Genomic DNA, 110,604 nt, shown 5'->3' on the forward strand with positions numbered 1-110,604 from the left:
GGATGCCGAGCTGGTCCTGGCAATAGAGCACCTGCACCGCGAAAGCCTCGTTCAGCTCCCACAGGCCGATATCGTCCATCTTCAGGTTGAAGCGCTCGAGCAGCTTCGGGATCGCGAAGACCGGGCCGATGCCCATCTCGTCCGGCTTGGTGCCGGCGACGGCCATGCCGACATAGCGGCCGAGCGGCTGCAGTCCGCGCTTCTCGGCGAGCTTCTCTTCCATCAGCACCGAGGCCGACGAACCGTCCGACAGCTGCGACGCGTTGCCGGCGGTGATGGTGCCGTTCGGCAGCACCGGATTGAGCGCCTGCAGGCCCTCGATCGTGGTGTCGGCGCGGTTGCCCTCGTCCTTGGCGAGGGTGATTTCCTTCTGGGAGACTTCCTTGGTCTCCTTGTTGACGACGTTCATCGTCGCGGTGACCGGCACGATCTCGTCGTCGAACTTGCCCGCGGCCTGGGCGGCGGCGGTGCGCTGCTGCGACTGGAGCGAATAGGCGTCCATCCGGTCACGGCCGATGCCGTAGCGGCTGGCGACGACTTCGGCGGTCTGCAGCATCGGCATGTAGATGTCGCCGTGCATCGCGAGCAGCTCGCGATCGGGCTCGACGCGCATCGCCGGGGTCTGCACCAACGAGATCGACTCGAGGCCGCCGCCGATGGCGATGTCCATATTGTCGACGATGATCTCCTTGGCGGCCGTCGCGATCGCCATCAGGCCCGAGGCGCACTGGCGGTCGACCGACATGCCGGCGACCGAGACGGGCAGGCCGGCGCGCAGCAGCGCGGTGCGGGCGATGTTGCCGGCGGTGCTGCCCTGCTGGAGCGCGGCGCCGAATACGACGTCCTGCACTTCCGCCGGATCGATCTTGGCGCGCTCGACGGCGGCGCGGATCGCGTGGGCGCCGAGCGTCGGCGCCGGCGTGGCGTTGAACGCGCCGCGATAGGCGCGGCCGATGCCGGTGCGGGCGGTCGAGACGATGACTGCGGAGCGAGACATGGTGGTTCCTTCTCTTGGGATCTCAGACGTAGACGAGCGCGATCCACTCGGCGACCAAAGCGGGCTTCTCCTCGCCTTCGATCTCGAGGGTGTATTCCTGGACCTGCTCCCAGACGCCGGGCTTGCGCTCGGTGAACTTGAGCAGCCTGAAGCGGCCGCGGACGCGCTTGCCCGAGCGTACCGGCTGCATGAAACGGACTTTGTTGCCGCCGTAGTTGACGCCCATCTTCACGCCTTCGATGGCAGGCGTATCGGTGCGGGCGGCGAGCATCGGCATCAGCGAGAGCGACAGGAATCCGTGCGCGATCGTGCCGCCGAACGGCGTCTGCGCGGCGCGGACCGGATCGACATGGATGAACTGGTGGTCGCCCGTCGCCTCGGCAAAGGTGTTGATCATCGTCTGGGTGACTTCCACCCAGTCCGAGACTCGCTCGGTGCCGATGCTTTCGGCCATCTCCTGCACCGTGATCGTCGCCAAGGATCCCGCTCCCGCCGCTCTTGTTGGGCCCCATCTAGTGAACCGGGAGGGGCTCCCGCAAGCCTCGCCCGACCGGAAATTTGAAAGGTGCGGCTGACGTAGCGTCGGAAGAGTGGAGCGTTGGGCCATTTCGGCCAGACCCGATGTTCGAATCGCGGATCTGGCCGATTCGCCTGGCGGGCGGGGCGGGCCGGCTCAGCGGCTGTGGAGGTGCAGGATGTTGCCGTCCGGGTCCTTGAACCAGATCACGCGGAAATCGCCCTTGCGGTGCACGCCGTCGAGGACGCTGTCGAACCCGTCGGGATATTCGTCGAGCGTCACGCCCTTGCCACGCAGTTCCGCCGCGATCGCCTCCAGCTTGTCGCCGACGCCCCACAGCACGGCGTTGGCCTGGTTGGTGCCGGCATAGTCGCTCAGATAGATGTTGAGCTGGGTATTGCCGGTGCCGAACAGGAAGCCGTTGCCGTGATCCTCGAGCAGCGGCAGGCCGAGTGTGCCCTCGTAAAAGGCGCGGGCGACCGCCAGATCCTTGCAGGGGATGATCGCCGAAGAGGCATGGTCCTTGAGCATCGCGAGTCTCCTTCTCTCGCCCCCGCATAATCGGCGGCGCCGGGCCGCGAATGCCGTGTCCGGGTAGGTCCGCGCTCCCGCTTTCGCGGGAGCGCTCAGGCCCTGGCTTCCTCCGGATAGGGCAGGATGAACTTGCCGTCGGGCGCGGCGGTGTAGCTGGTCTGGGTCGGGTAGGGGATCGAGATGCCCTCGGCGGCGAACTTGCGCAGGATGCCGAAGATGATCTTGTCGCGCACGATCTGGGCATGGGGCACGTCGTCGCCCTCGACATCGAACTCGATCATGAAGTCGATCGAGCTGGCGCCGAACCCCTCGGTGCTGGCGCGCGACAGGGTGCCGCCGGCCGCCTCGACGATTTCCTTGAGCATCGCCGGCAATGCCTCGAGCGTCTCGACGGGGGTCTCATAGGCGACGGAAACCGGCAGCTTGGTGCGCGTGTGGTGGCGAAGCGACAGGTTCTCGATCAGCTTGTCGAGCAGCTGCTTGTTCGAGAAGATCAGCTCCTCGCCGACGAACGAGCGGATGCGTGTGCTCATCAGGCCGATCGACTGGACGGTGCCGCTGTTCTTGTCGAAGCGGATCTTGTCGCCGACGCGGAAGGGTCGGTCGAACAGGATCGTCAGCGCAGCGAAGAGGTTGGCGAAGATGCCCTGCGCGGCGAGACCGATGGCGATGCCGCCGACGCCGAGGCCGGCGATCAGGCCGGTGACGTTCACCCCCAGATTGCCGAGCACCATCACCGTCGCGATCGCGAACAGCACCACGGTGATCAGGATGCGGATGATGCCGAGCGCGCTGGCCAGGCCCGAGCCGTGATAATTGTCGGCGGTCGTCTTGTGCTCGATCGCGCCGAAGATCAGCTCGCGTAGCCAGATCGCACACTGGAACACGGCCGAGATGGTGAAGAGGAACTCGACCGTGGTCTCTACCATCGGCGGCGGGCCGGCATAGCCGGTGACCAGCCGGATCGAGGTCATCAGGATGAAGAAATTGCCGGTCTTGGCGACGGCGCGGCCGATGATCGCATACCAGTTGGCGACGCCCTCGCCCTTCTTGCACAGGCGGGCGCCCCAGCCCTTGATCGCCTGGAGCAGGAAGAACACCGCGATGGCGACGCCGGTGGCGATCAGGATCTGGAGCCAGTGCGACTGCGCCCATGCCCAGCTGTCATTTGCGAAGGTTTCGGCCTGAATCTGAAGATCCTCGCTCTGGGGGAAACCATTGGCGGTGCGATTGATAGTCATGCGGCCTTTCGGGGCTGTTGGTGCGCGGCAAGGCCTTCGAGGAAGGCGATCAGGCCGCGTTCGTAACGATTGAGCCAGCGCGTGGCACGCGGCAAGTGGCATCCGGCGCGCCATTCCGCCTGCGCCTCGCGATCCTTGGCGAGATCGACCAAAGCGGGATGGACATAGGATTTGCGGGCGATGGCGGGCGTGTTGCCCAGCGCCTCGGTCACCGGCTCGAGCATTGCCTTGAGGCCGACATGCTCGCCCGCCGCGGCCAGCGCGCGGAAGGCGATGACGCTGGCGCCCCAGGTGCGGAAATGCTTGGCGGTGAAGTCCTCGCTGGTGGCCTCGCGGATATAGGCGTTGACGTCGGACGAGGTGACCGGGTGCGCCTCGCCGGCATCGTCGAGCCAGCGGAACAGATGCTGGCCGGGCAGGTCCTGGCATTTCCGGACGAAGCGGCTGAGCGAGCCGTCGGTGATCGTCATCACGCGCAGCTTGCCCGACTTGGCGCGGAACTGGAGGCGGAGCGTCTGGCCCTTCACCACTGCATGGCGCTTGCGCAAGGTGGTGGCGCCGAAGCTCTTGTTGGCCTGGACATATTGCTCGTTGCCGACGCGGATGCTGCCGAGATCGAGCAGGCGGACCACCGCGGCCACCGCCTTCTCCTTGCACAGGCCGCGCAGCTTCAGGTCGTGCTCGACCCGGGCGCGGAGCTTGGCGAGATGCTCGCCGAAGCTGGCGCAGCGATCATATTTCGCCGCCTCCTGCGCCTCGCGGAACCCGGTGTGATAGCGGTACTGCTTGCGGCCCTTCTCGTCATAGCCGGTCGCCTGGATATGGCCGCGCGGATCGGGGCAGAACCAGGCGTGGTGATAGGCGGGCGGCAGGCCGATCGCGTTCAGCCGGTCGATCGCGTCGCGGTCCTTGATGCGCTCGCCCTCGGCATCCCAATAGCCCCAGCCATGGCGCACCTTGCGCCGCGTGATGCCGGGTTGCTGGTCGTCGACATAGACGATGTCGGTACTTGGCATGGGCCTCCTCGCTATGGCCCGGTCAATGCGCAGACCATCGCTTCGTTCCGGAACCGGGCGGTGGGCGGCCGGTTCAGCGGGAGCAACCGAGGAGCTTGCCATGACCGATCTCTCTCATGTCCGCGTGCTGATGATGGCGACCAACGGCTTCGAGCAGGACGAGCTGATGCTGCCTCGCCAGGCGCTGATCGACGCCGGCGCGCAGGTGACGCTCGCGGCGCTCGATACCAGGCCGATCACCGGCGAGAAGGGGGGCGAGAAGGGCGAGAGCATCACACCGGACACCACGATCGACGAGGTCGATACCGACAATTACGACGCGCTGGTGCTGCCCGGCGGGGTGACCAATCCGGACAGACTGCGGATGAACGAGCGGGCGGTGGAGATCGTCGGCGAGTTCATGGACGACGAGAAGATCGTCGCCGCGATCTGCCATGCGCCCTGGCTGCTGGTGGAGGCCGATGTGGTCGAGGGGCGCGAGGTGACCGGCTGGCCTTCGGTGCGCACCGACCTGGAGAATGCCGGCGCCGAAGTGATCGACCGCGAAGTGGTGATCGACGAGAACCTCATCACCAGCCGCAAGCCCGACGATATCCCGGCGTTCAACCGCGCGGTGATCGAAGCGCTGGCGAAGGTGCCGGCGGAGGCTTGATCATTCCCCTTCCGCTTGCGGGAGGGGGTGTCCTTCCCCGACATTGCGTTTCGACAGCCCCTCCCCCTGCTCCTCCCGCAAGCGGAAGGGGAGTCTTAGGGTGTTGATCCACCTTTGCGCCGGGCGTTCGACCAGATGGTAGAGCGCCACCGAGGCGAGCAACACCAGGGCGAAAAAGGCGAAGGCAGTGGCCAGCCCGATTTCGCCATTGCCCTGGACGAAGACGAGCTTGAACAGCTTCCACAACAGCATGTGCGACAGATAGGTCGCGAAGCTGATCATGCCGAGATAGTGGAGCCAGCGCGCGCCGAGCGGATTGCGCGGCCCGTCGGTGAGCGCGAAGGCGAGGAGCAGCGCGGCGAAAGCGGTGGGCGCGGCGGCGGTCTCGGGCACGCCGGCCAGTGGCGCGAGGGCGAGCGCTGCGATGCCGGTCAGCGCGGCGAGGAGTGCCGGCAGCCGGGGCGCGGCCCGCCAGCGTTCCCACAGCGCCCAGACTGCGGTGCCGATGCTGAACTCCACCAGGCAGCGGACCATTCCGAAATGCGCAACGTCCTGATTGAGAAACAGCGCGCTGCGATTCTCCATCACCCGGGCGAGCAGGGCGGCGGCGGCGAGGATCGCGGCGGCGATCCCCCAGCTCGGCACGCGTCGCCAGTCGATGACGGCCACCATCGCCGGAAACAGGAGATAGGCGGCGAACTCTGCCGAGATAGACCAGGCCGGGTCGTTCCATTTGAGCGTGTGCTCGAAGCCCCAGGCCTGGATCAGGAAGATATGGGCCGGGAGGGCCGAGCCGGGGAATTGGGGATCGCCATGCCCGGCATAGGCCAGTGCCAGTGCCAATATTGCAGCGCATCCCAGCATGAAGAGATGGAGCGGCCAGATGCGGGCGACCCGCTTCTTCAGGAAATCGGGCACCGCACGCCAACCCTGTGCCTGCAGGCGATCGGACCAGGTGAGCGCGATCACGAATCCGGAGAGCAGGAAGAAGAAGTCGACCGCCAGATACCCCTTGCTGAACAGGGTGCGGAATTCGGGCGAGAGCCCTTCCAGCGAATTGCGGACATGGAAGGCGACCACATACCAGGCGGCGATGCCGCGCAGCGAGGTGAGGCTACGGAGTTCGGGCCGGGCCTTGCTCATGCCAGCGCCGGCCTCTCGCGGCGCAGCGGGCGCCAGGCGGATTCCTCGCGCTTGCGGGCCATATAGGTGTCGAGCCCGATCTGGGCGCCGATCAGCATGTAGACGAAGGGCTGGAAGGCGATGGCGATGAAGGTGGCGCCGAGCATGTAGACGATGTGCGCGGTCTGCAGCGCCGAGGCGAGCGGGGCGACCCATTCCTGGCCGGGATCGGGCTTCCGGTAGCGCTGGCGCAGCACCTCCATGCGGAAGATGCCGAGGATGTTGATGAGCAGCCACAGCGCCAGGCCGGGATAGCCCTGCTCGCCGAGCATCTCGAAATAGGCGCTGTGATAGGCGCGGGCGCTGTCGACCTCGAGGCTGCGGTCGATCTTCTGCTGGCCGGCGCCTTCGCCTTCGACCGCGACCTTCTCGTAGCGGATCTTGTTCTGGCGATAGGCCTCGAAGCCGCCGCCCATCGGATGGGCCTTGGCGTAGTCCATCGTCCATTGCCACACGGCGAGGCGGGTGGAGGCCGAGGCGTCTGCCTTGTAGGTCTTGATCGTCCCCATCCGCTCGGTGAACGAGCTGGGCAGGAAGGGCACGGCGGCGAGGCCGAGACAGCCGAGCGCGGTGAGGTAGACCAGCTTGCGCTTGGCATCGCGGATCATCAGCAGCGCGACCAGCCCGATGCAGAGCAGGCCCGTGCGCGTCGAGGTGCCGACCGGGATCAGCAGGCAGGCGAAGATCAGCGCGAGGCAGAAGCACTTCACCTTCCAGTCGGGCGGGAAGATCGTGCCGAAGCGCATGAACCAGACGATCAGCGGGATGATCGCGATCGCCACGGTGGAGATGGTCGAGCCTTCGTACAGGCCGGAATTGTTGGCGACCATCAGGTTGAGCTCGCCATAGCCGCCGCCCGAGCCGAGCGTCTTGATCCCGCCGACGATGATGATCGACGAGGCGGACAGGATCATGAAGAGCAGCAGGCTCTCGATGCGCAGCTTGGTGCGGAGCGTCAGCGGCAGGAAGGCGGCGAAGGCGAGCGCCTTCCACACCCAGTCCCACTTGTCCAAGGCCTCGACTTTGAAGTCGGCATTGAGCGTGGTGTAGAAGCAATAGCCGAGCAGGGCGACGATCATCAGCTGGCGCGGGGCGACGCGGACGTCCTTCTTGTCGTCCATCGCCAGCCAGCCGAGCACCGAAAGGCCCACCGCGATCAGCGAGATCGGCACCGAGTTGAGCAGGAGGTAGGTCAGCCGCTGCGGCGAGACGATGTCGATATAGGCATAGACCAGCACGAAGATGAACGGCTTGCGGAAGCCCATCCCGAAAAAGGCCAGCAGGAAGGCGACGAAGACGAGATCACGCACCGGGCTTGCCCCATCGGCTGGGCTTGGCCTTGGAGGGCTGGTCGTTGGGGCCGGGTTCGTGGTCGAGATCGGGGCGGCGCAGCAGCAGGAAGGCCGCGAGCAGCATCAGCCCGTGCGAGATCGCGAGCGATAGATTGTCGATCATGGGCCCGTTGCCGCTCCTGCTTGTGGGGACGGCATAGCGGGATGCGGTTGACGCGGCGTTAAGTGCTCCCGTGCCAATGGGGAGCCCATGCGGATTCTCCACATCCTCGATCACGGCCTGCCGCTGCACAGCGGCTATACCTTCCGGACGCGTGCGATCCTGAAGGCGCAGATGGCGCGCGGCTGGGAAGTCGCCGCGGTGACCAGTCCGCGCCACGGCAAGTTCGACACCGACGAGGAGACGATCGACGGCATCCGCTTCTATCGGACGCCGCGGGTCAATTCCGGGCCGCCGGTGATCGGCGAGCTGCGCGAGGTCTCGGCATTCGCGAAGCGGATCGAGGCGGTGGCGCGGCAGTGGAAGCCCGATGTGCTGCATGCCCATTCGCCGGTGCTCGGTGCGATGGCGGCGCAGCGGGTGGCGAACCGGCTCGGGCTGCCGCTGATGTACGAGATCCGTGCATTCTGGGAAGACGCCGCGGTGGGCAACGGCACAGGCACCGAGGGCAGCTGGAAATACCGGGCGACGCGCTGGCTGGAGACGCGGGCGGTGCGCAGGGCCGATGCCGTGGCGGTGATCTGCGAGGGGCTGAAGGGCGACCTGGTGGCGCGGGGCGGGATCGATGCGGGCAAGATCATGATCTCGCCCAATGGCGTCGACCTGGGCCTGTTCGGCGAGCCCTTGCCGCATGACACGGCGCTGGCGAAGGGGCTGGGCATCGAGGGCGCCGAGACGATCGGCTTCATCGGCAGCTTCTACGATTATGAGGGGCTGGACGTGCTGATCGAGGCGATGCCGGGGCTGGTCGCCCTGCGCCCCAAGATGCACCTCGTCCTGGTCGGCGGCGGCCCCTGCGACGCCACGCTGATGGCCCAGGCAGCGGCATCGCCGGTGGCAAACCGTATCCACTTCGTCGGCCGCGTGCCACACCAGCAAGTCGAGCGCTATTACAGCGTGATCGACGTCCTCGTTTATCCGCGCAAGCATATGCGCCTCACCGACCTGGTGACGCCGCTCAAGCCGCTGGAGGCCATGGCGCAGCGCCGGCTGGTCGCCGCCTCCGATGTGGGCGGGCATCGCGAGCTGATCCGCGACGGCGACACCGGAACGCTGTTCGCTCCCGACAGCCCCGCGGCCCTGGCCGAATCGGTCGCCAGGCTGTTCGCCGAGCGCGAGGGCTGGGACGCACGGCGCGAGCGCGGCCGGGCATTCGTCGAGACCGAGCGCAGCTGGGCGACAAATGTCGGCCGTTATGACTCCGTTTACCAAAGACTCGCCAAAATCGGGGCCATGGAAGACTCATGGTCGCACACGTCCGTGGTGAGCGCATGAACCTGCCGCTGGCGCCCTTGATCGCCGCGGTCGCGGGTGGCCTCGCTGCGCTTGGCGTGGCGATGATCCCCGTGCCCGCGCTCGAGGCGCTGGTGATGGATTCCGGTCTTCCTTCCGTTCTCGCAATGGCCGAGCCGCCGCTGGGCACCACAGCCCGGCTCGCCGTGGCGCTGGGTGCCGGCGCGTTCGTCGGCGCCTTCATGTGGCTCTCGGCCTTCATCCTGCTAGGCTCGCGCGGGCTGACCATCGGCGAATCGGTCGAGGCGGAGAGCGATCCCGAGCAGGTGCCGCTGCCGGTGCTGCGCCGCGCCGATGCGCATCCCGACGCGCCGCCGCGCCCGCCCTTGCTCGCCACCCGCGACCTGGGCCGGCCGTTCCTTGAGGTCCGTGCCGCCGTGCCGGTGGCCGAGCCCGAGGAGGAGCGCGTCGACTTCGACGCGATCTTCCCGCCGCGCGCGATCACGCCGCCCAAGGCGCCGGAGCCGGTGGTCGTGATGGCGCCCGAGCCCGTGGTCGAGCTGCCCGCGCCGGTGGTGGTCGCTGCGCCCGAGCCGGTGGTCGAGGCGCCCAAAGTACACGAAGTACACGCCGAAGCGGTGTTCGAGCTCGAGCCCGAGGCGCCGGAAGTTCACAAAGTTCACGACCTCCACGCGCGCGAGGCCCAGCCGCTCGTCGAGCAGGAGCTGCCGGTCGATCTCGGCCAGCCGCTCTCGGCCTTCGACCCGCAGGCGATCCCGGTGGTGCCCAAGCCCGCGCCGGTGCCGCTCGCGCCGCTGCGCCGCCAGCCGCGCCCGTCGATCTTCGACGAGAGCGAGCGCTTCGAGATATTCGAGCTGACCCCGCCGCCGCGCCGGCACGTGCCCGAGCCGCTGGCCGAGGCGCCCGCCGCCCCGCCGCGCGAGCGGATCGTGCGGCCGGAGACCGATGCCTCGATCCACGCGCTGCTCGAACGTCTCGAGCGCGGCGTGGCCGACAAGCAGATCGCAGCGACCTCGCGGGCGGCGGCCAAGGCGCAGGAGCGCGGGCTGGAGGAAGCCCTGGTCACCCTGCGCAACCTGGCGCGGCGCACGGCCTGATTCCCTTCCGGCTGCTTGTGCCTTTCCCCGGCGAAGGCCGGGGCCCAGACTAAGCGTGTGCGCGAAGACGCGCCAAGGCGCGTGACTTTCAAGACCGGGCCCCGGCCTTCGCCGGGGAAAGAAGAGGGCGAGGAATTATCGCCTTTCCTCCACGGTCAGCACCTCGAGCGATACCGCCACCCGGTCCTCCGCCCGGCGGACGTGCTCGACGGCAAGGTCGGCGACCAGGTGGCCGCGCAGGCGGATATCCGCATCGGGTAGGGCCGCGATCCAGGCGTCGAGCGCCGGGGAGGGCGGGGCGGCGAGGCTGAGCAGGTGGCGCGCGCCGTTGAAGGTGACGCTGGCCCAGCGGCGCCAGTCCGATTCGACCAGCGCCACCGGGCAGCCCGCCGCCTCCGCATGCGCCTCGAGCGCGCGGCGGAGCAGGGTCTCCGCATCGGGACCGCGGCTCATCGGCCGGACCCCGGGTGCTGGGGCTGCTGCTGCGCCAGCTTGTGCGCGGCGAGGAACGCCTCGACCCGCGCGGTGATCTTCGCGCCGGGCTCGCGGCCCATGCGCAGGTCGAACACGAAGCGCGGATCGCGGACCGCGAGCCTGCCGAATTTGGTGGGCGGCATGTCCGTCGCCCGGAGGAATTTCTCGATCTTGCGATGCACCGACATCCGTTCGTCTCCCGTCCGATTCGCTGAAGATCGTTCTCACTTTGTTCCTTATTTCCTACTTGTCTAGGAAAAATCCTATGAGTATGGAGACGTAATGGAACCGGACGCGCAACGAGCCGCGCTGGAGGCGCTGATCGCGGAAAACGGCACGAGCCTTTCCGAGCTTTCGCGGCTGCTCGGGCGCAATGCGGCCTATCTCCAGCAATATCTGGTGCGGGGTACGCCGCGGCTGCTGAGCGAGGCGGACCGGGCGCTGCTCGCGCGCTATTTCGGCGTGGCCGAGGCGCGGCTGGGCGGACCCGAGCAGGAGGGGCTGGTCGAGGTGGCGCGGCTCGACGTCGGCGCGTCGGCGGGGCCGGGCGGGCTGGTCGAGGGTGAGGCGCGGCGGCGGCGCGGGGCGCAATTCTCGCCCGAGCTGCTGCGTGCGCTGGGCGTGCGGCCCGAGGCGGCGTCGATGATCCGGGTACGCGGCGATTCGATGGTGCCGACGCTGGAGGATGGCGACGAGATCCTCGTTGACCGCGACCGGCGGCGGGTGGAGGGGCGCGGCGGGGTGTTCGTGATCCGCCTCGACGGCGAGCTGATGGTCAAGCGGCTGCGCATCGGGGTGGGCGGGATCGAAGTGATCTCGGACAATCCGGAGTGGGAGACGCGGGTGGTGCCGACCAGGGCGCTCGACGTGGTCGGGCGGGTGGCCTGGCTGGGGCGGGCGGTTTAGCCTGCGTCACTCTAGCCTGAATTTTCCCCGGCGAAGGCCGGGGCCCAGTCTTGAAAGTCACGCGCCTTGGCGCGTCTTCGCCGCGCACTGCTTAGTCTGGGGCCCGGCCTTCGCCGGGGAAAAGGAAAAGCGGCCGACCTAACGCCCCACCCGCACCCGATCGACCAGCCAGACCAGGACCAGCAGCGCCACGCCGACGCCCAGCCCGACCACGAAGCCGAACGAGGCCTCGCCCCGGGCGATGCCGACGAACACGCCGACGAGCAGGCTGAGCGCGAGCAGGAAGCCGCCGGCGAGGGGCGTCTTGGAGGGAGACTTGGCCATCGCCACCCTCTGCCACGTCCCGGGGCGGGACGCCATATGTGCCAGGGCGGGGCAGGCGATACGCCAGTTTTGGCATGGTTACCGCGAATTGACTCTCGTGTGGCGCCGAAAGCGTGGAATCGCGGGAAGCTGGCACGGATCGTGTAGCGAACGCGCGCATGAACATGATGCCGTATCTGGGCGATCGCTGCGAAATCGCCGACGCCAACGAACTGATCGCCTGCTTCGGCGAGCTCGCCGGCAGCGAGGCGGCCGCCCGCGCCGACCGCAGCCGCGACCTGGGCAACCATATCCATTTCTGCCGCTGGCGCCAGATCGAGCGGCTGATCGTGCTGATGTCGGTGGGCAGGGCCGTGGGGACCGTGCACTGACGACGTAATTCCTCCCCGCGCTCGCTCGGGGAGGGGGACCGCGCACATAGTGCGTGGTGGAGGGGCCGGCGCAACGCGCCGGTGCCCGGCGCGCCCCTCCACCACCGGCTTCGCCGGCGGTCCCCCTCCCCCAGACAAGCTCGGGGAGGAATTAGGTGGGCACGGACCCGAAACCACCCACCGGCGTTCATCCCGCGATGAACACGCCCCAATTGCTCTCCGTCGGCGTGCTCGTCGGCATGATGCTGCTCTTCATCTGGGGACGTTTCCGCTACGATATGGTCGCGGTGATCGCGCTGCTCGCGGCGCTGGCGCTGGGCATCGTGAAGCCAAAGGAAGCGTTCACCGGCTTTTCCGACGACATCGTGATCATCGTCGCCAGCGCGCTGGTGCTCTCCGGCGCGGTGCAGCGATCGGGGGTGATCGAGCGGGCGATGCTGTTGCTGCAGAAGCGGGTGACGCATGTGCGCTCGCAACTGCTGCTGCTCAGCGCCTCGGTCGGCTTCGCCTCGGCGCTGGTCAAGAACATCGGCGCGCTGGCGATGATGATCCCGGTGGCGCTGCAGATGAGCAAGCGGGCGAACGTCTCGCCGGCCGCCTATCTGATGCCGATGAGCTTCGCCTCGCTGCTCGGCGGGCTGATCACGCTGATCGGGACTTCGCCCAACATCATCGTCAGCCGGGTGCGCGAGGAGATGACCGGCCAGCCCTTCGGCATGTTCGACTATGCGCCGGTCGGGCTGGGGCTGACGCTGGTCGGGCTGGTGTTCCTGCGCTTCGGCTACCGGCTGCTGCCGCGCGACCGCCGCGCCGCGCCGACCCTGGGCGAGGCGATCGACATCCAGGATTACGTCACCGAGGCGGAGATCCCCGCCGGATCGCCGGCGGTGGACGAGACGGTCGCCGCGTTCCGCGAGCGGCATGACGGCGAGATCACCGTCACCGCGATCCTGCGCGCCGGCATCCGATCGATCCCGTTCCCCGATGCGGTACTACAGCCCGAGGACGTGCTGATCCTCGCCGGCCCGCCCGACAGCCTGGAGCGGGTGATCGCCAGCGACCGGCTGGAGCTGGAAGGCGCGCACCGCGAGACCCCCGACGGCGCCAGCGGCGAAGTGGGGGTGATCGAGGCGGTGATCGGCACCGAGAGCCCCTTGATCGGCCGTACCGCCGGGCGGCTGGGGCTGCACGAGCGCTTCGGGGTGAATTTGATCGCGGTGTCGCGCCGCGGCGACCGGCTGGCGAGGCGGCTGGGCGACGTGATGCTCGAGGCGGGCGACGTGATCGTGCTGCAGGGGCCGCTCGACCTGCTGTTCGAGCGGCTCGGCGAGCTGGGCTGCCTGCCGCTCGCCGAACGGACCCTGCGGCTGGGCAGCGCGCGCAAGGGGTTGCTGCCGCTGGCGATCCTTGGTGCGGCGATGGCGGCGACGGCGCTGGGCTATGTGCCGGTGGCGGTGGCGTTCTTCGCCGCGGCGGGGCTCACCATCCTGCTTGGCGCACTGCCGGTGCGCGAGGCCTATGACCATATCGAATGGCCGATCCTGGTGATGCTCGGCGCGCTGATCCCGGTCTCCGATTCGCTGCGGACGACGGGGGCGAGCCAGATCATCGGGGACGGGCTGGGGCAGCTTGCCGCGACCCTGCCGCCCTGGGGGGCGGTGGCGCTGATCCTGGCGGCGGCGATGGCGGTGACGCCGTTCCTCAACAATGCCGCGACCGTGCTGGTGATGGCGCCGATCGCCGCGACCTTCGCGGGCGAACTGGGCTACCGGCCCGAGGCGTTCCTGATGGCGACCGCGGTGGGCGCGGGCTGCGACTTCCTCACGCCGATCGGCCACCAGTGCAACACGCTGGTGATGGGCCCGGGCGGGTACCGGTTCGGCGATTATGCGCGGCTGGGCGCGCCGCTCTCGCTGATCGTGCTGGTGGTCGGCACGCCGCTGATCCTATGGGTGTGGCCGGTGCATTGAGTTTGGAGTCGCATATGGAACGGATGGCACGGATCGAGCGCGTCGGCGGGCCCGAGGTCATCCAGTGGGTCGATGTCGATCTGCCGCCGCCGGGGCCGGGCGAAGTGCGGATGCGCAACACCGCGGTGGGGCTCAACTTCATCGACACCTATCATCGCTCGGGCCTCTATCCGGTGCCGCTGCCGAGCGGGCTGGGCGGCGAGGCGGCGGGGCTGGTCGAGGCGGTGGGCGAGGGCGTGGACGGCTTCTCAGTTGGCGACCGCGTGGCGACCTTCGGCCCGGGGCTCGGCGCCTATGCGACCGCGCGCAACCTGCCGGCGAAGCTGCTGTTCGCGCTGCCCGACGACATCAGCGACGAGACTGCCGCGGCGGCCCTGCTCAAGGGCGGGACGGTGGAGTTCCTGGTCGAGCGCTGCGCCCGGGTCGAGCCGGGCTGGACGGTGCTGGTCCATGCCGCGGCGGGCGGCGTCGGGCAGATCGCAGTGCGCTGGCTGAAGGCGATCGGCGCGCGGGTGCTGGCGACGGTGGGCAGCGCCGACAAGGTGGCGCTGGCGGTCGAGGCCGGGGCGGACGACGTGCTGGTCTCGCGCGGCGAGGGCGTGGCCGACTGGGTGCGCGGGATCACCGGTGGCACCGGCGTGGAAGTGGTGTTCGACGGCGTCGGCAAGGCGACCTGGGAGGCGTCGCTGGCCAGCGTGCGGCGGCGCGGGCTCGTGGTGAGCTTCGGCAATGCCAGCGGGCCGGTGGACGGCGTGGCGCTGGGCGCGCTGGCGCGGGCCGGGTCGGTCTATGTCACGCGGCCGACGATGTTCGACTATTATGTCACCCCCGAGGAGCGCGCGACGGGCAGCGCGCGGCTGTTCCAGATGCTGCGCAGCGGCGCGGTGCGGGCGGATATCGGCCAGCGGTTCGCGCTGGAGGACGCCGCCGACGCGCACCGCGCACTGGAGGCAGGGAAGACGACCGGGTCTACGGTGCTGGTGGTGTAGCTCAAAATTCCTCCCCGAGCTCGCTCGGGGAGGGGGACCATTCGCAGAGCGAATGGTGGAGGGGTGCGCCGGTCACGGCGCATGCGCGCCGGCCCCTCCACCACCGCCTTCGGCGGCGGTCCCCCTCCCCCAGACAAGCTGGGGGAGGAACTATGTGTCAGGCCAGCACGCCCACCACGGCCTTCACTTCCATGAATTCCGCCAGGCCGAACTTGCCGTGCTCGCGGCCATTGCCCGACTGTTTGTAGCCGCCGAAGGGCAGGTTCGGGTCGGGCTGGCCGCCATTCACATAGACCATGCCGGCGCGCAGCCGCGGGGCGACGCGCTTCACTGCCTCGCCGCTGCCGAAGACCACGGCGGACAGGCCGTAATCGGTGTCGTTGGCGATGCGGACGGCGTCTTCCTCGTCCTCATAGGGGATGATCGTGACGACGGGGCCGAAGATCTCCTCGCGGGCGATCGTCATGTCGTTGCGCACGCCCGAGAAGAGGGTGGGGCGGACGAAATAGCCGGTCTCGACGCCGTCCGGCCGGCCGGGGCCGCCGGCCTCGAGCTTGGCGCCTTCCTCCATGCCCTTGGCGATCAGGCCCTGGACCTTCTCCCACTGGCTCCGGTTGACCAGCGGGCCGATATGGCGGCCCTCTTCGGAAGGATTGCCGGTCGCCGTCGCCTTCATCACGTCGACAGCGGCGGCGGCGACCTGGTCCTGCAACCCGGCCGGCACGAGCAGGCGGGTGGGGGCGATGCAGCTCTGACCCGAGTTGAGCAGCACGCTGAACAGCGTGGTCTGCACCGCACGGCCGAGATCGGCGCCTTCGAGCATCAGCGAAGGCGACTTGCCGCCCAGCTCCTGGTGGACGCGCTTGACCGTCTCGGCGGCGTTCTTGGCGACGAGCACGCCGGCGCGGGTGGAGCCGGTGAAGCTCACCATGTCGACGCCCTTGTGGCGCGAAAGCGCGGTGCCGACGCCGGGGCCGTCGCCATTGACCAGGTTGAACACGCCCGCGGGCACCCCGGCGGCGGCGAGCACCTCGGCGAAGATCATCGCGCAGCCGGGCGCCTCTTCGGAGGGCTTGAGCACCATGCAGCAGCCGGCGGCGAGCGCGGGCGCGACCTTGGAGACGATCTGGTTGAGCGGCCAGTTCCACGGGGTGATCATCGCGACCACGCCGATCGGCTCATGGACGACTAGGGAGTTGCCGATCTGCTCCTCGAACTGGAAGTCCTGGAGCGCCTTGGCGGCGGACATCAGATGGCCGAGGCCCGAACCGACCTGTGCGGTCTTCGCCAGGCTGATCGGCGCGCCCATCTCCAGGCTGATCGCCTCGGCCATATCGCCGGCGCGCTTCTTGTATTCGGTCAGGATCGCCTCGATCAGCGCAACGCGTTCCTCGACGCTGGTGCGCGAGAAGCTCTCGAACGCCTTGCGCGCGGCCGCCACGGCCTTGTCGACATCGGCTTCGGAGCCGAGCGTGATCTCGGTGACGGCTTCCTCGGTCGCCGGGTTGATCACTTCGTGCCGGGTGCCGCCTTGGCTCTCGACCCACTCGCCCCCGATGAACTGCTTCAGATAGCTGCGCATCCCTCTCACCTCTCCGATTCGAACCTGCGGTATGGAGGCTAGATGGCCAGTTGCCATTCGCAACGCAAGTGGGCGACTCAGCCAGGCTGGATCATGAACACCTCGCCAGCCAGATCGACGATATAGACGTTGTCCGCGCCGTCGACGCCGAACGAGGCGAGCTGGTTGATCGTGCCGGCATCGGGGGTGAAGTCGACATTGCGGCGCTCGTAACTGGCGTTGGAATAGAGCGAGCCCTGGACGAGCGAGGCATAGGGCAGCGTCCAGATATTGCCGCTGACGAAGTCGCCGAAGATGTAGCTGCCGCGCAGCGAGGTGACCGGCCCGCGATAGACATAGCCGCCGATGATCGAGGCCCCCTGTTTGGGGCCGCTGCCATGATCATATTGGGTGACCGGGGCGGTGAGGCCGGCCGGGGCGGTGCCGTTGAAGGGCTGGGTGCCTTCGAGGAAGCGCCAGCCGAAATTGAGGCCGGCCTGGCCGATCGGCGCGAGATCGACTTCCTCGATCGCGCCCTGGCCGACATCGGCAATGACCAGCGTGTTGCCGTCGAAGCTGTTGCGGAACGGATTCCGCAGGCCATAGGCGAAGATATAGGGATCGCCGCCGCCAGCCGCGAAGGGATTGGCCGGCGCGGGCGCGAAGGGCGTGGCGGCGCCCGGCGTGGTGTCGATCCTCAGGCGCAGGATCTTGCCGAGGCGCGAATTGACGTTCTGGGCATTGTTGCTCGGATCACCGCCGCCCCCGCCGTCGCCGGTCGCGTCATAGAGCAGCCCGTCGGGCCCGAAGCCGATCCAGCCGCCATTGTGATTGTCCGCGCCCGGATGCGGAGTGGAGAGGGCGAGGCGATAGCCGGCGGTGCCGAGCGTGTATTCGCGGATCTCGAGGCTGCCATCGGGCGCGACGGCATGGACGAACACCACGTTCGAGGTCGCGAAGTCCGGACGCGGCGCGATGCCGAGCAGGCCGCGCTCGCCGCTGGTCGAGAGATTGCCCGCAGTGAAGGCGAGCGCCTTGGCACCGGTCGCGGGCGTCAGGAACCAGACATTGCCGCCCTTCTCGACCACGAAGACACGGTTGTTGTCGCCGGGCACCGCCGCGACGAACAGCGGCTGGGTGAAGCCGGTGCCGACGCGCTTGACCGCGATGCCTTCCTTCGAATCCGTGACGGTGACCGCGAGGTTGAGCGTCGAATTCAGGCTGGCGTCGCTGGCGCGCAGCTGGACCTGGTAGACATTGTTTGCGTCGGCATCCCGCGGCGTCTCGAAGCTCGGCGCGGCGACGAAGCTCAGCGCCCCGGCGGCGGTGATCGTGAACAGCGCGGCATCGGCGCCGCCCGCGATCGCGAAGGTGACCGGATTGCCCTCGGCATCGGTCGCCGCCGCCTGATAGGCCAGCGCGGTATTCTCCGCGACATTGGCGGTGGCGGGCGAGGTGAAGCTGGGCGCGGTGTTGGCGGCGGTCGGCGTGGGCGTGGGTGCCGGGGTTGTAGAGCCGCCATCGCCTCCACTCGAGCAGGCGGCGAGAAGCAACAGGCCGGTGAGCGGGGGCGTGATACGCATGCGGGGTCCTCCCTGAGACCAGAGCCGCAACGCGGGGCCGGCAGGGCCGTTCCGCCGCATCAACAATCGGTGCAAATCCCCGGCTAATTCATTGCATCGCAACATGGATGTCATGATCGCAGGCCATCGGCCCTGCCCGAGGGAACAGCGGAAACGCCTGGTGATCGGGAGTCCGCCCTGTCCGTCCGCAACGTGCTGCTCGCTTTCTTGGCCCGAGCAGCCGTACCGGCGCAGGCGAGGTCGTCTGCCACTGCGCCGACAAGTTAAAAGGGGGATGCGCCCGGTCCTTCGGGGCCGGGCGTGTTTTTACTTCCGGAACGCGCTCAGCACGGTCAGCAGGCTGGCGAGATTGTCCGCCACGCCGCTCTGGATGATCGGATCGGGCGGACCCGGAGTGGCGCCGAGCGAATAGATCTGCATCACGCCCTGGTTCGCGGCGGCCTGGCCCAGCGTGTTCTGCTGCTGCTGGGCATGCACCGCATTCTCGAACAGGATGCCGGTGCTGTGCGCCATCGTCTGGTAGATGCTGCCCATCGCGAAGGCGGGCGCCTCGCCAAGCAGCTTCACATCGGTCTGGGTGACTGCGTCGGTGATGGGATCATTGACGCCGTGATATGCCATGCCGCTTCCTCCGGTTGTCCGCCCCTGAAGAAAGTTAGGGCCGGGCGCCGGCAAGGCAACCGCGGATGCCGCCGTTTCGGGTGATCCCAACGGGAGGTTCCGCGCGATCGACAGGTTCAGGCGTACCGGGCGGTACGGCGAATGTTTCCCAAAAATTTCCGCAAAAGCAGTTTGGCTCCGGAACGGTCCTATAAAGTCAAACTACAAGATTTGCGCATTTAATGGGGAAGGGGCTTACGTGAAATTACGGTATCTGTTGCTTGCCTTTGCGGCGAGCTGTGTCGCGACGCCTGCACTGGCGCAGAGTGAGACTGCGCCGGCGGCGGGCACGGACGGCGCGAAGCCCGCCAAGGCCGCGACGCAGGACGTGTTCTCGACCGGTGTCGCCAAGGGCCGCGACCGGCTCGACAGCGCCACCTCGACCAGCGCGCTGAAGGCGAGCGAGAGCGAGAAGCTCGGGCCGCGTCCGCTGGCCGACATCCTGCGCACCATGCCGGGCCTGCGCGTCGAATCCGCGATCGGCGAGGGCAATGCCAATTACACCGTGCGCGGCCTGCCGCTGGCGGCCGGCGGCTCCAAGTACATGCAGCTGCAGGAAGACGGGCTGCCGGTGCTCGAGTTCGGCGACCTGTTCAACTTCGGCGCTGACGTGTTCCTGCGCGCCGACTTCAACCTGGCCGCGGTGGAGTCGATCCGCGGCGGTTCGGCCTCGACCTTTGCCTCGGATTCGCCGGGCGGCCTGATCAACCTGATCTCGAAGACCGGCGACCAGCCGGGCGGCGCGGTGCAGGTCACCCGCGGGCTCGACTATGGCGAGAACCGGCTCGATGCGGACTATGGCGCGAAGCTGAGCGAGAACCTGCGCTTCCATGTCGGCGGCTTCTATCGCTGGGGCGAGGGCCCGCGCGACATCGGCTTCACCGGCTATCGCGGTGGGCAGATCAAGCTCAACGTCACCCGCCAGTTCAGCAACGGCTATATCCGGCTGCATGCGAAATATCTCGACGATCGCTCGCCGACCTTCGCGCCCTATTATTTCAAGCTGACCGGCACCGACGCCAATCCGGTGATCGCCAACCTGCCCAATTTCGACATCCGCAGTGACTCGGTGCTCTCGCCGTACATCAGCGACGTGACGACGCTGGACGGCAAGAACCAGCTGCGCCGCTTCCCGGTCAAGGACGGCATGCACCCCAAGTCCAAGGCGATCGGGCTCGAGGCGCAGTTCGACGTCGGCGGCTGGACGATCAGCGAAAAAGCGCGATTCTCGAAGAATTCGGGCGACTTCCTGCGCGTGTTCGCCAACTCGGCGGACACGGTGGCGAACTTCGCCGCGTCGCAGGGCGGCGCCGGCGCCACCGCGCGCTATGCCACCGGCCCCAAGGCCGGCCAGCTGGTGCCGGCGAACGCCAACGGCAACGGCCTGCTCGCGCTCTACTACATGGCCGAGACACGCGCCCGCTCGCTCGACAACTTCACCAACGACCTGCGCGCCACCCGCGTGTGGAATGTCGGCAAGGGCAAGCTGACGATGACCGCCGGCGTCTACAAGGCGATCCAGACGCTCAATTCCGAGTGGCTCCACTCGGCGATCGACGTCGATGTCGCCGGCAATGGCGAGACCGCGATGGTCAACGTCTTCAACGCGGGCGGCGTGGCGCAGACCCAGAACGGCTTCTTCGCCTATGGCCGCGGCCGCACGAGCAAGTTCCGCCGCATCTTCGACGTGAAGTACGACGTCACCGCGCCCTATGGCTCGGTCAACTATCATGTTGGCAAGGTCTCGGTCGGCGGCAGCCTGCGCTACGACATCGGCAAGGTGCGGGGCTCGCTCTACGGCGCCGATCTGGGCGGCCGCGGTACCGGGCTGATCGCGTACGACGTCAATGGCGACGGCCTGCTGACCGGGCCGGAGAACAGCGTTGCCTGGCTGCCGCTCAGCCAGCCGGCGCCCGTCGACTACAACTATGGCTATCTGAGCTATTCGACCGGCATCAACTGGCGTGTCGCGGAGCCCTTCTCGGTCTTCGCCCGCTACAGCAAGGGCGGCCGCGCCAATGCCGACAAGATCCTGTTCACCCCGGTGGTGAGCGCGACCACCGGCGACGTGGCCAACGCCAGCGACAAGTATGACGCGGTCCGCCAGCTCGAGGGCGGGTTCAAGTTCCGCAAGGCCGGCGTCACGCTCAACGCGACGGCGTTCCTGGCCAATGCCGACGACCACAACGTCCTGAACGGCTCGGCCAACCAGACCATCCGCAGCTACCGTGCGCATGGCCTGGAGCTGGAGGGCAGCTTCCGCGAGGGGCCGTTCAGCATCACCGCGGGCGCCACCTATACCAAGGCGAAGATCACCGAGGACAAGCTCGACCCGACGCTGACCGGCAAGGAACCGCGCCACCAGCCGGCCTGGACGTTCGAGGCGACGCCGCAGTTCGAGACGAAGCACTTCACGGTCGGCGCGAACGTGGTCGGCCTCACCGGCAGCTATGCGCAGGACAGCAACCTGCTGCGCATGCCGGGCTTCACCGTGGTGAACGCCTTCCTGCAGGTCCGCCCGCTGCCGCGGGTGCAGCTGATGCTCAACGCGAACAACCTGTTCGACAAGATCGGCTTCTTCGAGATCTCGCAGAGCACCGTGCCGGCCAATGGCATCGGCTCGGGCCGGGCGATCAACGGACGGACGATATCGGGTTCGCTGCGCTACGATTTCTGAGGCGCGGCGATTGGGGGGAGGGGCGCTCGGGGGGGACCCGGGCGCCCCTTTTGCATGCCGGGCGATCAGGCGGCGCCGAGCTTGCGCGCCGCCTCGAGCAGTTCGGTGGGAAACATCGCGACGATCGTCGAATTATGCTCGACGCCGATCTCCGTGAGCGTCTGCAGGCGGCGCAGCTCGAGCGCGCCCGGGCTGGCGGCGATGACGCTGGCCGCGTCGGCAAGGGTGCGCGCGGCTTCCTGCTCGCCCTCGGCCTTGATGATGCGGGCGCGCTTCTCGCGGATCGCCTCGGCCTCCTTGGCGATGGCGCGCTGCATCTGGGACGGGATGTCGAGGTCCTTAATCTCGACCGCGTCGATCGCGACGCCCCAGCGCTCGCAGGTCTGGGCGAGCAGCTCGAGCAGGCGCTGGTTGATCGCGGTGCGGTCCTTGAGCATCCGGTCGAGGTCGCTCTGGCCGATCGCGTCGCGCATCGCGGTCTCAGCGGCCTGGATCACCGCGCTGCGCCAGTCGGCGACGGTGGTGACAACGCGCTCGGCCTGGGCAGCGCGGAACCAGAGCACCGCATTGACGCGCACCGCGACGCCGTCGCGGGTGACCGTCTCCTGGGTGTCGAGCGCCCAGGTCACGGTGCGCAGGTCGACCTTCACGATGCGGTCGGCGAGCGGGATGCGCCAGAACCAGCCCGGGCCCTTGGTCTGGTGGAGCCGGCCGAGGCGGAAGACCACGCCGCGCTCATATTCCTGGTTGATGCCGAACGAATTGAGCGCGAACGCGAGCAGAATCACCCCGATTGGGGCGAGAATTGCCAGCAATGTCGGGAGCATTTCGAATGCCTTCGATGCCGCTTGCACGCGGCGAGGTGCGGCGGGCGCCGCGAGCCGGATATCTACGCTCGTTGCGGAGGCGAACCAAGCGGCGTCGTGCGGATTCGCGATTGCGGAAATTGCAATCCCCGGATGCGAAAGGGGCGCCCGGATCGCTCCAGACGCCCCCTTTCCCTTGCCCGAAGGCGGTGCGCTCAGGCGCTGTAGTACATGTCGTATTCGACCGGCGACGGAGTCATCTCCCAGCGGGCGACTTCGCCGCGCTTGATGTCGATATACGCCGCGATCTGGTCCTTCGAGAACACGTCGCCCTTCAGGAGGAAGTCCTGATCGGCTTCCAGGCTGTCCAGCGCCTCGCGGAGCGAACCGCAGACGGTCGGGACCTGCTCGAGCTCTGCCGGCGGCAGGTCGTACAGGTTCTTGTCCATCGGGTCGCCCGGGTGGATCTTGTTCTGGATGCCGTCGAGGCCGGCCATCAGCAGCGCCGCGTAGCAGAGATACGGATTGGCCAGCGCGTCCGGGAAGCGGAACTCGACGCGCTTCGCCTTGGTGCCCGCACCGTACGGGATGCGGCACGAAGCCGAGCGGTTGCGCGAAGAATAGGCGAGCAGCACCGGCGCTTCATAGCCCGGGACCAGGCGCTTGTAGCTGTTGGTCGACGGGTTGGTGAAGGCGTTGAGTGCCTTGGCGTGCTTGATCACGCCGCCGATGAAGTAGAGGCACGCGTCCGACAGACCGGCATAGCCATTGCCCGCGAAGGTGTTGGCGCCCTTTTCCCAGATCGAGATGTGGGTGTGCATGCCCGAGCCGTTATCTTCCTTGATCGGCTTCGGCATGAAGGTCGCGGTCTTGCCATAGGCGTTGGCGACCTGGTGCACGACATACTTGTAGATCTGCATGCGGTCGGCGGTCTGGACCAGCGTGCCATAGGTCAGGCCGAGCTCGTGCTGCGCGGCGGCGACTTCGTGGTGGTGCTTGTCGCAGGGCAGGCCCATCTCGATCATCGTGGCGACCATCTCGCCGCGGATGTCGACGGCCGAGTCGACCGGGGCGACGGGGAAATAGCCGCCCTTGGCGCGCGGGCGGTGGCCGAGATTGCCGGCCTCATATTCCTTGCCCGAATTGCCCGGCAGCTCGATGTCGTCGATCGCGTAGTACGAGGTCGAGTAGCTGTTCTCGAAGCGGACGTCGTCGAACATGAAGAACTCGGCCTCGGGGCCGACATAGACGGTGTCGCCGATGCCGAGCGACTGGAGATAGGCCTCCGAGCGCTTGGCGGTCGAGCGCGGGTCGCGGGCATAGAGTTCGCCCGTCGAGGGCTCGACGATGTCGCAGACCAGGATCAGCATCGGGGTGGCCGAGAACGGATCGATCCACACCGCGTCCAGATCCGGCTTCAGGATCATGTCGGACTCGTTGATCGCCTTCCAGCCCTCGATCGACGAACCGTCGAACATCAGGCCGTCGGTCAGCTCGTCCTCGCCGATCACGCCGGCGACCATGGTGAGGTGCTGCCACTTGCCCTTGGGATCGGTGAAACGCAGATCGATCCACTCGATCTCGTTTTCCTTGACCATCTTCAGAACGTCGCTGGCCGAATTCGCCATTGTTAAGCCCTTTCGCTCTCTTTCATTGACCCGACGAATCGGGAAATAATGTTGCCCTTCGCGGCGCTACATCGTCGTGATGTTGCGTCGCGTCAAATGGCGTTCTCGTTGCGCTCGCCGGTGCGGATGCGGAGCGCGGTCTCGACGGGGATCACGAAGATCTTGCCGTCGCCGATGCGGCCGGTCTGCGCCGCGGCGGCGACCGCTTCGACCACGCGGTCGGCAAGCGAATCCTCCACCACCACCTCGAGCTTCACCTTGGGGAGGAAGTCCACGACATATTCGGCTCCGCGATAGAGCTCGGTATGGCCCTTCTGGCGGCCGAAACCCTTGGCTTCGGTGACGGTGATGCCGGAGACGCCCACTTCGTGCAGCGCTTCCTTCACTTCGTCGAGCTTGAACGGCTTGATGATCGCTTCGATCTTTTTCACGGTTTCCCCCGAGGCACATGAGGCTTGCCTATCCGCGCGTCTGGCAAACTTCGTGCCAGTGCGGGGACTCGGCTTCCGCTCTCGGTTGCACGCCGGGCGGCGGTTTAACAAGTGCCTATCAAATGGGCAGCGGGCTGCGCGGTGCCGGATTTGGGGGCAGCGGCCCGTTGCGGTTGCGAAACGGGATGACCAGTCGGTCTGTTTGGGAACCGGATCGCGAGCTGCCGCGTTGTACGCCGTTCGAGCGTACCGGGGTGTGACCCAATGCAAGCAATGCCGATGGACCTGCCCGCCGAGCTGCATCGGCGGGGGAATGACGTGCCGAATGGCGATGTGATCGTCGCCACCGGGCCGCTCGTCATCATGGCGCAGGGGCTGCTCGCGCTCGATCCGGAGGCGCGCAAGACCTGCTGGATCCACAGCGAGGCGGGTGATCTGGACGCGGCCGGAGCGGAAGCGCAGCTCGAATGCTGGTCGCATCTGCCGGACAAAGATCTCTCGCACTGAAGGCGCGCCGCGCCTGCCGGTAAAGAGGGTTTCGCAACTATTCAGCGACGAAGTCCGACTGGCCTGCGACGAACAAAGACGATATCCAGCCCGTGGCTGCAGGGGAGGCGGCCGTTTCCTTTAAACAGGGCAGGAAAAACGATCATGAACCTCCGCGCGATGTTCGGCGCCGTCCTGGCGGCCGGGCTTCTATTCTCGGCGGCGCCGGCACAGGCGCAGTTCGGCAGCATCGGCAAGCTGGTGAAGAAGGCGGGCATCGGCATGCCCAGCCTGCAGAAGGAGCCGATCACCACCAGCCTGCCCGACGCCAAATGGGGTGAGGAAGGCAAGGACGGCTTTGTGCCGCGCGAGCCGAAGCGCGGGCTGATGCAGTTGCAGCGCACGCCTAATGGCGGGTTCGTGCTCCAGCCGGGCTATTACAGCTTCCACGACCAGAGCTATTGCCTGAAGGCCGGCACCCACGGTCCGGGTGGTGGCGACGGCTATCTCTACGCGCCGCCCAAGGGGCCGGCCGAGGACGTGGTGATGTCGGTCGTCCGCAATTCGGTGAACCATCCCGAAATCCACCAGCACGACATCCAGACGCTGCTCTGGGCGATCATCGCCCGGGCCAAGTTCGAGGACCTGTCGAACGAGCACAAGGCGGTCGCCGCCCGCCTGCTCACCCCGCGCCAGCTGGCTTCGCTCAACCGCAACGCGCTCGACCTGCTGAGCCAGGGCCCGATCGCCGACAACCTGCCGAGCGGCGTGCGCCAGGCACTGCGGGCCGAGGCCGACCTGCGGCGGATGCTGGCCTCGCCGGGCAGCAGCTATGCCGATCTCGAGCGCGTCGCCGTGCTCGCCGGCATGGCGGGCGTCGGCCCGGGCAGCAGCGACGTGCCGGAGGGCCGCTGGAGCCTGCACCCGGACGGCTATTATGTCCGCTATCTGCCCCAGGGCTATACCAACACCGTGGTCGAGATCTGGGTGCCGCAGGGCAGCCCGGCGGTGGGCAGGGAGTATGACCCGGCGACGCACATCGCGGTGCCCGGCAACACCAACCGCCAGCGGCTCATCCAGTCGGGCCGGCCGTACCAGTCGTAAAAGATGCAAGGGGAGGGGCGGTGCGGGCCGCCCCTCCCTTCCGCCTCAATAGGGCGGGTTGTCGAGGCCCTTGGGGCTCTTGGTGAAGATCTCGCAGCCGTCTTCGGTGATGCCGATCGAATGCTCGAACTGGGCCGAGAGCGAACGGTCGCGGGTCACCGCCGTCCAGCCGTCGTCGAGCAGCTTCACATCGGCGCGGCCGATGTTGATCATCGGCTCGACGGTGAAGAACATGCCCGGGCGCAGCTCGGGGCCGGTGCCCGGGCGGCCGACATGGACGACCTCGGGTGCGTCGTGGAAGATCTGGCCGAGGCCGTGCCCGCAGAAATCGCGGACCACGCCGTAGCGATGCTTCTCGGCATGGCGCTGGATCGCATTGGCGACGTCGCCGAGATGGTTGCCTGGCCTGGCCTGCTCGAGACCGAGCATCAGGCATTCATAGGTCACATCGACCAGGCGGCGCGCCTTGATCCCGACATCGCCGACCAGGAACATGCGGCTGGTGTCGCCGTGCCAGCCGTCGAGCATCGGCGTCACGTCGATATTGACGATGTCGCCGTCCTTCAGCGTCTTGTCGCTGGGGATGCCGTGGCAGACGACATGGTTGATCGAGATGCAGCAGCTGTGCGTGTAGCCGCGATAGCCGAGCGTGGCGGGCACGCCGCCGGCGGCGATGGTCATCTCGCGGACGATGTCGTCCAGCTCGGCGGTGGTGACGCCCGGCACGACATGGGGGACGAGCGCGTCGAGAATCTCGGCGCCGAGGCGGCCGGCGCGGCGCATGCCCTCGAAGCCTGCCGGGCCATGGAGCTTGATCGCGCCATCGCGGGCCTGCGGCATGTCGGCGGTTACGGTCACATATTCGGTCATCGGCGCGATATAGGCCGGTCGGCCGGCTTTTTCGAGAGGCAGAAACACCGGTTCGGACCCTAGTCGCGGGCCCGGCTTGTGGCTATGCCGGGGGCATGGGCGAACGCATCTGGACGGCTGGGCTGGTGGTGATCGGCGACGAGATTCTCTCGGGCCGCACCCAGGACAAGAACATCGCCCAGATCGCGACCTGGCTGAACGTGCAGGGCATCCGCCTGGCCGAGGTGCGGGTGGTCCCCGATGTCGAGGCGCGGATCGTCGAGGCGGTCAATGCGCTGCGCAGCGGCTATGATTACTGCTTCACCACCGGCGGGATCGGGCCGACGCATGACGACATCACCGTCGATGCGATCGCGGTGGCCCTGGGCGTCGGCGTGGTGATCCACCCCGAGGCGCGGGCGGTGCTGGAGCGCTATTACGAGACGCGCGGGGGCATCACCGATGCCCGGCTGCGCATGGCGCGGGTACCCGAGGGGGCCGAGCTGATCCCCAACCGCATGTCCGGCGCGCCGGGGATCCGGGTGGGCAATTTGTTCATCCTCGCCGGCGTGCCGCACATCACCGCGGGCATGCTCGATGCGCTGACCGGCACGCTGGAGGGCGGCCGCCCGGTGCTGTCGCGCACGATCGGCGCCTGGGCGGCGGAGAGCGAGATCGCCGACATGCTGGGCGCCACCGAGCGCGCCTTCGAAGGCGTCGCGATCGGCTCCTATCCCTTTTTCCGCGATGGCAAGACCGGCGCGAACTTCGTGATCCGGGCGACCGAGCAGGGGCTGCTCGACGCCTGCGGCGACGCGCTGATCGCGGGGCTGGCTGCCAAGGGGCTGGAGGCGTTCGAAGGCGGGATCTGAGCGGCCCGCCGGCGGACAGTTTGCACGCGGATGTTCGCTGGGATCGGGCCGAGGGTTGACTCGCGCGTGGTGTTATATAACAAGATATATAACGCTGTATGGAGTTTCGGAATGGACGTGATTCGCGAGCAGGGGATCGGCTTTCTCGGCAGCCGGCTGAAGCGCCTCGGCGAGCGGATGCAGGCGGGTGCGGCGCGCGTCACCGCCGATGCCGAGCTGCCGGTGCAGCCCGCGCACATGGCCTTCCTCGCCGCGCTCGACGGCGAGGCGCGGACGATCGGCCAGCTCGTCCAGGCGATCGGGATCAGCCAGCCCGGCGTCACCCGCGCGATCGGCCAGCTCGTCGAGCTTGGCATGGTCCTGTCGGAGCAGGGCGAGGACCAGCGCCAGCGGACCATCTCGCTGACCCCGGCCGGCGAAGCGGTGCTGGCGCGGGCGCGCGTGCATGTCTGGCCGAAGGTCGAGGATGCGGTCCGCATGCTGCTCGGGGAGGACGCGGACGCTTTCATGACACAGATCGCGCGGCTGGAGACCGCGCTGGCGGCGACTCCGATCGATGTGCTGGCTGCTCGCTCAACCAGCGAAGTGCTTGCGATCCGGGAGTTTAGCGACGCGCTGGCGCATCATTTCCGCGACATCAACGCCGAGTGGATCGATGCGATGTTCCGCATGGAAGAGACCGACCGCGAGGTGCTGGACGATCCGCGCGGACGGATCCTCGATGGCGGCGGCGCCATATTGTTCGTCGAGGCGCGCGGGCTAGGCATCGTCGGCGCGGGCGCGCTGCAGCGCTCGAAGGATGGCGGGCTGGAGTTGACCAAGATGGGCGTGCGCGCCAGCGCCCGCGGGCTGAAGGCAGGCGAGTTCCTGCTGGCCGCGCTGATCGCGCGGGCGCGGGCGATGGGCGGCGATCCGCTCTATCTGCTCACCAACGCCAAATGCGCGGCGGCCATCCACCTCTACGAGAAGCTCGGCTTCCGGCACGATGCCGGGATCATGGCCCGCTACGGCGCCCGCTACGAGCGCTGCGACGTGGCGATGCGTTACCCTGAGAGGGGTTAGGGCGTATCTACATTCAGGATTGAAAGGCTGGCATCGCCCTTATTCTACCGTCACCACGGCCCCTTCGGCGTAGCTCAGGACAGGCTTGTGCCGGGGGCCACCGGGCGGCGAGGGCAGGATTTTGGGGCTCCAGTTCAGCACGTGCGGCACTGTGGACCCCGGCACAAGGCCGGGGTGACGAGGTTTTTGCTTTGGGCATGGCCCCGAATTCGAATGTCGATTCGGCCTAGTTCAGGTCCTGGCGCAGGAAGCGGAGCTGCGTTGCCGCGCCTGCCGCGACGATCCAGGCGGTCAGCGCCCAGAAGGAGGTCGTCCAGGACATCGACAGGATCTCGTTCGGCCCGAACGGGATCACCACGCCGCCCTTCGCCCAGGCGCCGAGATTGGCCATGTGGTAGAAGGGCAGCACCTTGACCAGCCAGGTCGTCAGCGCCGGCGCATAGCCGTGGAAGAAGATCGCGATCAGCGGCAGCATCCCCTCGATCACGACGATCGCGATCGACAGGATCATCGTCGCGAGGATCGACTGGGTCAGGATCGCGAACAGCCCGGCAAAGGCGATGGTGTAGATAATCGGCAGCAGGGCGTGCACGCCGGCCTTCCAATGCGCCTCGGCGACGGCGGCGAGCGTCACGCCGGCGGGCAACTGGCCGTCCTGGAGCGAGCCCAGCCAGCCGCCGAGCAGCATGATCAGGTCGGCGGCGACCAGGGCGATGACCAGGAAGCCGAGCGCCACGGCCCATTTTGCGGCGATCAGCTGCCAGCGGGTGCGCGCCGGGATGATCAGCTTCCAGGTGTTCCAGCCATATTCGCCGGCGAACACCACCGCGGCGAAGCCGGCGATGAGGAAGCGGCCGGGGCCCGAGGTCGGGATCTTCCAGAGCATCGCGCTGTCCTGGATCCACTCGGCGGCGGACTGGGGCGGCCCGGAATCGTGCGCGGAGAATGCGCCGTAGAGCAGCACGCCGATCATGATCAGGGCGATGGCGATCGGATAGATCCAGACCATCAGCCAGGTGGCGCGGTGACGGCGGAGCTTCAGCGCCTCGGCGCGGACGGCGTCAAGCATCGGTGTCCCTCGTCATGGTCAGGAAGATTTCCTCGAGGCTCTGATCGTCGGGGCCGACGCGGAAGACGTCGGCGCCGGCCTCGACCAGCTGGCGGACGATGGCGGGTGCGTCGGCGCGGGGCGCCTGCACCCTGAGCCCGTCCGGCGCGCGCTCAACCGGCCATTTGCCCTGGAGCGCCGTCTCGGCGGTATCGAGCGGCTCGGCCTCGACGCGCAGCGCCTGGCCGTGATCGAGCAGGTCGCGGATCGAGGACTCGCGAAGGAGCTTGCCCTTGTGGACGATCGCCACCCGGTCGCAGATCTGCTGGACTTCGTGGAGGAGGTGGCTGGAGAGGAACACTGCCTTGCCGTCGGCCGCCAGGCCGCGGAGCAGGTTGCGCATGTCCTGGATGCCGGCGGCGTCGAGGCCGTTGGCCGGCTCGTCGAGGATGACGAGGTCGGGATCGTCGAGCAGCGCGGCGGCGACGCCGAGCCGCTGCTTCATGCCGGTCGAATAGCCCTTCACCTTGCGCTTTGCGTCGTTCGCCAGATCGACACGCTCGAGCACCGCCTCGATCCGCGCGCCGTCATGGCCCTGGGTGCGGGCGAGCACCCGCAGATTGTCGCGGCCGGAGAGGAAGGGATAGAAGGTGCCGCCATCGACCAGCGAGCCGACGCGGCGCAGCGCCTGCTTGTCGGAGACCGGCCGGCCGAACAACAGGGCCTCGCCATCGGTCGGGCGGATCAGGCCAAGCGCCATGCGGATCGTGGTGCTCTTGCCCGCGCCATTGGGGCCGAGAAAGCCATAGACTTCGCCGTGGCGGACGCTGAGCGACACGTCATCGACGGCGCGCTTGCCCCTGGCGCCGCGGCCATAGGTCTTGCCGAGCGCGCGCAACTCTAGCGCGGGCGTGCCGCTGGGTTCGCTTGTGGACACCGTGATCCTTTCCCCCGGGCGCCAGGCGGGCGCCGCTGGCGGGGAATGTGCATCAGCCAGGGTGTGTTGGCAAGATAATACGCGAGTGCCCGATTCCTTGGTTTCTCCTCATCTCCTGCACGGGCCCGGCATGGGACGGTGGTAGATATCGTGGGATTGGAGGAAGGCGAATGACTGGATCGAGCCAAGGGAATGGCGGTTGGGGCTATCGTGCCGGGGTTGCCGTCGCGGTGGTGACGTCGTTCCTGACCGTGTGGACCACGATCGTGCGCGACGACGGGAACGGGATGAGCTTCTTCCTGCTGATCCTGGCGGCGATGACCGGCGCGTTCGCCGCCTGGTTCCGGCCGGCGGGGATGGCGCGGACGATGCTGGGCGTGGCGGTCATGCAGGCATTGCTGGCCCTTGCGATTGCGACCGCGCCGGTGGTTGCGCGCGTGCCGGGCGAGTCGTCCAAGGCGCTGCTGTTCGGCGGCGTCTTCGCGGCTTTGTGGCTGGTGTCGGCGGCGTGCTTTCGCGCCGCTGCCGTCACGGCGCGGACCGGCTCTGCAGATAGGCGATGATGTCGGCGCGATCGAGCGGATCGGCGATGCCGGCGAACTGCATGTTGGTGCCGGGGACCAGGGCTTTGGGGTTGGCGATCCAGGCGTCGAGCGTGGGGGCGTCCCATTTGCCGCCGGCGTTCCGCAGCGCCGCGGTGTAGCTGAACCGCGCGCTGTTCTGCCCCATGGGCTGGCCATAGACGCCGTAGAGATTGGGGCCGCCGAGATCGGGCGCGCCGAGGCCGATCCGGTGGCAGGCGGTGCACTGGGCGAACTTGCGCTCGCCGATTTTCGCATCGGCTACCTTGAGCAGGGCCGTCAGTGTGGGCCTGGGGCCGGCCTTGCGCAGGCGTTCGTCGTGCTGGTCGCCGGAGCAGCTGGTGAGCGCGAAGATCATCAGCGCGAACGGGAAGCCATGCGTGGACATGGCGGCGGACTAGTCGGCCCTCGGCGTGATCGCCATGGGGCGAATTGTCCCTGACGTACCGCACGCGCCGTCGCCTGAGATCCCGGCTTTCGCCGGGATGACGGGTTGGCGCGGATGACTGTTGGGGCGGGTGACGGGCGGGACCGGGTGCCGGATTGGGCGTTACTTCGTCAGGCCCTTGAGCAGCGCCTTGTAGTAAGTGATCGACGGGGCGATCTCGCTCAGCGGGGTGCGCTCGTTGAGGCCGTGGGCGAAGCTGTCCGAGCCCTTCATGAAGATCGGGCTGACGCCGTAGCTGGGCACGCCCTTGGCGCGGAACCACATGGAATCGCTGGCGCCGGCCGACATCGCCGGGACGATCGGCACGGCGGGGAAGCGGGCATGGATGCCGTCCGACACCAGCTTCATCAGATCCGGGCGCAGCGGCGAGGCGGGGCTGGCGATGCTGCCGCTTTCGAGCGTGCGGATCTTGAGCTCGGGATCGCCGACCACCTTGGTCAGCGTCGCCTCGACCGCGGCTACCGAGGTGCCCGGGAAGATGCGGCAATTGATGTTGGCGGTGGCGCGCTGGGGCAGGGCGTTGGTGGCGTGGCCGGCATTGGCCATGGTCGCGACGCAGGTGGTGCCGGTCTGGCCGATCAGCCCGGGCTCGGAGCGCAGCGTGGCGAGCGCCTTGGGGTCCTGCTGGTTGGCGAGGAAGGCGCGCATCGCCGCGGCCATCTCCGCGTCGGCGGTCTTGGCGCCCTCGACGAAGCCGGCGCGGGTGATCTCGTTGATCTCGCCGGGGAACTGGTACGCCTCGATCTTCGCCAGGGCATGGGCGAGCGAATAGATCGCGTTGCTCTTGCCCGGCGCGCTCGAATGGCCGCCCGGATTGGTGAAGGTCAGCTCGTAATCGGCATAGGTCTTCTCGGCGCCCTGCAGGCCGAAGATCTCGGGCTTGCCATTCTCGTCGAGCGCGCCGCCGCCGCCGTCGATGTTCAGCAGCAGCTCGCCGTCATGATAGAGCTCGGCCAGCGCTGCGGTGGTCTTCATGCTGGTCTCCTCGTCGCCCGAGGCGAGGAGTATGATGTCGCGCTTCGGCTTGTAGCCTTCGCGCTTGAGCTGGATCAGCGTGGCGACCATCGTCGAGAGGTCGTACTTCATGTCGGTCGCGCCGCGGCCGAAGATATAGCCGTTCTCGACCACCGGCGTGAACGGATCGCGGGTCCAGTCCTCCGGCTTGGCCTCGACCACGTCCATATGGCCGGAGATGTAGACCGGCTTGGCCGCTTGGTCGGTGCCCCGGTAGCGCGCGGCCATCCAGGCGGTGTCGCCGAGCTTCTCGATGCGGATATCGGCGGGATCGAAGCCGCCGGCGACGAGCTGTTCCTTCAGGTATGCGGCATAGTCGGGGGTCTGGTTGCCCGGGCCGGCGACGGTGCGGAAGGCGAGGCCGCGCTTGAGCAGCTCGAGCGCCTGGGCCTCCGCCTGGGGGTTCTGCTGTGCGTGCGCGCTGCCGGTGAACGCCATCGCGGCCAGTGCCGCACCTGCCAGAACCCGCTTCATTCCCGTCTCCTTGCTGTGCGGGCAGGCTAGCGGGCGGCGGCGGGAGGTCAATCGCCTTCCGGTCATCCGCGTGGGGAGGCTATACCGCCACAGTCTGCGCCACCCGGCCTTCCTCGCCGAAGATGCGCAGGTAGCGGGCGATCTCGGCAGGGGTGCCCGTCGCCTTGGCGGGATTGTCCGAGAGCTTGACCGCCGGGCGGCCATTGGCGCTGGTCACCTTGGCGACGAGCGAGATCGGCTCGAGGCCGTGACCGCCGGCGGGGTCGCAGCCGCGGAAGTCGTTGGTGAGGTTGGTGCCCCAGCCGAAGCTCATCCGGACGCGGCCGTGGAAGTGGCGATAGGTCGCCTCGATGCTGTCGACGTCCATGCCGTCGGAGAAGATCAGCAGCTTGCTGCGCGGATCGCGGCCGCGCGACTGCCACCAGGCGATGATCTGCTCGCCGCCCTCGATCGGCGGCATCGAATCGGGGCGCAAGCCGGTCCAGTCGGCGACCCAGTCGGGTGCGCCCTGCAGGAACGCAGTGGTGCCGAAGGCGTCGGGCAGGGCGATCCGCAGATTGCCGTCATAGTGCGCCTGCCACTCCTCCAGCACGCGATAGGGGGCGGTGGCGACCTCAGCGTTGGTGTCCGACAGCGCGGCGAGGACCATGGGCAGCTCGTGCGCATTGGTGCCGATCGCCTCGAGGTCATTGTCCATCGCGAGCAGCACGTTCGAGCTGCCGATGAAGCGGCTGCCCAGCCCTTCCTTGAGCGCCTCGACGCACCAGCGCTGCCAGAGGAAACCGTGGCGGCGGCGCGTGCCGAAGTCCGAGATCACCAGGTCGGGGAGCTGGCGGAGGCGCTCGACCTTGTCCCACATCTTGGCCTTGGCGCGGGCATAGAGGACGTCGAGCTCGAACCGGCCCTTGCCCTTCAGCGCCGCGCGCGAGCGCAGCTCGTTGACGATGGCGAGGGCGGGAATCTCCCACATCATCGTGTGGGTCCAGGGGCCGGCGAAGTGCAGCTCGAACTGGCCGTCGACCTTGTGCAGGTCGTATTCGGGCAGCTGGAACTCGGCGAGCCAGGCGATGAAGTCGGGCGCGAACATGCGCTGCTTGCCGTAGAAGCTGTTGCCGGCGAGCCAGATCAGCTCCTTCTTCGAGAAGCGCAAGGTGCGGGCATGGTCGAGCTGGGCGCGCAGTTCGGCCTCGTCGATCACCTCGGCGAGGCGGACCGACTTGGTGCGATTGATCAGCGAGAAGGTCGCCTGCACCTCCGGGTGGAGATGGCGGATCATCTGCAGCATCAGCAGCTTGTAGAAATCGGTGTCGAGCAGGCTGCGGACGATCGGATCGAGGCGCCAGCCATGATTATAGACGCGGGTGGCGATGTCGGTGACGGGCAAGGCTTCCTCCGGGTGTGGCCGGTGACGATAGACGGGGTGGGGCGGCTCAGCGAGGGGGCTGGTAGCGATAGAGTTCGGCGGGGCGGAACGAGGCGCCGGTTTCGCGTTCGCCGGTCGGCGCCAGCCAGCCGCGATCGAGCATGCGGCGGCGGAAGGCAGGCTTGTTGAGGCGGGTGTCGAGGATCGCCTCGTACACGTCCTGCAGCGCGCGCAGGGTGAAACGCTCGGGGAGCAGGGCGAAGGCGATGCCCGAATAATCGAGCTTGCCGCGCAGCCGCAGCATCGCGACGCCGAGCATGTCGCCATGATCGAAGGCGAGGGCGAGCGGTTCGCCCTCGGCAAGCCGGGCCTCGACCGGGCCGCCGGTCTCGCCCTGCCAGGGCACGGTGAGGCGGGCGAGCGCCAGCTCCGGGGCTGCCTTCAATGCGGCGGCGAAGGCGCAGGCGGGGATCAGCGCGAAATAGGCGACGCTGATGATCCGCATGCGCGGATCGCGGTCGACTGCGCCGAAAGTGTAGAGCTGCTCGACATAGGCATCGGCCATGTGCGCCTTTTCGGCGAGCAGGCGGTGGGCGGCATCGTCGAGGCTTTCGCCGATGCCGACGAATCCGCCGGGCAATGCCCAGGCGCCCTGGAAGGGATGCTGGTCGCGGCGGGTTAGCAGCACCGCGGGGGCGCCGTCGACCACGCTCATCAGGATCAGGTCGACCGCTACCGAGGGGCGCTCGAATGCTGCAGGATCATAGCTTTCCAGGAAGGCGGCTTCGTCCATGCGCATCACCCTTATATGCGTTATGCACTTTACTTATTCGCGTTTTGCGCATAAGTAAAGTGGCGAGAATGGGAGACAGGCAATGTCGAGCTTCGTGATCGTGGTGGACATGCAGCGGGATTTCGTGGCGGCCGATGGCGCGTTGCCGGTGGCGGATGCCGAACGGATCGTCGCGCCGATGCGGGGCTGGCTGGCCGGACTGCGGCCCGATGCGGTGGCCGGGGTGCTGTTCACCTTCGATACGCATGTGCCTTTGGTCTATGCGGTGTCCGAGGAGGCGAAGCAGTTCCCGCCGCATTGCGAGAAGGGCGGGCCGGGCTGGGAGCTGGTGGTGGATCCGGGCGCGGTCGATCCGGCGATCGCGACCTGGCGGCTGGAAAAGGGCGTGTTCGACATGTGGGCCGAGCCGGGGCTGAGGATCGAATCGATCCGCGGGGAGGGCTCGGTCGAGCGCGAGGCATTCTTCTCGGGGCTGTTTCGTGGCGAGATCGACGAAGTGATCGTGGTCGGCGTCGCCGCCGATTATTGCGTTCGCTGGGCGGTCGAGGGGCTGATCGAGCGCGGCTTCCGGGTGACGGTGCCCGCCGGCCTGACCCGCGGCATCGCCCGGCCGATCGACCAGGTCGCGGCCGAGGAATGGGCAGGCGCCGATGTCGCGATCGCGGAGATGGCGTGATGCGTGTCCGTATCGGCCAAATCCACAAGGTCTATGTTGACGACAAGGCGGTCATCGTGGCACTTGGCGCTCGCATCGCTGCAAAACGGTTTGCAAAACAAGCAGGCAGTGACGCAGGAAACTGCTGAAAAGTCAGTTACTTGCGGGTATGGTGAAATGGTATCACAGGAGCTTCCCAAGCTTCTAGCGCGGGTTCGATTCCCGCTACCCGCTCCAACTTCCAGCTTCAGTCGATCACCCGGCCTTCGCCGATGAAGCGGCCTTCCCACAGATAGAAGCTGCCCGCCTCGCGGAGTGCGCGGACCGCGGCGTCGCCCGAGAGGAAGACGAAGCCCAACTCGCGGGTTTCCCCGGGGTGGAGGGGCGCGTCGCGGAGCAGGGGCAGTGCATCCCAGCCGACCAGTGGCTTGGTCGTCTCGGTCATGACCGGGCACGTCCAGCCTGGCTGCGCGGCGCTTTCGAGCCCACCCTCGGCGGTTTCGTACATCCGCACTTCGGCCGTCAGCTGGGGTGGCGCGATGCGCTGGAATTCGGCTCGGGACATAGGGGCTCCAATCTTCGACCGCGCCGGTTGGCGTACGAAGACGATTGGCGCAAGCCGGTCTTCCCATAAGCGAATAACTCGGACTATTGTGCCCGCCATGCTTCGCTGGCTCTCCACGCTCGCCCTGTTCCTCGCCACCCCCGCGCTGGCGCAGACGCCGCATCTGGAGGGCGGGCGGCTGATCGTCGACGGCAAGCCGTTCCTGATCCGCGGGGGCGAGCTGGGGAACAGCTCGGCGACCGACCGGGCGTGGCTCAGGCCGCACTGGCAGCGGCTCAAGGCGCTCGACCTCAACACGGTGCTGGCGCCGGTGACCTGGGAGGCGATCGAGCCGGAGGAAGGGAAGTTCGACTTTTCCAGCCTCGACTGGCTGGTCGAGGATGCGCGGGCCAACGACATGCGGCTGGTGCTGCTGTGGTTCGGGGTGTGGAAGAACAGCATGTCGACCTATGCGCCGGCCTGGGTGAAGCGCGACGGCAAGCGCTTCCTGCGCTCGACCGGCAAGGACGGGCAGCCGCAGGACATCCTCTCGGTATTCGGCAAGGCGACGCTCGACGCCGACGCGCGGGCGTTCGCGGCGGTGATGCAGCATCTCAAGGCGATCGATGGCGAGCGCCACACCGTGCTGATGGTGCAGGTCGAGAACGAGATGGGCTTCCTGCCGACGGCGCGCGAGCATGGAGCCCTGGCGGACGCCGCCTTTGCCCAATGGAAGGGCAGCGAGGAAGCGTTCACCGCGCATCACTATGCTCGCTTCGCCAATGCGGTCGCCGAGGCGGGGAAGCGCGAATATCGCCTGCCGATGTACGTCAACGGCGCGCAGGGGCGGCCAGGCAAGCTGCCGGGCGAATATCCCAGCGGTGGGCCGCTCGCGCATCTGATGCGGGAATGGAAGCAGGCGGGGCCGGCGATCGACATGCTCTCGCCCGATATCTACTTCCCGAACTTCGCCGGCATCACCGACGGCTATGTCGTGCCGGGCAATGTGCTGTTCGTGCCCGAGGCGAACGAGGCGGGCGACCCGCGTGCGCCGGCCAATGCGATGCGGGCGATCGGCAAGCATGGCGCGATCGGGTTCAGCCCCTTCGCGATCGAGCAGATCGCCGACAAGGACCGGCTGGGCGACTTCTATGCGATGCTCGAGCAACTGACCCCGGCACTGTTCGCGGCAAAGGCGCGGGACGGTTTCTCGCCGGTGGTGAGCTTCGAGGGGGTGGTCGACAGCAGCCCGCAGGTGGCGACGCTGGGCGGGTACAAGCTTACCGTGGGCTTTGTCGATCCCTGGACGCCCAAGGACAAGCAGGAACCGGCCGAGCATGGCGGAATCCTGATCTGGCTGGGCGGCGAGGATTATCTCATGGCGGGCAGCGGGATCACGGTGACCTTCGAGCCGCGCGTGGGCCTCGATTTCGTCGAGGAAGGTAGTTTCGTCGACGGCAAATGGGTCGCCGGGCGCAAGCTCAATGGCGACCAGACGCACCAGGGCCGGCACGTCCGCCTGCCGCCGGGCCAGTTCGGCATCCAGAGGGTGCGGCTCTACCGCTATTGAGTGGGCGCTCTTGCCCTTCTTTTCGTCATCCCCGCGAAGGCGGGGATCCAGGGCGGCAGAGCGATAACCTGCTTGGCTCTGGATCCCCGCCTTCGCGGGGATGACGGTTAAAAGAGAAAGGCGCCTCGCGATCGCGTTGAGCCATTTCGTATCCCGAGCGTTACGACCGGGATGGAAAGACTCTGGTTCATAACCAACCCCGGATCGGGATCGACCACCAAGGCCAAGTGCGATGCGCTGGAGGCCGTGTTCGAGGAACGCGGGCTGACCCTGGTCGGCCGCACCGAATTCCCGGCGGAGGAGATTCCCAAGGGGGCGTCGCTTACCCGGAAGAAGGTGGACACGGTCGTGCTGTTCGCGGGCGACGGGACGATCAACACGGCGCTCTGCGCGCTGGCCAGCTGGAAGGGCAGCTTCCTGATCCTGCCGGGCGGGACGATGAACCTGCTCGCCAGGTCGCTGCACCCCACGCTCGATCCCAAGGCGATCATCGAGGCGGCGCATGACGAGACCACGCGGGTGGCGCTGCCGTTCATCGAGGCGGGCGAGCATCGTGGTTTTGTCGGACTGATCCTGGGGCCGGCGACGGCGTGGTTCCGGGCGCGCGAGGCGGTACGCAAGGGTGCGATCAAGAAGCTGTTCCAGGCCGCGCATGTCGCGTGGAACCGGACCTTTGGAGGCAGCGGCATCCGGATCAACGGCGTGCCGGCGCTCAAGGACAGATATCAGGCAGTGTTCGTGCGGCCCGAGGGCAAGGAACTGCACGTAGCGGCGGTCGACGCGCGGGACTGGGGCTCGATCGTGCAGCTGGGCTGGGAATGGCTGACCGGCGACTGGGTCGCGGCGCATGCGGTGAGCGAGAGCCTGACCGACAGCCTGAGCCCGAAAGGGAACAAGCCGGTGCTCGCCTTGTTCGACGGGGAGCCGGTGTCGTTGCCGCCCGGCACGGCGATCCGGGCCGGCATGAGCCGCAAGGCCTTCATCGCGACACGCGAGGAGCTGGGATGACGCGTCTCTTCCACGTCAGCGACGTCCATTTCGGGGGCGAGGACCGCGCCGCGGTCGACTGGTTCGGCGCGCGGGTGAAGGAGGAGCAGCCCGATGCGGTGATCATGACCGGCGACCTGACGATGCAGGCGCGGGCGCGCGAGTTCTCGGCGGCGGCGAAATGGCTGAAGGACCTCGGCCGGCCGGTGACGGTGGAGGTGGGCAATCACGACCTGCCGTACTTCAACCTCTGGGCTCGGTTCGTGACGCCGTACAAACGCTATCAGGCACTCGAGCAGATGATCGAGAAGCCGCTCGACGTGAAGGGCGTGGCGGTGGTGCCGCTCAAGACCACGGCGCGCTTCCAGTGGCGGCTCAACTGGTCGAAGGGGCATGTGAGTACGCGCGCCCTGCAGGAGGCGCTGGCGCTGGTCGAGGCGGTACCGACGGGCGGCCTGGTGTTCGTCGCCTGCCACCACCCGCTGGTGGAAGGCGGCACGCTGGCGACCTCGCACACAAGGCACGGCGCCGAGGCGCTGGATGCGCTGGCGCAGGCAGGCGCGCATGCGGTGCTGACCGGCCATGTCCATGATCCGTTCGACATCGAGCGCGAGGTGAGCGGGCGGACCGTGCGGCTGATCGGCGCGGGCACGCTGTCCGAACGGGTGCGGGCCAAGCCGCCTTCGTTCAACGAGATCATTGTGGAGGGGGCGAGCTTCTCCACCCGGGCGCGGTTCATGGGGGAGGGGAGTGTGGCTCTGTAATTGAACGTCACCCCCGCGGAAGCGGGGGCCCATCTCCCGGGCTATCCGCGATCACAACGGCGGTGCTTGCCGATTCTGCACGAGATGGGCCCCCGCTTTCGCGGGGGTGACGGCTGGTTTCGTGGCGTCGCTATCGCTTCGAGATATCCTGGCCGAACACCAGCAGATTGCCGTCAGGGGCCACCACCATCAGCTCGCGCTGGCCGTAGATCTGGTCGATCGGGCCATAGATGTCGCCGTCGTTGAGCAGCGGTGCCTTGGGGGCCAGCTCCGCGGCGACCGCATCGACATCCTCGACATCGACATAATAGCAGAAGCGGCGATTGCCCGGCGGGGCGCCGTCGTCGCCGGCGTTCTGGAGGATGCGGAAGGCCGCCTGCTCGCGCCGGACATAGGCATAGTTGGTGGTGCGGAAATAGAGTTCGAAGCCGAGCACCTCGGTGAAGAACCATAGGGCCTTGTCGAAGTCCGGCACGTGCATGAACGGCGTGATGCGGTAGAGATTGGCCATCGTTCACCCTCCCGAAGGCGCGCCCCATTGCCGGGGCGGAACGATAGCGCAATCCGGATACGTCGTTAAGCGCGGAACAACTGTAATGGCCCGCGCCCGCCCGTGCTCCAGGTCGACCAGTTGGGGAAGACATAGGGCATGTCGGCATCGCTGACGCCGTGCCAGCGGGCGATGGCGCCGATATATTCCTCCTGCGCGACGGCGGGGACGAAGCGGCCCTCGCTGCTCACGTCGGTCGCGCCGCCGAGCACCGGGTCCGGATAGGCGCCGAAGATGCCGCCGGGCGTGACGTTGCCGCCGACCACGAGGTGATTGCCGCCCCAGGCATGGTCGGTGCCGTTCTGGGCATTGCCGCGATAGGTGCGGCCGAAGTCGCTCATCGTGAAGGCAGTGACGTTCTCCGCCATGCCGATCGACTGCATCGCGCGGTGGAAGCCGGCCAGCGCCATGGCAAGGTCGCCGAGCAGATTGGCGTGAGTGCCGCTATCGTTGGTGCCGCCGTTCACCTGGCCCGAATGATTGTCATAGCCGCCCTGGCTGACGAAGAAGCTCTGGCGGTTATGGCCGAGCGAACCGCGCGCATCGATCATCCGGGCGACGCGCATCAGCTGGCGGGCGACATCGCTGGTCAGCGCGGCGCCGGTGGTCGGGTTGACGAAATAGCCGTCGAGCGCGCTGGTCGCCGAGATGATGCCGTTGGCGGTGGTCGCCTGGGCATAGCTGGCGTTGATGTCGCGGGCGCTGGCTTCGGCCACGGCGCCCAGGCCGGTGGCCGAGGAGAAGGCATCGAGCGCGCTGTTCTTGGCGGTGTTCGCCGCGCTGGTGCCGGTCGAATAGCCCGAGCGGCCCAGCGTGCCGGTGGAGGGCAGGACCAGCGCCGAGCTGGTCTTGCCGATCACCGCCAGGTTCGAGCCGGCGATCGAGATCATCGACGGGATGCTGCTGACGCCCATCCGGTCGGTGAGGCGGCCCATGAAGCCGTCGGTGGCGAAGTCGCGGGCGCGCAGGCCCTGCCAGTGCGCCTGCTCGTCCGAATGGCTGAGCAGGTTCATCGGGCGCAGATCGGCGCGCGACTGATAGGTCGCCTTGGTCAGCGGCGCGTAGAGCGTGCCGGCATTGAGCACCAGGCCGAGGCTGCCCTCGTCCCAGATCGGGCGGAGCGCGGCCATTGCCGGATGCAGCGCATAGGCGGTGCCGGTGAGCGCGGTGAGCCGGCTGGCGGCGATGCCGACGCTGCCGCGCGCGGCGAGATAGGCGGCGTGCCGGGCATCGGTGGGGATGACCATGTTCCAGCTGTCATTGCCGCCGAACAGGAACACGCCGACCATGGCGCGGTAGCTGCCGTTCGGGGCGGCCATCGCGGTGGTGCGGCCGAGCTGGCCGATCGCGGCAAGCGCGCCGGCGCCGGCAGTGACCTTCAGGAGATCGCGTCGGGAAAAAGTCATGTCCGGGCTCCTCAGCGATCGACCAGGAACATCGGGCTCGAGGCCGCGACGTAGAGCATCATCTGGGCGCGGCGGCGCGCCTGGATGGTGGCATCGCCATTGGTGATGGGCGTGGCGGCGGCCTTGAGCTTGTCCTTCTGCGCCTGGCTCAGCGTGTTGGCGAAGAGGGTCAGGTCGATGCGCGCCACCATCGCGTCGAGATCGGTGCCCATCGCTTCCCAGGGCGCCCAGAGCGGCTGGGTGAGCGAGGACATGGGCAGGCCCGAATCCAGCGCATATTCGCTGCGCGTGGCATCGCCCGAGACGGTCCAGTCATAGACGAAATTGTGCCAGCGCAGCACGTTGGAGGTGTTGAGCAGCTTCGAGGCCGGGCTCTTCAGCGTGGTCGAGCCGGGCAGCGGGAAATCGTCCGGATAGAAGTTGAACACCGAAGGCGCGCGGAACACCGGCTGGCCCAGGGCGCTGTCGCGCGTGACGAAGACATAGCCGTCGGTCGCGAAGCCGATCGCGCGGGCGAGGCCGGTCATCAGCAGCACCGGCTCCTTGAGCTTGCCGCTGGTCGCGGTCGGCGCGCTCCGCGCCTCGCTGTCGAGCAGGATCGCGCGGACCACCGCCTTCATGTCGCCGCGCGTGCCGGCGCCATTGTCGGCGAACACCGCCGCCACGCGGGCGACATAGGCCGGGCTGGGGTTGGCGGTGACGAGATGGACGATCATGTGGCGCGCGACGAAGGGCGCGGTGGAGGGGTTGTTGAACGCGGCATCGACCACAGCGGCGACGCTGGCATCCTGGCTGGCGCCCGCCGACACGCTGGTGCCGAGGAAATTCTTCTGGGTGCTGTCGTAGCGGTTCGCGACCTGGATCATCGGCCTGGAATAGTCGCGGGCATTGCCATCGGTGATCGCGGCGCCCCCGACCCGCGCATAGGTCCAGCCGGTCAGCGCCTTGGCGACGCCCTTGATGTCGTCGGTCGTATAGTTGGGGATGGCCGCGCCGGCGCCGTCGCGCTTCAGGCTGCCGTCCATGTTGAGCGCGTCCGGGCCCATCGAGAAGAGCTGGAGCAGCTCGCGGGCGTAATTCTCCGACGGGCCCGACTTGTTGCTGTCGGCCATGTCGAGATAGTCGCCCATATAGCCGAGCATCGTGACCTGCTGGAGGATGTCGCGATAGTTGCCGAAGGCGTTGGCGAGGAAGATCTGGTTGAACGCGGCGATGCCGGCGGTCGAGTTCACCTCGGCCTCGGAGGCGACGACCATCTGGCCGAGCGCGAAGGCGGTGCGCTGGCGCAGCTGGTCCGATCCGGCGACGGCATTGGCGTAAAAGCGCATCGCCACCGGCGTGCGGCTGAAATGGGCGCGGCTGCAGACCGTGTCGCCATTGGCGCAGAAGTCGCGGCGGACCTCGGCGGCGAGATCGGCATAGGTGCTCGATGATGCCGCGAGCTGCTCGTCGACCCAGGCGATGGCGCCGAGCGACTTGATGCGGGCGACGAGATCGGGCGTGGGGCCGAAGCTCGCCTGCTTGGCGAGGCGCGCCGCGTCGCCATCGGTGAACACCACCGGGGTGGGCGTGGGGCTGGGCGCGGTGACCACGCCGCCGGCGCTGCCGCCCGACGACGATCCGCCCCCGCCGCCGCCATCACAGCCCGCGAGCGCGAGCAGACCGAATGCCGCGCTGAGCACGGCCAGTTTGCGTTGTACGAACACCCGAAGTCCCCCGAGGCCGCGGAAAAGCCGCGACCTGCACGTCTTTGAATAATTTAGCGGGAAAATCGGGACAACCTGCAGAAATACCTAAGGAAATCTTCATCGCGATTGCGCGGTGCGCAAACCCCGCAGGGCAGGCCGATAGTTGCGGAATCGCAACGGCTCGCGTGACGACGAGGCGAGGCTGGTGCGGGACGGATCGCGAAGGCGATTGACTCGCGTGCAATCTTGTCTCATACTTCTGTTATGACAGAAATTACGGACAATGCTGTTCAGTTGCCGATCGCGGTGCAGCAGTTCGTGCTGCACTGGGGCGAGATGGGCGGGCAATGGGGCGTCAACCGCTCGGTCGCGCAGATCCATGCGCTGCTCTACCTCTCCGACCGGCCGCTGAATGCCGAGGAGATCAGCGACACGCTGCGCATCGCGCGGAGCAATACGTCGAACAGCCTGAAGGAACTGTTGGGCTGGAAACTGATCCGCCGGGTGCCGGTGATGGGCGACCGGCGGGATCATTACGAAGCCGAGGTCGACCTGATGCAGATGCTCACGCGCATCGCCCAGGGCCGCAAGGAGCGCGAGATCGATCCGGCGGTAGCGGCGCTGCGCATCTGCACCGAGGAGGCGAAGCGCGACGCGGCGATCTCCGGCACGGCGCGCGAGCGGATCGTGGCGATGCAGGACTTCGTCGTGACGATCGACGATTGGTACCAGCAGATGATGAGCGTGCCGCCGGGGCGGCTGATGATGCTGATCCGGCTGGGCAAGAAGGTCCTGGCCTTCCTGCCCAAGGGCAAGAGCGCGTAGCGGAAGGGAGCGGTCCCATGGGTGCGGCAATCGGATATGCGCCGGGTTCGCTGGCCCGCTATGCCGATTGGCACCGGGCGACGGCGCCGCGCCTCGACGACGAGGCCAGCCCGTTCGCACGGCTGCTCGGCGAGCGCTGGCTGTTCCTGCCGCCCGCGACGCGCCGCCGCTTCCTGCGCAAGATCGCGCCCGGTGCCTGCGTCTCCTATCTGGGCGAAGTCGCCGAGTGCCGGATGAGCCTTGCGGGGCGCGTGCTGGCGCAGGTGGCGCGGCTGATCGGCGGGCCGCTGCCGCTGGGCACGGACATTGGCGTTTCGGCCAGCGTCAGCGTGACGGCGGATGCCGAGGGGCAGGGGCAATACTGGACGCGCCAATATGGCCGTGCACAGGGTTTTCCACAGGTTATCCACAGCGCCAAGCGCTTCGCCGGGCCGACGGGAATCGAGGAATATCTGGGGCTTGGCGTGGGGATAGCGCTGCGGCTGGAGGAAGCGGGTGGAGCGCTGCTGTTCGTCGGCGATCATTATTTCCTGAAGCTCGGCAGGCTGCGGATGAAGCTGCCGGACTGGGCGATGCCAGGCAGGCTGACGGTGGGGCATATGGATATCGGCGGCGGGCGCTTCGTGTTCAGCCTCGACCTGGTCCATCCGCTGCTCGGCGGGCTGGTCCACCAGCTTTGCGTGTTTGCGGATCCGGCGGAATGAGAGGACTCCCGTACAAATGGGCGCTGGGCATCGCTACGGCCGTAGCGACGCTGATCGCCGCGGCGATGATCTCGCACGCAATGGGGCATGACGATCCCGTCTATATGGTGCGCGCCGCAATCGCGCCCGGCGCACTGATCGCCTTCGCCCAGCTGGCACTCGCCGGGCCGCCGCTGGCGCGGCTGGTGACGGGAAAGGGCCCGCTCGACTGGCCGCAGGCGGCGCTGCTCGGGATGCTCATCGCCGCGCTGCCGGCGGTTATCGCGCTCGGCGTGCTCGGGCCGTTGCGGTCCGTGTTCGGCGAGGCGCTGGAGCTGCGGGCCTGGGGTGTGGCGGTGGCGGCGCTGGCGCTGTCCGGGATCGTCGGCGGGCTGGTCTTCCGGGCGCTCCACGACGCGGGTGCGAGGTGAGCGACACGCGCCCGATCATCCTGTTCGACGGCGTCTGCTTGCTGTGCACCGCCAATGCGCAATTCGTGCTGCGGCATGACCGGCGCGGGCATTTCCGGCTCGCCTCGGTGCAGAGCGAGGCGGGTCGGGCGCTGTGCGAGCGCTTCAGGGTGGACTGGGACGATCCCGATACGATGCTGGTGATCGAAGGCGATCGGGCGCGGCGCGACAGCGATGCAGTGCTGGCGATTGCCGAGGGGCTGGGCTGGCCGTGGCGGGCGCTGCGCGCGTTGCGGGTGATCCCGCGGGGCTGGCGCGATGCGCTCTACCGCCGCGTGGCGCGCAATCGCTACCGGCTGTTCGGCAAGCGCGAGACCTGTTGGGTGCCGAGCCCGGAGCAAAGGGCGCGCATCCTGTGAGCCGTATCCTGGTCATCGGGGGCTATGGCGGGTTCGGCGCGCGGCTGAGCCGGCGACTGCTTGGTGCCGGCCATACGGTGCTGGTGGCGGGGCGGAGCCTCGACAAGGCGGCGGCGTTCTGTGCGGGGCTGGAGGGTGCAGAGCCGGTAGTCGCCGACCGGACCAACGGCATCGGTATGGTGCTGGCGCGCGAGCGGCCGGATCTGGTGATCGATGCCGCCGGGCCTTTCCAGAACTGCGGTTACACGGTGCCCGAGGCCTGCATCGCGATGCGCATACCCTATCTCGATCTGGCAGACGCGCGGGAGTTCGTGGCCGGCATTGGCGGGCTGAGCAAGGGTGCGGCGGTGGCGGTGCCCATCGTCAGCGGCGCCTCGAGCCTGCCGGCGCTGTCGGGCGCGGCGGCGCGGCAGCTCGCGCAGGGGCTGGCGCGGGTGGAGCGCGTCGAGATCGCGCTCAGCGCCTCGAACCGGGCAGTGGCCGGGCTCGCGGTGGCGGAGGCGATCCTCTCCTATGTCGGCAGGCCGGTGCGGCTGTGGCGCGGGCAGCGCTGGGCGCAGGCGACGGGATGGCAGGAACTGCGACGCGAGACCTTCGCCATCCCCGGCAGCGCGCCGCTGCGCCGCTGGGTCGCGCTGGCCGATGTGCCCGACCTCGCCCTGATGCCCGAAACGCTGCCCGGCAAGCCGGCGGTGACCTTCCGGGCGGGAACCGAGCAGGGGCTGCACATGCTCGGGCTATGGGCGATGAGCTGGCCGGTGCGCTGGGGATGGATCGGCGGGCTGCGCGGCGCCGCGCCCTGGCTGCACCGGCTCCAGCGCGTCACCGGCTGGGCGCGCAGCGACCGTTCGGCGATGACGGTGACGCTCACCGGCTCGGGCGTCGAACGGCGCTGGACGCTGATCGCCGAGAATGGCGACGGACCTGAGATCCCGACGCTCGCCGCCCATCTGCTGGCCGGGGAAGTGCTCGCCGGCCACGTGGCGCCGGGCGCGCGGGACGCGAGCGGGCTGCTGACGCTCGAACAGTTCGCTCCGCTGTTCGCCGAGCTGGCGATCCGGACGGAGGTGACCGAACGCGCGGTCGATCCGCTCTACGCCCGGGCGATGGGATCGCGCTTCGCCCGGCTACCCGAGGCGGTGCGCGGCATGCATGACTTCATCGGCGATGCCGGGGCATCGGGGGAAGGGGAGGTACGCCGCGGCAAGGGGCTGGCCTGGCTGGTGGGACGCGTGATGGGCTTCCCGCTCGCGGGCAGCTGGCCGCTGCGCGTTACCTTCTCGGCGCGGGACGGCAAGGAGCGCTGGACGCGGGATTTCGGCGGGCACACCTTCTCGAGTGAACTCAGTCAGGCGGGGCAGGGCGTGGCCGAGCGGTTCGGGCCGCTGCGCTTCGCCTTCGACCTGCCTTCGGACGGAGGGGGGCTGAAGATGGTGCTGCGCGGCTGGACGGCGTTCGGCGTGCCGATGCCGCGCTGGCTGGGCCCGCGGATCGATGCGCGCGAATGGCAGGAGGACGCGCGCTTCCGTTTCGAGGTGGCCGTGGCAATGCCGCTGCTCGGGCCGGTGGTGCGCTATACCGGCTGGCTGGTGCGGGCATGAGGGAGCCGGTGCCCTTCGGCAAGGTGATGGGGGCGTTGCTCGTCGCCGCGATCGCGGCATCGATTCTGGGCGGCACGATCCTCGGGCTTCTCTTTGCGCGCGAGGCAGTTGCGGCGCTGGCGGCGGCGCCGGTCGTCCTGCTCTATGCCCTAGTGTTCGGCTTCCCGCTCGCCTTTGGCCATGCGCTGCTGTTGGGCTTGCCGGCTTATCTGTGGCTCGAACGCCGCTACCAGTTGCACTGGTGGAATGCGATGGGAGCGGGCGCCGTGATCGGAGCGCTGCCGGCGCTCTTCTGGATCGGGCCCGCATCGGCATGGGACGCTATGATTCCCCTGCTGATCCTGGGAGCGAGCGGTGCGGGCGGCGGGCTGGTGTTCCGGTTGGCGCTTCGCGACCTGATGCGGAGGCCCTAGCGCAGCCACTTCGCCATTTGCGGATAAACCGGCAGGCCGAGCGCCTCGGCCTGGTGCGGCTCGGCGGCCATGCCGTAATATTGGAGCATGGGCGGGCCGGGGCCCTTGCCGCTGTCGAACGCGATGGCCAGCGCCTCGCCGCCGCCGAGATAGCCGTCGGCATGGAACAGCGCGCGCGTATCGATGCCGATCGCGCGGGCCGCGGCATAGGACCAGGCGATCGCCGCCATCTCCTCGCCGGGATCGCTCTCCACGTCGCAGAGCGTCGGGCGCAAGGCCGGATCGGTGCAGGCGATATGGCCCGCCTCGTGGAGCAGGTCGCCAGGATGGAAGGCGCGCTCGGGATCGAGCACCAGCCCGCCGTCACGCACTTCGATGCCGGGCAGGAAGCTGTCGCCCTCGATCCTGCCCCGGCTTACCGGGATGCCGATCTCGTCGAGAAAGGCGAGGATGCGGATCGTGTCGGGGTGGTCGAGCGCCATGGCGCGACGCTAGCCGTGCGATCCCCAAACGAAAAGAGGCGGCCCGTTGCCGGACCGCCCCTTTTGATAGCGTTGGACGCCACGCCGTCAGACATCGCCGGCTTCGCCGCCGCTGCTGGCCGCCGTGGCGAGTCTTCGGATTGCTTGGGCAATCCGAAGCCGCCCGCGCCTTAGCGCTTCGAGAACTGGAAGCTGCGGCGAGCCTTGGCGCGGCCGTACTTCTTACGCTCGACCGTACGGCTGTCGCGGGTCAGGAAGCCTGCGCGCTTGACCGGGGTGCGGAGCGCCGGCTCGTACTTGGTGAGCGCCTGGCTGATGCCATGCTTCACCGCGCCGGCCTGGCCCGAAAGGCCACCGCCCTTGACGGTGCAGATCACGTCATACTGACCTTCGCGCTCGGTGATGCCGAACACCTGGTTGATGACGAGGCGCAGCGTCGGACGCGCGAAATAGACTTCCTGGTCACGACCGTTGATCGTGATCTTGCCGGTGCCGGGCTTCAGCCAGACGCGGGCGACGGCGTCCTTGCGGCGGCCGGTCGCATAGGCGCGGCCGAACTTGTCGAGTTCCTGCGCGCGCAGCGGGGCGGTGCTGACCGGCTCATCGAGCTGGCCGGCGAGATACGCCTCGGCGCGGTCGTCGGACGAAGCCTGGGCCTGGGCGGCCACGGCCTGCTCACCGGCGGCGATGGCGCCGAGATCGGAAAGGGACTGGCGGTTGTCGGACATTATGCGCCCACCTTGTTCTTGCGGCTCATGCCGGCGATGTCGAGGACCTCGGGGTTCTGAGCTTCATGGGGATGCTCAGCACCGTTGTAGATGCGCAGGTTGCGCATCTGCTGGCGACCGAGCGGACCGCGCGGGATCATGCGCTCGACGGCCTTCTCCAGGACGCGCTCCGGGAAGCGGCCTTCGAGGACCTTGGCGGCGGTGATGCCCTTGATGCCGCCCGCATAGCCGGTGTGCTTGTAGTACACCTTCTGGGCCAGCTTCTTGCCGGTGAAACGGATCTTGTCCGCGTTGATCACGATGACATTGTCACCGCAGTCGACGTGCGGGGTGAAGCTCGTCTTGTGCTTGCCACGCAGCACATTGGCGATCACGACCGCGGCGCGGCCGACGATCAGACCGTCGGCATCGACGATATGCCACTTCTTCTCCACCTCGGCCGGCTTGGCCGACTTGGTGGTCTTCATCAGCGCCTTCATGGGCGAGACCTTTCGAGTATGAAACGCAACGCGCCGCCGTTTCCGGCAGCGCGGTTGATGGCCCTCTGACGATTCGGATTGGAAAAGTCAAGAAAAGCGCGGGTTTGCTGACGGGTATCTGGGTACCTAGTGGTGATTCCCTCTCAGCGGAGCCAGGTGAGGGCCAGCGTTTCGACCGGAACTTCCTTGCCGTCGATCTTCGCGGTGCGGTGGTTCTCGAAGCGGAGCGGCATGCCGCTGGCCAGGTCGATCAGCGTGGTCGAGGCCTCGCTGAGCAGCATTTCGGGCATCATCTGCTCGAGCTGCTGCTTGCGCGCGGCCTTGTCCGCAGGCGCGAACCGGTCGACGGCGCGGGCGAGCAGTTGCTTGAACGAGTCCGGATCATATTCGGTGCGCGAGGTGAGCGTGGCGGTGCGGCCAGGCTCGACGGCGCTGAGCGTCACGGTGACGTCCATCGCCACGCTACCGCCGAGCAGCGGCACCGGCTGTTCGATCGGCGAGCGGATCGCCTCGCCCGGCTCCATCGACAGGCCGCCCCCGCCGAAGAGCGGTTCGACGTTGCGCAGCAGCATCGAGGGCGCGGTCTCGGCGGTCAGGCCGGCGAACATCGCCCGGACCTGCGGCAGGACCTTGTCGCGATCCGTGGCGGGGATCATGGCGGTGGCAGCCTCCACCGCGGCCATCACGCGGGCCTGCGCCGCTGGCCAGTCATGGACGCGCAGCACATTGCCCTCGGCATCGAGCTCGAAGGCGATCGGCTCGCCGGTGAACGGAGCGATCATCGGCGCGACTGCCGGCGCGCGCATCTCGGGCGGCAGCGAGGTAGCATCCATCCGCCAATAGGCGAGGAACCCGTCGCCCGCCTTGGCGAAGCGGAGCTCCTCCACCCAGTTCGCCACGGCGGCGGGCCGGCCCGGGCGCGCGGCACGATCGCGGACGACGCGGTAGCGCAGCGGCGTCTCGAGCGGTGGGTTGAAGACGATGTCGATCGTCGCCGGCTCCGCCTTGCTGCTGGCCTGCGCCGCAGCGGGCATGGCCGGCGTGAGGCAGGCGAGCAGCGCGGCGGCTGCTCCGACGAGAATCGAGCGCATGGATTTCCCCTTTGTCGCGGACACGGCCATGGGCCCGGCGGCAAGTCAATTCCCGCCGGCGAGAGGCTCGACCGTGAGAAGCGTGGTACTGACCTTTTCCAGCCCGCCCGCGTGGATGCGCAGGATCTTGCTGTTGCGGGTGATCAGCCCGGTACGGGAATCCATCTCGGTGACGCGCTCGAGTGTCACGCCTTCGCCGGTGGCATTGACGGTGCTGCGCATATACCCGCGCCCGGAAGCGTCGTGACCGTCCGCATGCCGTCGAGCGGCGCAGTGCCGCCATGGGTCGAGCGGCCGGGCAGGCGGACCGCGGCGTTGCCGGGCGTCATCGCCTCGTCGGGGATCACCGCCAGCACCAGCGACGAGAGCATCGCGCGCTGGCGCTCGGCCGGCATCGCACGCAGCGGCGCGGCAATGCGTGCCGCGAGCTTCTCGCGCTCCAGTGGGGCGAGGGTACGGCGCGCGGCGGCACTCTCGGCGACGCGCTGGCAGAACCGGTCCCACAGCGCAGGCATCTCGTCGATCGCGGTGACTGCGCCGGCACGATCGAGATGGAAGAGGATCGTCCGGCCGGCAAACGCGCCGAAGCCGGCTTCGTAGAGTGCACCGCTGGTATCGGCAGTGTCGCCGGCTGCGGTGCGGAGCGTCACTTCGGCGCGATAGCCTTCGCCCTCGCGCAGGAAGCGGAGCGCGCGCTCCATGCGATAGACGCGGGCATCGTCGCGGCGCTCGGTGACCACGCGCATCGGCGCGTCGAGCGGTGGGGAGAAGCCGGCCACGCTTGCCTGGAGGACAATCGCGGCGAGCAGCATCAGCGCGTCTCGGCTTCCACCCAGGCGCCGACATCGGCACCGGCAGTGACGGTCCAGCTCTCGATCACCGGCAGGTCATAGGGATGGAGCGCGGCGATCCGCTCGCGCAGCCGGGTGGCGAGCATCGGCCGGGTCTTGAACAGCACCGGCACTTCCTCGGCGCGCTCCAGCTCGCCGTGCCAGAGATAGAGCGAGGTGCAGGGCGTGAGGATATTGGCGCAGGCGGCGAGCTTCTCGGCCAGCACCGTCTCGGCGACGCGCTCGGCATCCGCCCTTGTCGCGAAGGTCACGTAGAAGAGCGCCAACTCGCTCAAGCCCGGTTGCTGCCTGCGACATGCGCCCCCCGGACGGTGGCGATCACCACCAGCGCGCCGGTGAGCTGGTGGAGGGCGGCGAGCCAGATCGGCATGCCGGCCATCACCGTGGCGATGCCGAGCAGGATCTGGGTGCCGAAGGCGCTGTGGATCGCGATCGAGGCGCGGCGGTCTGTGGCGCGGACCTTGCGCGAAAGCACGACCAGCGCCGCCACCGTCACCCAGGCCCACCAGCGATGGATGAAATGGACCACTGCCGGATCGGAGAAGAGGATATGGCCGAGACTCTGCCCCGCCTGGCTGACGCCCGGGAAGAACTGGCCGTTCATCAGCGGCCATTGGTCGGTCACCAGTCCGGCGCGCAGCCCCGCGACCAGCGCACCGTAGAAGAGCTGGACGGCGAGGATGACGAGCACTGCAGTGGCGAGGCCGGTGAGGCGGGCCGGCCGCGCGCGGGAATTACGCCTGAGCGCCAGCAGGTCGAGCGCAGTCCAGACGATGCCGCCCAGCGTGAACAACGCGGTCATCAAATGCGCGGCGAGCCAGAAATGATCGACCGCGGTGCTGGTCTTGTTGAGGCCCGACTTGACCATCCACCAGCCGAGCGCACCCTGCAGCCCGCCGAGCGCGAGCAGCGCGACCAGCCGCCAGCCATAGCCTTTGGGGATCGCCCGGCGGATGGCGAACCAGATCAGCGGCAGGGCGAACGCAAGGCCGATCACCCGGCCGAGCAGCCGGTGGAGATATTCCCAGAAGAAGATGTTCTTGAACTCGGCGAGCGTCATGCCGCGGTTCAGCTGCTCATATTGGCCGATCTGCTGGTAGCGGACGAACTCGGCCTGCCATGCCGCTTCGGTGAGCGGCGGGATGGTGCCGGTGAACGGCTTCCACTCGGTGATCGAGAGGCCGGATTCGGTGAGGCGGGTGATGCCGCCGATCACCACCATCAGCACGATCAGCGCCGCGACGGCGAACAGCCAATGGGCAAGGGCGCGGGGGCGAGCGGAGGCGGGAAGCGAAGTCATCTGCAGCACGGGCGGAGGTGTAGTTCCGAAGAGAGGCGATGGCGAGTCCTGCCCCGGTCCTACGCGCATGGCTTTGACCGGCGGCAAATCCCGCGTGCTGCGACAGATCGGAAACATATGTGCTATTGATAAGATAATTTAGGGCGGTGTACCTTCTGCGGACGCTGCACCGGCAAGGGCCGGGCAGGACCCGGCGTAACTGGCCGGAGCAAAGAGAGGGGTACGCCATGAAGCCTGCACATATCGGCCGTTTCCTGAGCCGCGCCTGCGGCGCCGCGATCGCGCTCGCCGCCACGGCGCTGCCGGTCCACACCGGTGCGCAGACCGCTGCGCCGAACCTGGTCAAGCCGCAGCCGACCCGGCCGAACGTGGTCGTCATCCTGCTCGACGATGTCGGCTTCTCAGACGTGGGCGCGTTCGGCAGCGAGGTGCCGACCCCCAATATCGACGCGCTGGCCAAGGGCGGGCTCTCCTTCACCCAGTTCTACAATAGTGCCCGATGCAGCCCGTCGCGCGCCTCGCTGCTCACCGGCACCTATCCGCACCAGGCGGGGCTCGGCCATCTCGAGGGCGTCGACGTGCCGGAATCGCAGGGACTGAAGAGCAAGCTGCTAGACCGGGTGGTCACGTTGGCGGAAGTGGCGAAGTCGGCCGGCTACTACACCGCGATGGCCGGCAAGTGGCATGTCGGGATCGGGCATGGGGTCGGGCCCTGGCAGCGCGGCTTCGATCATTCGCTGACCACGCCTTACGGCGAGCTCTATTATCCGAACCAGCCGCAGCCGATCGCGCAGAACGTGTTCATCGACGGCGAGAAGGTGCCGGCCAATTCGCCGCGGGTGGGCACGGGCGACTGGTATTCGTCGGACATGTTCGTCGACTGGCAGACCAGATTCTTCAAGCAGGCCGAGAGCGAGCACAAGCCCTTCTTCCTCTACATGCCCTTCACCGCGGCGCACTTCCCGCTGATGGCGCCGGCGGAGGACGTCGCGAAGTTCAAGGGCAAATATATGCGCGGCTGGGACGTGATCCGGCGCGAGCGGTTCGAGAAGCAGAAGAAGCTGGGGATCATCGCCGCCGATGCCGAGCTGCCGCCGGCACTCGCCAACAGCTATGACTGGGACAAGCTGACCGCCGAGGACAAGGACCGGTTCGACACGCTGATGGCGGTCTATGCCGCGGTGATCAGCCGGGTCGACCGGGCGATCGGCACGCTGGTAGAGCGGCTCCGGGCGTCGGGCGAACTCGACAACACGCTGATCCTGTTCATGTGCGACAATGGCGGGAACGGTGAGAGCGGCCCCGATGGCCGGCTGAACGGCAAGGGCGCGCCGGGCAGCGCCCAGTCGGTGGTGTGGACGGGCATGAACTGGGCGACGATGCAGAACACGCCCTTCCAGTATTTCAAGCACTTCACCGAGGAGGGCGGCATCGCGACGCCGCTGATCGCCTATTGGCCCAAGGGCATCGCGGCGGAACAGCGTGGCGCGAAGGTGGCTGCGCCCGGCCATCTGATCGACGTGATGCCGACCCTGGTCGAGCTGAGCGGCGCGACCTATCCCAAAACGTTCAACGGGCATGACATCGTGCCGATGCAGGGCCGCTCGATGGTCCCGGCCTTCACCGGCAAGCCGCTGACCCGCGACAAGCCGATCTTCTGGGAGCATGAGGGCAATCGCGCGGTGCGCGACGGCCAGTGGAAGCTGGTCGCCCGCTTCCAGCAGCCCTGGCAGCTGTTCGACATGGCGGAGGACCGCGCCGAGATGCACGACCTCGCCGCCGCCCAGCCCGAGCGGGCGAAGAAGATGGCGCAGCAATGGGATGCCTGGGCCGCGCGCAGCTATGTCGATCCGTGGCGCGAGGAATATGACCGCAACGGCAATGGCCAGCCCCGGCAGAACTGGGGCGGCTGGGAGAAGATCGCGCGACCCTATGCGTTGAAGCCATGACGCTATTCCAATTTTAGCGATTCGCGCGCGCCGGGCTTGCGCGCATAGTCCGGCGAAACGGGTCGGCAAGGGGGATCGCACATGGGCAAGCGTCTGACGCGGCGGCAGGCAATCGGCGGGGCAGTGGTGGCGGGCAGCCTGGCGAGCTGGCCCGGCCTCGCCACCTTGGCGGGGGCATCGACGACGCTGTTCCGCGAAGTGCTGCTGGTCGACGGGACGGGCAGGGCGCCGCGGCTCGCCAATGTGCTGGTGGCGGATGACCGGATCGTCGGGATCGAGCCGCCTTCCGCCACGGGCGACGCGGCGCGTGTCGTCGCCGGCGAGGGACGGGTGCTGGCGCCCGGCTTCATCGACATGCACAGCCATGGCGACCCGCTCGTGGACAGTTACGAGGCGTTCCTCGCCATGGGCGTCACCACGATCACGCTGGGGCAGGACGGTAGCGGGCCGCGGCTGGGCAAGGGGCTCGATCCACGTCCGTGGATGCAGGCGATCGACCGGGCGAAGATCGACGTCAACGTCGCGCTGCTCGCCAGCCATGGTACGCTGCGCCGCGCGGCTGGCGTGTCGGACTCGGTTCGCCGTGTCGATGCCGCCGGACTCGCGCGGATGGCGGCGCAGCTCGAGGCGGAGCTGAAGGCCGGCGCGTTCGGCCTGTCCTATGGCCTCGAATATGTGCCGGGCATCTATTCGGAGACCGCCGAGCTGACCAATCTCGGCAAGGTCGTCGCGCGCCATGGCGGCGTGGTGATGAGCCATATGCGCTCGGAGAATGACGAGGAGATCAAGGCCTCGATCGACGAGCTGATCGCCTCCTCGCTGCCGGCGCGGCCGCATATCTCGCACCTGAAGGTGGTGTTCGGGAAGGGCGAGGCGCGGGCGCGCCAGCTGCTCGCCTTCCTCGCCGAGAAGCGCCGCCAGGGGATCGACCTGACCGCCGACCAATATCCCTATGAGGCGGGCTATACCGGCATCGCGATCCTCTTCCCCAAATGGGCGCTGCCGCCGACCGATTATACCAGGGTGGTGGCCGAGCGCCGGCAGGAGCTGCGCGACTATCTCGTCCAGCGCATGACGCGGCGCGGTGGACCGGAAGCGCTGCTGATCGGCACCGCCCCCTATGCCGGCAAGACGCTGGCCCAGGCGGCGCAGGAGGCCGGGCTCCATTATGCGGACTTCCTGATCAAGATCGGCCCGCAGAGCGGATCGGGCGCGCATTTCACCCAGGACAAGGCACTGCAGGACGTGCTGCTCGTCGATCCCTTCGTTGCCTTCTCGACCGATGGCGGGCCGGGCATGCGCCACCCGCGCGCGACCGGCACCTATGCCAAGCTGATCGAGGAATATGTGGTGCAGGGCAGGAAGCTCAGCATCGAGGAGATGGTGCGCAAGGGCACCGGCTTCCCCGCGCATATCCTGCGGCTGGGCGATCGCGGGGTGATCCGCCCGGGGATGAAGGCCGATCTGATCCTGTTCGATCCGAAGCGGGTGAAGGCGCGCTCGACCTATGTCGATCCCTTCGCCAAGGCCGAGGGGTTCGATTTGGTGATGCTTGGCGGCATGGTTGCCTATGAGGGCGGCGTGCGGGTGGCGAAGGCGGGGAAGCTGTTGCGGGCGCGGTAGAAGGACGACCGTCAGCCGTCATCCCCGCGAAAGCGGGGACCCATCTCGTGCGCTATCCCGAAATACCGCCGGAATGCTCTGCTGAATGTCCGGGAGATGGGTCCCCGCTTTCGCGGGGATGACGCGAAGGAGATTATTTCTTCGCAGCCACCGCCTTGCACAGCCCGTCCGTCGCCAGCGCGATCCGCGATTCCGGCATGTCGCGGTTGGCCGGCGCATTCTCCACGCCGCGCGTCTCGGTGTTGAAGGTTAGCAGGCTGCCGATGTGCTGGTCTGGGCACAGGCTCAGATAGGAGCGGAAGCCGTTCTGGTCGCCGTTGTGGCCGATAATGCGGATGCCCTCGGTCTTGTCTAGGAAGAAGGACAGGCCGCTCCAGGTGGTGCTGGCCATCCGGCCCTGAGTGAAGTCCTCGCCCGCGCTGATCTGGGGTTGCCACATCTCTTCGAGCGAGCTGCGCTTGAGGACCAGATCGTTCTTCGGGTCGCCGAGCAGGAAGGCGACGTATTTCGCCATGTCCGGCAGCGGCGCGTTGAGGCCGCCGTTCGATACGGTCACTCCGGTATCGGCATCGAACGGCGCCGCCACCCGCTTGCCGTCGCGGATGTAGTAGCTGTGCGAGCGGTGCGGCAGGAGATAGGGCGGGGTGCGGTCGAAATAGCTCGCGGTCATGCCGAGCGGGCGCAGGATGTTCTTGTCGACATAGACTTCGAAATCCTCGCGCGACAGCCGCTCGATCACCTGGCCGAGATAGACGATGCCCGGGTTCGAATAGCTGAACCGGCTGCCGGGTTTGAACTTCACTTCGGTGTACGGAATCATCGCCTTGAGCTGCTCCCAGCCCGGCGGCTCAAAGGGCTGCCACTCCTTGTCGCGCCACGGCCAGGTGCCGTTCCGGAAGCCCGCGCTGTGGCTCATCAGCTGGCGGATGGTGATCGCGCTCGGATCGCCGAACGGATCGTGCACCCCGGCCAGCTCGGGCACATAGCGGATGATCGGGTCGTCGAGCTTGAGCAGCCCGCGGTCGCGCAGCTGCATGATGGCGATGCCGGTCATCGACTTGGTGATCGACGCCCAGTGATAGATGGTCTGCGCATCCACCGGCACATGCGCATCGGCATCCTGCTCGCCGAGATGGTCCGCGACGACCGTGCGGCCGTCGCGGACCACATAGAAGCTGCTGCCGGCGATCCCGGCCTTCGCCACTTCGGCCCGGTGCAGCGCGCGGAAATCGGCGACCGCCTTGTCGAACCCGCGGTCCTGCGCCGCCGCCGGCGTGGCGGCCAGTGCCAGCAGGAGCAGCGCGGCGCGCCTCATGCCGGCCTCAGCGTGGTGCGGCTGGCGGCTCGGGCATCGACCGCGGTGCGACTGAACGGCATGGGCTGCATCCGGCCGTTGGCCCAATTGGCATATTGGTCGCGATAATGGGGCGAGCGCGGATCGATCGACTGGCCGGGCAGCATCAGCATCAGCGAATTGTCCCAGGCGCCGACATCGATCACCTGGAGATAGGAGGCGCCGCCACCGACCTGCCAGCTCGACGAACCCAGCCAGCGCGCCATCACCGTATAGCCGTCGCCGCCCGAGCCTTCGCCCTCGATCGCCGGGAAGGCCCGGGCGATGGCGGGGATCGCCGAGAGCGGATGGCGCAGCCGAACCTGGTGGAGCGTGCCATAGCGCCATGCGGCGGGATCGGGGCCGAGCTTCTCACGGGCCGAGGCCCAGGCGGAGGCAAGCGCCGAATCGAGCATCGCGTCGCGCGCGGCGGCCGGATCGGTACCGAGCCGCGCATCGGGCCGGGCGAGCAGCTCGAGCAGCAGCGACGGCGCGATCGAGGGGATCAGGCCCTTGGCCCGCGTCGGCACGATCGCGGCGAGCATCCGCTTGCCGAGATCGCGCCAAGTCATCTCGAATAGGGCGGCGGCACCGCTGTCCCGGTCGATCCGGGCATCCCAGGCGCGCAGCATGTCGACCGCCGGCTTGGCGGCAGCAGAAGGGGCTGCGGGCAGCAGCGCGAGGAACTGGCGCGCGGGGGTCGACAGGGTGTCGTGCTGGAGCGCGACGCTGTCAGCGAGCGTGTGCTTATCCTGCGTCTTCAGCACATCGGCGATCCGCTCGTAGCGATAGGGATCGCGGAAGGAGAAGGCGGGGATGCGGTCGCGCGGCCAGTCGGCGGGCAGGTTGTTCTGGTTGGCCGAGGCGAACCAGCCTTTCGCCGGATTATACTCGCTCGGCAGCGACTCATACTTGCGCATGCCGGTCCAGTCGTAGCGGCCGTCGCCGGGCACCGGGAGCAGGCCGTCGCCCTTCTTGCGCACCGGTGCGAAGCCGATCACCTGCCAGCCGGTGTTGCCGTCGACATCGGCATAGTGGAAGTTGGTCGGCGAGGGGTGGAGCTCAAAGGCCTTGCGCAGGCCCTTCCAGTCCTTGGCGAGGTTGATCGCGATCATCGCGAAGGCGCCGTCGCCGCCCGGCTGCATCGCGATGGTGGCGAGGGCGGTAGCGCGGCGCTTCTCCGGGTTCCAGGAGATTACCGGGCCCTGCACCGAATAGCGCAAGGTCACCTTGGCGGGCGCGCCGCCCTTCACCGCGATCGCTTCCTCGATCTTGTCGAACCGCTTCCAGCCGCCGTCGTGGCGGTAGCGTTCGGGGTCGGCGGGATCGAGCTCGAGGATGAACAGATCGCCCTGGTCGATATGGAAGTTGGTGCGGCCAAAGGCGAAGCGGTCGGTATGGCCCTGCATGATCCCGGGCAGGCCGGGCGCGCCGCCGCCGATCAGGTCGAGCCCCGGCGCGGTCAAATGCGCGATGTGGCGCGGGCTGAACCCGCCGATGCCGAGATGCGGATCATTGGCGAGGATCGGCCGGCCGGTGGCAGTGCGCGACGGCGAGACCGTCCAGGCATTGCTGCCGGCATTGGCACGCTCGACCGAAGCGGCGGCGGGATCCTGGCCGGTCAGCTCGGCCCAGGGCAGGCCCTCGATATTGAGCACGCCCAGATCTGACGGACTCACCGCGGCGGCGTCGAGCCCCTCGGGCACCTGCATCTTCCAGGCCGGGCGGAGCGGGGCGATCACCGCGTCGAGATCGAGCATGCCGATCGCGGCAAGCTGGGCGCGGCGGACCTCGTCGTCGACATTGCCGCTCGCCGCCTCGCGGGCGCGGACCAGGTCGCGCAGGTCCCAGCGGATCGGGACGATCTGGAGGATGCGATATTCGAGGGGGAGCAGCGAGGGATCGGCGATCAGCTCGTCGATGCGCGCGTTGATGCCGGCGATATAGGCCTTGGCGCAGGCGAGAACGTCGGCCGGCACGCGGCGCAGCTCGGCGTCGATGTCGCCGCGATAATGGAACAGCCGGGCGTTGGCGTCATGCCTGGCGAAACGGGCGCCGAATGCCTCGGCGAGGCGGCCGAGCTCGCGGCGGTGCGACAGGTCGATCTGGAACAGCCGGTCACGTGCGACGACATAGCCCTGGCCGAAGAAGGCATCGGGGATCGAGGCGGCGCGGATGTGCGGCGTGCCCCATTCGTCGTCGACGATCTCGATCGGCGCGCTCGCGCCGCGGACGGTCTGCTGCTGGGTGGTGACCAGCCGGGGCCTGGCGGCAGCGGCAGCGCCGGTGAGCAGGGCGGCCGTCGAGCTCAGCAGGAAGGCGCGGCGGTCGAACATCAGCAAATCCCCTGGGCACGGTTTGGCGGGGAGGTTGGTCCGGCCATGCGCCGCTGTCCATCGGAACAGAAGTTCGACGGTAATAACCAGAGGTTATTGGGATCTTCTGACTCCCCTCCCTGCAAGGGAGGGGCTGGGGGTGGGTGGCGAGCGTAGCGAGCTCAGCTGGCCGGCTGGCGCATAAAGAAAAGGCCGGGCATCGAGCCCGACCTTTTCTAACCCACCCCTGACCCCTCCCTTGCAGGGAGGGGAATTTGAAGGAGAAGGTCAGGCCCGCGCGCCGTCGTTCACGGCAGTCTCGTTCCAGCGCAGCGCCTTGAGTACGGTGTCGACGATGTTCTCGGCCTGGAGGCCTGCCTCGGCATATTGCAGCTCGGGCTTGTCCTGGTCCTGGAAGATGTCCGGCAGGCGCATCGTGCGCAGCTTGAGGCCGGCGTCGATCAGGCCCTGGTCGCTCGCCATGGTCAGGACGTGCGCGCCGAGGCCGCCGATCGCGCCTTCCTCGATCGTCACCGCCACTTCATGGGTGGTGAGCAGGCGGCGGATCAGCTCCTCGTCGAGCGGCTTGGCGAAGCGCAGGTCGGCGACGGTGGTCGACAGGCCCTTGGCCTCCAGCGCATCGGCGGCCTTGAGCGCCTCGGCCAGCCGGGTACCGAGCGAGAGGATCGCGACGGTCTTGCCCTCGCGGACCACGCGGCCCTTGCCGATCTCGAGTTGCTGCGGAACTTCAGGCAGCGTGACGCCGGTGCCATTGCCGCGTGGGTAGCGCACCGCGATCGGGCCGCTGTCGTGTAGCGCAGCGGTGTGGGTCATATGGACCAGCTCGGCCTCGTCGGCTGCGGCCATCACGACGAAATTGGGGAGCGTCGCCAGATAGGTGACGTCGAAGCTGCCAGCATGCGTCGCGCCATCGGCGCCGACCAGCCCGGCACGGTCGATCGCGAAGCGGACCGGCAGGTTCTGGATCGCCACGTCATGGACGACCTGGTCGTAGGCGCGCTGCAGGAAGGTCGAGTAGATCGCGCAGAAGGGGCGCATGCCCTGCGCGGCGAGACCGGCGGCGAAGGTCACTGCGTGCTGCTCGGCGATGCCGACATCGAAGCTGCGCTCGGGGAAGGCCCGAGCGAAGCGGTCGACACCGGTGCCCGAGGGCATGGCGGCGGTGATCGCGACAATCTTCGGATCGCGCTTCGCTTCCTCGATCAGCGCGTCGCCGAAGACGTTCTGATAGGCCGGCGGGCCTGGGGGCGCCTTGGCCTGGGCGCCGGTGATCACGTCGAACTTCTGGACGCCGTGATATTTGTCCGCTGCCGCCTCGGCCGGGGCATAGCCCTTGCCCTTCTTGGTGACGACATGGACGAGGATCGGCCCTTCCGCGCTGTCGCGGACATTCTCCAGCACCGGGATCAGGTGGTCGAGATTATGCCCGTCGATCGGGCCGACATAATAGAAGCCCAGTTCCTCGAACAGCGTGCCACCGGTGACGAGGCCGCGAGCGAACTCCTCGGTCTTGCCCGCCGCGGTGGTGAGGCGGCGCGAGAATTTCTGGATCGCGCGCTTCGCGAGGCTGCGCAGGCCCATATATTCGGACGAGGACACCATCCGCGCGAGATAGGCGGAGAGACCGCCCACCGGCGGGGCGATCGACATGTCGTTGTCGTTGAGGATCACCACCAGGCGGTTGCCCGCCGCCTCGGCATTGTTCATCGCCTCATAGGCCATGCCGGCGCTCATCGCGCCGTCTCCGATCACCGCGATGCCCTTGCCGGGAGTGCCCGCCAGCTTGTTGGCGACCGCGAAGCCGAGCGCGGCGCTGATCGAGGTCGAGGAGTGCGCGGCGCCGAACGGATCATACTCGCTCTCGCTGCGCTTGGTGAAGCCGGAAAGCCCGCCGCCCTGGCGCAGCGTGCGGATGCGATCGCGGCGGCCGGTGAGGATCTTGTGCGGGTAGCATTGATGCCCGACGTCCCAGATCAGCCGGTCGTCAGGAGTGTTGAACACGTAGTGGATGGCTACGGTCAGCTCGACCACGCCCAAGCCGGAGCCGAGATGGCCGCCGGTGGTGCCTACCGCGCTGATCGTCTCGGCGCGCAGCTCGTCGGCCAGCTGGCGGAGCTGGTGCGGCTGGAGCTTGCGCAGGTCATCGGGCGTGTCGACAGTATCGAGCAGCGGCGTGCTGGGTAGATCGGCCATCCAACTGCCCTTACTCCTCCGTTTTCACGAAGTCGAATATTGCGCGCGTGGATTTTTGGTGCAGGTGCCGCGTGCGGGGAGCGCTCAGTCGCAATCCGCGCATTTGCCGCGCACTTCGATCACCGGGCGCTCGGGCGAGAAGCCCGTGCCCTTGGCGGCGGCGCGCACCGTCTTGGTGATCGAGTCGTCGTCGATATGCGTGGTCTGGCCGCAGCTGTCGCAGACCAGGAAAATGCAGTCGTGCAGGCAGTCCGGATGCGTGTTCGCCATATAGGCATTGGCGCTCTCGACCCGGCGGGCGAGGTTCGAGCCGACGAACAGGTCGAGGATGCGGTAGACGCTGTTGGCGGCGACCCGGCGGCCCTCGGCCTTGGAGACGGCCTCGGCGATGTCATAGGCGGAAGCGGGCTTGTCGAAGCCCGCCAGCGCCTCGAACACGCGCTCACGCATGGCGGTCCATTGCTCGCCGGACTTCTCAAGCGTGGTCTGGGCGACCTTGGTCAGCTCGTTGCCGTGATGCTCGTGATGATCGTGCGCGTGCATGGTTTTAATGTAGGCCCGCGGGGCCCTTGCGGCAAGCTCAGTAGGTGGCGCGGCGGTTCAGGTCGTGGCCCAGCGCGACGAGGCTGACGCCCACGAGTGTCCAGAAGATCTCGAAATCACCGTGCGGGAGCGAGAGCGCGCCGCCCATGATCCCCAGGCCGAAGGCGCCGACGATCGCCGGGGCCATATAGCCATGCGACATCACGCCCTTGACCAGCGCAAAGGCGCCGAAGCCGATCGCGAGGGTCAGGCCGACCTCGTGGATCGCCGGGTTGAGCAGGCCGCCGGCCGAGGAGATGACGGTGAGCAGAATGGTGGTCGTGACGCAGTGGACCAGGCACAGACCACTGATCCCGATCGCGATACGATCGAGACGCGCATCAAGCTTTCCCCATACATGGGCCAGCGGGAGACTCACCGACATGAACAGGGATATAGGGCAAGCGGGTTAAAGATACAACATAACATCGGAACCAGAATCGATCCGATGCGGTCAACCGAGCAACCCATGCCCCTTCGCCCAGGTGAGGAACAGCTCGGGCCAGGCGTGTGCCGGCTTGCCCTGGGTGCGGGCGCCCCAGCCGAAGCCGTGGCCGCCCTGCTCGAAGATATGCGTTTCCACCGGCACCTTTGCCGCCTTGAGCGCGGCGCGGAAGAGCAGGCTGTTCTCCACCGGGACGACGTCGTCGTCCTCGGCATGGACGAGGAAGCAGGGCGGCGTGCGCTTCGGATCGACTTGCTTGTCGGGCGAGTAGAGCGCGACCTCGGTCGCGCTCGGCGTCTTGCCGATCAGCTGGGTCCGCGAGCCGGCATGGGCGAAGGGCGGCGCCATCGTCATCACCGGATAGATCGGCGCGGCCAGCAGCGGGCGTGCGCTGACCGCGTCGATCGCGTCCTCCATCGGGCCGACCGCGGCGTCGATGCGGGTCGCGAGATCGGCGCAGAGATGCCCGCCGGCGGAGAATCCCATCGCGCCGATCCGCTCGGGATCGACCTGCCACTGCGCGGCCCGGTGGCGGATCAGCCGCATCGCGCGCTGGGCATCGGCAAAGGGGACGTTCCAGCTGTTGCGCCACGGGTCGCCGGGCAGGCGGTAGAACAGCACGAAGGCGGTGATCCCGCGCGCGGCGAGCCAGGTGCCGAGCTCATAGCCTTCCTTGTCGACCACCACCCGCGAATAGCCGCCGCCGGGGATGACGAGCATCGCGGCACCGTTCGGGTTGGCGGCGCGGAACACGTCCAGCCGCGGCGTGCGGATGCGATCCATCGCGCGGTCGGGGAAATTCGGATCGGGATTGCGGACCAGGACATGGTCCTGAAGGCCCTTGTCGAGCAGGCCGGGTGCCTCGTTTGGCCAGATCGGGAAGCTGGCATCGGGCGTGACCGGGCCGGACGGCGCGCCGGTCGCTGCCCTGGCGGCGAGCGGGAGGAGCGGGCCGGTCAGGCCGACGGCGAGCAGGTCTCGGCGATCCATGATGCCGGTCTAGCCGCAAGCAGGACGTAAGGGAAAGGGGCGCGGGTAGGCCGGGTGACGCTCTAGGGTACGCCACCCGGCCACGCCCGCATTTCCTATGTAGAGGATTTGCGGGCAGTTACCAGTGTCGTGCGCCGGTCGGCAGCGCCGGCGCGCCGAATCTCATGCGTGCTGGCCCAGATAATGGGCCTGCGCGGCTTCCGTGGCGTTGATCGCGAGGATCGAGCGCGCGTCGGCGGCGGTGCGGACGCGGCCGGTGCGGTCCGATGCCGCGTCGAGCACCCGGTCGAGCAGCGCCTGGCCCTCGTGCCACCAGCCGATGCCGCTGGCTGCGTTGAGATGCCCCTGCGGGCCGGCATCGACGAAGAAGCTGCCCCAGCGCTTGGCGAGATCGCGGGCGCGGTCGATGCTGATCCAGGGATCGTCCTGGCTCGCCACGGTGATCGAGGGGAAGGGCAGTGGCTTGGCGGGGACCGGCGCGAAGCCTGCCAACTCGGGCTTCACCTCGGCACGGTCGACATCGGCCGGCGCGACGAGCAGCGCGCCCGCCACCGGCCAGCCGAACGGCTGGGGCGAGAGCTCGGCCCACCAGGCGACGGCGAGGCAGCCGAGGCTGTGCGCGGCCAGCACCACCGGCGCCTGGGCGCTGCGGATCGCCTGGTCGAGGCGCGTCACCCAGGCGTTGCGATGGGGCGTGTCCCACATGCCGAGCTCGACCCGGCTGGTGTCGGGGCGGGATTGCTCCCAGAGCGTCTGCCAGTGCGAGGGCCCCGAGCCACCGAGCCCGGGGACGGTGAGGACGAGCGGGGAATGGTCGTCAATCGGAGCGAAGATGGTCATCGTTGCGCACTCCAAGGGAGAGCAGGCCGGAGTGCGCAATTTATTCCCACTAATTAGATAGGCAATAGGCGCTGCGCCGGGTCGAAGGCCGGTTGCGCCGAGCCGTTGATCAGGGGGTTTCGTAGAGCGTCTGCTCGGCGGCGCGGCGCTTCTGCAGACCCGGCATCACCTTGCCGTCGGCATGATCCCAGAGCGGAAATTGCGCCGCGGCGCCGGCATAGTCGCCCTGCTTGTGGAGCTTGAGCAGCGTGCTGCTCGAGAGATTCCCGACACCGAGATTATAGGCGAAGTCGACCAGCGCATCGAACTGGTTCTGGCTGGTCGGCGCGCCGCCTTCCACCAGCGAGGAGACCTGGGCGGAGAAGCTGGTGAGGCTCGATTGCAGCCGGGCGTCGCACTGGGCCTGGGTCCACACCGTGGTCTCGGTGATGTCCGATCCGGTCGACCCCCAGCCGATCGTCCAGGGCTCGCCGCCGGTGCCGGGATCGGGATAGGCCTTGAAGCTGCCGTCCGCCTGCTTCTCGGCACAACCTTCGAACTCCTCGACGAGCGACACGCAATTCTGGCTGGGCGTCATCTTCGGCTCTCCCCTTTTCCCGGCCATCCTGCCCCAGGCGCCCGGCAAAGGCGCGCGGCTTTGCATCCGAAGCGGTTGCACCTAAGGAGCCCCCATGCCCAAGCAGCGTGCCGACCAGATGCTCGTGGATCGCGGCCTTGCCGAGAGCCGCACCCGCGCCCAGGCGCTGATCATGGCGGGGCTGGTCTTCGCCGGCGACCGCAAGGTCGACAAGCCCGGCCAGCAATTCCCCGAAGAGACCCAGCTCGAAGTGAAGGGGCGCGACCATCCCTGGGTGTCGCGCGGCGGGATCAAGCTCGCCCATGCGCTCGACCATTTCGGTTGGGACGTGACCGGCGCGGTGGCGATCGACGTCGGTTCCTCGACCGGCGGCTTCACCGACGTGCTGCTGAGCAAGGGCGCCGCGCGCGTCTATGCGGTGGACAGCGGCACCAACCAGCTCGCCTGGAAGCTGCGCCAGGACCCGCGGGTGATCGTCTATGAGCAGACCAGCGCGCGCATCCTGACCGAGGCGCATATCCCGGAACAGGTCGACATCATCGTCTGCGACGCGAGCTTCATCTCCCTCGCCAAGGTGCTGGAGGTGCCGTTCCGCTTCGCCAGGCCCGGCGCGCGGCTGGCGGCGCTGATCAAGCCGCAGTTCGAAGCGGGGCGCGGGGAAGTGGGCAAGGGCGGGGTGGTCCGCGATGCTGCGGTGCACGAACGCGTCTGCCGCGAAGTGTCCGACTGGGTCGCGGCGCAGGGCTGGACGGTCCACGGCATCACCACCAGCCCGATCACCGGACCCGAGGGCAATGTCGAATTCCTGATCGGCGCGACGCGGGAAGCCTGATTTCCTTCCGTCATCCCCGCGAAAGCGGGGACCCATCTCGTGCGCCATCCCGAAATACGTCCGGTGCATTCCGCTGCGCGTCCAGGAGATGGGTCCCCGCTTTCGCGGGGATGACGATCAGAGGGAGGATTGCTGGTGCCAAAGCAGTGGGAAACATAACGGCAACGCTTGCGTTTCGGCGCGCTGCAACATAGCCCTTGCGCCCGCAGGAAATAACCGGAGGCCGCATTGAGGGAAATCGCATCGAAGGGGCAGCTGAGGCTCGCCTATCTGCGATGGGCCGTGGTCACGGTGCCGTTCATCCTGCTGCTCGGCTTCACCTCCGCGCGGCTCGCGCCTTCGGGCAGCGAAAATCCCTGGTTCGTGCGGCTGGCCAAGCCCGCGATCATGCCGCCCGAATGGGCGTTCCCCGCCGCCTGGACGACGCTCTACATCCTGATGGGGCTGGCGCTGGCGATGATCATCAACGCGCGCGGATCGACGCTGCGCGGCCCGGCGCTCGTGGTGTTCGCGGTGCAGATGGCAGTGAACCTCGCCTGGTCGCCGGTGTTCTTCGGCATGCACCAGGTAGTGGCCGCGCTGGCGATCATCGGCGCGCTGTTCGTGCTGGCGCTGATCACCTTCCTCCTCTTCGCCCGCATCCGCACCCTGGCGGCGCTGTTGCTGGTACCGTATCTGGCCTGGATCGCCTTTGCCGGCGTCCTCCTCTATCAGATCCACGAGCTCAACCCGAACGCCGGAAGCCTTGTATCCGCGCGCCCGGCTGACGAAATACAGATCAAGTGATCGCGTAAGGAACGAGACATGCAGACCGACAACCGCCTGTTCGACGATTTCGTGAAGTTCGTGAACGGCGCGGCCGGCACGCTGGCCGGCGTCGCCCGCGAGACCGAAGGCGCCGCGCGCGAGCGCGCCCGCGAGTGGATCGGGGGCATGGACTTCGTCAGCCGCGAGGAATTCGAGGCGGTGAAGGCGATGGCCGTGGCCGCGCGCGACGAGAATGACGCGCTTGCCGCGCGCCTCGCCGCGATGGAGGCACAGCTGGGCGGCGGAAAGCCCGCCGCGGCTGCTCCCAAGGCGGCCAAATCGCCTAAGAAGCCTACGGGACAAGCATAAACACCTTGTCCACAGCTTTTGCGCAGGGTTGCGAACCCTGCGCTTGTGCGGGCCCGGTGCGGTTGGCAGATTCTGGCCAAGCAATCCGGCCCCAGTGGAGAAACTGATGCTCGACGAAGCGGAATTCGACCGCGACGACGCAGCCCCTATCGACATGCTCGAAAGCTATTTCGCCGCGCATGGCTGGACCCACAGCCGCGAGGACGACGAGATCGTGGCGAAGGTCAAGGGAAGCTGGACGGAGTATGAGCTTCGCGCGATCTGGCGCGAGGACGACGGCGTGCTGCAGTTCCTCGCCTTCCCGGACATCCGCGTGCCCGACGAGCGCCGCGCGGCGGTCTACGAGACGATCGGCCTGGTCAACGAGCAGCTGTGGATCGGCCATTTCGAGCTCTGGTCGCAGAGCGGCATCCTGCTGTTCCGTCACGCCGCGATGATCGACGGCGACGAGCCGACGCTCAGCCTCAACCAGGCCGAGCTGCTGGTCGAGAGCGCGATTGACGAGTGCGAGCGCTTCTACCCCGTGTTCCAGTTCGTGCTTTGGGGCGGCAAGACGCCGGCCGACGCGCTGGCCTCCGCGCTCATCGAAACCCAGGGCGAGGCGTGAGCGCCGGACTGGCGAAATTCTCCTGCTCCCCGGCGAACGCCGGGGCCCAGGGTCACAAGCGACACGGCAGAGAAACCCTGGGCCCCGGCTTTCGCCGGGGAACGGCTTCGTCTGGCACTCATAGGAAATGACAATCTCTAGTCTCTGGCTGGTCGGTTGCGGCAACATGGCCGGCGCGATGCTGCGCCGCTGGATCGAAGCGGGGACGGTGGATCCCGCGCAGGTCTTCGTCGTCAACCGCCAGGACCGCGACCTGCCCGAGGGCGTGCGCCAGGGCCGTGAATTCCCCGAAGGACCGCTGCCCGACGCTGTGATGCTGGGCATGAAGCCGCAGCAGATCGACGAGATCGCCGCGACGCACGGCGCCCGCATCGCCGGCGTGCCCCTGCTGATCTCCATTCTCGCCGGCGTCGAGCTGGCCTCGCTCGCCGACCGGTTCCGGGCCGGTGCGATCGTCCGCGCGATGCCGAACCTGCCGGTGGCGATCGGCAAGGGCGTGGTCGGGCTGGCGGGCGACCGGAGTGACGCCGTCGACGCGCTGATGCAGCCGCTCGGGCTGGTCGAATGGGGCGACGAGGCGGCGCTGGACCGGCTCGGCGTGCTCGCCGGCTGTGGACCGGCCTTCGTCTATCGCTTCATCGACGCGCTTGCCTCCGCCGGCGTGTCGATCGGTTTCGGCGAGGAGCAGGCGCTGCGCCTTGCCGTCGCCACCGTCGAAGGGGCGGGGCTGCTCGCTGCCCAGGCCGATGCGCCGCCGTCCGTGCTCGCCGACCGGGTCGCCAGCCCGGGCGGATCGACCCGCAAGGGGCTCGACGTGCTCGACGCCGACGACGCGATCAAGGCGCTGCTTCGCGCCACGCTCGACGCATCGGCGCGCCGGAGCGCCGAAATGGCCGCCGCCGCCCGCCGCTGACCGGAACGCCCGCGCGCCTGCTCCGTTGTTGCCTCCGATAGCGAAACCTCGGAGGCGTAGCATGACGACCACCACCGCGACCCGTGACAAGAGCGGCCGCTTCACCGGATCGAAGCGCACCAGCGCGACCAGCAATCTCGGCGTGATCGCCGGCGCCGCCGCGGGCGGCATGGCGCTGGGCGTGCTCGCGCTGCTCGGGCGCAAGGCGGTGGTCCAGGCGCCGACCGCGCTCGCCGGCAATTGGGACGAGGCGCTCGCCACCGAGCATGAGGCGACCCGCAAGGTGTTCGACCAGATCGAGGCGACCGACGAGCGCTCCACCACCAAGCGCAACCTGCTGCTCGCGCATCTCAAGCACGCGCTGATGAAGCATGCGGTGGAGGAGGAGAACGTCATCTACCCGGCGTTGCGCGAGGCCGGCCAGCGCGACGCCGCCGACGAACTCACCAAGGAACATGGCTATGTGAAGCAGTTTCTCTACGAGCTGGAGAACACGCCCACGGCCTCGCCCGACTGGATCGCCAAGGTCCGCGAATTCCGCGCCGCGATCGAGGAGCATATGGAGGAAGAGGAGCTCCGCCTCTTCCCGATGCTGCGCGCCCAGCTGAGCGACGAGAAGAACAAGGCGCTGACGCTGTCGATGAACAAGGAAGGGTTCAAGGTGGCCTGAGGCAATCGAAGGCGCGGCGGGAAAAGGATAGCGCTAACAGTTGCTTGTCGACAGGCGGTGCCGTTTCGCTAGAGGAACGGCATGCGCACGCTCCGTTTCCTGCTCGCCGCCAGCCCGCTCGTTCCGGCTCTTCTCCTCTCGGTTTCGCCGGTCCAGGCCGGGCCCGTCGCCGCCCAGACGCCGGTCGCCGCCATCGAGGCGTGGCTGGCCCGGCCCGATGCGGCGCGGCGGATCGACGATCCCGCGCTGGCCCGCCCGCTCAGCCGCGCCGAGGCGGACCGTGCGCTGGCGCTGCTCGGCGCCGAGCATCTGCGCGCGACTGCCGCACGCTATGCCGATGCGGTTGCCGCAAAGCAGATCACCATCGGCGACAAGACGCTGAAATGGGAAAGCAAGGTCTTCGGCAACGCGGCGCCGGGCAAGCGCAGCCTGTGGATCTCGATGCATGGCGGCGGCAATGCCGAGCCGGCGGTGAACGACCAGCAATGGCGCAACCAGATCCGTCTCTACGAGCCGGCCGAGGGCATCTATCTCGCCCCGCGCGCGCCGACCGATACGTGGAACCTCTGGCATGAGGGGCATATCGACCCGCTGTTCCAGGCGCTGATCGATGCGCAGGTGGCGGTCAACGGCGTCGATCCGGACCGCGTCTATCTGATGGGCTATTCGGCGGGCGGCGACGGCGTGTGGCAGCTGGCGCCGCGCATGGCCGATCGCTTCGCCGCGGCGGCGATGATGGCGGGGCATCCGAACGAATCCTCGGTGCTCGGCCTGCGCAACCTGCCCTTCGCGATCTTCATGGGCGGCGCCGACGCGGCCTATGACCGCAACCGGATCGCCGCGGACAAGACCGCCGAGCTCGACCGGCTGCATGCCGCCGATCCGGACGGCTATGTCCATATGTCGCGGATCTATCCGGGCCTGCCGCACTGGATGAACCGCAAGGACGCCGAGGCGCTGCCCTGGATGGCCGGCTTCACCCGCAACCCCTGGCCGAAGCGCATCGTCTGGCTGCAGGACGACGTGACGCACGACCGCTTCTACTGGCTGCACATCCCCGACGCGGCGGCGGCCAAGGCGGGCGACCAGATCGTCGCTTCGGTGGAGGGGCAGGTGATCACCCTGACGGGCACCGTCCCGGCGGGCGCCGAGCTGCGACTGTCCGACCGGCTGCTCAACCTCGACCGGCCGGTGAAGGTGATCGTCAACGGACGGACGGTCCATTCGGGCAAGGTCGCGCGGACCGGGCTGGCGATCGAGCAGTCGCTGCGCGAGCGGGCGGATATGGCTTCGGTGGCGACGGGGGTGGTACGGGTGCGGTGAGGGGCGGGGCCCAGTTGCAGCCATCATGCATCAAAAAGAAGCCCCGGCGCCGATAGGCGCTGGGGCTTTCTGCATAGGTCAGGCGAATTCTACTGTGGAAACGGGGAGAGCGTGATCAGAATAACGTTCCGGAATGCCGGACGGCCGTTGGAGGAGCTCATGGGTACGACCTGGTGCATACCCTTCTTGCTGAGCAGGATCGCCTCGAATTCCTCAGTTAAATTGACCTTTTCCACCAGATCTCGCGGCCCGTTGGCAAGGATGTTCTCGCCACCGCTTATGTTGTGACTTAGTTCGGAAAGGATGACCGCCACATACTCTTCCTGATCGCGGTGTAGTCCGAGGGGGGAGGAATGCGCGATCATCGCGGCAACTGTGCGATAGGAAACCATGTGGACGCCGATCAATAGGCTATCCGCAAGGAAGAGGATTTGGTTTGTTAATTTTGCAACACTTAGGTTGAAGCGGATCAGTTCTCTGAGCGTACGGCTTTGCAAGACAAGGCGGTCCAGAGATACGAATTGCCGAAGCTTGTCGCCATCGTCCGCATTATACTGGCGCGTCTGGACATAGGGCATTGCAGGCAAGAGCGTGGCGGTGTGATCGCGAAGCTCAAGGGCGCTGTAGGCGCGCCACCGATTGCCCGGTTCTGTATCAATCTGGAGAGAGTCGCGGAAGGCTCGTCTAAGTTCGTGACTGTCATCCAGCTGCGAGCGATCGTAATCGTCGGGCAGTATGTGAGCATATCCCTGAAGCGCGAAATCCTTAGCGGCGTTCCAAGCTGCTCGGCAGGGGGTTAGTTCGGATAATTCAATGTTATAAGGTTCAAAATTGGATGGAGCATTGTCGGCTCCAAAAACGGTAGAGTCCGGATCTCCATCATCAGAGTTCTTTTCGCCGGGCGGATGGAAATCCACCGAAGCAACATCGTGCGAAGGCATTTTTGTCCTCCTTTGAAGCCACCCGATCTAAATAGAGTTCGGCGTGGGGAGCGGGACATTAGTTTTGCCTATATTGATGTCAATAGGAAGAATCGCTTTTATTTTCATGATTCAAGTATGATCGAGCGGCGCATTTTAAGAACCCGCGGTAAGTGTACTGGACAGGCTGAGAATGTGACGCAAGGTAGGCAATCGCATCCGGGCTTCATCTCCCCAACCGCTCCACATACCCACACAGCATATCCGCCAGCGCGTCGGACCACGCCTCGATCTCCGCCTCGGTCCGCGGGGTCTCGGAGAAGCTGCTGCCGACTTCGCTGAAGGTCATCTTGATCAGCCGGCCCGCCAGCATCCGCTTGTCGTCCGGCACGTCGGGCAGGGTCTCGCGCAGGAAGGTGCGGAAGATCTCGGCATTTTCCGCCTTGGCGGCGATCGCCTCGGGGGCGTCTCGGTAGAGCGGGGCGGCGTCGCTCAGCGCGGTGCGGATCGCCGCTTCCTCGCATTCGGAGCGGATGAAGGCGTGGACCAGCCGGCGCAACCGGGCGAGGGGCGGGGTGGCCCGGTCCTCGAGGATGCCGCGGAGCAGCGCGGAGGTGCGCTGCCATTCGTCGCTCTGCAGGCGGAACAGGATCGCCGCCTTGTTGGGGAAATACTGGTAGAGCGAGCCGACGCTCACCCCGGCGCGCTCGGCGACTCGCGCGGTGGTGAAACGCTGCGCGCCTTCCTTCGTCAAAACCTGAACAGCGGCGTCGAGCACCGCCTCGACCAGCTGGTTCGAGCGGGCCTGCTGGGGGCTCTTCCGCGAGGCGACGCGGGTGGTCCGGCGGTCGGTCATCTGGGCTCTCCGCCAATGCGAATAGTCAAAGCTGACGAACTAGTCGTATTTTCCGGTCCAGCAGGCAAGCCCCTGCTTCCACATGGAGAACCCCAGATGACGACGCTTTCCGGCGCCCCCGTGGCGCCCCTGCTCGCGCGCCTGTTCGCCGAGGTCGATGCCAACCCGCCGGCGCAGAGCCCGGCCTTTGCCGGCACCACCGCCGAGCAGCATCGCGACATGATGCGCAGCAAGACCCAATATCGCGACTTCTATGCGAAGCTCGCCGATTTCGCCCTGCCGGTGACGCCCGAGGTGGGCGGGCTGCTCTACATGCTGGCGCGGGCGACGCGTGCCACCTCGATCGTCGAGTTCGGCACGTCGTTCGGCCTGTCGACGCTCCACCTCGCGGCGGCGCTGCGCGACAATGGCGGCGGCCGGCTGATCACCAGCGAGTTCGAGCCGAAGAAGCTGGCGCGTGCCCGGGCGAACCTGATCGAAGGCGGCCTGGCCGACCTGGTCGAGTTCCGCGAAGGCGATGCGCTGGAGACGCTGGCGGTCGATCTGCCCGAGACGATCGACCTGGTGCTGCTCGACGGCGCCAAGGCGCTCTATTCGGACATTCTCGACCGGCTCGAGAGCCGGCTGCGTCCCGGCACGATCCTGATCGCCGACAATGCCGATTACTGCCCGGAATATCTGGAGCGGGTCGGTTCTGTGGCGAACGGGTACATGTCGATGCCGTTCAGCGACGAGGTGGAGCTGTCGATCCGGCTGCTGTGAAAATCCTCCCTCGCGAAGCGGGGGAGGGGGGCCGCGCCCGCAGGGCGTGGTGGAGGGGGCATATCCGCGAGCGACGTCGCAGTTGGTGAGGGGCGAACCCCCTCCACCACGCGACTGCGTCGCGCGGTCCCCCTCCCCCGGAGCTGCGCTCCGAGGGAGGAATTGGAACCCTAACGCCCCAGCATCGCCACCACCTGCTTCTCGCTCTCCGGCACCAGCCCTTCGAGCACCGCCCAGAAGCCGCCGACCGCGCCCGGCCCGGCGCTCGAATAGGCCGCCGCCATCTTGCTGCGCAGCGCGTCGAACAGCTCGCCTTCCAGCTTGGCACCGGCCGGGGTGAGGCGCAGCAGGCGCTGGCGGCGGTCCTTGTCGCCGGTGCGCGTCTCGACGAAACCGCGGTCGCCCAGCTCGGTCAGCACCCGGCCGAGCGATTGCTTGGTGATCGACAGGATCGCGAGCAGCTCGCTCACCGTCAGGTCCGGCTTGCGGGCGATGAAATAGAGCGCGCGGTGATGGGCGCGGCCCAGGCCCTGCTCGGCCAGTCCGGCATCGATCGAGCGGGTCAGATGGGCGTACCCGAAATAGAGCAGTTCGACGCCGCGCCGGATCTCGGGCTCGCGCAGGAACAGCGGGGATGCAGGAATTGGGGCAGCCATGTTGACGCTTTCTGCCACCGCGCCTAACCCGCTGCAAGCCGCTGTAGGCAGAGTCGGGAAGAGCAAGATGCACGACACCACGATCCTGGATTTCGAATTCGAAGCGCACCCCAATCCGGTCGGCGATGCCGATCGCGCCGCGGTGCTCGCGAATCCCGGGTTCGGCAAGGTGTTCACCGATCACATGGCGGTGATCAAATATTCGGCCGAGAAGGGCTGGCACGACGCGAAGATCCTGCCGCGCGGCCCGATCCAGGTCGATCCGGCGACCGCCGTGCTCCATTATGCGCAGGAGATCTTCGAAGGCCTCAAGGCCTATCGCACGCCCGATGGTAGCGTGACCCTGTTCCGCGCCGGCGAGAATGCCCGCCGCTTCCGCGAGTCCGCCGAGCGCATGGCGATGGCGCCGCTGCCGGACGAACTGTTCCTCAGCTCGATCCGCGAGCTGGTGAAGGTCGACCGGAACTGGATCCCGGAGATCGAGGGCGGCTCGCTCTATCTGCGCCCCTTCATGTTCGCCAGCGAGGTGTTCCTGGGCGTGAAGCCGTCGAGCGAATATCTCTACATGGTCATCGCTTCGCCGGCCGGCGCCTATTTCAAGGGCGGCGCGCCGTCGGTGACCTTGTGGGTGTCGGAGCATTACACCCGGGCGGCGCCGGGCGGCACCGGTGCGGCCAAGTGCGGCGGCAACTATGCCGCGAGCCTGATCGCGCAGAAGGAAGCGATCGGCGAGGGTTGCGACCAGGTGGTGTTCCTCGATGCGGTGGAGAACCGCTATGTCGAGGAGCTGGGCGGCATGAACGTGATGTTCGTGATGGACGATGGCTCGATCGTCACCCCGCCGCTGGGCGGCACGATCCTGCCCGGCATCACACGGGATTCGCTGCTCACGCTGGCGCGCGACCAGGGGATCGTGGTGCGCGAGGAGCGCTATTCGATCGACCAGTGGAAGGCCGATGCCGAGAGCGGCAAGCTGCGCGAGGCCTTCGCCTGCGGCACCGCGGCGGTGCTGACCCCGATCGGCAAGGTGCGCGGGCGCGGCTATGAGTTCGTGATCGGCAATGGCGGTCCGGGCCTCCTCACCGAGAAGCTCCGCGCCGAGCTCGGCGGCATCCAGCGCGGCACGGCGGAAGATCCGCACGGCTGGGTTGAACGCATCGGCTAAGTCCCTATAAGCGCCCGCTCTGCTGGGGCGTAGCCAAGTGGTAAGGCAACGGTTTTTGGTACCGTGTACCGAAGGTTCGAATCCTTCCGCCCCAGCCAGCCACAACCCTCTGATTCGGCTTCAAGATGCTGAAAGGAGGGGGAATATCGATTGCTGCCATCCGGTCGGACAGGACCGGATGGGAACCGGTTCGCCTGATCTGGACGGCAATTATCGCACGATTTAACGCATGATTTTCGAGCGCTGGAGAGCCGATCGGAGCGTCGGCTATCGCGGGAAAAACCGCGTTCTCACTGCTGCCGAGCGGAAAGAAATCCGCAAGTATGAACGGCGCTCGCGGGCGACGGTGCTCTCCTCCCCCTGACATTCGGCCGATACTCGGCGTACTGCATGGTCGATTCTCGGAGTCGATCGGGTTGGGCTCGGGGCGAGCCGTCTTCACCTACCGTCCAAGGCTGCTCTGCCCGAATATACTCCTACAGAATTACGGACGACTATGGTGGGGCGGGAGCCCGAACCTTATGGCGGAGAGGTGTTCTCAGCGCATCATTCTAGTGGAGGGTCTCAATGATCTGCCGTGTCATGGCGGCATAAGATTGCGGGCAGGATGAAGGTCGGATTGACTTAAATACTCCTACAAATCTATCGTTCGCGCTAAAGGGGCGGCGATGCGCGAACCGACTCGATCGACGATCACGATCCGTGACGTGGCGGCCCACGCCGGCGTGTCGCGCATGACCGTCTCGCGCGTGGTCAACGGCGCCTCCGGCGTAACGCCCGAGACGCGATGCAGGATCGAGGCGGCGATAGCGGAGACGGGGTATCGGCCCGATCCCGCGGCGCGCGCGCTGGCATCGCGACGGGGTGCCGAACGCGCCGAGCCGCGGATCGGGCTGGTCTATCCCGCGAACCGCGCCGACGCATTGGGCGCATTGCTTGCCGCGAGCCTGGACTCCGCGAACAGGCTGGGGATGCGGCTGGTGCCGGTTGCGGTCGTGCCCGGTCGGGCGACGCCGGCGCTCGCGGATGTCGAGGGGATGCTGTTCCTGGCGGGCGTCGAGGTCGCGAACCCGCAGATGTTTCCTGCCGTCGCGATCGGTCCGGAAACGCCCTGCGCTGTCACTGCCATCCATATCGACGAGGCCGGTAGTGCGCGGCTGGCAACCGAGCGGCTGGTGTCGCTTGGGCATAGGCGGATCGGGTTTCTCGGTTCGCAGGCGAATGGGGGGCTCGAGCGCGCGCGCGAAGCGGGGTTCCAGCGCGTGTTGGTGGGGCGGGGGCTTGTCGAGCGCAGCCAGGTGCCGGGCATGGCAGGTGCGCGGCTGGCGGCGCTGGCGCTGCTTGCCCGTGACGAGCCCGTGACCGCGATCGTCGCGGCGGACGAGGCGCTGGCGGTGGCGGCACTGTCGGTCGCCTGCGAGCTCGGCCTGGCGGTGCCGCAGGACCTGACCCTGTGCAGCTTCGCCGAGGCGAACAGCGTCTGGCCGGGCGAGATGCTCCGTGCCGTCCTGCCGGTGGCAGAGATCTGCCGCGCCGCCTTGCGGCTGCTGCGCGAGCAGATCGACGCCAATCGGGCGGGCCGGACGGGACCGGGTATTCGCGAGATCCTCGTGCCGCGCAGGCTGGCGCCGGAAGGAGCTTATGCGCCGCCGCGGATCAGTGGGCGCTACCCAGAATCACGACCGTCGCGCCCTGAAGCCCCTCGGCGGCGACGCGCAGGGTGATCGTGCCCGCTGCACCCGGCTTCGTGCGCACGATCGCCAGCGCCAGCCCGTTGAACGCATCGCGGTCCGCCGACTGGAACGGTTCGAAGCTGGTCGCATCGCCATTGTCGGTCGCGACGATCTCGCCCGGCCCTTCCACCGAGAAGTGCAGCCGGTTGGCGGCACGCGGAGCGGGATTGCCGTCCTTGTCGAGGATGCGGACGGTGACGAAGGCGAGGTCCTTTCCGTCAGCGTGGATCGTGCTGCGGTCGGCGCTGGCCGCCATGCCGGCAGGCGCTCCGGCGGTCTTCACCGTCGCGCTGGCCCATTCCTTGCCGTCCTTCCAGGTGACGACCTTCAGCTCGCCGGGCGCGTAGGTCACATAGTCCCAGCGGAAGCGATACTCGTAGAGGCCGCGCTTCTTCCGGCCCTGCGACTTGCCGTTGACGAACAGCTCGGCCTCGTCGCCCGAGGAGATGACATGGACCGGCGTCACCTGGCCCTCGCGGCCCGGCCAGGTCCAGTGCGGCAGGATATGCGCCATCGGCAGGTCCGGCCGCCAGCGTGCCTGGTAGAGATAGAAGCGGTCCTTGGCGAAGCCGGCCAGGTCGACGATCCCCGAATAGGAACTGCGCGCGGCATAATAAGGCGTCGGCTCGCCGAGATAGTCGAACCCGCTCCAGACGAACTCGCCCGCGGCATAGGGCGCCTGGTCATGCGCGGCGAAGGTGCGATCGGGCGAGGCGCCGAAGTCGGCGGCGAACAGCTCGTAGCTGCTCACCTGCTGCGTATCCGGATCGCCGCCGGCGCCGGGGCGCACCGGTCCGCTGATCGTGCCCGGCACGGGGAACTGATATTCGCCGCGGCTGCTCAGCGCCGAGGCGCTTTCGCTGCTGAAGATCAGCTTGTCCGGGAAGCGCGCGCGATAGGTGGGGAACTGGCTCGGCAGACTGCGCACGCCGGTGCCCTGATAGTTGAGCGCGATCACATCGACCGCACCGGGCAGCGGCATGTCGGCCTTGGCCCAGTTCATCGCGGTCATCGCCGGGCGGGTGGGGTCTTCCTCGCGGGTGATCGCCACCAGTTCGCGGGCAAGGGCCGCGCCGGGCTCGCCGTCATATTGCTCGCCCACTTCGTTGCCGATGCTCCACATCAGGATCGAGGGGCTGTTGCGGTCGCGCCGCAGCATCGCGCGCAGGTCCTGCTCGTGCCAGTCGTCGAAGATCAGGTGGAAATCGAGCGCGGTCTTCTTCTTGCGCCAGCTGTCGAACACTTCGTCGATGATGAGGAAGCCCATCCGGTCGGTGAGTTCGAGCAGTTCGGGGGCAGGCGGGTTGTGGCTCATGCGGATGGCGTTCACGCCCATGTCGCGCATGATCTCGAGCTGACGCTCGGCGGCGCGCACGTTGAAGGCGGCGCCCAGCGCGCCGAGATCGTGGTGGTTGTTCACGCCGCGCAGCGGCACCTGCTCGCCATTGACGATCACGCCCTTGTCCGGATCGTACTGAATCGATCGGATGCCGAAGCGGGTCTCGTAGCGGTCGATCGCCCTGCCGCTGCGCGTCACGCTGGTGATCGCGACATAGCGGTTGGGCGCCTGCGTCGGTGGCGGCCCCCACAGGCGCGGCTTGACGATGGTGGCGGTACCGGAAAGCGTCGCGCTGCCTTGCGCCGGGATGCTGGCCTGCTGCGCGGGGATCGTCGCGACCGGCTTGCCCAAGGGCTTGCCGTCGGCGCCCAGCACATAGATGCGCGTGACGGCCTCCGCCTGCGCCGCCTGGCCACCGTCATTGTCGAGCGTCACCTGCAGATCCACCGTCGCCGATGCAGCGGAAACCTTCGGGGTGCGCACCAGCGTGCCCCATTGGCCGACATGCACCTTGTCGGTCCTGGTCAGCCAGACGTTGCGATAGAGTCCGCCGCCCGGATACCAGCGCGCGGATTCGGGCGGGTTGTCGAGCCGGATCGCCAGCTGGTTGGGCTTGCCGGGCATCAGCCAGGGCGTCAGGTCGAGCCGCCAGCTGTTGTAGCCATAGGGCCAGCCGCCGACGAGATGGCCGTTGAGCCACACGCTCGCATAGGACATCGCCCCGTCGACATCGAGGAACACCGAGCGGCCGGCGTCGCGCGCCGGAATGTCGAGCGTGCGGCGATACCAGCCCACGCCCCAGCTCGGCAGCCGGCCCATGCCGCCATAGGGGCCGTCCTTCAGCCAGGGGCCGGTGATCGCCCAGTCATGCGGCAGGGTGACCGGCTGCCAGCCGCTGTCGTCGAACTTCGCCTGAACATAGTCGAGCGTGCCCGGCTCGCCGGCCGGGCGCTGGTGGCGCTTGGTGGGGTCGCGGACAAAGGCATTGCCGCTCGGCAGGATCCAGGCCTTCATCGTCGGTGCATTGCCCGATGCAGCGGCTTCGGCTTCCTGCGGCCGGGCATCTGCGGCCTTGCCGTCCTCGCTGGCGCCCAGTGCCGGGCGCACGTCGTAGCGCAGCCAGACCGGCGCATCGGCGGGGTCGCCCTTCTTGAACCGCCAGCCGCTGTCGAGCGAGATGCGTTCGCGCTGGGCCAGTGCGGCGGCCGGTACGGCGAGCGCCAGTGCGGCAAGGGCGGTCAGCAAGGATCTCAGCATCGTCGTCCCCAGGTCAGTCGCAGCCGTGTGTCCGCGCATCGGCGGCCCAGTCGAGGGCGTTGTCGATCATGTGCAGGTGTAGCGGCTCGGCATAGGTCTCGGCCTTGTGGCCGAGTGCGGAAAAGAACACGCGGCTTCGTCCGACACACCGTGTCCAGACAATCGGATGCCGGGCGCCCATTCGCTGTTCCGGCGCCGGCTGGTAGCTGCCCTCGTCGAGCCAGGCGAGGATGCGCGTCCTGTGGCCGCTCGGCACGCGGTCGAACGCATACCATTCCTCCTCGCGTCGCCACGCCATGGGCAGGCCCTGCATCGCCGGGTGGTTCGCCTCGGCGATACGGACCGTGCCCAGCTGGAACTGGTTCGGCTTCGACGTATGCCCGATGAACTGCGCGCCGAGCAGCGTGCGGACATACCAGCGCCAGTCATAGTCGTGATCGCCGCCCGAGCCATGCAGCATCACCAGCCCGCCGCCTTTGGCGAGCCAGGCGCGGAAGGCCTTCCGCTGCGCCTCGGTGAAGACGTTGCCGCTGATGCTGTTGAGCAGGATCACATCGAACTGCCGCAGCTGGGCCGGATTGAAGACCGCCGCATTCTCGGAAACGTAGCTGTCCCAGCCTTTCTCCGCGGCGATCCGAGCGAGCGCCGCGTTCGCCGCCGCGATCTGCGGGCTGTCGCGAAAGCCGTTGGTCTTGGAGAAGATCAGCACCCGGTGCGCGCGGGCGAAGACGGGCAGGGCGGGCGGCGCGCTGTCCATCACCGGCGTCGGCCAATAGACCGGGTTCTTCACATAGGGTGTCGCCGAAGGAGCGGGCGGGTGCGGCGTCCAGGGCTGGCCGCAGGCGCCCAGCGCCGCGCACAATGCCAGGGTCAGTCGCGCGCGCATCTAGCGCAGCCGCACCACGTCGCTGCGGATGCCGCGCGCGATGTGCTTGAAGGAAACCGTCCGCATGGCTGTTCCTCGGCTGGCAACGGAAAAAGAAGGCCGGTGTCGCCACCGGCCAGAGGGGATTGCTTCGGGCGCCGACCCGGCCACCACGGGGTGGCCGGGCCAGCCGCGGATCAGAAGCGGCCGCGCAGGCCGATCATCACCACCCGTCCCGGGTTGAACACATAATAGGCAGCGTTCGAATATTGGAAGTAGGTGCGCTGGCTCGACTTGGTCAGGTTCTGCACGTCCACGGTGATCTCGGGCAGATGCTTGGCGCCCAGGATCTCGTTGAGGTCGAACGACGAGCTGAAGTCCCACTGCTGGTAATCATCGACGAACAGCGAGGCATTGGTGATGCCGTTCTGGTTCGCGCCCGAGATGACGTTGCCCTGGTTGAAGGTCGTCGACATGCGCAGCGAGATGCCGCGATTCTCGTAATAGGCCGAGAGGTTGTAGGTCACCGGCGAAACGCCCGTGGCCACCGCCGGCGCCGCGCCCGAACCCGACTGGCTGATCAGCGTCATGTTCGCGTTGAAACCGAAGCCCTTCAGGCCGAGATAACGGTCGAGCAGGAAGTCGAGCGGCTGCACCCAGTTCAGCTCGAGGCCGTTGACCTTGAGCGTGCCGGTCGCGTTGACCTGCTGGGTGAGCACCACGCTGGCGTTGTTCGGGCCGCCGCGCGAGTCGATCGCTGCCTGCTGGGTCGGGTTCAGCGTGCTGTAGGTCACACCATATTGCGACAGCGAGGCGAAGGGCACGGTGACGTTGCCGTTCACGGTGAAGCCGGTGACCGCCTTACGGAAGGCGGCGAAGCCGATATAGCCTTCGGCGCCGGTATAATATTCGAAGCCCAGGTCGATATTGTCGGAGATGTACGGCTTGAGGTCCGAATTGCCGACCGAGCCGATGTCGGCCGACGGGCTGCCGAACGACAGGCCGGGCAGCATGTTGCCGGGGTTCGGACGGGTCATGGTGCGCGAGACCGCGGCACGGACCACGGCATGGTCACCCAGATGGAAGGCGGCCGAGGCCGAGGGCAGCCAGTTGTCGTAATCATTGTCGGTGTACACGAAGTTGACGATGTTCGGGTACAGCCCGCCATCGGCCGGTGCCACCGCCGGCGCCGCCGGCGTGTTGCGCGGATCGGGCAGGGTCACGCGCCCGCCGATCGTCTGCATCGTCCGCACCCAGCGCAGGCCGGCGTTGAAGGTGATGCGGTTGTCGCCGAGCGGCAGGTCGCCATTGACCTCGGCATAGGCGCCGATCGTACGCTCGCGGATATAGCCGCCGCTCGCGCCGGTGTTCGCGCCGCCCGATTCCGGTGCGCTGTCATGGAAGGCGTCATAGTTCGACGCGGCCTTGAACTTGTTCCAGTCGAGCGTGACGAAGCCGTCCGGTCCCGGCAGCAGATAGCTGCTCAGCGCGCTCGCCGGGATCAGCGAGCCGCGATAGACCAGCGGGGTGGTCTGCCCGGCGGTATAGCCGGTGCCATAGCCCGGATAGGTCGGGTAGCCGGCGCCCGGCGTGGCGGTGTTGAGGCCGGCGCAGGGCGGCTGGCTGTTGGGCGAAGGCAGGAAGATGCTGGGATTGTCGCCGCAGACGGCATTCTGCCACGCCTGGCTGTTGTCATAGCCGCGGATCGTGCGGGAGACGTCGTCATAGGCGGCGCCGACCTGCAGGTTCAGGCGGTTGTCGCCCCAGGTCAGGTCGCCGCGCGTACCCTTGGTATAGGTCCAGCGGCGTTCGTCCTGCAGGTTCACGCGGCCGCCGGCCCAGACGAAGTTCGCCGGGTTGTTCAGGTCGACATTGCTGGTGATCGTCGGGAAATCGCCGCCGGTGTTGTCGTAGTTGACGGTCAGCCCTGAGCCGGCAGCCGTGATCGGCAGCACGGTCGGCGATTCACGATGGAACTGGCTCTTGGTGTAGTTGCCGTTGACGGCGAGCTTGAGCTTGTCGGCGATCTGCCATTCGATGCCCGGGTTCACGCCCCAATATTGCAGGCTCTCGAAATAGGGCCGGTATTCGAGGAAGAACTGCGAATTGTAATAGGTGCCCTTGGTGACGGTGCAGCCATTGGTGCAGTCGCTGCGGTCGTATTGCGTGTTGACCGGGATGATCGCGCCGTTGCGGCCCACCCAGTCCATGTCGATGCGCTGCATGTTGTTGCGCTTCCGCGCGAACATGCCGTCGATATAGGCGTGGACGCTGTCGCCCTTATACTCGATGCTGCCGATGAAGTTCAGCCGCTCCTTGTAGCCATATTCGTCGGTCTCGCGGCCGAGGCGCGGGATGATGCCATTGTCGATCTGGGTGATGTTGGCACCCGGATTGAGCTGGAGCAGCAGTGCCTGGTCGATCACCGTGCCGGTCGCGACGCCCGGGATGCCGGCATTGGCCGGGACGGTGCCGGGGATGGTCCAGTTGCCGCCGCCGGTGTTGTTGCGGGTCGACGAAGTGTTCTGGGTGGCGCTCAGGTTCGGGTTGGTCCAGCCGACGCTCTCGAAGCCGACGGTACGAATCTCGTTGTGCTGGCCGGCGACGCCGAACAGCACGCCGAAATCGCCCATGGTCGTGCTGGCGAGCAGCGAGCCGCGATAGCCGTAGCGATCCGAATTGGTGTTCTTGATGGCCTGGCCCGAATAGGTGATGTGCGTGCCGGGGCTGTCGAAGGGACGCGCGCTGCGCATGTTGACGGTGCCGGCCGCGCCGCCCTCCAGCCGATCGGCATTGGGGCTCTTCTGCACCTCGAGCTTGGTGAACAGCTCGGTCGGGAACAGGTCGAGATCGACTTCGCGGTTGGTGCTCTGCTGGCCGTCGCCGCCGGTCGAGGCGACCGCGATCGGCGCGTTGTTGAGCAGCACGCGGGTGAAGTTGGTGCCCAGGCCGCGGATCGTCACCTGCAGGCCTTCGCCCGTGATGTCGCGGCTGATGGTCACGCCGGGGATGCGGTTGAAGCTCTCGGCGATGTTGGTGTCGGGGAACTTGCCGATGTCCTGGGCGAAGATCGAGTCGGTGAAACCGGTCGCATCGCGCTTGGCATTGGTCGAGCTCTGCAGCGACTTGCGATAGCCCGAGACGATGATCTCGTTGCCGGCGTCCTGGCCGATCTCCGGGGCCTGCGCATTGCTATCCTGCGCGGCGCCGGCCGGGGCGTCCTGGCCCCCGGGCGTGGCGGTCTGCGCATATGCCGGCCAAGCGGTCGACGACAGCAGAAGTGCAGCAAGGGCGGCCTTGCGGGCCGCCGACGAACGTCCAACGGTATCGAACATATCGATCCCCTCCCATCTCCTGAGCGGTGCCTTTGCAGCACCTTATCGCGCTAATGGTAGCGCTAACGGGATTGGTAATATGTATGAGTAATTATGTCAATATACTCTGAGTTAGTGTTTTGCGAGTCCGCCAATCCCCGCAGGGCATGCGGCGACTCCCGCACCGATGCATCGGCAGACCGGTGCGGGGTGGCAGGCAGCGCGCTCCCGGGATCTGTACGAGTAAATCTGCGGGACGTCGGCTATGCCTTCTTCGCCACCGGGAAGCTGGTGATCCTGAGTTTCGGCGCGGCATAGGGCATCAGCACCAGCTTCTCCGGCTCGCCCTTCACCATTGCCGTCGCGGGAGGCGGGGCCGCTGCATTGTCCCGCTCGTCCCAGTCGGCGGCGGTCAGGCGATAGCCTTGCGTCACCAGCACCACCGGCGGGCTGCGGCGCGAAAAGGGCACTGGCCCGATCGCGCGCTCGATCCGTTCGATCGGCGCATCCTCGACCAGGGCATAGCGCCACTCGCCCTCGGGCAGCACCGCCCAGTCGGCGGTCAGCCCGCGGTCGCGCAGCTTCTGCCACTTCTCGGGGATCGGCAGCGAGAACACTAACGGCCCCTGCTCGACGAAACTGCCATGCGGCGAGGCGACCCGCCGCGCCTCGGCGGTGAAGCGCAGCTCGATCCTGTCGCCCGCTCTCCATTCGCGATCGATCCGGGCGAACTGGCCCGCGGCGGAGCTAGCGACCGCCTTGCCATTGACGCGGATGCTCGCCGCCCTCGCCCAGCCAGGCACGCGCAGCGCCACCGGGAAGCGCGTCGGCCGCGCCGGATCGACATGGATCGTCACCTGGTCGCGGAACGGATAGTCGGTATCCTCGCGCAGCGTCACCGGCACCTCGCCGATAGCGGTCGCAACCTCGCACGGGCCATAGATCGTCTTGGCCAGCCCGCCATCGGCCGTAGCCATCCAAAGGCTCGCGACCAGCTTGGGCCAGCCCTGGTGGAAATTGGCAGTGCAGCAGCCGAAATTGGGCTCCAGCCCGAACAGGTTCGCCTCGGGGCCGTTGGTCGTCCACGGCCCCTTTTCGTGCGCGCAGCGGATCTGGTTGGGCTGCTGGTCATACTGGTGCGCCCACATGTCGTCGGTGAAGGTCGCCTGCAGCGCATTGTATGCGATCCGCTCGATCCGATCGCCCAGCACCGCATCGCCGGTGATGGCGAGGCCGAGCTCGAGCGAATACATCGCCTCGACGATCGCGCACAGCTCGACGCCCTGGCTCGGGCTGCGCCCGGCAAGATGCTCGTCGGCCGAATAGCTGCCGATCGGCAGGCCGTGATAGCGGTCGAGGATCGCCAGCTGGTTGTGGATCGCCTTGCGATCCTCGGCGCTGCCCGAAACCACCGCCCATACCGGCGAGGCCTTCAGCGCCTGCGCATTGTTGACGCCGTGCAGCGTCTGCGCATGGTCCGCGAGCCCGTTGGCGGTGCCCTCCTCGCCGGTCTTGTCGAGGCCGACCTCCGCCTTGATCGTCTTGGTGCGATAGGGATAGTTCGGACCGAACAGCCCCTGCCAGTCGGCGCCCTGCCGCTTGAGCAGCCGGGCCAGCTCGAGCAGCTTCGCATCGCCGGTGCGGTTGTAGAGCCAGATCACCGACACGACTTCGTCCTGCCAGCGCGACCGGCCCCAGTCGCGCAGCGGCCGGCCCGGCATCTCGGCCAGCTGGTGATGGAAATAGCGGGTCATCACCGGGATGACGCGCGGGTCCTGGGTCAGCTCATGATATTGGGTGAGCACTTTCAGCATCACCATGCGCGGCCACCAGTCGTCGTTGCTGCGCGGGCCGATCATGCCGCTGGGGGCCGGGTTGTCGAGCGTCCAGTCGATGAACCGCATCGCCTTGGCCTTGAGCGGCGCCGAATCGAGCATCCAGGCCAGCGGCACCAGCCCGTCGAGGAAATAGGGGCCGCGCTCCCAGCTCTCGCCCTTGCCGCCCAGCCAGCCGCTGTCGCGGCCGAGGTCGGGCCAGGTCTCGTCGATCCGCCCGCCCATGCCGTCGGCCTGGATCTGCAACTGCTTGCGCAGCCATCCGCCCGGCCGGACCGCACCGGTCGGCAATGGATAGAAGGGCTGCGGCGCGAGCGGCGCGCGATTGGGCGGCGGCGATGCGGCGACCACCGGAGCGGCGGACCGCGCCGCGGCAGGGACACCGGCTGCCGCCACCGCGACCGCAGCGGTGTTGCCCAGGAACGCCCGGCGATCGGTGTGGTGGCTGCCCAAGGCCTCGCTCTCCATTGTACGACTTATATGATTCTGTCGTAGAATGGCCGCTTGCCTGCCGCCGTTCAAGTGCTCGCGGTCAGTGCGTGCTCCGGCCCGGCTGGATTCCGCCACGCTTCCGCGGCGCTTCCGATCGCTAGGACGAGTCTCCCCTCGAACCTGGACGCATGCCGAGGTTCGGCATCAGGCGATGCATCTGGCGGTACGCCCGTTGCCGCCATTGCTGCGCCATCTCGCGCGCGCTCATATGGCCATGCATCCCGAGATCGCTGGCGAACTGGCGCGCGCGGGGCAGCAGGCCGTCGGCCCACATATATCGCTCGCCCCATGACCAGCGGGCCACATTGTGGACCGATGCGGCGGAATGCGATTCCGCCAGCTTGCGGACCCTGGGTGCCGCGGCGTTGCGCGCCTGGAGCAGGATCGCCTCCGGAATCAGGTTCGGCGAGAGAAGCTCTGCGAAGCGCAACGCCGGATAGATCAGCGACCATAGCAGCGCCCGGTCGCAAAGGGCGGTGAAGGCCGGCCAGGGAAAGTCCGCGCGGCCGCCATTGCCGCGGATCACCAGGCCGATTTCATATTGCCGCTGAAGCGTAAGGCTTTCGAAGGAGCAGCTTGCGTGCACCAGGAGATAGGCAAGCAGCAGCGGCGGCGGGAAGACGCTGCCGCCCTTTGCGACGCGCCATGTCTCGAGGCTGACGGTCGGGACAAGCGCGTCGAAATCGACCAGGCGCGTGCCGCCGGCAAGGCTGCGGGTGACGCCTTCGTGCAGGTCGATCGACCAGGGATCGTCGCGATGGACATAGGTCAGCGTGCGGGGCAGCTTCCCGGCGTCGGGCATCGCCCAGTTGCGCTGGCGGAAGCCGGACTTGCCGGGCGCATAGCCCAATCGGGCGAGTATCCCGTCCGCGACCGACTGGTCCGCTCCCGTCAACAGGTCGATGTCCGAGGAGATCCTCTGGGCGGGCTCGTCGAAATAATGATGCGCGGTGTGCATCCCCTTCATCACGATCGGGCGCGCTCCGCCGGCGGAAAGGGCGCCGACCACCTCTGCCGCATGCGCGGTGAGCTTCGCCATGCGGGCGCGGTTATGCGTCAGGTGGAGTGCCAGCATCTCGGCATTCGCCGCGGTCGTCGTCAATTTGCCCTGCTCGATCCAGGAACCGAGCAGCGGGCCGGTGCCCGAGGTGTAGCAGGCGATGCTGAGCGCGACCGGATCATCGGCCAGCGCGCCCTCGCTGCAGCCATGGGCGAGCACCTCGCGCAAAGCGGTCTCGATCGTTGCGACGGCCCGTGCCCAGTCCGATTCCGCGACCTCGAACCAGAGCCATTCGGGCCGCCCGGCGCGGACCGCCTCGGCGAAACGCTGCTCGACATCGATGACCGGCAGGGAGGGGAGGGCGTTCATGCGGGAACCTCGTGCATCGGGCGCGGCGCCTGCTCCCTCTCCTCGATCCGGGGCGGGTGCCGACGCGACAGGTGGATGATCTGCTCGCACAGGACGAATGCCTGGGGCCGGTGCGCGACGATGACGATCGTCGGACGCAGCGCCAGCCCGGCGAGTGCAGCAAGGATGTCCTGCTCGCTCTCCGCGTCGAGTGCGTTCAGGGCTTCGTCGAGCAGGAGGAGCGCGGGGCGACGCAGCAGCGCGCGCGCAAGCCCGATGCGCTGGCGTTCCCCTCCGGAGATCATCGCGCCGCGCTCGCCCAGCGGTGCGTCGATCCCGCCGATGCGCTGCAGCAGTGCGCCGGCACCGACGAAGCGCAGGGCCGTCTCCATCTCGGACGCCTCGGCGCCGCTGGACCAGGCCAGGCTCTCGCGAAGCGTCCGCCCGCCGAGCACGGGATCCTGGCCGACATAGGCGAGGGTGTTCGCGAAGCCTGTCCCGTCCGTCCCGGCGCGCTGCACCTGTCCGGTGTCCGGGCGCAATATGCCCGCCATCAGATCGAGAAGCGTCGTCTTGCCGACCCCGGACGGGCCCGCGATCCCGACGATCGCACCGGGCGCGACGCGCAGCGAGAAGCCATGCAGCACATCGCGTCCGCCGCGAGCGAAGCCAACCTTGTCGAGGACCAGCGCACCGGTTTCCGACAGTGCCGTATCGCTGGCTACGACACGCGCCGGCTGCAATATCGCCTCCAGCGCCATCAGCCGCGCATAGGCAGGCAGGCTATGCACGAGTTGCTGCACCCCGCGCTGCACTTCGCCCACTGGCCCGCTCATCCTGCTCAGCATCAGCAGCAGGGCGAGGAGGCTGGGCGCTGCGAAGTCCATCGCGATGCCGATGCCGACGAGCAGGATCGCGGCGATCGCAGTCAGGCCGACGCTCAGTTCCCGGGCCCGGGCATGCAGTGATGCGAAGGCGACCCGGTCGTCGACCGCGACATCGGAGAGCCGCTGCTGCTGCTCCAGCCAGGCCGGGCCGGTGCGCTCGGCCGCGACGGTCTTCAGGCCGGCGAGAAAGTCGATCGCGTTCTCGGTCATGCCGAAATGGCGCTGGGTGATGTCCTCGCCAAGCTGCCGTATCCGGCCGAGCATGCGCTGCGTCGGGAGATAGCTGAGCCCGGCGACCGCGAAGGCGGTGAGCGCGGCGAACGGCGCCACCGCCATCGCCATCAGCGCCATTCCCGCCGCGATCACCGCCGCGGCGGTGGCGGCCATCAGCGAATTCACGCCGATGCCGATCTGGTGGATCTCGACGCTCAGCGCCTGGACGATGCGGGCATGGGACAGTCCGGAGACCTGGGCCCAGGGCGCGCCGGTGAGCCGCTCGGCAAGGCGCAGCCGCACCGCTTCGACGAAGCCGACCTGAAGCCGGCTGGTCAGGCGCTCGCGCATCAGCACGATGATGCTGCGGAGCACGGCAAGCAGCGCGAACAGCGCCAGCATCGCCGGAAGCGGCACCTCCCGCGGCAGCATCGGCAGGAGCGCGCCGCCGCCATGGCCGGGCGCGACCGTGCCAAGGATCACCGGGACGAGCAGCAGGATTCCGACGCCCTCGGCCAGCGTCCCCGCCACCATCAGCCCGATCGCCGCCAGCAGCCGCCGTCCCCCGAACGCGGCGAACGCGCGGGCGAGCTCGACCGCCGGGGTGCGCACCGGCATCATGCCGCCCGCCGCGCATCGACGGCGCGGGCATAGAGATCGAGGAACAGGGCGGCGGTGAAGTCGGCATCCTGCGCCACCGCGCGTGCCTGCGCGGCCCCCGCCATCGCCAGGCGGTGATCCTCGTCGCCGGCGAGGCGGAGGATCGCGGCGGCAAGGCCCTCCGCGTCGCGCAGCGGCACGGCGATCGCGGCCTCGGGCGCATATTCCGCCACATGCCCCACTGCGGTGCCGACCGTCGGCACGCCCGCCACCGCGGCTTCCAGCATCGCGATCGGAGCCCCCTCGCTCAGCGAGCTGACGACCATCAGGTCGGCCTGCTCGAACCAGTGCCGCAGGCTCGCCTGGGGCTGGAAACCCGGCAAGCGTACATGATCGGCGAGGCCGAGCCGCGCTATCTCCGCCTGGATCTCCCCGCCCAAGGTGTCTTCGCCGACGATGTCGAGGGTGAAGGCCAGCCCGGCCTCGCGCAGCCGTGCCGCCGCTGCCAGTAGTGTCGGCTGGTCCTTGACGCGGTTGAGGCTCGCCACTTGCAGCAGGCGAAGCGGGCGGGCGGGATCGCGGCGGCGCGGGGGGACGGGCGGCCAGCGATCCAGCGCTACCCCCAGCGGCACGCGCAGCGCATCGATTCCCGCCGCCCAGACATGCAAGCGCATCGTCTCGCTGGGCACCGTGACGAAGCGCGCGGCACGCAGCGCCATCGCCACCATGGCGCGCGACTTCAGGGTCAGGTGGCCGCCATAGCCGATTTCCGGCAGGCGCATGATGTCGCCGCCCGGCAGGGTCAGCACCAGCGGAATCCCGGCCAGCGCCCGGCCGCCGCTGCCGACCAGCCCCGCGCTGCTCGCCCAGAAGGCATGGACGACATCGAACGGCCGCTCGGCATGCAGCGCCAGCAGCTTCGCGGTGCCGCGCAGCAATCGCGGGCGCGGGCCGATATTGTGGACATCGGCGTCAAGGAGCCGCCATCGGCCCGGGCGTGGTTCCTGGTTCAGCGCGATGACCTGCACATCGTGTCCGGCCCGGGTGAGCCGCTCGATCAGCCACAGCATGCACGGGATCACCCGGTGGCTGCCGGTGCGGTCGACGCCGCCCGGCGTGATCAGCGCGATCCGCATGGCTGCATGCTCCGCGCGAGGACGGCTTCGTAGATGCCGACAAGGCGACGGCCGATGACCGGAAAGGCGAGGTGCGCCTCGAAATGCCGGCGCACCGCGGCCCGGCCCGGGCCCGCCGGCCTCCGGGCCAGCGCGACCATCGCTTCGGCGAAGCCCGCCGCGTCGCCGGGGCGGGCGAAGCGGCATTCGGCCAGCTCGCCGGCGAGCGCGCGGAACGGGGCGATGTCGCTCGCCGCCAGCGGCAGCCCGCAGGCCAGCGCCTCGATCAGCGCATAGCCCGAACCCTCGCCATGGCTGGTGGCGAGGAAGAGGTCGCAGGCACGGCAGAGCTGCTCGACCTGCGCATGCGGCACCCATCCCAACAGGTGCACGTGCCGCGCCAGCTCGGGATCCTCCGCCAGACGGCGCCGGATCGCGGGAAGCTGGGTGTCGGTGCCATGGGCGCACCACAGCTCTGCGCCGGGCAGATGCGCGCGCGCCTGGTGAAAGGCCTCGATCGCGGTCAGCGGGTCCTTGTTGGGGTCGAGCCGTCCGATCCACAGGATCGCGGGATCGCCATGTACGCCGGTCCGCGCGCGCGCCTCGTCCCGGTCGCCGGGCTCGAACGCGCTCGAGCTTTCGGGCAGGGCGAAGATCGCCGCCTTTTTCGGCAGCTGCCCGGTGGCCAGGAACGGCCGGGCCTGGGCCTCGGCGGTGAACAGCGCCGCCTCGGCACGGGCATGACCCCAGCGACGCAGGACGGCAAGCCGGGAGCGGCGGGCATGGCTGGCATGGTCCTGCATCAGCAGCGGCTGGGTCAGGCCGGTCAGCAACCGCGCATGGAGCGGGAAATCCAGTCCGTTGAGATGGACGATGTCCGCCGCAGCCTCCTGCACCGCCCGGCGCATGCGCCATGGCGCGAGCGTACGTCCCGTGGCGACCGGGACGAAATGATAGTGCACGCCGCGCCGCACGAAGCGCGCTTCGTCATGGCTTGCCTGCACCACCACGATTTCGGCACCTGCCGCGGCGGTGGCCTCGGCGATCGCCGGCAAGGTCGGCCACGCCGCCAGCAGCGCCTCGGGAGAGCGCCGCCGGGAATCGAGGACGCAGTTCACCTGGGCGATCCGCAGGGTCATGCCGCGGCGTGCTCGATCAGCCGCGGCAGGTTCCCGGCCAGCAGGGCGATTGCCTCGTCCGGCCTGGTGCCGAGCGTCAGGCGCCATGCGCCGTGTTGCGTGATCCGGCGCAGCCCGGCCTCGATCTCGGCCGAGAGCAGGTCGAAGCCCGGCTCGAGCGGGCCGAGTGCTGCCAGTGCCTCGGGCGGAGACAGCGGCTCCAGCGCCACCCGGTCGCCGCGCGCCAGCACGCACAGGCTGGCGGCGGCCGCGGTGACCGGCCGTCCGGACGCGGGCAGGGCGACGGCGCGCTTGCGCTTGCCGTTGCGCAGGCGGATCGGTGCATCCTCCTGCCCGGGCGCGTCCTCGGGGAACAGGTGCACGGGGCGCGGGACGCCCCAGATGCGCAATCTGCGCTCGGTCTCCAGATAGATCGTATCGTCCGAAAGCAGCGGGAAGCCGGCGGCATGCGCGGCCAGGGCGAGGCAGCTCTTCCCCGAGCCGCTGGGCCCGGCGAGCAGGATCGCCGTCGTTCCCGCGACGAAGCCCGAAGCATGGATCGGCGTGCGGCCGTTGCGGGTGAGCAGCCACAGCAGCAGGCAATCGAGCACCTGCTCGCGAAACGCAGGATCGTCAAAGGCGCCCGCATGGGGCACCCGGCTCCAGGCATGTCCCCGCCCGGCATCGGCATGCGCCTCGGTGCCGCCCCGGATCGAGAGCCGCAGTCCGTCGACCGCAACGCTGGGCATGCCGTTGCCGACCGGAACCGGACCAGTCGTCAGGTGAAGTTCGAGCACAGGCCCGTGCGGGTCGGCCGGCGCTTCCCAGCCGCGGCAGGCGCTGGCGACCGCAGTGATCAGCCGCGGATGGCTGGCGGTGACGCGCAGGGTCACGCCGAGCGGCGAGAAATAGGCAGAGGCGCAGCCCTCCGCCGGTGCCCTGTCCCTGGCCGGTTCCGTTCCGCTTCCCGCGCTCATCGCTCCACGCCTGCTCGAGTCATTCTCTTGAGTGGGGGCGCGGCGCGCGAAGGTTCAAACCACTTCCTGCGAACGGTTTTGAACCATCGCCGGCGGGGGCGCCACTAACCCGGGAAACAGCCTCGCAATGGAGTGGCAATGTGATCCTGGTCGCTCATTCCTTCTACCTGCGACGCGACGGCAAGCAATTCGAACGATCCAGACCCTATGCGCCGCTCGCCACACTGCTTGCTGCCGCCATTCTTCGCGAGCAGGGCCATGCGGTCGCGCTGTTCGACGCCACCTTCGAGCCCTGTGTCGAGAGCTTCACCACCTGCCTCCAGGCGGAGGCGCCGAAGGTCGTCCTGCTGATCGAGGACAATTTCAACTATCTCACCAAGATGTGCACCGAGGATCGGCGTGCCGACGCGCTGCACATGGTCGCGGCTGCGCGCCGCGCCGGCGCGCGGGTGGCGGTGAACGGGCCCGACGCCTCGGACAATCCGCGCCTCTATCTCGATGCCGGGGCGGATGCGGTGATGACCGGTGAAGGCGAGCTCGGGGCCGCGGCGATCGTCGATGCCCTTGAGCGCGGCCTGCCGCTCGACAAGGTTCCCGGGCTGATCCTCTGCGATGGCCAGGGCGGGCTGCGGCACACGCCGCCGCGCCTGCAGCATCAGGCGCTCGACGCGCTGCCCTTTCCCGCCTGGGACCTGGTCGATGCCCAGGCCTATCGCGAGACCTGGACGCGGGCGCATGGCCGCCTGTCCTGGAACATGGCGGCCTCGCGCGGCTGCCCCTATGCGTGCAACTGGTGCGCCAAGCCGACCTTCGGGCGGCGCTATACCCAGCGCTCGGCCGCCTCGATCGCCGAGGAGATGGCGCGGCTCAAGCATGCGGTGGCGCCCGACCATGTCTGGTTCGCCGACGACATCTTCGGGATGACCGAGGACTGGATCGCCGCCTTTGCCGAGGAGGTGCTGCGCCGCGACGCGTGCATCCCGTTCATGATGCAGTCGCGCGCCAATCTGATCACCGAGCCGGTGGCGGCGGCGCTGGCCAGGGCGGGCGCGGAGGAAGTGTGGCTCGGGGTCGAATCCGGCTCGCAGCGCATCCTCGACGCAATGGACAAGGGCACCCAGATCGAATCGGTCCGCACCGCCACGCGCACCCTGCGCCGGCACGGGATCCGCTCGGGCTGGTTCCTCCAGCTCGGCTATCCGCCCGAGGACTGGGAGGACATCCTCCTCACCCGCGACCTGCTGCGCGACGAGCGGCCCGACGAGATCGGCGTCTCGGTCTCCTATCCGCTGCCGGGCACGGTGTTCCACGCGCGCGTGGTCGCGGAGCTCGGCGCGCGCCGCAACTGGCGCGACACCGATGAGCTGGCGATGCTGTTCCAAGGCACCTTCGACACCGCCTTCTACCGGCTGGTGCGCGATGCGCTGCACGCCGATGTCGATACCGGAATGGTCGATGAGCTGCGCTGGCACGATCTCGCCCAGCGCGCCGATGCCCATCGCTCCGCCAGTCCCCTCCGCATGGAGCTGCGGGCATGAGCGTGGCGGCGGACCTGCTGCCCGCCGGCGCGGCGTTCGACGCGATCGCCGGCGATTTCGATGCGCGCTTCGGCGCATGGCGCAGCGTCGAGGCCCAGCGCCGGGCGGTGCGGAGCCAGCTGCTCGACCTCTTCCCCGAGGGCGCGCGCCTGCTCGAGATGGGTGGCGGCACCGGGATCGACGCGGCCTGGCTTGCGGCGCGCGGCCGCCGGATCCTGCTCACCGATGCCTCCCCGGCGATGGTGGCGGAAGCGGCGTGCAAGCTCGGCCCGGAGGCGACGGAGGTGCTGGCGGTCGAGCAGCTCGATCGCCTTGCCGAGCGGGGCGAGCGTTTCGACGGCGCCTTCTCCAATTTCGCCGCGCTCAACTGCGTCTCCGATCTCGCGCCGATGGGCCGCAGCCTCGCCCGCCTGGTGCGGCCCGGCGGGCATGTCGCGCTGGTGGTCTTCGGCTGCTGCTGCCCGGGCGAGATGATCACCGAGGCGGCACGCGGGCGCTTCCGCAACATGCTGCGCCGAGGCCGGACGGATGACGTACCCGCCTCGCTCGGCGGGCAGGCCTTCAGCGTGCGCTATCATCGCAAGCGGGCGATCGTCGCGGCGATGGCGCCGGGGTTCCGCTATACCGGGCGTAGCGCGATCGGCCTGTTCGTCCCGCCCAGCGCCGCGGAGCCCTGGATCTCCCGCCACCCCCGGTTCCTTGCCGGGCTCGAGGCCATCGACAGGCACGCCGCACGCCGGCTCGCCTTGTTCGGCGATCACATCCTCTACCGGTTCGAGCGGCGCCGGGACGGGGACCCGGCATGAGCGCGCCGCTTGCCGACAGTCTCGAGCGCTTCCGCATCGACTATGCCGCACATCGCGCCGCGGAGGGGCGTGGCCTGGCGGAGACGGAGCTGCTCGCGCTTCCCTGGCTCGAAAGCGGCCCCATGGCCCGTCAATGGTCAGTCCGCGCCCGCACGTTCGAGGTCCTTCTCGCGCATGTGATGGCCCCGGTCGCACGGGCCGCGGGGCGGCCGTTGCGGGTGCTCGATCTCGGCGCCGGAAATGGCTGGCTCTCCTATCGGCTCGCATGCCGGGGACATGATTGCACTGCCGTCGATATCCGTGACGATCGGGTGGACGGCCTCGGTGCGGCCGAGCCGCTTCGCGCACGGGCGCCCTTCGCCTGCTCCGTCGCGAGTTTCGACGCGTTGCCGATGGCCGATCACTTCGCCGATCTCACGATCTTCAATGCCGCGCTCCATTACGCGACCAGCCTGGACGAGACCCTGGCCGAGGCAGCGCGGGTGACGCGGCCCGGCGGCATGCTCGTCATTCTCGACTCCCCCTTCTACGCGAAGGACAGCCAGGGCGCGGCCATGGTCGCGGAGAAGCATGCCCATGCCGCCGAACGCTTCGGCACGCGCGCGCAGAGCCTGCTTGCGCTGCCGCACATCGAGTATCTGACCGCCGCCCGGCTAGCTGAGGCCTCGGCTCCCCTCGGCATCGCCTGGCGGCGGCGGCGCGTCCTCTATCCGCTCTGGTACGAGCTGCGTCCGCTCGTCGCGCGCCTGCGCGGCACCCGCGCACCCTCCCGCTTCGACATCTGGACCGCGCGAAACCCATGATCCTGCTGATCAACCCCCGGGCCACCCGCCCGAAGAACCGTCGCTTCCCGCTGAGCCTGATGGCGATCGGCGCCGCGCTCCCTGCCGGTACCGATTGGGAGATACTGGACGGCAACCTGCCCGGCATGGACCTGTTCGCCAGCGCGGCGGCGATGATCGATGCGCGCGGGACAACGCCGGATCCGGTCCGCGCGATCGCCCTGACGGTGATGCCGGGCCCTCAGCTGGTGAGCGCCGTGCCGCTCTCCAAGGCGCTCAAGGCCCGTTATCCCGACATCCCGATCATCTGGGGCGGCTATTTCGGCAGCCTCTATCCCGCGCCGGTGCTCAACGCCCCCTATGTCGACTGGGTCGTGCGGGGGCAGGGGGAGCAGACCTTCCTCGAGCTGCTGGAGGTGATCGAGGGGCGGCGCGATCCCACCAGCGTGATGGGCCTCGCCTTCCGCCAGGCTGACGGATCGCACTGGATCGGGCCCGAGCGCAAATGGGTGGGACCGGACGAGCTGCGCGATCCGCCCTTTCACAAGATCGAAATCGGCACCTATCTGCACCCGACGATCATCGGCCGCCGCTCGGGCGTCTATCAGGCGTCGATCGGCTGCCCGTTCGGCTGCAGCTTCTGCGGGGTGATCTCGGTCTTCGGCCGCCGCGAAAAGGTGCAGTCGGCCGATCGCGTGGCGGCGAACCTGATGCCGCTGGTGCGCGACCACGGCATGGATTCGGTCCATTTCTACGACAACAACTTCTTCCTCAACGAGAAGCATGCCCGGGCGATCGGCGAGGCATTCCTGCCGCTGGGAATAAGCTGGTGGTGCGAGGCGCGCGTCGACACGCTCTCGCGCTTCTCCGACGAGACCTGGGATCTGCTCCGCCGCGCCGGGATGAAGATGGTGTTCTGCGGCGCCGAGTCCGGATCGGACGAAGTGCTCAGGAAGATGTCGAAGGGCACCACCACCGAGCAGATCCTGACGGTTGCCGCCAAGACACGCCAGCACCGGATCATCCCGGAATTCTCCTTCGTGTTCGGCGATCCCGACGAGCCCGAACGCGAGACGGACAATACGCTGCGCTTCATCCGCAAGCTGAAGGCGATCAATCCCGAGATGGAGCTGATCACCTATTTCTACACGCCCACGCCGCAGCGCGCCGCCACCTATGGCGATGTCGATCCGCTCACCGGCACGCCCACCGAGCTCGAGGAATGGATCCAGCCCGACTGGGTCAACTGGATGACGCACGAGGACCCGCACCTTCCGTGGATGGACCGGCGGATCAAGGCGCGGGTGGAGAATTTCGAGCTGGTGCTCAAGAGCCGCTTCCCCTCCGTCCATGACGGCCGGACGCGGGCCTGGGGCAAGCTGGTCGGCCGGATTCTCGCCCTGCGCCGCTGGGCGCGCGAGGATTATGCCGAGCCGGTGCTGCTCCGCAGCGTCCGCCGCCTGGCCCAGCGGGCGAGCGATGACCGCCAGGCCTATGGCCATCTCCGCCAGGGTGCCGACGAGCTGGATATCGCGGCATGAGCGCGCTTTCCGTCCTTGACGGCTATCGGCTCTGGGCACCTACCTACAGCGCCGAGAATGCCGTCTCCGAGCTCGAGACCCGGCTGGTCGCCGAGATGACGCCGCCGCTTGCCGGGCTGCGCCTGCTCGATGCCGGTTGCGGCACCGGCCGCCGGCTGCTGGGATCGGGCGCGGCGACTGCGGTCGGCGTCGATCTGAGCCCGGAGATGATCGAGGCAGGGCAGGGCGCGCTCGGGCCCGAAGCGCGCATGCTGGTCGGCGATGTGCGGGCGCTGCCGCTTGCCGATGCCGGTTTCGATCTTGTGTGGTGCCGGCTGGTGATCGGCCATCTTCCGGAATGCGCCCGCGCCTATGCCGAGCTTGGCCGGGTCGCCGCGCCGGGCGCCCGGGTGATCGTCACCGATTTCCACCCCGCCGCGCACGAAGCGGGGCATCGCCGCACCTTCCGCCACGGTGATCAGGTCCATGAGGTCGAGCATTATGTCCATGCGCTGGCGACGCATCGGGATGCCGCCGCGGCCGCGGGACTGCACCTTGCGGACATCCGGGAGGCACAGATCGGCCCGGCCGTACGGCCTTTCTACGCGCAGGCCGGTCGGCTCGCGCTGTACGAGCAGCATCTGGGCCTCCCCGTGGTGCTCGCGCTCGCCTTCGAGAAGAAAGACCGATGCGGATCCTGATCCGCACCCCGGACCGCGACGTCGCGATCGAACGGGGAAGGCTCGTCGAGCCGTCGGGCGATTTCGACGTCAGGCTCGATTTCGATCGGGGCCATGTGCGCCCGGGGCTGATCAATGCGCACGATCATCTCCACCGCAACCATTATGGCCGGCTGGGTGGGCAGCCCTATCCCGATGCCTATGCCTGGGCGCGGGACATCCAGCATCGTCACGCGGCGCGGATCGCCGAGGGGCGGACGCTGCCGCGTCGCGCGGCGCTGCTAGCCGGCGCCTGGAAGAACCTGTTCGCCGGCGTCACCACCGTCGTCCACCATGACCGGTGGGAGGGGGATTTCGAGCGGGACTTCCCGATCCGCGTGGCGCGCATCGCCTGCGCCGATTCGCTGGGTATGGTGCCCGCTCTCGCCATCCCCGCGGCCGAGCCGCGCTTCTGCCTGCACCTCGCGGAGGGCACCGGCGCACGCGCTGCACGCGAAGTCGAGGCGCTCGATCGCATGGGGCTGCTCTCGCGCCGGCTGATCGCCGTCCACGGCGTGGGCATCGAGGGCGAGGCGCTGGCCCGCTTCCACGCGTCCGGCGCAGCTCTGGTCTGGTGCCCGACCTCGAACCTGTTCCTCCTGGGGCGGACCGTTTCGCCGGCCCTGTTGCAGGGCGCCGACACCCTGCTCGGCAGCGATTCCTTGCTCAGCGGCGCCGGCGATCTGCTCGACGAGCTGCAGGCGGCGCGGGCGCTTGGCCTGCTCGACGACGCACGCCTGGCCGACGCGGTGGGGATCACCGCCGCGCGCCGGCTCGGCCTCCCCCTGCCTTCGCTGGATCCCGGCGCGCCTGCCGACATCATCGTGCTGACCCGGCCGCTGCTCGAAGCCCGGGCCGAGGATGTCGCGCTGGTGATCGTCGGCGGGGTGCCCCGGGTCGCGCGGCCCGATCTGGTGCCGGCGCTCGGCACGCTGGCGCTGGGCGGGGGCATCCGCCGGCAGGGCGGTATCGAGCGATGGACCAGTGGCCCGGTGGCCGGCGGCGTCCCGCCAGTGCCGGCGCATGCGGCAGAAATTCTCTCAACAGTGGGTGCAATCCAATGACTCTTCCTGCCCGAATACCCATTTTCGTCGCGCTGCTGCTGGCCGGCACCGCCCAGGCCCAGGCACAGACGCAGGCCGATCCCGCGCCGGCGCCCGTGCCCGAGGCGGCGGTCGCTGCCGACCCCGCGCCCGATCAGGCACAGGAAAGCGTGCCTGCCGACACGGCGCCGCCTCCGCCCTCGACCGATATCCTCTCCGGGCGCACGCTTTCGATTCTGCTCGACGGCCGGCTGGTCGCCGCCAATGGCCATGAGCGCTTCTCCGATGGCGGCATGAGCATCACGCGCTTCTCCGGGGCGAAGGATGGCGGCTTCCGCGTCGAGCCACTGCCGATCGAGGCCGATCTGATCTGGACGCCGCGCTTCACCAACACGCTTTCGGGCAATGTCTCGGTCGCCTGGCAGCGCGACCAGGAAGATGATGTCGACATCATCGAATCCTTCGTCACCTGGCTGCCGCCCCGCACCGGCAAGGTGAGCATCTCGGCCAAGGCCGGGCTCTACTGGCCCGAGATCTCGCTCGAGCATGCCACAGGCGGCGCGTGGAGCACGGTGCATACGATCACCCCTTCGGCGATCAACAGCTGGGTGGGGGAGGAGACCAAGGTCGTCGGCGCCGAGGTCACCCTGTCGGCGAGCCTTGGCAATCACGACATCTCGGCGACTGCGGGCGTGTTCGGCTTCAACGATACCTCGGGGACGCTGCTCTCGTTCCGCGGCTGGGCGCTCCACGATCTCAAGGCCACCATGTTCGGCCGGTTCCAGCTGCCGCCGCGCAACGATTTCATGAAGTTCGCCCAGGAAGGCGTGACCCGCTCGACGATCGAGCTGGACGATCGCCCGGGCTTCTACGGGCGGATCGAGTGGCGGCCGCCCTCGTCCTTCTCGGTCAACGCCTTCTATTATGACAATCGCGGCGATCCCGAGGTGTTCACGCCGAACAAGCAATGGGGCTGGCGGACCCGCTTCGCCAATCTCGGCCTGACCTTCGAGCCCGTGCAGGGCACGCGCATCCTGGCGCAGGGCATGTACGGCACCACCCAGATGGGCTTCAAGGAGCACGGAGTCTATTGGGTCGATACGCTCTACCAGTCCGCCTATGTCCTTGTCGCGCACGAGATCGGGAAGGGCGAGGTCAGCGGCCGCGCCGAGTTCTTCAACACGCGCGAGCGTGGCAGCGAGATGAACCATGCTGACGAGAAGCAGGATGGCTGGGCGCTCACCCTGGCCGGGCGCTGGGCGTTCACCAGCAAGCTGACCGGCTTCCTCGAAGTGCTGAACGTGCACAGCGACCGCGGCACCCGGGCGCGGCTCGGCCTGCCCGATGGCGAGACGCAGACGGTGGTCCAGGCATCGCTCCGCCTGCGCATCTGAAGTTCGGGAATGCCGCCGCGCCTGGGGGAAGGCGCGGCGGCGCCCGTCTATTGCGCGGCGACGGCCAGGGTGCCGCGCATCGCGGGGTGATAGATGCAGAAGAAGGCGATGTTCCCAGCCTTCTTGACGACCATGGAGACGCTCTGCCCCTGCTGGACGCGAACGTCGAAGCTCCGGTCGCGCGCGGTGGCGGTGTGCGCGACGGTATCGCGATTGACCCAGGTGATGGTGTCGCCGACCTTCACCCCGCTCGGCAGTTTGCCGAAGCTCATATTGGCCATCACCACCGTGTATTTCTGGGGCGGCGCCGGCGACCGGGCGGTTGCCGGCGTGCCGGCGGCGAGGGTCAGCAGCGCTGCGGCACCCGCGATCCGCAGCAGGCCGCGGCGAGGCAGATGGGCTTTTGGTAATTCGAGCATAGGCGATCGGCTCCCTTGGAAGGCGTCGCGCGATCGGGAGCCGGTCGGCAACGGGCGCGACGAGCACCAGCAATGCCCGTGGCGGAGACCGGCGGCCCGATCGCGTCGACCTGGGGTAAGTGCCGCCTTTGGACGACGGGGTTCAAAGCCTTGTGGTCAGAAGGGGAGAGATGCACCGAAGGTCAGCGCGGTCGCGCTGTGGCGGCGGCCGTAATAATAGTCGGTCCCGGGGCCGGCGCTGGACAGGCTGGCCCGCAGGTCGACCTTGCCCAGGCTGCGTCCGAGCGTCACCCGCCAGTCATAATGTTCGCGCCGCGCGTTGCGCGGCGGATCGTTGAGATAGGTCAGCAGGCCGACATGTCCGTTGAGCCGCCATTTTGGCGCGAGGTTGAGCGTGCCCTCCAGCTCGCCATACAGGGTGTACTTGTCCGGTCGGAAATAGTCGGGGGAATAATAGATGCGCGAGGAAATGCCCCGGGTTGCCATGCCGAGATAGAATTCGGTGTAATGCGTATCGCGGATGCCCCGGGCGTGGCGCGTATAGGCGTTGCGAACCACCCCGGCATCGATCGAAACGCTCGGGCTCACCCAGGTCGAATAGCCCGCATTGAGCTGATAGCCGAGCAGCACCGGATCCGAATGCACGACACCCGCGGTCGCGGAGCCGTTCAGATAAAGCCCGGAGCGATGTTCATAGCCGAGGTCGATGGTCGCGGCGGGATCGCCGTTGCTCGCCGAATATCCCCGGAACCGCACGTCGCTTTCGACACTGATGCTGCCCGCGACCTGCGCCCCGGCCGGTGCGATCTGGCCGATGCCAAGCATTCCGATCGCCAGCGCCGCATACGATGGGCGGAAGACTTGTCTAGCGGTGCCCGGTCGCGCGGCGAAGCGCACACCCGCAATCGCAGCTCGCCGATACCGGCAGAACCGTTGCGCACGCATCAATTTCGCCTCGCCCGCCCGGCGCGGTCACGATGCGGGGAGGGCTTGCCCTGCGCTCTTCTCGAGTCAGAGCGAGCAGCCCGCTGACATGCGCCGCCGCGTAGGAGCTGCCGTTCACGAAATACCATTTGCCCCCGGGTTGTGTGGTTGGGACGTCGCGTCCCGGCGCATTGTACACTGCGATGGGCCCTGACGGTAAAGCCTGATCCGCAACCGCGACCACGCCTGCCTCCGAGGCGGGAAACCCTCCCTTGGGCAAGCTGCGGTCATAGGCTGCCACGACGGAAGCGCGCCGCGACAGGGCCATAGAGACGAGCCGCGCCAGCAACGGGTCGAAAGGACCGCTCAGGCTGAGGTTGATCACCTTGGCGTCGCTCTCGATCGCGAAATGCAGCGCCTTGGCGAGGCTGAGCGTGTCGCAGATCGTCGGTGCAGCCGCTGTCGGGCGCACCTGCCAGCATGCCCTGAGCGCGAGCAGCCGAGCCCCCGATGCGACGCCGGAAATGCCGAGGCCGTTGCCGGACTTAGCGGCGATCACCCCGGCCACCCCGGTCCCATGCTGCTCGGCGGCGCTCGGATGGCCGATGACGAAATCGCGGTCGGCGGCGAACTGGCCGGCAAGGTCCGGGTGGCCGGTGTCGACCTTGCTGTCGATCACCGCGACGGTGATGCCGCGCCCCGTTGCCACGCGGTGGAGATCGGCGAGCTGCCAGGCGCTTGCGGCAGGCTGCACGGCGTAGAGCGGATCGTTCTGCGCGGGCGCAGCCGCCTGCGTCCGATAGAGGTGCATGGGCTGGGCCCAGACGACTTGCGGATCGCCGGCGAGCTTCGTCAGCATGTCCTCGACCGTCCCGCCGGCGGGGACCTGCATCACGACGCAATCGACTCCGAGCAACGGCATCGGCCAGCTGTCTTCGATGGTCAGGCCGTTGCGGCGCGCGATCGCGCGCGCCACGCGGCGACGCGCCGTTGCCGAGGCCTCGTCGCCATAGGGGCCGGAATAGCTCGCGTTCGGACGGAAATGCGGTGCCGGCAGCCGCAGCATCACCAGGATCTGCCGGTCCACCGCCTGCTGCGAGCTCGCCATGTCCTCCGCGCGGGCGACGGCGAGCATGGGCAGCGCAACCGCGATGCACAATGCGAAGGCGCAGCCCAACAGGGTGGCGAAGCGTCTCACCGCCTCTGCTCGCCGTCCAGTGGTTCGACCAGCGTGATCCGTGGCGACGCGCGCAATTGCCCGATCGCGGCGTCGCGGCGTGCCTGGTCGACCCGCAATACCCAGGCGCCGGTGGTCAGCGGCCCTTCCACCACGCGTGCCTGGGCGCCATCGAGCAGGGCGCGGACGTCGCGTTCGCTGGTCTCGGGGCGGAACAGGACGACGATATTGCCCGCCGGCTCGGCCGTGGCCGCACCCAGGACATGATATTCCTTCGTCGCGGGCGCCTCGCGAAGCGAGCCGACCGCGACGAGCACGAGGGCTGCCGCGACCGCCTGCCCGGCAATCGCCCAGCCCAGGGTGACGCGGCGGCGCAGGAACGGGATCACGCGCGCGGTGCCGGGCGCCGGGGTTTCCTCCGCGGCCGTTTCCAGCCGCTCGCGCATTGCCGCCCAGCCTTGCTCGACATCCACCGAAAGTCCTCCGACACGGCGCGCCATCGCCCGCTCGAACTGCAGTTCTCCCCGACAGTCCGCGCACTCGACCAGATGCGCCTCGACCATCGCCGCCTCGGCCGTGTCGAGCGTTCCGTTGACGTACCAGGGGAGCAGCATCTGCGTCTGCTCATGTGGATCGTCATGAAGCTTGATGACGTTGTTCATCCTAAATCCAGTCCGCGAGGCCACCGCCCAGCTTGCGCCGGAGGTGGCGCCGCGCATGAAACATGCGGGTCTTCACCGTATCCACGGGGCAGTCCATAATCCCGGCGATCTCACGATACCCCATTTCGTGATAATAAGTGAGGTCGACCACCGCCCGATGATCGGGAGACAGTGTCGCCACCGCCTCCGCCAGCAACGCCTGGCGCCGTTCCTGTGCCAGCTCCTCGTCGGGGCCGGCATCGAGCGAAACCAACTCCTCGCTTCGGTCGTCCTCGACCGGCTCGTCCTGCCGGCGCAGTGCCTTCGCTGCCTTGCGATAGGCGATGGTGAAGATCCAGGTCGAAAGCTTGCTCGCTCCGTTGAAGCTTCCCGCTCCTTCCCACACCACCATCATCGTGTCGTTCAGGACTTCCTCGATCACCGGCGGACGGCGCAGGAGATTGAACAGGAATCGCGACAGTCGCCGGTGATAGATACGATAGAGCTGCTCGAACGCCTCGAGGTCACGCTCGGCGACGCGGGCAATAAGACGAAGCTCCTCCTCCTGGCCGCTGCGTGCAGCCAGATTTGCATTCCCCTCGGTCGAGCCCCGTCCGTCCAATGCGCCTTGTCCGTGCCGCATGGCCTGTTAGTGCCGGCTACCGGGGTTCCGGTTCAACCCGGCGATCGATATTCTTCGCGCAAGCTTCGCCCGAAATATCAGACGGGAGCCCTGGATCCTACTCAGCCGGCCCGGTGCCGACGTGGTGCGCTGCGCGGCGCGCCTCCAGCAGCGCGATCGCCTGATCCACCAGCTGCTCGACGCGCTCGGGCTCGAGTTCCCGCCGCAGCAGCGCGGCGTGATAGATGATGCTGCCGACCAGCGTATGGCTGGCGAAGTCCAGGTCGGCCCGCGTCGCCTGGGGGTCGATGCGAAGCAACTCGCGGCGGTAATAGTCGATCTCCTGATCCATCTGCCGCTCGGTTGCGGCGCCCAGCTCGGCGTTCGCGCGCAGGATCGCGTCCAGTCTCAGCAGCGCGCGCCCCTGATGGCCCGACATCAGCGTGCGGCACGCCATGGCATGGGCCAGCAACGCCTCGCGCGGCGTCATCTCGGGCAGGATCACCGGCTCCACCGCGCGTGAGGATTCGTCGAGGATGGTCGCTAGCAGCGCATCCTTCGAGGCGAAGCGCCGGTAGAGCGTCGCACGGCTGCAGCCCACGCTCTCCGCCAGCGCCTCGAAGGTCAGCCCCTCATAGCCATGGTCGGCAAGCAGCGCCCAGGCCGTGTCCCGGATATTGGCGTCGATCTCTCCGTCACGCGGCCTTCCCCGGCCGCGCAGGCCTTCATTCTCGGCATTCAAGATTCTTCTCGCTCCTGCAGCAATTCTGTCACGGAATATCGATACGTGACCGTCTCATAAATAAAGCGGGGTTGGAAGCATGTATAAATTTCTTCTTTGTTCCAGCATGTTGATCCTCGGTGCGGCGCAGGCCCATGCCCAGGTTCGCAACGAGTCCAATCGCATCGATTCGCCGGTGAGGGTGGCACAGGATGGTGCCGCGGCCCAGTCGGTGCCGGCCGGCGATGACACCGTAATGGGGGACGACATCGTCGTGACCGCCCAGAAGCGGGAGCAGCGGATCACCGACGTGCCGATGGCGATCAGCGCCTATAGCGCGGAGAATCTCGAGCAGATCGGCGGCACCGAGCTCAGCAAGGTCTCGGCGATCACCCCCGGCTTCGTGATCCAGCTGCAGGACAAGTTCGCGCCGGGCTTCTCGGTGCGCGGCATCACCTCGAACGATTTCCAGCCCCAGGCCGAGCTGCGCGTCGCGGTGTTCCAGGACGGCATGCCGGTCACCCAGGCGACGGCGTCCTATACCGAGCTGTTCGACATCGACCGGATCGAAGTGGAGCGCGGCCCGCAATCGACGCTGCACGGCCGCTCGGCGCTGAACGGCGGCGTGTCGATCTACCAGAAGCGCGCTGCCGACACGTTTGGCGTCGAAGCCAAGATCGCCGGCGGCAATTACAATTACTGGTCGGCCCAGGCAGTGGTGAACCTGCCGGTGAGTGACACCTTCGCAGTCCGCATCGGCGGGCTGGCCCGGCAGCGCGACGGCTTCGTCTCGGACACCCGGTCGGACCGCACCTACAACGCCGTGAACGCCCAGGCGCTCCGCTTCGCCGCGCGCTGGACGCCGAGCGACGATTTCGAGATGAACCTGATCGCCACCTATGACCGCGACGACACGCGCGGCGGCGTGCCGTTCAAGTCGCGCACCTTCCTGCCGCTCGACCAGAAGACCGGCGCGATCGTCGGCGACCTGAACTTCTGGACGCCGACGCATCTCGATACCTTCGGCAGCTTCCGCGAGCCGATGTTCAAGCGCGACATCGTCAACATCAGCAGCACGCTGGACTGGCAGCTGAACGATCGCCTGAGCCTCACTTCGATCACCGGCTTCCGCTGGGCCGACGCGTTCCAGTCGGGCGACAATGACGGCACGCCGACCAACATCATCGCCTATGAGCAGCGCAACTATGGCTATCAGGTCGCGCAGGAGCTGCGGCTGAACTTCAAGGATGTCGGCCCGTTCCAGGGCTTTGTCGGCGCCAGCGCCTTCCGCGCCGACAATGGCATGGACTTCAGCCTGGGCTATGACGAGCGCGCGATGGCGCTGCTGCTCGGCGGCCAGCTCCAGGCGCTAGCCCCGCGCGGGCTGACCAACGCGCAGATCAATGCGCTGCTCGGACCGACCGCGGCGGCGCTCAAGCCCTTCCATGTCGACCAGCAGGTCTCGCATGCGAAGATCATGACCTATGACCTCTTCGCCGACGTCACTGCCGATCTCGCCCCCGGACTGCAGCTGTTCGGCGGCGGCCGCGTGACCTTCGACAAGAAGGAAGCCTCGCTGCAGGGCCTGACGCCGCTGGGCGTCAGCCGCCTCACCGGACGCGGCCTGCTGCTGCAGCCGACCCCGGGCGGGTCCGTGGTCGAAGGCGAGAACCGCTCCAACACGCTGACCGGCCGCGCCGGCCTGCGCTATTCGCTGAGCAAGGACGTCAACCTCTATGCCGTCTACGGCATCGGCAAGCGGCCCGAGGTGGTGCAGCTGCTCAACACCGGCGTGGCCCAGATCATCCCGGCGGAATCACTGCAGTCGGTCGAGGCGGGCATCAAGACCCGCACGCTGGGCGGCCGGCTGACCGGCGACCTGTCGATCTATCACTACAGATACAGCAACTTCCAGACGCTGGGCACGGTCAACGGCACGATCGGCACGATCAACGCCGGCAAGGCCGATGCGACCGGCATCGAGGCGCAGCTGAGCTACACGCCGGTCAACGGCATCCGCCTGTTCGGCAGCTATGGCTGGAACAAGGCGCGCTTCAAGAACGGCATCTATGACGGCAACCGCTTCCGCAACAGCCCGGACAACAAATATGCGATCGGCGCCGATTTCTATGCCGATGTCGAGGGCGGGCGGTTCAGCTTCGCGCCGCTCTACAGCTGGCAATCGAAGATGTTCTTCGACGACAATAACGATCGCCCGGACCTGCAGGTCCGCACCCCGGCGGCCTATAGCGACCGCGTCGTCGACGAATATCAGGGCGCCTTCGGCCTGCTGAGCGCGCGCCTGTCCTTCACCGGCACCGGCGACCGCTGGACCTTCGCGCTGGTCGGCGACAACCTCACCGACCGGAAGTTCATCGTCGATGCCGGCAACACCGGCGACAATTTCGGCATCCCCACCTTCATCGCCGGCACCCGCCGCACCTATCGCGCCGAATTCGGCGTGAAGTTCTGACCCCGCATCCCAGGAGCAAGACCATGCGCAAGACCGCAGCATTTCTCGCCGCAGCCGCCCTGTTCGGGGCGGCGGTGCCGGCACTGGCCCAGGACCGCAGCTTCACCATCGCGGCGATCCCGGACACGCAGAACTATACCGACTACACCCACCAGACCGCCGAGGGCTTCAAGTTCGACGCGGACCGGATGTTCCTCGACCAGATGGCGTACATCGCCGCCAATCTCCGCTCCAATGGCGGTGACATCGACTTCGTCACCGCGCTGGGCGATGTCTGGCAGCACCAGACGCTGACCATCGATCCGGGCCATGCCGCGCGCGGGTTCAAGCGTGTCGCCAACCCGATCCTCGACGCGCATTTCGCGCCGACGCCGAAGGTGACCACGGTCGAGATCGCCACGGCGCGCAAGGGCTATGAGATGATCGCGGGCAAGGTGCCCTTCTCGGTGGTGCCGGGCAATCACGATTACGACGCGATGTGGACCGACTCCAGCCACCCGCCCGCGGCGAAGTTCACCGACATGTCGAGCCTGGGCATGCTGCATCCCGGCGGGCTGGACAATTTCCGCTCGCTGTTCGGCGCGGACCAGCCCTTCTTCAAGGGCAAGAGCTGGTACGTCGCCAGCCATGACGGCGGCGCCGACAGCGCCCAGATCTTCAAGGCGGGCGGCTATACCTTCCTGCATATCGGCCTGCAGTTCGATGCGCCCAACGCCTCGCTCGAATGGGCGGCCAAGGTGATCGCCGAGCATCCCGGCCTGCCGACCATCGTCTCGACGCACGACTATATGACCAAGGAAGGCGAGCGCGTCCCCAATCCGATCATCGACGGCCATGCCGTGGATGCGGAGGACAACAGCCCGCAGATGGTGTGGGACAAGTTCATCAGCCAGCACGACCAGATCTTCCTGGTGCTGTGCGGCCACGAGCATGGCCAGGCGATGCGCGTCGACAACAACCGCGCTGGCAATCCGGTGTGGCAGGTGCTCGCCGACTATCAGGACCGCCGCCAGAGCGCGATCGATGCGGGCGCGAAGATGGGGCCGGGCGAGGGGATCGGCGATGGCTGGCTGCGGCTGATGCGCTTCGACATGGGCAGCGCGACTCCGACGATCCAGGTGCGCACCTATTCGACCCACTACAAGAAGCAGAGCCGCGACACCGCCGAATATGCCGCCTGGTACAAGGCGGCGGAAAAGCCGAAGCTGAGCGACGAGGCTTTCCATGGCGAGGACGATTTCAGGATCGACCTGACCGGCTTCCGCAAGCGCTTCGGCGATCCGCGCTGATAGTGATGGAATGGGTCCGGTCGCCATCGACCGGGCCCGTTCCGTATCCGGCTGGGAGGGCTAGCGCCCGCCGATCCAGGTCGCGATGACCTGCCCCGCATCGTCGAGCAGTACGAGGTCCGCCGCATGCCCCACGGCGATGCGGCCATGGGTTCCGGCCAGGCCGATCAGCGCCGCCGGGCTCGCGCTTGCCATCTCCACTGCCGTCGCCAGGTCGAGACCGAGCATCGACATCGCGTTCCGCACGGCGGCGGCCATGTCGAGATGCGAGCCGGCCAGCGTCCCGTCGTCGCTACGGCAGGCGCCGTCCTTCACGATGATGCGGCGCCCCTGAAGCAGGAACGCGATCGCATCCGAGCCGACCGAGGGCATCGCATCGGTCACCAGCATGAAGCCGCTGCTGGGCTTGCAGCGCAGCGCCAGGCGAAGCGTCGCGGGGCTCACATGATGGCCGTCGACGATCAGGCCGCATGTCAGTTCAGGCGAATCGAGCGCGGCGCCGACCATCCCCGGCTCGCGCGAGCCGAGCGGCGACATCGCGTTGAACAAATGGGTGACGCCGCGCATGCCGGCGGCCACCGCCGCCTTGGCCTGGACATGGCTGGCATTGGTATGGCCCGCCGCGACGACGACGCCGGCGGCGACCAGCCGCTTGATGTCGGCGATCGCGACTCGTTCGGGCGCCAGCGTCACCAGCGTACGCCCGCGCTTGAGCCCGGTAAGAGCCGTGATCCCCTCGGCATCGAGCGGGCGGATCTTCTCGGCAGAATGGATGCCCTTGCGATCGACGTTGAGGAACGGGCCCTCGATATGGATGCCGAGCACCCCGGGCACGCCCGCCTCGATCGCCGCGTCGACCGCGGCCACGGCGCGGCGGATCACGTCGAGATCGTCGCTGATCAGCGTCGGCAGGAAGCCGGTGGTGCCGAAGCGGCGGTGGGCGGCACCGATCGCGGCGATGCCCTCGACGCTGGGCGCATCGTTGAACAGCACGCCACCGCCGCCATTCACCTGGGTATCGATGAAGCCGGGCACCAGCGTGCCGGGCAGCGCCTCCTGCACGGCATCTGGGGGGAGGGAGTCGGCGGGAACCACGCCGAAGATGCGCGCGCCATCGACCAGCACGGCGATGCCGGCCTGCAGCGCGCCGTCAACCAGCACGCGCGTGGGGATCAGCGCCCGCATCGGAGCTTCCCGGTCGCCTGGGCGCACGCGCACATGGTCCCGCCGCGCGGGTCGGAGAGGATCATCGGCTCAGCCGCGCGTGTCGAGTTCGGCGACGAAGTCATAGGCGTCGCCGCGATACCAGCTCGTCGTCGCCTCGATCACCCGGCCGTCCGCCAGGAACCCGCGCCGCTCGATATAGAGAACCGGCGCACCGACCTCGACGCCGAGCAGTGCCGCCCGTTCGGCGTCGCACAAGGCGGCGCGCAGCCGCTGGAGCGCGCGCACCGGGCGATTGCCGGTCGCCTCGAGCGCGGCATAGAGCGAGGAACTGACCGCCTCGATCCCGGGCAGGCCGAAGCCCGGGATGATCGCGAACTCGAGCGCCATCGGCACGTCGTCGGCATAGCGGATGCGGTGGAAGCGATAGACTTCGGTGCCGGGGCTGAGGCCGAAGGTGAGCGATTCCTCACCCGTCACCGCGCCGGATGCGCGGATCAGCCATTCGCTCCGTACGGTCCGCCCGCGCGAGGCCATGTCTTCCGAGAAGGACGAGAGCTTGGCGAACTGCTTCTCGACGCGGCTCGCCACGAAGGTGCCCGCGCCGTGGCGGCGGACCAGCAGTCCCTCGTCGACCAGCTTGTCGATCGCCTTGCGCAAGGTGATCCGCGAGACCGAGAGATCGGCGGCCAGGTCCCGCTCGGCGGGCAGGGCTTCATTGGGCTTGAGCAG

109 protein-coding genes and 2 tRNA genes (2 of these 111 running past the window's edge) are annotated in these 110,604 nt (G+C 67.9%); 47 read left to right on the forward strand and 64 right to left on the reverse strand.

The window, feature by feature from the left end:
- From J2W22_RS19140 to J2W22_RS19160, 5 genes are all read right to left on the reverse strand, one after another.
- Window positions 1-997, reverse strand: partial view of an acetyl-CoA C-acyltransferase gene (locus J2W22_RS19140; RefSeq protein WP_307119879.1) — the 5' portion only. It extends 182 nt beyond the left edge of the window; only the first 997 of its 1,179 coding nucleotides appear in the window; its start codon is at window positions 995-997; its stop codon lies beyond the left edge, outside the window.
- A gap of 22 nt (window positions 998-1,019) precedes the next feature.
- Window positions 1,020-1,475, reverse strand: coding sequence for a MaoC family dehydratase (locus tag J2W22_RS19145; RefSeq protein WP_373423002.1), 456 nt, complete (start codon window positions 1,473-1,475; stop codon window positions 1,020-1,022).
- 195 nt (window positions 1,476-1,670) lie between these two features.
- Window positions 1,671-2,045, reverse strand: coding sequence for a VOC family protein (locus tag J2W22_RS19150; protein ID WP_307119880.1), 375 nt, complete (start codon window positions 2,043-2,045; stop codon window positions 1,671-1,673).
- A 95-nt stretch (window positions 2,046-2,140) separates the two neighbouring features.
- The gene (locus J2W22_RS19155; RefSeq protein ID WP_307119881.1) at window positions 2,141-3,289 is read right to left on the reverse strand and encodes a mechanosensitive ion channel family protein; all 1,149 of its coding nucleotides are present in this window, start codon (window positions 3,287-3,289) and stop codon (window positions 2,141-2,143) included.
- On the reverse strand, window positions 3,286-4,305 hold the full coding sequence (locus J2W22_RS19160; protein WP_307119882.1) for a DNA topoisomerase IB: 1,020 nt from the start codon (window positions 4,303-4,305) through the stop codon (window positions 3,286-3,288). Before J2W22_RS19160 ends, J2W22_RS19155 begins: the two co-directional genes overlap by 4 nt.
- Before the next feature lie 100 nt (window positions 4,306-4,405).
- Between J2W22_RS19160 and J2W22_RS19165 the strand changes: the two genes are divergently transcribed.
- Window positions 4,406-4,957 (forward strand): type 1 glutamine amidotransferase domain-containing protein, encoded by a 552-nt coding sequence (locus J2W22_RS19165; RefSeq protein WP_307119883.1) that lies wholly within the window; start codon window positions 4,406-4,408, stop codon window positions 4,955-4,957.
- Here J2W22_RS19165 and J2W22_RS19170 read toward each other — a convergent pair whose 3' ends face one another.
- From J2W22_RS19170 to J2W22_RS19180, 3 genes are read right to left on the reverse strand one after another with little or no spacing between them, the layout of a single operon-like run.
- The gene (locus tag J2W22_RS19170) at window positions 4,958-6,100 is read right to left on the reverse strand and encodes an acyltransferase family protein (protein WP_307119884.1); all 1,143 of its coding nucleotides are present in this window, start codon (window positions 6,098-6,100) and stop codon (window positions 4,958-4,960) included. It abuts the gene before it with no gap.
- The gene (locus J2W22_RS19175) at window positions 6,097-7,449 is read right to left on the reverse strand and encodes a putative O-glycosylation ligase, exosortase A system-associated (RefSeq protein WP_307119885.1); all 1,353 of its coding nucleotides are present in this window, start codon (window positions 7,447-7,449) and stop codon (window positions 6,097-6,099) included. The genes J2W22_RS19170 and J2W22_RS19175 overlap by 4 nt, the downstream gene beginning before the upstream one ends.
- Window positions 7,442-7,594 (reverse strand): hypothetical protein, encoded by a 153-nt coding sequence (locus tag J2W22_RS19180; RefSeq protein ID WP_307119886.1) that lies wholly within the window; start codon window positions 7,592-7,594, stop codon window positions 7,442-7,444. The genes J2W22_RS19175 and J2W22_RS19180 overlap by 8 nt, the downstream gene beginning before the upstream one ends.
- Window positions 7,595-7,681: 87 nt before the next feature.
- Between J2W22_RS19180 and J2W22_RS19185 the strand changes: the two genes are divergently transcribed.
- Window positions 7,682-8,926 carry a TIGR04063 family PEP-CTERM/XrtA system glycosyltransferase gene (locus J2W22_RS19185; protein ID WP_307119887.1) on the forward strand — a complete coding sequence of 415 codons (1,245 nt, stop codon included), beginning with the start codon at window positions 7,682-7,684 and terminating at the stop codon, window positions 8,924-8,926.
- Entirely contained in the window at window positions 8,896-10,002 is a 1,107-nt protein-coding gene (locus J2W22_RS19190) for a hypothetical protein (RefSeq protein ID WP_307119888.1), read from the forward strand. The genes J2W22_RS19185 and J2W22_RS19190 overlap by 31 nt, the downstream gene beginning before the upstream one ends.
- Before the next feature lie 135 nt (window positions 10,003-10,137).
- On the opposite strand, the gene J2W22_RS19195 is transcribed toward J2W22_RS19190, so the two are convergent.
- Together J2W22_RS19195 and J2W22_RS19200 are read right to left on the reverse strand one after the other, a co-directional pair.
- The gene (locus J2W22_RS19195) at window positions 10,138-10,455 is read right to left on the reverse strand and encodes a hypothetical protein (protein WP_307119889.1); all 318 of its coding nucleotides are present in this window, start codon (window positions 10,453-10,455) and stop codon (window positions 10,138-10,140) included.
- Complete coding sequence (locus tag J2W22_RS19200; RefSeq protein WP_307119890.1) at window positions 10,452-10,664, reverse strand: hypothetical protein; 213 nt, start codon at window positions 10,662-10,664, stop codon at window positions 10,452-10,454. The genes J2W22_RS19195 and J2W22_RS19200 overlap by 4 nt, the downstream gene beginning before the upstream one ends.
- 94 nt (window positions 10,665-10,758) lie before the next feature.
- On the opposite strand from J2W22_RS19200, the gene J2W22_RS19205 reads away from it, so the two are divergent.
- Window positions 10,759-11,382: a S24 family peptidase gene (locus J2W22_RS19205; RefSeq protein WP_307119891.1), complete on the forward strand. Its 624-nt coding sequence runs from the start codon at window positions 10,759-10,761 to the stop codon at window positions 11,380-11,382.
- Window positions 11,383-11,520: 138 nt separating this feature from the next.
- On the opposite strand, the gene J2W22_RS19210 is transcribed toward J2W22_RS19205, so the two are convergent.
- Window positions 11,521-11,706 (reverse strand): hypothetical protein, encoded by a 186-nt coding sequence (locus J2W22_RS19210; protein ID WP_307119892.1) that lies wholly within the window; start codon window positions 11,704-11,706, stop codon window positions 11,521-11,523.
- 158 nt (window positions 11,707-11,864) lie between these two features.
- Here J2W22_RS19210 and J2W22_RS19215 point away from each other — a divergent pair, with 158 nt between their 5' ends.
- The 3 genes from J2W22_RS19215 (at window position 11,865) to J2W22_RS19225 (ending at window position 15,036) form a co-directional block, all read left to right on the forward strand.
- The gene (locus tag J2W22_RS19215; protein WP_307119893.1) at window positions 11,865-12,077 is read left to right on the forward strand and encodes a hypothetical protein; all 213 of its coding nucleotides are present in this window, start codon (window positions 11,865-11,867) and stop codon (window positions 12,075-12,077) included.
- A gap of 197 nt (window positions 12,078-12,274) precedes the next feature.
- Window positions 12,275-14,047: an SLC13 family permease gene (locus J2W22_RS19220; RefSeq protein WP_307120686.1), complete on the forward strand. Its 1,773-nt coding sequence runs from the start codon at window positions 12,275-12,277 to the stop codon at window positions 14,045-14,047.
- Between the two features lie 14 nt (window positions 14,048-14,061).
- Window positions 14,062-15,036, forward strand: a complete 975-nt coding sequence (locus J2W22_RS19225) for a quinone oxidoreductase family protein (RefSeq protein WP_307119894.1) — start codon at window positions 14,062-14,064, stop codon at window positions 15,034-15,036.
- Between the two features lie 157 nt (window positions 15,037-15,193).
- Here the strand turns inward: J2W22_RS19225 and J2W22_RS19230 are convergent, their stop codons facing one another.
- The 3 genes from J2W22_RS19230 to J2W22_RS19240 all read right to left on the reverse strand — a co-directional run bounded on the left by J2W22_RS19230 (window position 15,194) and on the right by J2W22_RS19240 (window position 18,801).
- Entirely contained in the window at window positions 15,194-16,618 is a 1,425-nt protein-coding gene (locus J2W22_RS19230) for an aldehyde dehydrogenase family protein (RefSeq protein ID WP_307119895.1), read from the reverse strand.
- Window positions 16,619-16,695: 77 nt separating this feature from the next.
- Complete coding sequence (locus tag J2W22_RS19235; protein ID WP_307119896.1) at window positions 16,696-18,180, reverse strand: PQQ-dependent sugar dehydrogenase; 1,485 nt, start codon at window positions 18,178-18,180, stop codon at window positions 16,696-16,698.
- A gap of 306 nt (window positions 18,181-18,486) precedes the next feature.
- Window positions 18,487-18,801 carry a RebB family R body protein gene (locus tag J2W22_RS19240; protein WP_307119897.1) on the reverse strand — a complete coding sequence of 105 codons (315 nt, stop codon included), beginning with the start codon at window positions 18,799-18,801 and terminating at the stop codon, window positions 18,487-18,489.
- A gap of 238 nt (window positions 18,802-19,039) precedes the next feature.
- On the opposite strand from J2W22_RS19240, the gene J2W22_RS19245 reads away from it, so the two are divergent.
- A complete protein-coding gene (locus J2W22_RS19245) occupies window positions 19,040-21,517 on the forward strand; it encodes a TonB-dependent receptor domain-containing protein (protein WP_307119898.1) in 2,478 nt (825 codons plus the stop codon).
- A 65-nt stretch (window positions 21,518-21,582) separates the two neighbouring features.
- Here the strand turns inward: J2W22_RS19245 and J2W22_RS19250 are convergent, their stop codons facing one another.
- The 3 genes from J2W22_RS19250 to J2W22_RS19260 all read right to left on the reverse strand — a co-directional run bounded on the left by J2W22_RS19250 (window position 21,583) and on the right by J2W22_RS19260 (window position 24,382).
- Complete coding sequence (locus tag J2W22_RS19250) at window positions 21,583-22,344, reverse strand: SPFH domain-containing protein (RefSeq protein ID WP_307119899.1); 762 nt, start codon at window positions 22,342-22,344, stop codon at window positions 21,583-21,585.
- A gap of 194 nt (window positions 22,345-22,538) precedes the next feature.
- Window positions 22,539-23,951: a type I glutamate--ammonia ligase gene (glnA, locus tag J2W22_RS19255; protein WP_307119900.1), complete on the reverse strand. Its 1,413-nt coding sequence runs from the start codon at window positions 23,949-23,951 to the stop codon at window positions 22,539-22,541.
- Window positions 23,952-24,043: 92 nt separating this feature from the next.
- Window positions 24,044-24,382 (reverse strand): P-II family nitrogen regulator, encoded by a 339-nt coding sequence (locus J2W22_RS19260; RefSeq protein ID WP_086131131.1) that lies wholly within the window; start codon window positions 24,380-24,382, stop codon window positions 24,044-24,046.
- 279 nt (window positions 24,383-24,661) lie between these two features.
- Between J2W22_RS19260 and J2W22_RS19265 the strand changes: the two genes are divergently transcribed.
- Window positions 24,662-24,889, forward strand: a complete 228-nt coding sequence (locus J2W22_RS19265) for a hypothetical protein (RefSeq protein ID WP_307119901.1) — start codon at window positions 24,662-24,664, stop codon at window positions 24,887-24,889.
- Between the two features lie 144 nt (window positions 24,890-25,033).
- Window positions 25,034-25,972, forward strand: a complete 939-nt coding sequence (locus J2W22_RS19270; RefSeq protein ID WP_307119902.1) for a hypothetical protein — start codon at window positions 25,034-25,036, stop codon at window positions 25,970-25,972.
- A 45-nt stretch (window positions 25,973-26,017) separates the two neighbouring features.
- Here the strand turns inward: J2W22_RS19270 and map are convergent, their stop codons facing one another.
- Window positions 26,018-26,842 (reverse strand): type I methionyl aminopeptidase, encoded by an 825-nt coding sequence (gene map / locus J2W22_RS19275; protein ID WP_307120687.1) that lies wholly within the window; start codon window positions 26,840-26,842, stop codon window positions 26,018-26,020.
- A 95-nt stretch (window positions 26,843-26,937) separates the two neighbouring features.
- Between map and J2W22_RS19280 the strand changes: the two genes are divergently transcribed.
- Both J2W22_RS19280 and J2W22_RS19285 read left to right on the forward strand, forming a co-directional pair.
- The gene (locus J2W22_RS19280) at window positions 26,938-27,693 is read left to right on the forward strand and encodes a competence/damage-inducible protein A (RefSeq protein ID WP_307119903.1); all 756 of its coding nucleotides are present in this window, start codon (window positions 26,938-26,940) and stop codon (window positions 27,691-27,693) included.
- Between the two features lie 111 nt (window positions 27,694-27,804).
- Window positions 27,805-28,755 carry a bifunctional helix-turn-helix transcriptional regulator/GNAT family N-acetyltransferase gene (locus J2W22_RS19285; protein WP_307119904.1) on the forward strand — a complete coding sequence of 317 codons (951 nt, stop codon included), beginning with the start codon at window positions 27,805-27,807 and terminating at the stop codon, window positions 28,753-28,755.
- A gap of 226 nt (window positions 28,756-28,981) precedes the next feature.
- Here J2W22_RS19285 and J2W22_RS19290 read toward each other — a convergent pair whose 3' ends face one another.
- Window positions 28,982-29,824, reverse strand: a complete 843-nt coding sequence (locus J2W22_RS19290) for an ABC transporter permease (protein WP_307119905.1) — start codon at window positions 29,822-29,824, stop codon at window positions 28,982-28,984.
- Window positions 29,817-30,740: an ABC transporter ATP-binding protein gene (locus J2W22_RS19295; RefSeq protein WP_307119906.1), complete on the reverse strand. Its 924-nt coding sequence runs from the start codon at window positions 30,738-30,740 to the stop codon at window positions 29,817-29,819. Before J2W22_RS19295 ends, J2W22_RS19290 begins: the two co-directional genes overlap by 8 nt.
- Window positions 30,741-30,910: 170 nt before the next feature.
- Between J2W22_RS19295 and J2W22_RS19300 the strand changes: the two genes are divergently transcribed.
- The gene (locus J2W22_RS19300) at window positions 30,911-31,303 is read left to right on the forward strand and encodes a hypothetical protein (protein ID WP_307119907.1); all 393 of its coding nucleotides are present in this window, start codon (window positions 30,911-30,913) and stop codon (window positions 31,301-31,303) included.
- Here J2W22_RS19300 and J2W22_RS19305 read toward each other — a convergent pair.
- The 4 genes from J2W22_RS19305 to J2W22_RS19320 all read right to left on the reverse strand — a co-directional run bounded on the left by J2W22_RS19305 (window position 31,269) and on the right by J2W22_RS19320 (window position 35,413).
- Complete coding sequence (locus J2W22_RS19305) at window positions 31,269-31,709, reverse strand: c-type cytochrome (RefSeq protein ID WP_307119908.1); 441 nt, start codon at window positions 31,707-31,709, stop codon at window positions 31,269-31,271. The two genes, J2W22_RS19300 and J2W22_RS19305, sit on opposite strands and share 35 nt — an antisense overlap.
- Before the next feature lie 162 nt (window positions 31,710-31,871).
- Entirely contained in the window at window positions 31,872-33,257 is a 1,386-nt protein-coding gene (locus J2W22_RS19310) for a M20/M25/M40 family metallo-hydrolase (protein WP_307119909.1), read from the reverse strand.
- 79 nt (window positions 33,258-33,336) lie between these two features.
- Complete coding sequence (pncB, locus tag J2W22_RS19315) at window positions 33,337-34,641, reverse strand: nicotinate phosphoribosyltransferase (protein ID WP_307119910.1); 1,305 nt, start codon at window positions 34,639-34,641, stop codon at window positions 33,337-33,339.
- A 46-nt stretch (window positions 34,642-34,687) separates the two neighbouring features.
- A complete protein-coding gene (locus J2W22_RS19320) occupies window positions 34,688-35,413 on the reverse strand; it encodes an NUDIX hydrolase (protein WP_307119911.1) in 726 nt (241 codons plus the stop codon).
- An 82-nt stretch (window positions 35,414-35,495) separates the two neighbouring features.
- On the opposite strand from J2W22_RS19320, the gene J2W22_RS19325 reads away from it, so the two are divergent.
- The 3 genes from J2W22_RS19325 (at window position 35,496) to J2W22_RS19335 (ending at window position 36,305) form a co-directional block, all read left to right on the forward strand.
- Window positions 35,496-36,089: a cysteine hydrolase family protein gene (locus J2W22_RS19325; protein ID WP_307119912.1), complete on the forward strand. Its 594-nt coding sequence runs from the start codon at window positions 35,496-35,498 to the stop codon at window positions 36,087-36,089.
- Window positions 36,089-36,217 (forward strand): hypothetical protein, encoded by a 129-nt coding sequence (locus tag J2W22_RS19330; protein WP_307119913.1) that lies wholly within the window; start codon window positions 36,089-36,091, stop codon window positions 36,215-36,217. Before J2W22_RS19325 ends, J2W22_RS19330 begins: the two co-directional genes overlap by 1 nt.
- 14 nt (window positions 36,218-36,231) lie before the next feature.
- Window positions 36,232-36,305 (forward strand) — tRNA-Gly (locus tag J2W22_RS19335).
- A 10-nt stretch (window positions 36,306-36,315) separates the two neighbouring features.
- Here the strand turns inward: J2W22_RS19335 and J2W22_RS19340 are convergent.
- Entirely contained in the window at window positions 36,316-36,633 is a 318-nt protein-coding gene (locus J2W22_RS19340) for a hypothetical protein (protein ID WP_307119914.1), read from the reverse strand.
- 97 nt (window positions 36,634-36,730) lie between these two features.
- Between J2W22_RS19340 and J2W22_RS19345 the strand changes: the two genes are divergently transcribed.
- The 3 genes from J2W22_RS19345 to J2W22_RS19355 all read left to right on the forward strand — a co-directional run bounded on the left by J2W22_RS19345 (window position 36,731) and on the right by J2W22_RS19355 (window position 39,933).
- Window positions 36,731-38,182, forward strand: coding sequence for a DUF5597 domain-containing protein (locus J2W22_RS19345; protein WP_307119915.1), 1,452 nt, complete (start codon window positions 36,731-36,733; stop codon window positions 38,180-38,182).
- A gap of 171 nt (window positions 38,183-38,353) precedes the next feature.
- Entirely contained in the window at window positions 38,354-39,190 is an 837-nt protein-coding gene (locus tag J2W22_RS19350) for a diacylglycerol/lipid kinase family protein (RefSeq protein ID WP_307119916.1), read from the forward strand.
- Entirely contained in the window at window positions 39,187-39,933 is a 747-nt protein-coding gene (locus J2W22_RS19355; protein WP_307119917.1) for a metallophosphoesterase family protein, read from the forward strand. The genes J2W22_RS19350 and J2W22_RS19355 overlap by 4 nt, the downstream gene beginning before the upstream one ends.
- Window positions 39,934-40,063: 130 nt before the next feature.
- Here J2W22_RS19355 and J2W22_RS19360 read toward each other — a convergent pair whose 3' ends face one another.
- The 3 genes from J2W22_RS19360 to J2W22_RS19370 form a co-directional block, all read right to left on the reverse strand.
- Entirely contained in the window at window positions 40,064-40,444 is a 381-nt protein-coding gene (locus J2W22_RS19360; protein WP_307119918.1) for a bleomycin resistance protein, read from the reverse strand.
- Window positions 40,445-40,509: 65 nt separating this feature from the next.
- Window positions 40,510-41,889, reverse strand: coding sequence for a DUF1501 domain-containing protein (locus J2W22_RS19365; protein WP_307119919.1), 1,380 nt, complete (start codon window positions 41,887-41,889; stop codon window positions 40,510-40,512).
- 11 nt (window positions 41,890-41,900) lie between these two features.
- Entirely contained in the window at window positions 41,901-43,595 is a 1,695-nt protein-coding gene (locus J2W22_RS19370; RefSeq protein WP_307119920.1) for a DUF1800 domain-containing protein, read from the reverse strand.
- 246 nt (window positions 43,596-43,841) lie between these two features.
- On the opposite strand from J2W22_RS19370, the gene J2W22_RS19375 reads away from it, so the two are divergent.
- Genes J2W22_RS19375 through J2W22_RS19400 form a run of 6 tightly spaced genes read left to right on the forward strand, consistent with a single transcriptional unit; the run spans window position 43,842 to window position 47,928 of the window.
- The gene (locus J2W22_RS19375; RefSeq protein WP_307119921.1) at window positions 43,842-44,402 is read left to right on the forward strand and encodes a GbsR/MarR family transcriptional regulator; all 561 of its coding nucleotides are present in this window, start codon (window positions 43,842-43,844) and stop codon (window positions 44,400-44,402) included.
- A gap of 17 nt (window positions 44,403-44,419) precedes the next feature.
- A complete protein-coding gene (locus tag J2W22_RS19380; protein ID WP_307119922.1) occupies window positions 44,420-45,106 on the forward strand; it encodes a DUF4166 domain-containing protein in 687 nt (228 codons plus the stop codon).
- Window positions 45,103-45,516: a hypothetical protein gene (locus J2W22_RS19385; RefSeq protein ID WP_307119923.1), complete on the forward strand. Its 414-nt coding sequence runs from the start codon at window positions 45,103-45,105 to the stop codon at window positions 45,514-45,516. The genes J2W22_RS19380 and J2W22_RS19385 overlap by 4 nt, the downstream gene beginning before the upstream one ends.
- The gene (locus tag J2W22_RS19390) at window positions 45,513-45,914 is read left to right on the forward strand and encodes a thiol-disulfide oxidoreductase DCC family protein (protein WP_307119924.1); all 402 of its coding nucleotides are present in this window, start codon (window positions 45,513-45,515) and stop codon (window positions 45,912-45,914) included. The genes J2W22_RS19385 and J2W22_RS19390 overlap by 4 nt, the downstream gene beginning before the upstream one ends.
- Window positions 45,911-47,515, forward strand: a complete 1,605-nt coding sequence (locus J2W22_RS19395) for an SDR family oxidoreductase (RefSeq protein ID WP_307119925.1) — start codon at window positions 45,911-45,913, stop codon at window positions 47,513-47,515. Before J2W22_RS19390 ends, J2W22_RS19395 begins: the two co-directional genes overlap by 4 nt.
- The gene (locus tag J2W22_RS19400) at window positions 47,512-47,928 is read left to right on the forward strand and encodes a hypothetical protein (RefSeq protein WP_307119926.1); all 417 of its coding nucleotides are present in this window, start codon (window positions 47,512-47,514) and stop codon (window positions 47,926-47,928) included. The genes J2W22_RS19395 and J2W22_RS19400 overlap by 4 nt, the downstream gene beginning before the upstream one ends.
- Here J2W22_RS19400 and J2W22_RS19405 read toward each other — a convergent pair.
- The 8 genes from J2W22_RS19405 to J2W22_RS19440 all read right to left on the reverse strand — a co-directional run bounded on the left by J2W22_RS19405 (window position 47,925) and on the right by J2W22_RS19440 (window position 52,859).
- Window positions 47,925-48,410, reverse strand: a complete 486-nt coding sequence (locus J2W22_RS19405) for a hypothetical protein (RefSeq protein ID WP_307119927.1) — start codon at window positions 48,408-48,410, stop codon at window positions 47,925-47,927. The genes J2W22_RS19400 and J2W22_RS19405 overlap by 4 nt on opposite strands.
- A 170-nt stretch (window positions 48,411-48,580) precedes the next feature.
- Window positions 48,581-49,138, reverse strand: coding sequence for a 30S ribosomal protein S9 (rpsI, locus tag J2W22_RS19410; RefSeq protein ID WP_307119928.1), 558 nt, complete (start codon window positions 49,136-49,138; stop codon window positions 48,581-48,583).
- Window positions 49,138-49,617: a 50S ribosomal protein L13 gene (gene rplM / locus J2W22_RS19415; protein WP_137864542.1), complete on the reverse strand. Its 480-nt coding sequence runs from the start codon at window positions 49,615-49,617 to the stop codon at window positions 49,138-49,140. Before rplM ends, rpsI begins: the two co-directional genes overlap by 1 nt.
- 143 nt (window positions 49,618-49,760) lie before the next feature.
- Window positions 49,761-50,708 (reverse strand): hypothetical protein, encoded by a 948-nt coding sequence (locus tag J2W22_RS19420; protein ID WP_307119929.1) that lies wholly within the window; start codon window positions 50,706-50,708, stop codon window positions 49,761-49,763.
- Window positions 50,709-50,753: 45 nt separating this feature from the next.
- Complete coding sequence (locus tag J2W22_RS19425) at window positions 50,754-50,930, reverse strand: hypothetical protein (protein WP_307119930.1); 177 nt, start codon at window positions 50,928-50,930, stop codon at window positions 50,754-50,756.
- Window positions 50,894-51,520, reverse strand: coding sequence for a hypothetical protein (locus J2W22_RS19430; protein ID WP_307119931.1), 627 nt, complete (start codon window positions 51,518-51,520; stop codon window positions 50,894-50,896). Before J2W22_RS19430 ends, J2W22_RS19425 begins: the two co-directional genes overlap by 37 nt.
- A complete protein-coding gene (cutA, locus tag J2W22_RS19435) occupies window positions 51,520-51,834 on the reverse strand; it encodes a divalent-cation tolerance protein CutA (RefSeq protein WP_307119932.1) in 315 nt (104 codons plus the stop codon). Before cutA ends, J2W22_RS19430 begins: the two co-directional genes overlap by 1 nt.
- Window positions 51,831-52,859, reverse strand: coding sequence for a COX15/CtaA family protein (locus tag J2W22_RS19440; RefSeq protein ID WP_307120688.1), 1,029 nt, complete (start codon window positions 52,857-52,859; stop codon window positions 51,831-51,833). Before J2W22_RS19440 ends, cutA begins: the two co-directional genes overlap by 4 nt.
- A 227-nt stretch (window positions 52,860-53,086) precedes the next feature.
- On the opposite strand from J2W22_RS19440, the gene J2W22_RS19445 reads away from it, so the two are divergent.
- Both J2W22_RS19445 and J2W22_RS19450 read left to right on the forward strand, forming a co-directional pair.
- Window positions 53,087-54,808, forward strand: coding sequence for an arylsulfatase (locus J2W22_RS19445; protein WP_307119933.1), 1,722 nt, complete (start codon window positions 53,087-53,089; stop codon window positions 54,806-54,808).
- Between the two features lie 81 nt (window positions 54,809-54,889).
- On the forward strand, window positions 54,890-56,431 hold the full coding sequence (locus tag J2W22_RS19450; RefSeq protein WP_307119934.1) for an N-acyl-D-amino-acid deacylase family protein: 1,542 nt from the start codon (window positions 54,890-54,892) through the stop codon (window positions 56,429-56,431).
- A gap of 133 nt (window positions 56,432-56,564) precedes the next feature.
- Here the strand turns inward: J2W22_RS19450 and J2W22_RS19455 are convergent, their stop codons facing one another.
- The 8 genes from J2W22_RS19455 to J2W22_RS19490 form a co-directional block, all read right to left on the reverse strand.
- A complete protein-coding gene (locus J2W22_RS19455; protein WP_307119935.1) occupies window positions 56,565-57,746 on the reverse strand; it encodes a serine hydrolase domain-containing protein in 1,182 nt (393 codons plus the stop codon).
- On the reverse strand, window positions 57,743-60,100 hold the full coding sequence (locus J2W22_RS19460) for a penicillin acylase family protein (RefSeq protein ID WP_307119936.1): 2,358 nt from the start codon (window positions 60,098-60,100) through the stop codon (window positions 57,743-57,745). The genes J2W22_RS19455 and J2W22_RS19460 overlap by 4 nt, the downstream gene beginning before the upstream one ends.
- A gap of 267 nt (window positions 60,101-60,367) precedes the next feature.
- Entirely contained in the window at window positions 60,368-62,293 is a 1,926-nt protein-coding gene (gene dxs / locus J2W22_RS19465; RefSeq protein WP_307119937.1) for a 1-deoxy-D-xylulose-5-phosphate synthase, read from the reverse strand.
- An 84-nt stretch (window positions 62,294-62,377) separates the two neighbouring features.
- Window positions 62,378-62,836 carry a Fur family transcriptional regulator gene (locus tag J2W22_RS19470; RefSeq protein WP_183997532.1) on the reverse strand — a complete coding sequence of 153 codons (459 nt, stop codon included), beginning with the start codon at window positions 62,834-62,836 and terminating at the stop codon, window positions 62,378-62,380.
- A gap of 37 nt (window positions 62,837-62,873) precedes the next feature.
- On the reverse strand, window positions 62,874-63,260 hold the full coding sequence (locus J2W22_RS19475) for a MerC domain-containing protein (RefSeq protein WP_307119938.1): 387 nt from the start codon (window positions 63,258-63,260) through the stop codon (window positions 62,874-62,876).
- 69 nt (window positions 63,261-63,329) lie between these two features.
- Window positions 63,330-64,310, reverse strand: a complete 981-nt coding sequence (locus J2W22_RS19480) for an alpha/beta hydrolase (protein ID WP_307119939.1) — start codon at window positions 64,308-64,310, stop codon at window positions 63,330-63,332.
- 162 nt (window positions 64,311-64,472) lie between these two features.
- The gene (locus J2W22_RS19485; protein WP_307119940.1) at window positions 64,473-65,150 is read right to left on the reverse strand and encodes an RBBP9/YdeN family alpha/beta hydrolase; all 678 of its coding nucleotides are present in this window, start codon (window positions 65,148-65,150) and stop codon (window positions 64,473-64,475) included.
- Between the two features lie 109 nt (window positions 65,151-65,259).
- On the reverse strand, window positions 65,260-65,727 hold the full coding sequence (locus J2W22_RS19490) for a lysozyme (RefSeq protein ID WP_307119941.1): 468 nt from the start codon (window positions 65,725-65,727) through the stop codon (window positions 65,260-65,262).
- Window positions 65,728-65,821: 94 nt separating this feature from the next.
- On the opposite strand from J2W22_RS19490, the gene J2W22_RS19495 reads away from it, so the two are divergent.
- The 7 genes from J2W22_RS19495 to J2W22_RS19525 all read left to right on the forward strand — a co-directional run bounded on the left by J2W22_RS19495 (window position 65,822) and on the right by J2W22_RS19525 (window position 71,188).
- Window positions 65,822-66,559, forward strand: coding sequence for a TlyA family RNA methyltransferase (locus tag J2W22_RS19495; RefSeq protein ID WP_307119942.1), 738 nt, complete (start codon window positions 65,822-65,824; stop codon window positions 66,557-66,559).
- 228 nt (window positions 66,560-66,787) lie between these two features.
- Entirely contained in the window at window positions 66,788-67,345 is a 558-nt protein-coding gene (locus J2W22_RS19500) for a TspO/MBR family protein (protein WP_307119943.1), read from the forward strand.
- A gap of 18 nt (window positions 67,346-67,363) precedes the next feature.
- Window positions 67,364-67,675: an accessory factor UbiK family protein gene (locus tag J2W22_RS19505; RefSeq protein ID WP_307119944.1), complete on the forward strand. Its 312-nt coding sequence runs from the start codon at window positions 67,364-67,366 to the stop codon at window positions 67,673-67,675.
- A 103-nt stretch (window positions 67,676-67,778) separates the two neighbouring features.
- Window positions 67,779-68,282, forward strand: a complete 504-nt coding sequence (locus J2W22_RS19510; protein WP_444875420.1) for a YbjN domain-containing protein — start codon at window positions 67,779-67,781, stop codon at window positions 68,280-68,282.
- A 127-nt stretch (window positions 68,283-68,409) separates the two neighbouring features.
- Window positions 68,410-69,195, forward strand: a complete 786-nt coding sequence (locus J2W22_RS19515) for a pyrroline-5-carboxylate reductase family protein (protein ID WP_307119946.1) — start codon at window positions 68,410-68,412, stop codon at window positions 69,193-69,195.
- A 61-nt stretch (window positions 69,196-69,256) separates the two neighbouring features.
- Window positions 69,257-69,865 carry a hemerythrin domain-containing protein gene (locus tag J2W22_RS19520; RefSeq protein WP_307119947.1) on the forward strand — a complete coding sequence of 203 codons (609 nt, stop codon included), beginning with the start codon at window positions 69,257-69,259 and terminating at the stop codon, window positions 69,863-69,865.
- Window positions 69,866-69,946: 81 nt separating this feature from the next.
- The gene (locus J2W22_RS19525) at window positions 69,947-71,188 is read left to right on the forward strand and encodes a dienelactone hydrolase family protein (protein ID WP_307119948.1); all 1,242 of its coding nucleotides are present in this window, start codon (window positions 69,947-69,949) and stop codon (window positions 71,186-71,188) included.
- Between the two features lie 89 nt (window positions 71,189-71,277).
- Here J2W22_RS19525 and J2W22_RS19530 read toward each other — a convergent pair whose 3' ends face one another.
- Both J2W22_RS19530 and J2W22_RS19535 read right to left on the reverse strand, forming a co-directional pair.
- On the reverse strand, window positions 71,278-72,129 hold the full coding sequence (locus J2W22_RS19530) for a 2OG-Fe dioxygenase family protein (RefSeq protein WP_307119949.1): 852 nt from the start codon (window positions 72,127-72,129) through the stop codon (window positions 71,278-71,280).
- 205 nt (window positions 72,130-72,334) lie between these two features.
- Entirely contained in the window at window positions 72,335-72,964 is a 630-nt protein-coding gene (locus tag J2W22_RS19535) for a TetR family transcriptional regulator (protein WP_307119950.1), read from the reverse strand.
- 96 nt (window positions 72,965-73,060) lie between these two features.
- Here J2W22_RS19535 and J2W22_RS19540 point away from each other — a divergent pair, with 96 nt between their 5' ends.
- Window positions 73,061-73,726, forward strand: a complete 666-nt coding sequence (locus tag J2W22_RS19540) for an O-methyltransferase (protein ID WP_307119951.1) — start codon at window positions 73,061-73,063, stop codon at window positions 73,724-73,726.
- Window positions 73,727-73,896: 170 nt separating this feature from the next.
- On the opposite strand, the gene J2W22_RS19545 is transcribed toward J2W22_RS19540, so the two are convergent.
- Window positions 73,897-74,382 (reverse strand): MarR family winged helix-turn-helix transcriptional regulator, encoded by a 486-nt coding sequence (locus J2W22_RS19545; protein ID WP_307119952.1) that lies wholly within the window; start codon window positions 74,380-74,382, stop codon window positions 73,897-73,899.
- A gap of 67 nt (window positions 74,383-74,449) precedes the next feature.
- Here J2W22_RS19545 and J2W22_RS19550 point away from each other — a divergent pair, with 67 nt between their 5' ends.
- From J2W22_RS19550 to J2W22_RS19560, 3 genes are all read left to right on the forward strand, one after another.
- On the forward strand, window positions 74,450-75,547 hold the full coding sequence (locus tag J2W22_RS19550; RefSeq protein WP_307119953.1) for a branched-chain amino acid aminotransferase: 1,098 nt from the start codon (window positions 74,450-74,452) through the stop codon (window positions 75,545-75,547).
- 23 nt (window positions 75,548-75,570) lie between these two features.
- Window positions 75,571-75,645 (forward strand) — tRNA-Gln (locus J2W22_RS19555).
- Between the two features lie 570 nt (window positions 75,646-76,215).
- Window positions 76,216-77,271 carry a LacI family DNA-binding transcriptional regulator gene (locus J2W22_RS19560; protein WP_307119954.1) on the forward strand — a complete coding sequence of 352 codons (1,056 nt, stop codon included), beginning with the start codon at window positions 76,216-76,218 and terminating at the stop codon, window positions 77,269-77,271.
- Here the strand turns inward: J2W22_RS19560 and galB are convergent.
- The 9 genes from galB to J2W22_RS19605 form a co-directional block, all read right to left on the reverse strand.
- Window positions 77,204-79,876, reverse strand: coding sequence for a beta-galactosidase GalB (galB, locus tag J2W22_RS19565; protein WP_307119955.1), 2,673 nt, complete (start codon window positions 79,874-79,876; stop codon window positions 77,204-77,206). The genes J2W22_RS19560 and galB overlap by 68 nt on opposite strands.
- Window positions 79,877-79,889: 13 nt before the next feature.
- Complete coding sequence (locus J2W22_RS19570; protein WP_307119956.1) at window positions 79,890-80,762, reverse strand: ThuA domain-containing protein; 873 nt, start codon at window positions 80,760-80,762, stop codon at window positions 79,890-79,892.
- Window positions 80,763-80,938: 176 nt separating this feature from the next.
- On the reverse strand, window positions 80,939-84,076 hold the full coding sequence (locus J2W22_RS19575; RefSeq protein ID WP_307119957.1) for a TonB-dependent receptor: 3,138 nt from the start codon (window positions 84,074-84,076) through the stop codon (window positions 80,939-80,941).
- Between the two features lie 242 nt (window positions 84,077-84,318).
- Entirely contained in the window at window positions 84,319-86,358 is a 2,040-nt protein-coding gene (locus J2W22_RS19580) for a beta-L-arabinofuranosidase domain-containing protein (protein WP_307119958.1), read from the reverse strand.
- A 121-nt stretch (window positions 86,359-86,479) separates the two neighbouring features.
- The gene (locus tag J2W22_RS19585) at window positions 86,480-87,751 is read right to left on the reverse strand and encodes a nucleotidyltransferase family protein (RefSeq protein WP_307119959.1); all 1,272 of its coding nucleotides are present in this window, start codon (window positions 87,749-87,751) and stop codon (window positions 86,480-86,482) included.
- Window positions 87,748-89,451 carry an ATP-binding cassette domain-containing protein gene (locus J2W22_RS19590; protein WP_307119960.1) on the reverse strand — a complete coding sequence of 568 codons (1,704 nt, stop codon included), beginning with the start codon at window positions 89,449-89,451 and terminating at the stop codon, window positions 87,748-87,750. The genes J2W22_RS19585 and J2W22_RS19590 overlap by 4 nt, the downstream gene beginning before the upstream one ends.
- Window positions 89,448-90,566 (reverse strand): glycosyltransferase family 4 protein, encoded by a 1,119-nt coding sequence (locus J2W22_RS19595; protein WP_307119961.1) that lies wholly within the window; start codon window positions 90,564-90,566, stop codon window positions 89,448-89,450. Before J2W22_RS19595 ends, J2W22_RS19590 begins: the two co-directional genes overlap by 4 nt.
- Window positions 90,551-91,684, reverse strand: coding sequence for a glycosyltransferase family 4 protein (locus J2W22_RS19600; protein ID WP_307119962.1), 1,134 nt, complete (start codon window positions 91,682-91,684; stop codon window positions 90,551-90,553). The genes J2W22_RS19595 and J2W22_RS19600 overlap by 16 nt, the downstream gene beginning before the upstream one ends.
- Window positions 91,681-92,640 carry a hypothetical protein gene (locus J2W22_RS19605; protein ID WP_307119963.1) on the reverse strand — a complete coding sequence of 320 codons (960 nt, stop codon included), beginning with the start codon at window positions 92,638-92,640 and terminating at the stop codon, window positions 91,681-91,683. Before J2W22_RS19605 ends, J2W22_RS19600 begins: the two co-directional genes overlap by 4 nt.
- Window positions 92,641-92,780: 140 nt before the next feature.
- Between J2W22_RS19605 and J2W22_RS19610 the strand changes: the two genes are divergently transcribed.
- From J2W22_RS19610 to J2W22_RS19640, 7 genes are read left to right on the forward strand one after another with little or no spacing between them, the layout of a single operon-like run.
- Entirely contained in the window at window positions 92,781-94,178 is a 1,398-nt protein-coding gene (locus J2W22_RS19610; RefSeq protein ID WP_307119964.1) for a B12-binding domain-containing radical SAM protein, read from the forward strand.
- A complete protein-coding gene (locus J2W22_RS19615) occupies window positions 94,175-94,984 on the forward strand; it encodes a class I SAM-dependent DNA methyltransferase (RefSeq protein WP_307119965.1) in 810 nt (269 codons plus the stop codon). The genes J2W22_RS19610 and J2W22_RS19615 overlap by 4 nt, the downstream gene beginning before the upstream one ends.
- The gene (locus J2W22_RS19620; protein ID WP_307119966.1) at window positions 94,981-95,787 is read left to right on the forward strand and encodes a class I SAM-dependent methyltransferase; all 807 of its coding nucleotides are present in this window, start codon (window positions 94,981-94,983) and stop codon (window positions 95,785-95,787) included. Before J2W22_RS19615 ends, J2W22_RS19620 begins: the two co-directional genes overlap by 4 nt.
- The gene (locus tag J2W22_RS19625; protein WP_307119967.1) at window positions 95,784-97,307 is read left to right on the forward strand and encodes a B12-binding domain-containing radical SAM protein; all 1,524 of its coding nucleotides are present in this window, start codon (window positions 95,784-95,786) and stop codon (window positions 97,305-97,307) included. The genes J2W22_RS19620 and J2W22_RS19625 overlap by 4 nt, the downstream gene beginning before the upstream one ends.
- Window positions 97,304-97,987: a class I SAM-dependent methyltransferase gene (locus tag J2W22_RS19630; protein WP_307119968.1), complete on the forward strand. Its 684-nt coding sequence runs from the start codon at window positions 97,304-97,306 to the stop codon at window positions 97,985-97,987. Before J2W22_RS19625 ends, J2W22_RS19630 begins: the two co-directional genes overlap by 4 nt.
- The gene (locus tag J2W22_RS19635; RefSeq protein WP_307119969.1) at window positions 97,975-99,069 is read left to right on the forward strand and encodes an amidohydrolase family protein; all 1,095 of its coding nucleotides are present in this window, start codon (window positions 97,975-97,977) and stop codon (window positions 99,067-99,069) included. The genes J2W22_RS19630 and J2W22_RS19635 overlap by 13 nt, the downstream gene beginning before the upstream one ends.
- A complete protein-coding gene (locus J2W22_RS19640; protein WP_307119970.1) occupies window positions 99,066-100,442 on the forward strand; it encodes an outer membrane beta-barrel protein in 1,377 nt (458 codons plus the stop codon). The genes J2W22_RS19635 and J2W22_RS19640 overlap by 4 nt, the downstream gene beginning before the upstream one ends.
- A gap of 47 nt (window positions 100,443-100,489) precedes the next feature.
- On the opposite strand, the gene J2W22_RS19645 is transcribed toward J2W22_RS19640, so the two are convergent.
- From J2W22_RS19645 to J2W22_RS19670, 6 genes are all read right to left on the reverse strand, one after another.
- On the reverse strand, window positions 100,490-100,861 hold the full coding sequence (locus tag J2W22_RS19645; RefSeq protein WP_307119971.1) for a cupredoxin domain-containing protein: 372 nt from the start codon (window positions 100,859-100,861) through the stop codon (window positions 100,490-100,492).
- Window positions 100,862-101,017: 156 nt separating this feature from the next.
- On the reverse strand, window positions 101,018-101,686 hold the full coding sequence (locus tag J2W22_RS19650; RefSeq protein WP_307119972.1) for a TorF family putative porin: 669 nt from the start codon (window positions 101,684-101,686) through the stop codon (window positions 101,018-101,020).
- Between the two features lie 40 nt (window positions 101,687-101,726).
- Window positions 101,727-102,983 carry a S8 family peptidase gene (locus tag J2W22_RS19655; RefSeq protein WP_307119973.1) on the reverse strand — a complete coding sequence of 419 codons (1,257 nt, stop codon included), beginning with the start codon at window positions 102,981-102,983 and terminating at the stop codon, window positions 101,727-101,729.
- A complete protein-coding gene (locus J2W22_RS19660) occupies window positions 102,980-103,624 on the reverse strand; it encodes a zf-HC2 domain-containing protein (protein ID WP_307119974.1) in 645 nt (214 codons plus the stop codon). The genes J2W22_RS19655 and J2W22_RS19660 overlap by 4 nt, the downstream gene beginning before the upstream one ends.
- 1 nt (window position 103,625) lies before the next feature.
- On the reverse strand, window positions 103,626-104,225 hold the full coding sequence (locus J2W22_RS19665) for an RNA polymerase sigma factor (RefSeq protein WP_307119975.1): 600 nt from the start codon (window positions 104,223-104,225) through the stop codon (window positions 103,626-103,628).
- Between the two features lie 118 nt (window positions 104,226-104,343).
- Window positions 104,344-104,967 (reverse strand): TetR/AcrR family transcriptional regulator, encoded by a 624-nt coding sequence (locus J2W22_RS19670; RefSeq protein ID WP_307119976.1) that lies wholly within the window; start codon window positions 104,965-104,967, stop codon window positions 104,344-104,346.
- A gap of 106 nt (window positions 104,968-105,073) precedes the next feature.
- Between J2W22_RS19670 and J2W22_RS19675 the strand changes: the two genes are divergently transcribed.
- Window positions 105,074-107,419 (forward strand): TonB-dependent receptor, encoded by a 2,346-nt coding sequence (locus tag J2W22_RS19675; protein WP_307119977.1) that lies wholly within the window; start codon window positions 105,074-105,076, stop codon window positions 107,417-107,419.
- Window positions 107,420-107,442: 23 nt separating this feature from the next.
- Entirely contained in the window at window positions 107,443-108,708 is a 1,266-nt protein-coding gene (locus J2W22_RS19680) for a metallophosphoesterase (RefSeq protein ID WP_307119978.1), read from the forward strand.
- 60 nt (window positions 108,709-108,768) lie between these two features.
- On the opposite strand, the gene nagA is transcribed toward J2W22_RS19680, so the two are convergent.
- Complete coding sequence (gene nagA, locus J2W22_RS19685; RefSeq protein WP_307119979.1) at window positions 108,769-109,893, reverse strand: N-acetylglucosamine-6-phosphate deacetylase; 1,125 nt, start codon at window positions 109,891-109,893, stop codon at window positions 108,769-108,771.
- Between the two features lie 69 nt (window positions 109,894-109,962).
- Window positions 109,963-110,604: the 3' portion of a GntR family transcriptional regulator gene (locus J2W22_RS19690; RefSeq protein ID WP_307119980.1), read on the reverse strand. The gene runs 102 nt beyond the window's last position; 642 of the gene's 744 nt are visible here — the last part of the coding sequence; its start codon lies beyond the right edge, outside the window — the gene reads right to left on this strand; it ends in the stop codon at window positions 109,963-109,965.

The organism is Sphingomonas kyeonggiensis, assembly GCF_030812785.1.
GTDB classification, from domain to species: domain Bacteria; phylum Pseudomonadota; class Alphaproteobacteria; order Sphingomonadales; family Sphingomonadaceae; genus Sphingomonas; species Sphingomonas kyeonggiensis_B.

Excerpts from the sequence above, each read along its gene's own strand:
- J2W22_RS19270 (WP_307119902.1), top strand. The coding sequence starts at position 25,034 with ATGAACCTCCGCGCGATGTTCGGCGCCGTCCTGGCGGCCGGGCTTCTA.
- J2W22_RS19485 (WP_307119940.1), bottom strand. The coding sequence starts at position 65,150 with ATGACCATCTTCGCTCCGATTGACGACCATTCCCCGCTCGTCCTCACC.
- J2W22_RS19530 (WP_307119949.1), bottom strand. The coding sequence starts at position 72,129 with ATGCCTTCGCACGATGTTGCTTCGGTGGATTTCCATCCGCCCGGCGAA.
- J2W22_RS19310 (WP_307119909.1), bottom strand. The coding sequence starts at position 33,257 with ATGAAGCGGGTTCTGGCAGGTGCGGCACTGGCCGCGATGGCGTTCACC.
- nagA (WP_307119979.1), bottom strand. The coding sequence starts at position 109,893 with ATGCGGGCGCTGATCCCCACGCGCGTGCTGGTTGACGGCGCGCTGCAG.
- J2W22_RS19225 (WP_307119894.1), top strand. The coding sequence starts at position 14,062 with ATGGAACGGATGGCACGGATCGAGCGCGTCGGCGGGCCCGAGGTCATC.
- J2W22_RS19220 (WP_307120686.1), top strand. The coding sequence starts at position 12,275 with ATGAACACGCCCCAATTGCTCTCCGTCGGCGTGCTCGTCGGCATGATG.
- rpsI (WP_307119928.1), bottom strand. The coding sequence starts at position 49,138 with ATGTCCGACAACCGCCAGTCCCTTTCCGATCTCGGCGCCATCGCCGCC.
- J2W22_RS19320 (WP_307119911.1), bottom strand. The coding sequence starts at position 35,413 with ATGGACGAAGCCGCCTTCCTGGAAAGCTATGATCCTGCAGCATTCGAG.
- J2W22_RS19490 (WP_307119941.1), bottom strand. The coding sequence starts at position 65,727 with ATGACGCCCAGCCAGAATTGCGTGTCGCTCGTCGAGGAGTTCGAAGGT.
- J2W22_RS19445 (WP_307119933.1), top strand. The coding sequence starts at position 53,087 with ATGAAGCCTGCACATATCGGCCGTTTCCTGAGCCGCGCCTGCGGCGCC.
- dxs (WP_307119937.1), bottom strand. The coding sequence starts at position 62,293 with ATGGCCGATCTACCCAGCACGCCGCTGCTCGATACTGTCGACACGCCC.
- J2W22_RS19680 (WP_307119978.1), top strand. The coding sequence starts at position 107,443 with ATGCGCAAGACCGCAGCATTTCTCGCCGCAGCCGCCCTGTTCGGGGCG.
- J2W22_RS19265 (WP_307119901.1), top strand. The coding sequence starts at position 24,662 with ATGGACCTGCCCGCCGAGCTGCATCGGCGGGGGAATGACGTGCCGAAT.
- J2W22_RS19385 (WP_307119923.1), top strand. The coding sequence starts at position 45,103 with ATGAGAGGACTCCCGTACAAATGGGCGCTGGGCATCGCTACGGCCGTA.
- J2W22_RS19400 (WP_307119926.1), top strand. The coding sequence starts at position 47,512 with ATGAGGGAGCCGGTGCCCTTCGGCAAGGTGATGGGGGCGTTGCTCGTC.
- J2W22_RS19545 (WP_307119952.1), bottom strand. The coding sequence starts at position 74,382 with ATGGCTGCCCCAATTCCTGCATCCCCGCTGTTCCTGCGCGAGCCCGAG.
- J2W22_RS19515 (WP_307119946.1), top strand. The coding sequence starts at position 68,410 with ATGACAATCTCTAGTCTCTGGCTGGTCGGTTGCGGCAACATGGCCGGC.
- J2W22_RS19405 (WP_307119927.1), bottom strand. The coding sequence starts at position 48,410 with ATGGCGCTCGACCACCCCGACACGATCCGCATCCTCGCCTTTCTCGAC.
- J2W22_RS19305 (WP_307119908.1), bottom strand. The coding sequence starts at position 31,709 with ATGTCCACGCATGGCTTCCCGTTCGCGCTGATGATCTTCGCGCTCACC.
- J2W22_RS19355 (WP_307119917.1), top strand. The coding sequence starts at position 39,187 with ATGACGCGTCTCTTCCACGTCAGCGACGTCCATTTCGGGGGCGAGGAC.
- glnA (WP_307119900.1), bottom strand. The coding sequence starts at position 23,951 with ATGGCGAATTCGGCCAGCGACGTTCTGAAGATGGTCAAGGAAAACGAG.
- J2W22_RS19540 (WP_307119951.1), top strand. The coding sequence starts at position 73,061 with ATGACGACGCTTTCCGGCGCCCCCGTGGCGCCCCTGCTCGCGCGCCTG.
- J2W22_RS19420 (WP_307119929.1), bottom strand. The coding sequence starts at position 50,708 with ATGCGCTCGATTCTCGTCGGAGCAGCCGCCGCGCTGCTCGCCTGCCTC.
- J2W22_RS19190 (WP_307119888.1), top strand. The coding sequence starts at position 8,896 with ATGGTCGCACACGTCCGTGGTGAGCGCATGAACCTGCCGCTGGCGCCC.
- J2W22_RS19495 (WP_307119942.1), top strand. The coding sequence starts at position 65,822 with ATGCCCAAGCAGCGTGCCGACCAGATGCTCGTGGATCGCGGCCTTGCC.
- J2W22_RS19210 (WP_307119892.1), bottom strand. The coding sequence starts at position 11,706 with ATGGCCAAGTCTCCCTCCAAGACGCCCCTCGCCGGCGGCTTCCTGCTC.
- J2W22_RS19285 (WP_307119904.1), top strand. The coding sequence starts at position 27,805 with ATGGACGTGATTCGCGAGCAGGGGATCGGCTTTCTCGGCAGCCGGCTG.
- J2W22_RS19290 (WP_307119905.1), bottom strand. The coding sequence starts at position 29,824 with ATGCTTGACGCCGTCCGCGCCGAGGCGCTGAAGCTCCGCCGTCACCGC.
- J2W22_RS19560 (WP_307119954.1), top strand. The coding sequence starts at position 76,216 with ATGCGCGAACCGACTCGATCGACGATCACGATCCGTGACGTGGCGGCC.
- J2W22_RS19615 (WP_307119965.1), top strand. The coding sequence starts at position 94,175 with ATGAGCGTGGCGGCGGACCTGCTGCCCGCCGGCGCGGCGTTCGACGCG.
- J2W22_RS19360 (WP_307119918.1), bottom strand. The coding sequence starts at position 40,444 with ATGGCCAATCTCTACCGCATCACGCCGTTCATGCACGTGCCGGACTTC.
- J2W22_RS19215 (WP_307119893.1), top strand. The coding sequence starts at position 11,865 with ATGAACATGATGCCGTATCTGGGCGATCGCTGCGAAATCGCCGACGCC.
- J2W22_RS19575 (WP_307119957.1), bottom strand. The coding sequence starts at position 84,076 with ATGTTCGATACCGTTGGACGTTCGTCGGCGGCCCGCAAGGCCGCCCTT.
- J2W22_RS19450 (WP_307119934.1), top strand. The coding sequence starts at position 54,890 with ATGGGCAAGCGTCTGACGCGGCGGCAGGCAATCGGCGGGGCAGTGGTG.
- J2W22_RS19645 (WP_307119971.1), bottom strand. The coding sequence starts at position 100,861 with ATGCTCGAATTACCAAAAGCCCATCTGCCTCGCCGCGGCCTGCTGCGG.
- J2W22_RS19595 (WP_307119961.1), bottom strand. The coding sequence starts at position 90,566 with ATGCGGATCGCGCTGATCACGCCGGGCGGCGTCGACCGCACCGGCAGC.
- J2W22_RS19430 (WP_307119931.1), bottom strand. The coding sequence starts at position 51,520 with ATGCTGCTCGCCGCGATTGTCCTCCAGGCAAGCGTGGCCGGCTTCTCC.
- J2W22_RS19675 (WP_307119977.1), top strand. The coding sequence starts at position 105,074 with ATGTTGATCCTCGGTGCGGCGCAGGCCCATGCCCAGGTTCGCAACGAG.
- J2W22_RS19365 (WP_307119919.1), bottom strand. The coding sequence starts at position 41,889 with ATGACTTTTTCCCGACGCGATCTCCTGAAGGTCACTGCCGGCGCCGGC.
- J2W22_RS19550 (WP_307119953.1), top strand. The coding sequence starts at position 74,450 with ATGCACGACACCACGATCCTGGATTTCGAATTCGAAGCGCACCCCAAT.
- J2W22_RS19475 (WP_307119938.1), bottom strand. The coding sequence starts at position 63,260 with ATGTCGGTGAGTCTCCCGCTGGCCCATGTATGGGGAAAGCTTGATGCG.
- J2W22_RS19205 (WP_307119891.1), top strand. The coding sequence starts at position 10,759 with ATGGAACCGGACGCGCAACGAGCCGCGCTGGAGGCGCTGATCGCGGAA.
- J2W22_RS19330 (WP_307119913.1), top strand. The coding sequence starts at position 36,089 with ATGCGTGTCCGTATCGGCCAAATCCACAAGGTCTATGTTGACGACAAG.
- J2W22_RS19195 (WP_307119889.1), bottom strand. The coding sequence starts at position 10,455 with ATGAGCCGCGGTCCCGATGCGGAGACCCTGCTCCGCCGCGCGCTCGAG.
- J2W22_RS19350 (WP_307119916.1), top strand. The coding sequence starts at position 38,354 with ATGGAAAGACTCTGGTTCATAACCAACCCCGGATCGGGATCGACCACC.
- J2W22_RS19650 (WP_307119972.1), bottom strand. The coding sequence starts at position 101,686 with ATGCTTGGCATCGGCCAGATCGCACCGGCCGGGGCGCAGGTCGCGGGC.
- J2W22_RS19240 (WP_307119897.1), bottom strand. The coding sequence starts at position 18,801 with ATGGCATATCACGGCGTCAATGATCCCATCACCGACGCAGTCACCCAG.
- J2W22_RS19505 (WP_307119944.1), top strand. The coding sequence starts at position 67,364 with ATGCAGACCGACAACCGCCTGTTCGACGATTTCGTGAAGTTCGTGAAC.
- J2W22_RS19585 (WP_307119959.1), bottom strand. The coding sequence starts at position 87,751 with ATGAACGCCCTCCCCTCCCTGCCGGTCATCGATGTCGAGCAGCGTTTC.
- J2W22_RS19200 (WP_307119890.1), bottom strand. The coding sequence starts at position 10,664 with ATGTCGGTGCATCGCAAGATCGAGAAATTCCTCCGGGCGACGGACATG.
- J2W22_RS19155 (WP_307119881.1), bottom strand. The coding sequence starts at position 3,289 with ATGACTATCAATCGCACCGCCAATGGTTTCCCCCAGAGCGAGGATCTT.
- J2W22_RS19660 (WP_307119974.1), bottom strand. The coding sequence starts at position 103,624 with ATGAACAACGTCATCAAGCTTCATGACGATCCACATGAGCAGACGCAG.
- J2W22_RS19280 (WP_307119903.1), top strand. The coding sequence starts at position 26,938 with ATGGGCGAACGCATCTGGACGGCTGGGCTGGTGGTGATCGGCGACGAG.
- J2W22_RS19425 (WP_307119930.1), bottom strand. The coding sequence starts at position 50,930 with ATGCGCAGCACCGTCAATGCCACCGGCGAAGGCGTGACACTCGAGCGC.
- J2W22_RS19165 (WP_307119883.1), top strand. The coding sequence starts at position 4,406 with ATGACCGATCTCTCTCATGTCCGCGTGCTGATGATGGCGACCAACGGC.
- J2W22_RS19535 (WP_307119950.1), bottom strand. The coding sequence starts at position 72,964 with ATGACCGACCGCCGGACCACCCGCGTCGCCTCGCGGAAGAGCCCCCAG.
- J2W22_RS19590 (WP_307119960.1), bottom strand. The coding sequence starts at position 89,451 with ATGATGCCGGTGCGCACCCCGGCGGTCGAGCTCGCCCGCGCGTTCGCC.
- J2W22_RS19185 (WP_307119887.1), top strand. The coding sequence starts at position 7,682 with ATGCGGATTCTCCACATCCTCGATCACGGCCTGCCGCTGCACAGCGGC.
- J2W22_RS19180 (WP_307119886.1), bottom strand. The coding sequence starts at position 7,594 with ATGATCGACAATCTATCGCTCGCGATCTCGCACGGGCTGATGCTGCTC.
- J2W22_RS19520 (WP_307119947.1), top strand. The coding sequence starts at position 69,257 with ATGACGACCACCACCGCGACCCGTGACAAGAGCGGCCGCTTCACCGGA.
- J2W22_RS19570 (WP_307119956.1), bottom strand. The coding sequence starts at position 80,762 with ATGCGCGCGCGACTGACCCTGGCATTGTGCGCGGCGCTGGGCGCCTGC.
- J2W22_RS19440 (WP_307120688.1), bottom strand. The coding sequence starts at position 52,859 with ATGACTTCGCTTCCCGCCTCCGCTCGCCCCCGCGCCCTTGCCCATTGG.
- J2W22_RS19580 (WP_307119958.1), bottom strand. The coding sequence starts at position 86,358 with ATGGAGAGCGAGGCCTTGGGCAGCCACCACACCGATCGCCGGGCGTTC.
- J2W22_RS19375 (WP_307119921.1), top strand. The coding sequence starts at position 43,842 with ATGACAGAAATTACGGACAATGCTGTTCAGTTGCCGATCGCGGTGCAG.
- J2W22_RS19325 (WP_307119912.1), top strand. The coding sequence starts at position 35,496 with ATGTCGAGCTTCGTGATCGTGGTGGACATGCAGCGGGATTTCGTGGCG.
- J2W22_RS19625 (WP_307119967.1), top strand. The coding sequence starts at position 95,784 with ATGATCCTGCTGATCAACCCCCGGGCCACCCGCCCGAAGAACCGTCGC.
- J2W22_RS19630 (WP_307119968.1), top strand. The coding sequence starts at position 97,304 with ATGAGCGCGCTTTCCGTCCTTGACGGCTATCGGCTCTGGGCACCTACC.
- J2W22_RS19455 (WP_307119935.1), bottom strand. The coding sequence starts at position 57,746 with ATGAGGCGCGCCGCGCTGCTCCTGCTGGCACTGGCCGCCACGCCGGCG.
- J2W22_RS19250 (WP_307119899.1), bottom strand. The coding sequence starts at position 22,344 with ATGCTCCCGACATTGCTGGCAATTCTCGCCCCAATCGGGGTGATTCTG.
- J2W22_RS19470 (WP_183997532.1), bottom strand. The coding sequence starts at position 62,836 with ATGCACGCGCACGATCATCACGAGCATCACGGCAACGAGCTGACCAAG.
- J2W22_RS19460 (WP_307119936.1), bottom strand. The coding sequence starts at position 60,100 with ATGTTCGACCGCCGCGCCTTCCTGCTGAGCTCGACGGCCGCCCTGCTC.
- J2W22_RS19380 (WP_307119922.1), top strand. The coding sequence starts at position 44,420 with ATGGGTGCGGCAATCGGATATGCGCCGGGTTCGCTGGCCCGCTATGCC.
- J2W22_RS19340 (WP_307119914.1), bottom strand. The coding sequence starts at position 36,633 with ATGTCCCGAGCCGAATTCCAGCGCATCGCGCCACCCCAGCTGACGGCC.
- J2W22_RS19170 (WP_307119884.1), bottom strand. The coding sequence starts at position 6,100 with ATGAGCAAGGCCCGGCCCGAACTCCGTAGCCTCACCTCGCTGCGCGGC.
- J2W22_RS19605 (WP_307119963.1), bottom strand. The coding sequence starts at position 92,640 with ATGAGCGCGGGAAGCGGAACGGAACCGGCCAGGGACAGGGCACCGGCG.
- J2W22_RS19230 (WP_307119895.1), bottom strand. The coding sequence starts at position 16,618 with ATGCGCAGCTATCTGAAGCAGTTCATCGGGGGCGAGTGGGTCGAGAGC.
- J2W22_RS19640 (WP_307119970.1), top strand. The coding sequence starts at position 99,066 with ATGACTCTTCCTGCCCGAATACCCATTTTCGTCGCGCTGCTGCTGGCC.
- J2W22_RS19600 (WP_307119962.1), bottom strand. The coding sequence starts at position 91,684 with ATGACCCTGCGGATCGCCCAGGTGAACTGCGTCCTCGATTCCCGGCGG.
- J2W22_RS19480 (WP_307119939.1), bottom strand. The coding sequence starts at position 64,310 with ATGGATCGCCGAGACCTGCTCGCCGTCGGCCTGACCGGCCCGCTCCTC.
- J2W22_RS19620 (WP_307119966.1), top strand. The coding sequence starts at position 94,981 with ATGAGCGCGCCGCTTGCCGACAGTCTCGAGCGCTTCCGCATCGACTAT.
- map (WP_307120687.1), bottom strand. The coding sequence starts at position 26,842 with ATGACCGAATATGTGACCGTAACCGCCGACATGCCGCAGGCCCGCGAT.
- J2W22_RS19160 (WP_307119882.1), bottom strand. The coding sequence starts at position 4,305 with ATGCCAAGTACCGACATCGTCTATGTCGACGACCAGCAACCCGGCATC.
- rplM (WP_137864542.1), bottom strand. The coding sequence starts at position 49,617 with ATGAAGGCGCTGATGAAGACCACCAAGTCGGCCAAGCCGGCCGAGGTG.
- galB (WP_307119955.1), bottom strand. The coding sequence starts at position 79,876 with ATGCTGAGATCCTTGCTGACCGCCCTTGCCGCACTGGCGCTCGCCGTA.
- J2W22_RS19235 (WP_307119896.1), bottom strand. The coding sequence starts at position 18,180 with ATGCGTATCACGCCCCCGCTCACCGGCCTGTTGCTTCTCGCCGCCTGC.
- J2W22_RS19150 (WP_307119880.1), bottom strand. The coding sequence starts at position 2,045 with ATGCTCAAGGACCATGCCTCTTCGGCGATCATCCCCTGCAAGGATCTG.
- J2W22_RS19300 (WP_307119907.1), top strand. The coding sequence starts at position 30,911 with ATGACTGGATCGAGCCAAGGGAATGGCGGTTGGGGCTATCGTGCCGGG.
- J2W22_RS19635 (WP_307119969.1), top strand. The coding sequence starts at position 97,975 with ATGCGGATCCTGATCCGCACCCCGGACCGCGACGTCGCGATCGAACGG.
- J2W22_RS19345 (WP_307119915.1), top strand. The coding sequence starts at position 36,731 with ATGCTTCGCTGGCTCTCCACGCTCGCCCTGTTCCTCGCCACCCCCGCG.
- J2W22_RS19525 (WP_307119948.1), top strand. The coding sequence starts at position 69,947 with ATGCGCACGCTCCGTTTCCTGCTCGCCGCCAGCCCGCTCGTTCCGGCT.